Below are 115,343 nucleotides of genomic sequence, written 5' to 3' on the forward strand. Positions count from 1 at the left end.
ACGCCGCCGCAACGCTTTGCCTCGTCACGCCGCGCGACGACGGCATCGCCAACCGCGACCGCTACCTCGACTGCCTGAAGAAGGCCGCCGCCGGCCTGGAGCATGCCCCGGCCCGGCCAAAACGAGGCTGAAGCCTGAGCACATCAGAATACGGATATCCATCGCTGCGGACATTCGTGCGAGGGGACCGCAGGGACCTCCTTATCGCTGCCTCAGGCGGCTCCTTGTCACGACTGTAGAATGCCGTCTATCGGCCTGCCCCTATAATTCGAGGGGCGGCGGCCTCGATCGTTCAATTTCGAGTTTCACGCCAATCCGGGAAATCTATTCACTCTTCTTCCGAAACTATGAAATTAAGTTTCTCTATAAAATTTATGGAGAACGTATTTTAACAGTCCAACAGCCCATTTTATACTTGGCCTTGGGGAAGACCGAGCTGTTGACGGCAAACGGAGAGGACGCGACATGACACGGAAAATCAGGCTTGGGGCATTTCTTCCCGGTGGCGGGCAGCATGTTGCCTCATGGCGCCATCCCGACCAACCGGCCGATGGCGCCACCAGTTTCGAGTTTCACAAGCAGCTGGCGCTGACAGCCGAGCGTGGTCTCTTCGATGCTTATTTTCTGGCCGATGGGCTGGCTGTCGGGTTCGGCGGGGCGCGCGAAGGCGGCAATGCCCGCGTGGCCGGATTCGAGCCTGTCACATTGTTCTCCGCCCTTGCGCCTTTCACCACGCATCTCGGCTTTATCGCCACATCCTCGACCACCTACGAAGAGCCTTACACGACGGCCCGCAAATTCGCTTCGCTGGATTTGATCTCCGCAGGCCGCGCCGGCTGGAACGTCGTGACCACGACGGGCGACCTGACGGCGCAGAACTTCAACCGCGACACCCAGCTTCCGCATGCCGACCGCTATCGCCGCGCTGCCGAGCATGTCGACGTCGTCCGCAAACTCTGGGAAAGCTTCGAGGACGACGCCTTCATCCGCGACAAGGAGTCGGGCGTCTTCTTCGATCCGGCGAAGCTGCACGACACCGACCACCGCGGCGAACATTTCAGCGTGCGCGGTCCGCTCAACGTCTCACGCTCGCCCCAGGGACATCCCGTCATCGTCCAGGCCGGTCAGTCCGAGGACGGACGCGGGCTTGCCGCCGCAACGGCCGAAGTCATCTTCACCGCTCACCAGCATCTCGAAACCGCCCAGGAGTTCTACCGGGATATCAAGGCGCGCGCCCGCGGCCTCGGCCGTAACCCCGATCACATCCTGGTCATGCCCGGCGTTTCCGCCTTCGTCGGCAGGACCGAAGCGGAGGCCCGCGAGAAATACGACCGGCTGACCTCGCTGATCGTCGAAGAGGACGGGATCGGCCTTCTCAACGGCCTGACCGGCGGCACGCTCGACCTGCACGGTTACGATCTCGACGGACCTCTTCCGCCAGCGCCGCCGACGGAAGGCATGAAGAGCCGCCAGGCCCTCATCCGCCAGATCGCCGATGAAAACAACTTCAGTATCCGCCAGCTCTATCAGTGGATCGCATCGGCCCGCGGCCACTACACCATCGTCGGCACGGCCGAACAGATCGCCGATACGCTGCAGACATGGTTCGAGAACGAAGCGGCCGACGGCTTCAACATCCTGCCGCCCTGGCTTCCGACGGCACTCGACGATTTCGTCGATCTCGTCATTCCGGAACTGCAGCGTCGCGGCCTGTTCCGCACGGCCTATGAGGGCAAGACGCTCCGGGAAAACCTCGGCCTGCCTTTCCCGATCAACCGGTTGGCGGCAGGACGTGACGCTCTCCAGGCAGCGGAGTGAGGAGCGATCCATGGCCTATGAAATCAACCAGACTCTGCCGAGAAGCTTCGGGCAGCTGAAAAACCGCGAAAGCAACGTTTCCGTCCTCGGCTCCCATGTGCGCGGCGTCCTCGCATCGCTTTTGCCGCGTTATGGCCTGCTCATCAGCTTCCTTGTGCTCTGGCAGGTGTCGAGCACCAGGGGCTGGGTCAATCCCGCCGTCTTCCCGCCCTTGAACGTGATCCTGTCCGCTCTCTGGACCAATCTTGCCAATGGCGCGCTGCTGGATGACATCGCCATCAGCCTGCAGCGATCGGGAACCGCCTTCGCCTTTGCCGTCGTGATCGGCATTCCGCTCGGCCTGTTCATGGGCCAGTTTCGCCTGGTTGAGCAGGCGCTGGATCCCATTCTGCAGCTCTTCCGCCAGACCTCGGCGCTGGCGCTCTATCCGGTCTTCATCCTGCTGCTCGGCCTCGGTGAAACGTCCAAGATCTTCGTGATCTTCTGGGCGACGCTGTTTCCGGTGCTGCTCGCCACGATCGGCGGCGTCAAGGAAGTCGATCAGAAACTCATCGAAATGGCGCGGACCTATGGTGCCGGAGCGCCGACCATCTTCCGCCGCGTCATCCTGCCGGCGTCGGTGCCCGCGATCTTCGTCGGCCTGCGTCTCTCGGCGACGACAGCGCTTCTGCTGCTGATTGCCGCCGAGATGATCGGCGCCAACAAGGGCATCGGCTTCCAGGTGATGAACGCCCAGTACAATTTCCAGATCCCGCTGATGTTTGGGGCGATCCTGCTGCTCGCCTTCCTCGGGCTTGCCGCCAATGCCTTGCTCGTTCTGCTGCAGCGCCGTCTCTGCCGCTGGTCTCAGCCGAGCCGCTGACCTGCTTTCATCGATTTTCCTCTTCCGAAAGGACACCACCATGACATTCCATCCCCGCCACCTCCTTCTGCCGGCCTTGATCGCTCTCGGTCTTGCCACACCGGCCGCAGCCACCGATACGGTGAAGCTGCGCTACCTCGCCAGCCAGGGTGGTCTTGCCGCCCATGAACTCGCCGCCGAACTCGGCTATTTCGACGGAACCGGCATCACGCTGGAGAATGTCGGCTATGCCCAGGGCGGCCCAGCCTCCCTCATCGCCCTGGCATCCGGTGATGTCGAGATCGGCAGTGCCGCCACCTCCGCTGTCCTGAATTCGATCATCGGCGGCAACGACTTCGTCGCCGCCTATCCGTCGAACGGCATCAATGACGAGGTGCAATCCACCTTCTACGTGCTGGAAGACAGCCCGATCAAGGGTATCAAGGACATCGTCGGCAAGAGCATCGCGGTCAATACGCTCGGTGCGCATCTCGACTATACCATCCGCGAGGCCTTGCATTCCGTTGACCTGCCGACCGACGCAGCCAATCAGATCGTCGTTCCCGGGCCGCAGCTCGAGCAGGTGCTGCGCTCCAAGCAGGTCGATATTGCCGCCTTCGGCTATTGGCAGACGACCTTCGAGGGTGCGGCCCTCAAGAATGGCGGTCTGCGCGCGATTTTCGACGATACCGACGTGCTCGGCGACATTGCCGGCGGCTTCGTGGTCCTGCGCCGCGACTTCATTCAGCAGCATCCGGAGGCTTCGAAGATTTTCGTCGAGCAGTCGGCCCGCGCTCTCGACTATGCCCGCGAGCACCCCGAGGAAACCAAGAAGATCCTGGCCAAGGCGCTCGGCGAGCGTGGCGAGAACGCTGATATCGCACAGTATTTCCGCGGCTACGGCGTACGCGCCGGCGGCCTCCCGGTCGAGCGCGACATCCAGTTCTGGATCGACGTCCTGGTTCGCGAAGGCAAGCTGAAGCAGGGCCAGCTGGCGGCCAAGGACATTCTCTTCACCGCCGACGCCAAGCCGGCAAGCAACTGAGGAACCCTAATGAGCGTCGCTGAGGATATTCGCCGCGGAGAGGTGACGATCCGTCACCTCTCCAAATCCTACACGCTGAACGGCAAACCGCTGCAGGTTCTGAAGGATATCAATCTCCATATCCGCTCCGGCGAAAGCCTCGCGATCGTCGGCGCCAGCGGCTCGGGCAAGACGACCTTGCTCAGGGTTCTGGCCGGGCTTGAGGATTCCGACACCGGAGAAGTCCTGGTCGACGGCAAGGCGATACGAGGTGTCGGTGCGGAGCGCGCCGTCATCTTCCAGGAACCGCGGCTTCTTCCCTGGCTGACTGTGCTCGACAACGTCGCCTTCGGTCTGGAAACGAGAGGCCTGTCCCGTGAGCAGGCGAGGGGACGCGCCCGTCACTATGTCAAGCTTGTCGGCCTGCAGCAATTCGAGACCGCCCATCCTCGGCAGCTCTCCGGCGGCATGGCCCAGCGCGTCGGCATCGCCCGGGCGCTTGCCGTTCAGCCGGAAATCCTGCTGCTCGACGAGCCGCTTGGCGCGCTCGATGCGATGACCAAGATCGGCATGCAGCAGGAACTCGCGCGGATCTGGCGCGATGAGGACGTGACGACCATTCTCGTCACCCACGATCTCGAGGAGGCGATTTATCTCGCCGACCGGATTCTGATCCTGCCGCGAGAAAAGGGAGCCGAGCCGCGTCTGATCGACATCGATCTGCCGCGCCCCCGCGACCGCAGCGCGCCGGAATTCGTCCGGCACCGCGAAGAGCTGCTGAACCTGTTCGGACTGCATTGAAGGCGGCAGCCTCCATTAGTTCCGCAGGCCGGAGACATTTCATCCGGCCCAGGGATCGATGAGTTCGATCCCAAAGCCCTCGAAATCCCTAGTGTTGCGCGTCGCGAGGCTGAGATCGTGAGCAACCGCCGTAGCCACGATCAGACCGTCCATCGACGACAGGCCGCGGCCGCTCCGTTTTGCATGTCCCATAAGGTCTCCCCAGGCCAGGGCAACCGGTTCGTCCACCGGGATGATGCGGCGCTCGATCGTTGCGTCAGGTCTTGGGCAAGCCATTCGGCCAGCGCCTCGCGTTTCCGTCCCACCTCCATCAGGGCAACGCCGCGCCGGATCTCTGCGACCGACACGATACTGATGAAGGAGCGATCCTCGTCGAGCTTGTCCAGCGGACGTAAGCAAGAAGGCGAAAATGTCTCAGAAGATGCCTCACTTGACCGATTGGCGGCTGCCCATCTATTCGAGATCGGCGAAGAGCTCGCGTGCAGAAGCCGAGGGCGCGCGTTACCCGGACCGCGAGGCACGGCAGCCGAGCACGATCGCTTCGCACAAGCGGCTAGGAGAATGAGCGCGAAGAGAATCCCGCCGCCGCTGAGACAGGAGGATTACCAGGCGCTCGCCGACCTCCGCTTCGCGCTTCGCCAGTTCATGGACTTCAGCGCCTCAGCCGCCCAGTCGGAAGGACTGCCCGTGCAGCAGCATCAGGCGCTGCTGGCGATCAAGGGACAACGCGGCGGCGAAGCGATGACCATCGGCATGCTGGCCGAACGGCTGATCATCGCGCCCCATACGGCGACCGAGTTCGTCGGACGACTGTCGGACGCCGGACTGGTCGAACGCCATGCCGACCCGGCCGACAGACGCCGTCAGACGCTCCTCCTGACCGAGAAGGCCGACGAGCTTCTGACGAGACTGAGCGCCGTCAATCTCTCGGAAATCCGGGTGATGGCGCCGAAATTGATCGAGCTTCTCCTCGAGCTGCAGAAGACGGCGCCGAAAGCGGAATGAACGAAGCCGCGGCGCAGCGGCTGAATGACGGGCTGGCCGCGGCGGTCGCGGAGCACCTCGACATCCACACCGTAAGTCTGGCCGATTAGCGACGGCGTCACGATCGACTGCGGATGACCGCTCGCCTTCATCGTGCCATCCGCGATCACCAGCAGGTTGTCTGCATATTGGCAGGCCAGATTGAGATCATGCAGCACGACCATCGTCACCAGCCATTGGCGTGCGTTTCACGGCGGACGAGATCGAGCAGGGCGATCTGGTGCTTCAGACCCGGGGCGCTGACAGGCTCGTCCAGCAGCATGACTTTCGGCGCGCGCATCGGCACCTGCGCAAACGGTGCCATCTGCCGTTGCCCGCCGCTGTCGGTGGGTGGCAGCGGCGGGATGACAACCGCCGCCAACCTGCCGCTTCAGCGTAAGAGCGTCTTGCTGAGGCGATGGATATGGGCAGCGCCGATACCGCAGCAGCCGCCGATGATCGTGGCACCGGCTTCGGCCCAGGAGCAGGCATAACGCGAATAGCTGTCGTCATTCAGATCGTCGCGGGTATCGTGCAGACCTTCATTGGCGGCCGCGTCGCCTGTTTCCCCTTCGAAGGCATTGGCATAGACGCCGATTTCGATCCGAGCGTCCGCCTTGCGGAACACACGCGCCGCCGTCTCGACGGCCGCCTGCATGACTTCAGGCTTGCTGCAATTGAACAGAAAGGCTTCGGCGCCTGATGAGATCGCCCAGGATGCCGCCGCCTCGACGCTTTCCCCGGAGCGAAGCTTCGGCTCGCTCCCCCCTATGGCCGCCTCGTCGTCCGCCAAGGTGAAGGAGATCCAGAACGGCTTGCCTGATGCCGCCACCGCCTCGCGGACGGCCTCGCCCTCGGTGATCAGGCTCAGCGTCTCGCCGAGCCATATGTCGACGAAGGGCGCGAGGTTTTCGACAAGCACCTTGAGATAATCCTGTACCCGCGAAGGCTGAAAATTCTGCGGTTCGTAGGAGCCGAAGACTGGCGGCAGCGAGCCGGCGACCAGCACTTTGCGATTGGTGACGGTATCGGCCGCCTCGCGCGCCAGTCGACCGGCAAGACGGACCAGCGCCGGCCCTTCCTTCCAAAACCGATCCTCGCCGATGTGAAAGGGCACGAGCGCATAGCTGTTCGTCGTAATGACCTCAGAGCCGGCGGCGATGAATTCCTTATGCACCTCGCGGACGATATCCGGCGCGTTGATCAGTGCCAGGGCCGACCATTCCGGTTGTTTCAGCTCGGCGCCCAACCGCAGCAGCTCGCGGCTCATACCGCCATCGAGAATTCGCGTTGTGCTCATGAGATAGTCTCCATTCATGCTTTCGCGCCGTCACCGGCGCCGGACTTTTCAAGACAATGTGGCGAGCTCCGTCGGCCTAGCGGCGAACCGGCACCTGCGCTTCGAGACCTCGAAAGACGCGGGCGATCACGGCGGTCAGGACGAGATAGAAGACGGTTACGACGAGCAGCGGTTCATAGACGAGCAGCGTGTCCTGCCGAACCTTGTTGGCCACGGCGTAGAGATCCATCACCGTCACCGTGAAGGCGAGCGGCGTCGCCTTCAGCTGCATGACGATCTCTCCGGCGATGGTCGGCAGAGCGATGCGGATGGCCCGCGGCAGCCAGATGCGGCGGGTCAACTTCCAGGGCGACAGGCCGAAGGCCCGGCCGGCTTCGAGCTCGCCCTTGGGAACAGCAAGCAGCGCGCCGCGCAACACCTCGGCCTCATAGGCTGCGTAGTTCAGGGTGAAACTGACGGCGGCAAAGAAGTAGCCCTCGCGTAGGATCGGCCAGAACAGGCTCTGGCGGATGCCGGGGATCAGGGGCAGCAGCGAGCCGACGCCGTAGTAGAGAAGCCAAAGCTGTATCAGCAGCGGCGTGCCGCGGAAGAAGTGCAGTAGCCGCGGGCGAGTAGCAGCGTCAGCCTGCCGCCGCTCACCTGCGCGAAGGCGAGACCGATGGCGATGATGAAGCCGAACACAACGGAAATGACAAGCAGCGACACCGTCTGCCAGGCGCCCGTCAGAAGCAGCGGCCAATAGGAAGAGATCCAGGTGAAACTCATGGGGCGCTTTCTTCAGGCAAGGCGCGGCTGTCCCCGCCGTACCCGTCCCTCGATCAGTTTGAAGACGACGTTGGAAGCAAGCGTGATGGCAAGGTAGAGAAGGGCCGAAGCCAGGAAAAACACGAAGTAGTGTTTGGTGCTCGCCCCGGCAAGCCGGGTGGCGAGCGCCAGTTCCTGGTAGCCGACGACGGCGACCAGCGCGCTGTCCTTGGTGATCGACATCCACAGATTGGCGAGCCCCGGCAGCGCGTTCGGCAAAAGCGCCGGCAGCAGGACGCGGCGGAACCGCAGCATCGGTCCCATGCCGAAGGCCTTGGCGGCCTCGATCTGGCCGAGGGGAATGGCGAGGATCGCGCCGCGCAACACCTCCGTCATATAGGCGCCCTGCACGAAGCCCAGCACCGCGACGGCCGCGACGAAACCGTTGACGTTGATTGGCGGCAGGTCGAAGGCCGCCAGGAGCCGGTTGAGGCCATCGGTGCCGGCATAATAGAGCCCGACGATCAGGATCAGCTCGGGAACGGCGCGGATCATCGTGGTATAGAGATCGAGCAGCAGGCGGAGCGGTCGATTGCCCGAAAGCTTTCCAAGTGCGCCGCCCGTGCCGAGCAGCAGGCCGATCGCGAAGGCGCAGGCCGAGATGGCGACCGTGGAGACCGCACCTGCCAGAAGAACGCCCCCCCATCCCGGAGGATAGGGAGACAGCAGGTCCAGAATGCCTTGTTGTGCGGTCGCCATCTCTAGGACTGCTTACTTCGCGCCGTAGATGTCGAAGTCGAAGTATTTCTTGGTGATGGCGTCATACTGGCCGTTGGCGCGAACCGCAGCGATCGCCGCATTGAGCTTGGCTTTCAGCTCGGTATCGTCCTTGCGCAGACCGCCCGAAACGCCGGCGCCGAGAATTTCCTTGTCGTCGGCGACATCGCCCATCTTGGCGCAGCAATCCTTGCCGCCGTCGCTTTTCAGGAACGCGTCGAGCGCCAGTGAATCGCCGAAGACATAGTCGATACGGCCGGAGGCCAAGTCCTGGAACGCCTCGTCGAGCGTCTGGTAGGTCTTTTCCTCGGCGGCGCCGGCAAAATACTTCTTGTAATATTCCGACTGGATCGTCGACACCTGGATGCCGATGGTCTTGCCCTTCACATCCTCGGCGGTGGCGCCCGGCTTCTGGTCCTTGGGACCGATCAAGGTGCTCGGCGTGTTGTAATATTTATCGGTGAAGTCGATCACCTTCGAGCGTTCCGCAGTGTTCGACATCGACGACCAGATCACGTCGAACTTCTTGCTCTGCAGTGCCGGAATGAGGCCATCCCAGGAAATGTCGATGATCGAGCATTTCTCCTTCATTTCCGCGCAGACGGCGTTCATGAGATCGATCTCCCAGCCCTGCCACTGGCCGGAAGCGTCCTTGGCGAAAAAGGGCGGATAGGATTCGTTCATGACGCCGAAACGGACTTCGGCCTGGGCGGTGACGGCCGAAAGCGCAAGTGCCGCGCCGGCAATAAGCATGGGGAGCAGTTTCATTCGCAGGATTCTCCTGGTTTGGGTTATCGATGTGGGGATCAATGGGTGCTGAGACCGGTGAATTCCCGGCAGCGGGCGCTGACGGGTGCCCCGAATATCTGCTCCGGCGGGCCTTCTTCCTCGATCCGCCCCTGATGCAGGAAGAGAACGCGGCTCGAGACATCGCGGGCGAAGCGCATTTCATGCGTGACGATCAGCATGGTCCGGCCTTCTTCCGCGAGATCACGGATGACCTTGAGCACCTCCCCGACCAGCTCCGGATCGAGCGCCGACGTCGGTTCGTCGAATAGCATGACATCCGGGTCGATGCAGAGCGCCCTGGCAATCGCCGCACGCTGCTGCTGGCCGCCGGAAAGGAAGGCGGGATAGACATCGCGCTTGTCGAAGAGCCCGACCTTGTGGAGCAGCGCCTCGGCTTTTTCGATCGCCTCCGGCCGCGATACCCCCATGACATGCACGGGCGCCTCGATGACATTTTCCAGCACCGTGCGATGAGCCCAGAGATTGAAGCTCTGAAAGACCATTCCGAGCCCGGTCCGCAACCGTTCGATCTGCCGCCAGCTGTGCGGCTGCAGGTGGCCGCCGCGGCCGGCTTTCAGCACGACCTCCTCGCCGTTCACGGCAATGCGGCCGCGATCCGGCATTTCCAGAAAATTGATGCATCTGAGGAAGGTGCTCTTGCCAGAACCTGACGAGCCGATAATGGAGATGACATCCGACTTATGGGCCTGCGTCGAGATACCCTTGAGAACCTGTTGCGAGCCGAAGCTTTTATGAAGATCTTCGACACGAAGAGCAGGAAAGGGTTGATCCGACATGCATGGTTCCGGCTGAACTGAATTTGCGAAGGATAATGATAAAAATGCGCGGTTTTTTCGCGCAATTTTTGTCTCTTCTGCATAATTTGTGCAAAATAATCTTCTTCATGCGGCGATTGCGGCAGAATGCGTGAAGGACTGAGGCAGGAATTGGGACTTGGACAATGGAACAATTGGATCGTTTTGATCGCGACATTCTCGATATCGTGCAGCGCGACTGCCAGCTGAAGGCCGAAACCATCGCCGAACGGATCGGACTGTCGGTCTCGGCGGTGCAGCGGCGGTTGAAGCGGCTGCGCGAGGAGGGGATCATCAAGGCGGAGGTGGCCGTCGTCGACCGCAAGGCGACCGGGACATCGATGGTGTTCATCGTCGGGATGGAGATCGAGCGGGACAATTACGACGCTCTGGCGAAGTTCCGCCTCTGGGCGGAAAAGCAGGATCACATCCAGCAGGTCTATTACGTCACTGGCGCGGTCGATCTGATCGCGATCGTCACCGCCCGCGACGTCGAGCATTATGACGATATCGCCGCCTTGATCATGGCCGAAAACCCGCAGATCCGCCGCATGCACACGAATGTCGTGCTGCGCGACGTCAAGCTCGGCCTGTTCGTGCCCCTGGAACAGTGATGGCGCGGCCGCATTGATCCGGCCGCGTGGACAAGCCGCTGGACTCGCATATGACAAAGGGCATAATTCCGGGCGCACATTCTCGGGAGGAATGATCGTTGACGCTCCGACACCAGATCATCGCATTGGCGATCGTTCCGCTCGTCATCTCGATCCTTGCGATCACCACCTTCATCACCTGGCAATCGGCAAACCTTGCCAAGAACAGCATCGACACGTTCGAGCAGAACATGCTGAAGACCAAGGAGGCCGAGATCCTCAACCTGACCAATCTTGCCCTCTCCGCCATCCAGACGATCTATGACAAGGCCGGGGCCGACGATGAAGCCGCCAAGCAGCAGGTGGCTGAGATTCTGACCTCGCTCGATTACGGCAAGGACGGCTATTTCTTCGTCTACGATTATGACGGCAACAATATCGTCCATCCGCGCCAGAGTTTCCGGCATGGGCACAATTGGCTCGATCTCACCGATCCGGATGGTGACAAGGTCATTGCCGAACTGATCGCCACGGCAAGAGCGGGCGGCGGCCTGCATCAGTACAAATGGCAGAAACCGTCGACCGGACAGATCGCAGACAAGCTCTCCTTCGTCGTCAGCCTCGACAAATGGCACTGGGTCGTGGGAACCGGCGTCTACCTGGATGACGTCTTTGCCCAAAGTGCCGCCGCCAATAAAGTGATGCGCGCCAACATCAGGCGGACCTTCGTCATCGTAGCCCTGATCGCCGTCCCTTCGGTGCTCATCGTTTTCACCACCTGCATGCTGCTGACGTTCCATGAGCGTCGCATGGCCGACAGCCGGCTCAAGGCGCTGACGCAGCGGGTGATCGATACCCAGGAAGAGGAGCGCGCCCGTCTTGCGCGCGAATTGCATGACGGCATTTCCCAGAATCTCGTCGGTGTGCGTTATGCGATGGATCTCGCCGGCCGCAAGGTCAGGACCAATGTCGACGATGCGGCTGTCACCATCGACCGCGGCGTCGAGGCGCTGAACGGCGCGATCAAGGAAATCCGGCGGCTCTCGCATGATCTGCGCCCGCGCGTGCTCGACGACCTCGGCCTGACGGCGGCGCTCGAGGCGCTATGTTATCATTTCGCCGAGCGGACGGGGATCGAGACGGAAATCGACGCTTCCGCGTTCACCGACACGCTGAAAGCCGAAGCCAACACCGCGCTCTATCGCGTCGCGCAGGAAGCCTTCAACAATGTCGAGCGGCACGCGGGCGCCTCCCGGCTCGCGGTCAAGCTCTGGAGCGACAATGGTCGCGCCCGTATGACGATATCCGACAACGGCGCGGGCTTCGACGGCAGCAAGGACGGCGCATCCGGCAGATCGGGCCTCGGCCTGCGCAACATGCAGGAGCGGATGGCGCACTTCCGCGGCCTGTTGCTGATCAACAGCAGCGAGGCCGGTACGACGCTGACGGCGATGCTGCCGAAATCGGCCAATCGTCCCGCCGACCGGCAGGCGGAAGCCGCATGACGGAACGCTCCAAGATCAAGGTGCTGCTGATCGACAATCATCCGCTGGTGCTCGACGGGCTGAAGGCCGTGCTCGAAACATTCGACCATATCGAAGTCGCCGGCACTGCCGGGCTCGCCCAAACCGGGCTCGACATCGCCCGGCAGGTCCAGCCGCAGGTGGTGCTGATGGACATCAACATGCCGAAGCTCAGCGGCATCGATGCGATCGAACTGTTCAGGACCGAACTTCCGCAGACCCGCGTCGTGATGCTCTCCATGCATGACAGCCGCGAGTATATTTCCTCGTCGGTCATGCATGGCGCCGCCGGTTACGTCCTCAAAGACGTTTCGACCGACGAAATCGTCTCGGCCATCGAAACCGTTGCCGACGGGGGCACCTATTTCTCGTCGGGCGTCTTCGACACGCTGATGGGTGAACGCGCGGAGGAGGGGAGCGATCCCTTGACGCCGCGTGAGCGTGACACTCTCGGACTGATCGTTGCCGGCAGGAGCAACCGCGAGATCGCCGAGGCGCTCGGGATAAGCTCCGCCACGGCCGAAACCCATCGCAAGAACCTCAAGAAAAAGCTTGGCATCGCAACGACGGCGGGCCTCATCCGCTATGCGCTCGACCATGGCATCGTCGCGAAAGTCGACGCGAATTCGCGCCTACCCACTTCTGGGTAGGCCCTGGCATTTCACCTTGGCACTCATCTTGTGGGGATGAAACCAGCGCCCTAGGACTCCATTCGCGGCTGGCCAAGTGCGAGCCGTTGGGAGGAATTCACATGCGTTACATCAGCTTCCGAACGTCTGGAAAAGCTCGAGCGACCCGAACCGGGCCTGCTGCCGCGGGCTGACAGACCTGCCTTCCACGCCGACAACTGGAACATGGCGACCGCCGCCCGCGGCGCCTGAAAGGTATCCCGACATGGAAAAACCACGTAGCAAGGCAGCGCTCTGGCTGCTGATCATTCCCTATATCGGTCTGCTCTGGCCGCCATTTTACAATCTCCGCGAGCCGTCGCTTTTCGGCTTTCCCTTCTTCTACTGGTATCAGCTCCTCTGGGTGCCGATCACTGCGACGCTGACCTGGATCGCCTATCGGAGCACTCGCCATGACGACTGATATCAACGGCACGGCGCTGGCCGTCTTCATCTTCTTTTTCGCGCTCGTCACCGTCATGGGCTTCGTCGCCAGCCGCTGGCGCAAGCCCGAGACCCTCGCCCATATCGATGAATGGGGCCTCGGCGGTCGCAATTTCGGCACCTGGATCACCTGGTTCCTCGTCGGCGGCGATTTCTATACCGCCTATACCGTCATCGCCGTCCCGGCGCTGGTCTATACCGTCGGAGCCTACGGCTTCTTCGCGCTGCCCTATACCATCGTCGTCTATCCCTTCGTCTTCATGGTGATGCCGGTATTGTGGAAACGCGCCAAGGATTTCGGCTATGTGACGGCCGCCGACGTCGTCCATGGCCAATACGGATCGCGCGGTCTCGAACTCGCCGTGGCGGCAACGGGCGTCATCGCCACCATGCCTTATATCGCCCTCCAGCTCGTCGGCATGACGGCGGTCCTGAAGGCGCTCGGGCTGCATGGCGAACTGCCGCTGGCGATCGCCTTCATCGTGTTGGCGCTCTACACCTACTCAGCCGGTCTGCGCGCGCCGGCGCTGATCGCCTTCGTCAAGGACATCATGATCTATATCGTGGTGATCGCAGCCGTCGCACTGATCCCGTCGAAACTTGGTGGTTACGCCAATGTCTTCGCTTCGGCCGATGCGGCTTTCCAGGCAAAGGGCTCCGGCAACCTGCTGCTCGGAGGCAACCAGTATGTCGCCTATGCCACGCTCGCCCTCGGTTCGGCGCTCGCAGCCTTCATGTATCCGCATACGCTGACGGGCATCTTTGCCTCCAACAGCGGCAAGACGATCCGCAAGAATGCGATCATGCTGCCTGCCTATACGCTGCTGCTCGGCCTTCTGGCATTGCTCGGCTATATGGGCCATGCCGCCAACCTGAAGCTCGACAGTGCCAATGACGTCGTTCCGACGTTGTTCAAGACGCTGTTTTCCGGCTGGTTCTCCGGCTTCGCCTTTGCGGCGATCGCCATCGGCGCGCTGGTGCCGGCGGCGGTGATGAGCATTGGCGCCGCCAATCTCTTCACCCGCAATTTCTGGAAGGCCTATGTCGATCCCAAAGTCAGCGATGCGGGCGAAGCCAAGGTCGCAAAGGTGACGTCGCTGGTGGTGAAGGTCGGCGCGCTTCTCGTCATCATCTTCCTGCCGACGCAGTTCGCCCTCGACCTGCAACTGCTCGGCGGCATCTGGATCCTGCAGACGCTGCCGGCGCTCGTCTTCGGTCTCTATACCAACTGGTTCCGTGCACCCGCTCTGCTTGCCGGTTGGTTCGTCGGCTTTTGCGGCGGCACCTTCCTCGTCTGGGATGCCGGTTGGAAGCCGCTGCACCTGATCAGCCTCGGCGGCGAACCCTTCACCGTCTATACCGGACTGCTGGCGCTTGCGGCAAATATCGGCGTCGCGGTCGTGGTCAACGCGCTGCTTCCGGCCAAAGCGCCGGTCCGGGCGTAAGATGAAAACGCGAAGGGCAGCACACGCTGCCCTTCGCAATCGCCGTCCAGCGGAAGCTGGAGAGAAATCAGTGCGACTTAAAACTCTTCCCAATCGCCGGCCAGGGCCGCATTGCCGTTCGACTGGAACGACTTGCCCACTTTGGCAATCATCTGGCGGGCGGGCGAGGAAACGGGCTGAGCATGTTGTGCCGCGGCTGCGGGCTGCGATATGCGCCTGGGTGCCGCCACAGCGCCCCCAATGCTGAACTGGCCCAGGAGCTGGAACAGCGCATCGGCTTCCTTGGCGAGGTTATGGGCGGCGGCTGTCGCCTCTTCCACCATGGCGGCGTTCTGCTGCGTGCCCTGATCCATCCTGTTGACCGCGGTGTTGATCTCCTTCAGCCCCGTTGCCTGCTCTTGCGAAGCGCCGACGATGGCGCCGACATTGCCGTCGACCTGCTGCACCTGTGCGACGATCTCTTTCAGCGCTTTGCCGGTCTCGCCGACCAGGGCCACGCCGCTTTTCACATGGCCGTTCGAAGCATTGATCAGTTCCTTGATTTCCTTCGCGGCCTTGGCGGAACGTTGCGCCAATTCACGCACTTCCTGGGCAACGACGGCGAAACCCTTGCCTGCTTCACCGGCGCGGGCGGCTTCGACACCGGCATTCAGCGCAAGCAGGTTGGTCTGGAAGGCGATCTCATCGATGACGCCGATAATGCTGCCGATTTCAGTGGCGGAGGATTCGATCTTGCCCATGGCATCGACCGCGTCCTGAACGACGTTGCCCGAGCGTTCCGCGCTGTCCTTGGTCTTACGAACGAGCTGTCCTGCTTCCTGCGCCCTGCTGCTCGAGTCGGCGACGGTGGTGGTGATCTCTTCCAGGGCGGCGGCGGTTTCCTCGACGGAGGCGGCCTGCTGTTCGGTTCGCTTGGCGAGATCGTCCGAGGAGGATCGGATCTCCTGTGCGCCGGCGGCGATGGCGCTGGCGTTCTGGGCAACCTTCTGCATCGCAGCGCGGAGCTTTTCGACCGCGGTATTGAAGTCGGCTCTGAGCTTTTCCAGAGTCGGGATGAACGGCGTGTCGATCTGCTGCGTCAGGTCGCCGTTGGCCAGCGCCTGCAATGCAGTGCCGAGCTGGCCGACGGCCAGGTCCGTCTGCTCGGCAAGAGTGCGGCGTTCATCGGCATCCTGCTCGAGCCGATGCCGTTCCGCGACAGCTCTCTTGGCCTCCGTGTCGGCTTCCCGCTCGGCCTTTGCCGAGATGGCGTCGCGCAAGCCGGCCACAGCGCGCGCAAGCTTGCCGATTTCATCGCCCCGCGCTTCGAGACGACGATCGCCGTCGAGATTGCCCTCCGCCATCGCCTTCAGCGAAAGTTGCAGTTTTGCCAGCGGGCCAACGATCGTGCGCGCGGTAATCGCAGCGGCGACGATCGAAAGAAGTGCAGCGATGCCCAGTGCCGTCAGCACGACCGGCTTGAAGCCGCTTGCCGTGCTGCGAACCTCGCCGCCGATCGATTTGTTCAGCGCTTCCTGATAGTCGATGAATTTGTTGATGGCACCCAGCCACGCAACGAAGGCCGGCCTCGCCTGTTCGAGCAGGATCTTGCGGGCCGCCTCGCCGTCGCCCTTCTCCTGCAGCGCAATGATCTGAGCGACCAGCGGATTGGTTTTCGCCTGTATGTCGGCGATCTCGCCGAGAATGGTCTTTTCCTGATCCGTCGCACCGGCAGGAGATGCAACCATGTCCGCCATGCGCTTTTCGTTCTCGGCGTAGGACGCTGCCAGCTTTTCGATCAATGCCTCGGCGCTCTTCCGTTCATCGGCAGAGGTCACCAGAGTGACGTCGCGAATGGCAATCGCCCGATCGTGCACGCTGCCGCGATAGTTGATGGCAAATCGCTGCTTGACGCTGTTGACGTCGTTGATCGTTCCAAGATTGCTGTTGATCTCAGCAACCTGCACCGCCGAATAGATGCTCAGGCCGGCCATCAGCAAGATCAGGAAACTGAAACCAAGGGCGAGACGCACCGCGATCCCGAAACTCTTAATGCTCTTCATTCGCACCCTCCGTCGTGTGGGCGAGGTTTGTTGAAACGCGTCTGGCCGCCAGGGTTGCTCGTCATATCTCGTTCAAATGCGAGGCCCTCGATCTGTCCCCGAAAGGCGCCTTTGCGCGCCAGAACGATGCCATTGGCATGCGCTGTGCGCGTTTACCCTATGAGTGCGCGGAGCCATCGCGCCCAAGATGCGAGGCGGTGCGTCAAAGTAACAACGTCGATATCTGCTAGATTTCGGGGGCCTGGGACGCCATCATGGCGCAGGTGACGATCCTGAGACCGTCGCTCCGACATCAAAAATTTTAAGGGAATATATTTTAGAGAGTGTAAACGACGCCGACAGGGCATCATTCTTCCGCGCCTTTTGGATATTTCGTTGGAATTTTTTGCGCAAAATGGCCAAATCCTCGGAACAAGAAGAGTATGATAAGTTGCTTTGCACAACTGCCGTACATCTTATGTTGCAAAGCTGGACGGCTTTACTCTTCCTGCACCCGATTCGAACAATGATCTCGGGGAACGACTGGTGACACTCGCGAATCTTTTTGGATGCGCTGCGCGAGTGCAGACGATGCTCGACGACAAAGTTGGCGGCTTGTTAAGCGCAACGCTTTGAGAATTGTTAGAAGTTCTCATCGACTATGCGGCGCGAAAAGGAATTGGCAGAGTGGCACGACGGGCTTCTTCCGAGTCAAAGCATGACGAGAACCTGGCAGCAAGCTGGCAGGAACTGCTCGACAGGGCCGTGCACCTGGACTGGGAATGCCGCACCGGCGAAGCGCTCGATACCGCGGAGGCGGCCTATGAAGCCGCGCTCGAGACGGGCAATATTGCCGGCGCCTTGCGCGCCTCGCATCGCCTCGCACTCATTCATTTCAACAAGGAGGCCCTCGCGGAAGGCCTGAAGATCTGCCTGCGCGCCGAGACGTGGCTCAGATATTGCCAGGATCAAGCTGCCATCATTTCCCTGCAATCGGTCCATGGCGGCATTCTCGTGGCGCTCGGCGATCTGGAAACCGGCTTCGCCTTGCTGATCGACTGCCAGAAGCGCACCAAGACCTGCACGGATCCGCTGGCCAATTGGCGGGCGCGGACCGCCTACGCGGTGGCGCTGTTCGATTCAAACGACTTCGATCGCGCAGCCGAGGCCGCGGCCGACAGCTTGATTTATGCCGAGACGAGCGGCCTGGCGAAAGGCTCGGTGCTGATCGCCCGCTCGATTACCGGTCGTATGGCAGCGCGCGCGCTCGGCGAACATCGCCTGGCAGGACGGGAGGTCGACAATGTCCTGCTTGCTTGCACGGAAGAGCAACTGCGTTCGATTCTGACGGAGGCCGAAGCCGAAGACCTGAGCTATGAGATCGCTGAATGCCATTGCTATCTCGGGCTTCTGGCATGGACGCGCGGCGAAGATGCCGCTGCGGCAGCTCGTTATATAGCGGCCATCGGCGCCTCTCGCGTCGCGGGGGATGACGTTTTGTTAGCGGAAACCTCCTACTGGTACGCCTTTCTTCTGGCAGGGCAGCGCTCTTTTAGCGAGGCCGTGTCGCTGCTTGCCGCCATCGAGGCGATGGAGCCGGTTCTGGCCGTGCCGCGCATGAAGCTACGCCATTTCGACATGCGCTTCCGGATTGCCGAAATGGCCGACGACTGGAAGGCGGCCTTTGACTATCACAAGATCTATCATGAACTGGTGGTGGAGGATTATCAGCGGTTGGCCTCGGCACGCGCCCATACGATGAAGCTTGCGCTCGATCTGGAGACGATGCGCCGCAAGGAAGACAGCGCCCGTCTGGAGCGTGAGCGCCTGCTGGAGGAAAACTTGCGGCTTGCCTCCGAACAGCGCGAGGCCGTGCTGGCGTCGCGCACCGATCCGCTGACCGGGCTCGGCAATCGGCGCGAATTGCAGCTACGGTGCAGGGAATGGGTTGAAAGCGGCGTGACGCATGCGGCCCTGCTGCTGGTCGACATCGACCATTTCAAACGCATCAACGACATCTTTTCTCATTCCATCGGCGATATCGTTCTGCGCCAGGTTGCCGACTTGCTGGGCACCGCCGGAGCGAAAGGCAGCCTGGCGATCCGCATGGGCGGCGAGGAATTCCTGCTTCTGCTTCCCGGCACGACAGCCGGACACGCCTTTGCCGATGCCGAGCGGCTGCGCCTGCTAGTGCAGAACCACGAATGGTCGCAGGTGGCCTCGAAGCTTGGCGTCACCTGTTCCATCGGTCTGGCGGATTGGTCTTTGGCCGATAATCTGGAGATCGCTCTGCAAGTGGCGGATGCCAACCTCTATGTCGCCAAGAATGCCGGCCGCAACCGAAGCATCGCGACAGCGATCTAGATCGAAGATGGAAGGAATCCCCCTGCTGCTTCAGCCGCGCAACAGCGGCAGAAGCTGATCGCCCTGCCGCCTGATCTCGGAGAGATAGGGCGTATCGGACAACACGAAATGGGTGATACCGAGATCCTGGTATTTGCGTAGCGAGCGGGCGACATCCACCGCCGAACCGACCAGCCAGGTGGTGCCGGCGCCACCGCCGCCGAACTTGCCCGGCGCGGTATAGAGATTGTCGTCGAGGACGTCGCCGCGCTCATAAAGCGCGAGCAGTCGCTGCTGGCCGACGGCGAGCACGCGCTGGTGGTCGTGCCAGCCGGCCCCCTTGCTTCCGGCCATCTCCGCGACCTTCGCCTCGGCATCGGCCCAGGCCTGTTCCGTGGTGTCGCGGACCAGCGTCGTGATCCGCAGGCCGAATTCCAGCGGCGGGAGGTCGCGGTCCAGTTCCCGGCTCAAGGCCTTGAGCCGGTCGATCCGCTCGCGGACGCCGTCGAGCGGCTCACCCCAGAAGAGCTGGACATCGGCCTCGCTTGCGGCCACCCGCTCGGCCGCCTCCGAGGCGCCGCCGAAATAGAATTTCGGGTGGCGACGGTCGCCACGGACCTCGATGCGCGGCACCACGGTGGATTCGGCGACCCGGAAGTGCTCACCTGCCGAGGTGACGTTTTCTTCGGTCCACAGTCTGCGGACCAGCCGCATGAACTCCCTGGTCCTGCTATAACGATGCGCCTGATCGCCCTCGCTGTCGCCGTAGGCGGCCAAGTCGTCCTTGCCCGAGACGATATTGATCCGCACCCGCCCGCCGGTCAGGTGATCCAGCGTCGCCGCCGCGGAGGCGAAATTCGCCGGCCGCCAGTAACCCGGGCGGATCGCAATCAGCGGCTCGAAGGTGGTGGTCCGCGCGGCAAGCGAGGCCGCGACGGTGAAGGTGTCCGGCCGGCCCCAACCGGTGCCGATGAGCGCACCCTTCCAGCCATGCTCTTCCAGCGCCCGCGCGTGGCTGGTCAGCGTATCCAGGCTGTTGTGATTGTCGACGGCGGAATCGCCGCGATGGCCGGGTCTGACATCGTTGGGAATATACCAGAGAAATTCGGAATGAGTGCTCATGCGGTGCTGCAGATCTGCGTGGTTGGAAGAAGGAAAGGGAGGAGGGCCTTCCCGATCATCTGACTGCCTGTGTCGCCAGCACCCGAAGCGACGTCATCGTCTATCTTCCCGTTTCGGATTGCTGGCAGCAGGAACGATGCGCGGTAAAATGAGGCATTATCTACAAAACATATAGACTATTTGATTTAATAATGGCGCCGCTTGTGAAAAATTGTCCCAAAGGTCGGACAGCTGGAACCATCGCGCCCGCAGGACTGGCAGTGTCCTGATACGAAAAGGGCCCGCGACACTCGTCGCAGGCCCTTATGGATTGTCCAACCCATACTCTGATCCAACGGCGACAGCTTCCATCGCTCCAGCAGCCCCGGAAGCGCCTGATGTCAGGCGATGGCCGGCGGATATTCGTTGGCCGAGAAGACGTGGTGATGGACCTTGCCGGTGAAGAGCTGCAGGAGTTCACCGGTGACCTCACGGCTCTGGAACCGGACGTCGGAGAGAAGGGCTGCGTTCACCGCATCCATATCGGGATAACGAATGGCGAGCGCCATGGCATAGATGGGGGCGCCTTCGTCGCGCTCCATTCCATCCAGCACCCGGACTTCCTCGGCGCCCGGAAATTTTGTCCACAGAGGGACGAGCCGGTGCCTGACAAAGTCGCGGAATTCCTCTTCTCGGCCGGGATGGATTTCGCCTTCAAACAAAGCATAACGAATGATCATGGGTTCTCTTTTCCAAAACTCGCCGGCGCTGGATCGATGTTGCAGTGATGTCAGGAGGTGAGGGCGTATCGGTCGATACGCCCTCGGCTGGGAGGCTTATTTACCCCAGATTTTCTTGTATTGATCGCGATAGCCGTTGTCGGGATCGAAGCTGTTCTTCGGTCCCCCGTCGAATTCAACATTCGCACTGGTCACCACATGCAGCGGCGACACATAGCCCGACCACGGAGCGCCCGCGAAGGCGCGGTTCAGTTCATCGACGAGCTGCCAGCCCTGGAGGTTGAGCGGCTCGGCGACCGTGACGGCCTGGAACTGCTTGGCGCGGATACGCTGATAGGCGCTCTCCGAACCGTCGCCGGCGGCGACGTTCACCGGTTTTCCGTCGCCGGCAATGCCGGCCGAAGCGAGCGAAGGTCCCATGAAGTCGTAATAGAGGTCGTTGATCGCCAGCGAATGCGTCCACTTCGCGCCATATTTCTGCAGAAGCGACGTGGTCAGCTGCGGCATGCGCTGAGAGGTTTCAGCAATCGGTGTGTCGACATATTCGAGCACGGTGCCGCCGAGATCCTCGATCTCCTTCTTCATGCGGTCGGCCTTGGCGATCGCGATCGCATAGGTGGAGTCGGTGAAGATGACGACACCAGGCTTGCCGCCGGCATCGACGAAGGCCCAATCCGCCGCCGACTTCGACACTTCCATCGCATCGGTGGTGACGTTAGCGAAGACGCCGACTTCGGGAACCGGACCGACGGCCGAGGCGGCGTGCCAGGAAACCATCGGAATGCCGGCAGCCTTGGCCGCTTCCATCGCCGGCTTCTGCTCGACCGCGTCAAAGCCGTTGATGATGATGCCGTCAGGCTTCAGCGCCATCGCCTGGCCGAACGCCGCGGTCCGCCCGCCGATCGAGCCGGCGCCGTCGAGCGCCTTCACCGTCCAGCCCAGTGCGCCGGCTGCTTCCTGAACGCCGTTGACCACGCCGAGGATGCCGCCGTTCTTCATATCGGCGGCAAGAATGACGATGTTCTTTCCGGTGGCGCCCTTGGGGCCGCTCGTCGGGCCATCCCAGGCGCTCACCTTGGAAGCATACTTGTCGACCACGGCCTTGGCGTCAGCCATGGAATCGGCCAATGCCGGCATGCTGAGCATAACGGCGACGGTCGCAACCGTTGCCTGCAATAATGTTCTGCGCTTCATGTTCACTCCTCCATTTTGTTTGTTATGAAATGCCGGGCTGAGCCGGCATCCTCATTTGGATGCGGGTGTGATCCTCCTCACAGCTCCGCGTTTGCGCTGGGCGTAACCTGCTATGCCGATGGCAATCAGCAGGGTCACACCGTTGAACAGCGGTTCGACGAAGAACGAGCCGCCGAATTGCTGAATTCCTGATATCCCGACCGCCAGGATGATGACGCCGATCAAGGTGCCCCAGACGTTCACCCGGCCGGGCTTGATCGTCGTCGATCCGAGAAATGCGCCGACAAGCGCCGGCAGCAGATATTCGAGGCCGACGCTCGCCTGGCCGATCCGCAGCTTCGAGGCGAGAAGGACCCCGGTCAGGGCCGCGAGCAGGCCGGAGGTGACGAAGGCGCCGATCACGAATTTGCGGACCGGAATGCCGTTGAGGGCGGCGGCCTTCGGATTGGCGCCGATGGCGTAGAGGTAACGGCCGATCGGCAGGTATTCAAGCACGATCCACATGCAGATTGCGATCAGCAGCACGTAGAAGCCGGTGATCGGCAGACCGAACAGCATGGTGCCGTTCAGCGCATAGAAACCCTCAGGCAGGACGCCGACCACCTGGCGCCCGCCGGTGTGCCAGAGCGCAAGCGCATAGAGGACGGTTCCCGTGCCGAGGGTGGCGATGAAGCTGTCGATCTTCGCAACTTCCACCAGCAGCCCGTTGATGAAGCCGGTGAAGACGCCGAGCGCGAGAACAATCAGCACCGCGACCGGCCAGGGCAGGCCATAGGCCGTCTGCAGGCTGATGGCGAGAATATGCCAGAGCACGATGCCATAGCCGACGGTGAGATCGATGCGACCCGATGCCATCGGGATCATCGCGGCCAGCGACAGAAGCGCGATGATTGCCTTGTCGGAGACGATCGAGCGGACGTTCAACACGGTCGGGAACGTATCGGGCAGCAGGATCGAGAAGAGCACGATCAGGCCGACGGTGAGGATCACCAGCCCGTAAACCGGGATCAGGCGTCCGATCTTCTGTCCCGTGGACAGGCCGGCCATTTCGCTCTTGGTTGGCTCCAGCGCGGTGGATTCAATGGATTGCATGGTTGTTCTCCGATGGCTCAAGCGGCTTCCGACGCAGATGCGGCTGTGATGACCGCCTCCGTCGTCAGGGCGCTTCCGGTCAGTTCACTGACGATTTTGCCGCGCGAGAAAACCAGCGCGCGGTGGCAGATATGGGCGATTTCCTCGAAATCCGTCGAAACCACGACGACCGCGAGACCGGCCTTGAGCGCCCGGGTGATCAGACGGTAGATCTCCGCACGCGCGCCGATGTCGACGCCGGCGGTCGGATCTTCGGCGATCAGCAGCTTGCGGCCGGTCGCCAGCCAGCGACCGACAACCACTTTCTGCTGATTGCCGCCCGACAGGGCCTCCACCGGCAGATCCGGGTCGTTCGGCCTGAGGCCGACGGAATGGCCGATCTTATGGGCAAGATCGGCTTCGCCGCGCGGTGACAGGAAGGACAATAGCCCACGCCCGACGGCGCCCGGATTGAGATAGGTATTTTCCCGAATGGAAAGCGAGAGAGCCACGGATTCCTCCGTCCGGTCACGGGCGATCAAGCCGATGCCCGACGCCATGGCCCGCAGCGGGCTCGAAAGGTCCGGGACCTCGTCATGCAGCAGAACCGAGCCGTCGAAGGGCTCGCAGCCGAACAGCGCGCGGCCGATCCGCTCCTGCCCGGCGCCGCGCAATCCAGCCAGCCCCAGAAGCTCGCCCTCACGGATATCGAACGATATCGGGCTCGTGCCGGCGCAGACGAGATCGCGAACCTTGACGATCGCCTTGCCGGGCGCAATCTCGGTCTTCGAAAAGAGATTGTCGCCGCTGCGGCCGATGATCATCGTCACCAGTTCGTCGGGCGTCGTCTCGCTGACGGGCTTCTGTCCGACCATGCAGCCGTCGCGCAGCACGGCGACCCGGTCGGCGATGCGGAAAATCTCGTCCAGCCTGTGGGAGACGTAGATCATGCCGACGCCGCGCTCCTTCAGCGGGCGGATCGCATTGAACAGCCGATCGACTTCGTCGGCGGGAAGGCTCGCGGTCGGCTCGTCGAGCACCAGAACGTCGGCTTCGACGGCAAGGGCGCGGGCAATGGCGACGAGTGATTTTTCGGTGCGCGACAGCGCCGAGACCCGCGTCGTCGGATCGAAATCGCAGCCGACCAGTTTCAGCGCTTCCTTGGCGCGGGCCTGTGTCCTGTTCCAGTCGATCAGGCCGCGCCGCATCGAGAAACCCTGCGACAGGCCCATGTTCTCGCCGACCGTCATCCACTCGATCAGACCGAGATCCTGGTGGATGAAGGCGACCGGCTGCCGCTCGTTCGGTTTGGGCGGGCGATGATGGTAGCTCTGGCCGCGAAACAGGATGTCGCCGTTGTCGGGCTTGTAGATGCCGGCAAGCGTCTTGATCAGCGTCGATTTGCCGGCGCCGTTTTCGCCCAGCAGCGCAAGGATCTCGCCCTCGCGCAGGTCGATCGAGACGTCACGCAGCGCCTGCGTGCCGCCGAAGCTTTTGGTGATCGATTGGAACTCCAGCAGTCTCTTGGCTTCCACCGTGGCTCCTCCCAAAGCTGCAGCTGTCGTCATAAGGAGATGTTATCGATAACATTCCCGAATAGTCAAGCGGAAAATGACGATCTCCGACCCCCGGAGTTGACGTCAGTCGGCGCTAAATCCATCGAGGAGACGCATCATCTCGGCGGAGTCCTTCGGCCCGAGGCCGGCAGAGCAGAGCAGGCGGTGAATCTCCACCACCGCGCCGGTCATCGGCAGCGGTGTCTTGGTCTTCAGTGCAAAGGCCTGAAGCGAATCCAGGTCCTTCAGCATGTTGTCGATCCTGCCTGTCGGCGAGAAATCCCGGGCGGCGAATTTTGCCATGAATTCCTGCAATATCCGGCTGTCCGCCCTGCCGCCGGCAAGAGCGGCTGGAATGGCCGAGGGATCGACGCCGCCGGCTTCAGCAAGCTTGACGGCTTCAGCGACCGCCTGGAACAGCACGGCGCAGAACAGCTGATTGATCAGCTTCGTGGTCTGCCCGGCGCCGGATGCGCCCATCAGCGTGTAATTGGCGGCAAGATGCCGCATCACCACCCGCGCCCGCTCGAAATCCTCGGGGCTGCCGCCGGCCATGATCGTCAGCTTGCCGCCGAGTGCGCCGGGCACGCCGCCTGAAAGCGGGCAATCCACCCATGCCATGCCCGTTTCCCCACGCAGCCGTTTTGCCATGTCGGCCGTCTCGGCGGGGTCGATGGAGGACATGTCGATCAGCAGCTTGTCGGCGCTTGCCGCCGTTGCAACACCCTTCTCGCCGAAGACGACAGCGCGGACGATGTTTGCATGATTGAGGCTGAGCACGCAGAATTCCGACGCCGAGACGGCGTTTGCCACCGAACTCGCCGCCTGGGCGCCCTTGGCTGCCAATGCTGCGACCTTCTCGGCATCGAGATCGAAGACAGATACTTTGTGGCCGGTTTCGATCAGTCGGGTGACGATCGCCGTTCCCATGATGCCGGCGCCGATGACGGCGACATCCGCTCTATAATCATCCTGCATGAAAACCTCCCTTGATGGCCGCGCCTCTCAGCACCTCGCAAGCCAGCGCCACCATATCATCCAAAGATATATCGATCGTCACCGTCACCACGCCAGCTTCACCGGTCGGCCGTTCCAGCGTCTGCAGCTGGCTGTCGAGCAGCGACGCCGGCATGAAATGGCCCTGGCGCGCCTGCATCCGCGACAATAGCAGGTCGCGGGATCCCTCCAGGAAAACAAAGGCGAGGCGCCCGCCCGCCGCCTGCCGCAGCCTGTCCCGATAGCTTCTCTTCAGCGCCGAACAGGAAATCACCAATCCCTGCGACGCCTTTTGCGCGGTCTTTATTTCCGCGCCGATCCGGTCGAGCCAGGGCAGACGGTCGTCATCGGTCAGCGGGATGCCCTTAGCCATCTTCTCGACATTGGCAGCCGGGTGGAGCTGGTCGCCCTCCAGAAACGGCATATCGTTTTGCGCAGCGATGCGCGCTCCAACCGAGGATTTGCCGCAGCCGCTGACGCCCATGACGACGACGGCCAGAGGCGGCGCTTCTTTCCCAAGCTCCATCGTCGCGTCTCTATCAGAGGCAGGTGGTGATGCCGCCGTCGACATAAAGCGTATGGCCGTTGATGAAGGACGAACCGCGGCCTGCCAGGAAAACGGCGGCGCCGACCAGTTCCTCGACATTGCCCCAGCGTCCGGCCGGCGTCCGCTTTTCGAGCCAGGAGGAAAATTCGGGATTGTCGACAAGCGCCTGGTTGAGCGGCGTCTTGAAATAGCCCGGTGCGATCGCGTTGATTTGCAGGCCGTGCTTGGCCCAGTCGGCACACATGCCACGGGTCAGATTGCGCACCGCTCCCTTGGTCGCCGTGTAAGGGGCAATGCCGGGACGCGCCAGCTCGCTCTGCACCGAGGCGATATTGATGATCTTGCCCTGGCCGCGGGCGATCATGGCTTTGGCGGCCGCTTGGCCGACGTAAAACACGCTCGAAATATTGGTGGTCAGCAGCAGTTCCCATTTGTCCGCCGGGAAGTCTTCCAGCGGCGTGCGAAACTGCATGCCGGCATTGTTGATCAGGATGTCGAGCGGCCCGATATCGGCTTCGATCGCAGCAATACCCTGCGCGGCATCATCCTTGCTGGTCACGTCGAAGATGGCCGCATGGGCAGACAGGCCTTGAGCCTTGAGGCTCTCGACTGCACGTTTGACGCTTTCGGGCGTGCGGCCGTTGATGACGACCTCGGCGCCGTGCTGCGCCAGGCCCTCGGCCAGCGCATAACCGATCCCCTGGCTCGAGCCGGTGATCAGGGCAAGCCGCCCGGTCAGATCAAACAGGTTCTTCATGCAGGTAACTCCTCCGGTGTCGCTGCGAATGACGCCTTATACCGCCACTCACGGTGAAACTCACTTGACATCGCTTTTCCGAATTATATGTTATCGATAACATAATCAACTGCCAAAATGCGGGACGGAGACGGAATGCCTGACGTAGAGATCTTGATGGCCGGAGCCTATCCGCAATGGGACATGGTCGATCTGGAGGCGAAGTATCGCGTTCACCGCCTATGGGAAGCGGCAGACCGGCAGGAACTGATCGCAAGGGTCGGCAAGGATATTCGCGCCATCGCAACCCGCGGCGAACTCGGCGCCTCCGCCGAGCTGATGAAGCAATTGCCGAAACTGGAAATCGTCTCTTGTTACGGCGTCGGCACCGACGCCATCGACCTCTCCTATGCTCGCGCCAACGGCATTCGCGTCACCAATACCCCCGACGTGCTGACCGAAGATGTCGCCGATATCGCCATCGGACTGCTGCTTGCCACGGCGCGCCAGATTCCGCAGGCCGACGTTTTCGTCCGCGCCGCCCGGTGGGGCAATATCGCCATGCCGTTGGTGACGCGGGTCTCCGGCAAGAAGGTCGGGCTCGCCGGCATGGGGCGGATCGGCAAGGCGATCGCCAAGCGGGCTGCCGCTTTCGGCTGCGACATCTCCTATTTCGCCCGCAACGAGCACACGGATGTTGCCTATGCCTACCAGCCAGACCTGGTCGCACTTGCCGATTGGGCCGATTTTCTGATCGTCATCGTCCCCGGCGGGCAGACGACCATGAAGATCATCAACGCCGATGTGCTCAAAGCGCTCGGTCCCAACGGCATGTTGATCAATGTTTCGCGCGGAACGACCGTCGACGAAGAAGCGCTGATCGCAGCCCTTCAGGACGGCACCATCCAGGCCGCCGGGCTCGACGTGTTCCTGAACGAACCGAAGATCGATGCGCGTTTCCTCACGCTCCAAAACGTGGTGTTGCAGCCCCATCATGGCTCCGGTACCGTCGAAACCCGCAAGGCCATGGGCCAGTTGGTCAGAGACAATCTCGCCGCGCATTTTGCCGGCAACCCGCTTCCAACTCCCGTCGTGTGAGGGTTTCGACATGAAAGCCATCGTCATTCATGCCGCCAAGGATCTGAGGATCGAAGAGCGCGAGCCGGAGGTTGCCGGCGAGGGGCAGGTGGAGATCGCCATCGAAGCCGGCGGCATTTGCGGCTCCGATCTGCATTATTACAATCACGGCGGCTTCGGCACCGTTCGCCTGCGCGAACCGATGATCCTCGGCCACGAGATCGCCGGCACGGTCAAGGCGCTGGGCGCCGGCGTGAGCGACCTTGTCGTCGGCGACCGCGTTGCGGTTTCGCCGAGCCGGCCGTGCAATCATTGCCAATATTGCCTGAAGGGACAGCAGAACCACTGCCTCAACATGCGCTTCTACGGCAGCGCCATGCCGATGCCGCATATTCAGGGCGGCTTTCGCCAGCGGCTGGTGGCGGAGCGCTGGCAGTGCCACAAGGTCGCCGATGGCATTTCCATCCACGAGGCCGCCTTCGCCGAACCCTTTGCGGTGACGCTGCATGCGGCAAACCGCGCCGGATCGCTGCTGGGCAAACGGGTGCTCGTCACCGGTTGCGGCCCGATCGGCATGCTGGCGATCGTTGCGGCCCGGGTTCTCGGCGCCCGCGAGATCGTTGCGACTGATGTGACCGACAGCGTTCTGGCGATCGCCCGCACCAGCGGCGCGGATCGCACGATCAATGTTGCCACCCATGCTGCCGACCTTGCCGCTTACGGCGCCGACAAGGGATATTTCGATGTCATGTTCGAGGCGTCGGGCAATGAACGGGCGGTGCGCGCGGGCCTGGAGGTGCTGAAGCCCCGCGCCGTTCTCGTGCAGCTCGGCCTTGGCGGCGATGTCTCGATTCCGCAGAACATGATCGTTGCCAAGGAAATCGAGATGCGCGGGACATTCCGCTTTCACGAGGAGTTTGCGCTGGCCGTCGAACTGATCAACGCCCGTCGCGTCGATCTGAAGCCGCTGCTGACAGGTGTCTTTGGGATCGACGAGGCGGTCGCCGCTTTCGAATTGGCAGGTGATCGTAGCAAGTCGATGAAGGTGCAGATCGCGTTTTGATGTTGTCGCCAGCTATCGGGCGCCGCCGCGGTCTGTGCTTTCGCGCAGAACAACCTTGTAGCTCGTCAATGTGATCTCGTCGCCGGTCGCCTCGCTGCTGCCCTGCAGGGCATCCAGCAGGCGGGCGGCGGCCTGGCGGCCGATGCCGTAACAGTCGACATTGATGGTGGTGATGCTGGGATGACAGATCGACGAGATCTCGTAGTCGCCGAAGCCGGCAATGGCGATATCCCCCGGCACGCGCATTCCCCTGCGCTTGCATTCCATGATCGCACCGAAGGCGGAAAGGTCGGAGACGCAGAGAACCACTTCCGTGTCCGGCCAGCGCTCCAGCAGGCTCACCACCGCCTGGCCGCCCTGTTCCATGGTGATCGGCGGCACGCCGAAGGAAATCGCCCGGCCCGGTCCCAAGCCCAGTTCTTCGACAGTCTTCAGGAAACCGCTTCGCCGCTGGCTGCCGCGCGTATCGCGCGCCGTCGTACCGCCGATATAGCCGAACCTCCGATAGCCCTGACCGGCAAGTGTGCGCACCAGCAGGGACATCGCCTCGCTGTTGGAAAAGCCGACGACGTGATTGATCGGCTCCTCCGGAATTTCCCAGGTTTCAACCACCGGAATGCCGGCCTTATCAAGCATGCGTCGGGCGCGGTCGGTGTGCGAACCGCCTGTCAGGATGACGCCTTCGGGGCGGCGGCGCAGCATCGCCTCGATCAGCTTTTCTTCTTTCTCGGCGGAATAGTCGGTATAGCCGAGCAGAAGCTGAAGGCCAGTATTCTCAAGCGCATCGGTAATGCCGCGCGCGGTGTCGGAAAAATTCGAATTGTTGATGGAGGGCACCAGCGCCGCGATGAAACCGCTGCGCCGCGAGGAAAGACTGCCGGCCGAAAGGTCGAGCACATAACCCAGGGCGTCGACGGCTTCCATGATGCGCTTGCGGGTCTCTTCGGAAACGCTGGCATCCTGCCGAAAGGCGCGCGAAACCGTCATGGCCGAGACGCCGACATATTTGGCAACCTCAGCCATCGTCAGCTTCTGGGCGTCTCCTCCCTTGAGACGCTTATCTTTTGGCTCATCCTCGTTTTTCACTGGGCTCCGCTTTCAAACAGCTTCCGAGTTGGGCAACTCAGGACACGATAAAGTTATCGTTATCATCGCACAATCGATATTATTGCGGCACTGCAGCGTTCCACACTTCGCCGATCTCTATACGAAGACCGCAAAACAGGGCAGAATGGTATCGATAACAATTCGAGATGAGGAAGCATCATGTTCGGAGAAATCGAGGGTACGGGGTTTGAGGTTCTCGACCCGCGCTTTGAAAACTGCTTCGTCGGCCATGCCCGCGTCGAGCGGCTTTGGACGGGCGGCCGCTGGCTGGAGGGACCGGCCTGGTTTGCCGCCGGGCGGTATCTGGTCTTCTCGGATATTCCCAACAATCGCATGATGCGCTACGACGATACCAGCGGGCAGACCTCGGTGTTCCGCTCGCCCAGCAACAACTCGAACGGCAATACGGTCGACGATCAGGGACGGTTGATCACCTGCGAGCATCTGACGCGCCGGGTCACACGGACGGATTTCGACGGTGGGATTACCGTGCTGGCCGATCGCATTGCCGGCAAACGGCTCAATTCTCCGAACGACGTTACCGTCAAATCCGACGGGACGATCTGGTTCACCGACCCGAGCTACGGCATTCTCCACGATTATGAGGGCGATTACGGCGAAGAGGAAATCGGCGGATGCCATGTCTACCGGCATGATCCGGCAACAGGCGCGACCGAGCAGATGACCTCCGATTTCATCAAGCCGAACGGGCTGGCTTTCTCACCTGATGAGACCGTTCTCTACATTGCCGACACCGGGGCCTCGCACCTGCCGGGCGGTCCGCGGCATATAAGAAAGCTCGCAGTATCAGGCGATGGAAAGCTGACCGATCTCGGTGTTTTCGCCGAATGCACCTCAGGCTTTTTCGACGGCTTTCGCGTCGACCGGAAGGGAAGAATATGGGCGAGCGCCGGTGATGGCGTGCACGCCTATGACCCGGATGGCACCCTGCTCGGCAAGATCCATATTCCCGAGATCGTCTCCAATGTCGCCTTCGCAGGCGAGAAACTGAACCGCCTCTTCATCACCGCGACCACGTCTCTTTATGCTGTTTATCTCACGGCCAACGGATCGAGACCCGGGTAATCGCCGAGCAGAGGCTGCCCTTCCAGGCAGCCGCTCTGTTGGGAACTGACGATGCGATCAGTCTTCACCGTTGGCTGAGGCCGTCGGCCAGCCTGATGAGGCCGAGGAAATCCGATCGGTAGCCGAAGGTGTCCGTTCCCCGCGATGCCGCGGCGAGATCAGCAACCGCCTGATAGGAATAGGCATCGACGGCGGCGATGCGGCTCAGTTTCTGGCCGAAGGCGGCGACCGCCACCGAGAAGCGCACATCCTGGGGCGCGGCATCGATGGTGGCGACCGTGTTGCTGTTGCCGACCGGCGTGGTGATGAGGGCGCTCTTGTCTTCGCCCGGCCGCTTGTAGCGCATCTTGACGAAGGCAAGCTCGCCTCCATGCGCCTTATCCGATGTCGCGGCGGGCGCCTTGTCGGCCGTGCCGTAACGCAGGTCGTCATTCATCACCGCGGGACTTCCCTTCGGCGTGATCTCGTAGATTGCCGTGACGCTGTGGCCGGAACCGATATCGCCGGCGTCGACGCGGTCATTGTTGAAATCCTCGCGGTTGAGGGCCCGCGTCTCGTAGCCGATCAGGCGGTATTCGGCGATCCGTTCCGGGTTGAATTCGACCTGGAACTTGACGTCCTTGGCGATCGGAAACAGCGTCGAGCCGGCTTCTTCGACCAGTGTCTTCTGCGCCTCCGCCAGAGTGTCGATATAGGCCGCACTGCCATTGCCGTTCTGGGCCAGCGCCTGCATCAGGGAATCGTTGAGATTGCCCCGCCCGAAGCCGAGAACAGTGAGGAAGATGCCGTCCTTGCGCTTCTCTTCGATGATGCGCTTCAGATCCTCGTCGCTCGACGGACCGACATTGAAGTCGCCGTCGGTCGCCAGCATCACCCGGTTAACACCGTCCTTGACGAAGGCCTGTTTGGCAAGATCGTAGGCCGCCGCGATGCCTTCGGCGCCGCCGGTCGAGCCGCCCGGCTCCAACTTGTCGATTGCCGAGAGGATCTTCGATTTCTCCGCCACCCGCGTCGGCTCAAGCACCGTGCCGGCATTGCCGGCATAGGTGACAATCGAGACGGTATCGTCGGGTTTCAGCCTGTTGACCAGCAGCCGGAAGGCGCTCTTCAAAAGCGGCAGCTTGTCCGGCTCGTCCATCGACCCCGAGACGTCGATCAGGAAGACCAGATTGGCGTGCGGCACGGTCGCCGGCGCGATGTCATAGCCCTTGATCGCCACATGCAGCAATTCCGTATCGTGATTCCACGGGGTCGGCATCACAGTCACCGTCGCCTTGAAGGGCTGGTCGGCTTTGTCAGGACCCGGCCAGTCATAGGGGAAATAATTGATCATCTCCTCGACGCGAACCGATTGCGGATCGGGCAGCGCGCCGCCCGTCAGCGACCTGCGAACGAAGGAATAGGAGGCGCTGTCGACATCGGCGGAGAAGGTCGAGACCGGATCGGTCGCCACGCTCTTGATCGGATTTGCCGCGGCATTGGCAAAGCGTTCGCGATCAGCTTCGACTTGAATCTGTACACGCCCTTCCCCAGGTGGAACAGGCGAGGGGGCGACCGCCATCGGTTCGGCGAACTGTTGCTGGGAGGCAATGCCGGGAGCGGCCGGCGCGGCGCGCTTGGCCGCGCCGAGTGCCGCAGCGGAGCCCTCGGACTTGTTCGTCAGAGTAGCGATCTCGCCGGCATCGAATTCAGACGTCTGCGGCGCAACGGGTTTCGCGGCAGTCTGCTGCTCCTTGTCCTGGAGGACTTGGGCACTATCGGTCGCCGATGATTGAGCCGGCCGATTCTCTTCGGCCGGCGCCTCAGAAAGTTGAGGTGCGACCGTGGCGGGCTCAGCCGGCTTCGGCGCACTATTTTGCGAAACATTGTCAGCGAGCTTTTCCTGGTCGACGATCGGCAATCCGCCGCGGCTCAGCTCGAAGGTGAGATACCCGGCGACGGGAATGACGAGCAGCGTCGCAAGGGCTGAACCGGCGAGGAATTTCTTGTTCATGGCAGGGCTCCATATCCAGTTGATGATGGAGCTTTGACGCCAGCCCTTCGCATTTCCTTGGGGCGCCGGCGCATTATTTTCCGCGGTGTCGAAGGCCTGCATCGCCGCGGCAAGCGCACGCGCGCGCGCCTCCGGATCGGCTGCCGGCGGTGTCAGGCGGGAGAGCTTTTCCAGTTCCTTGTCCACGGTCATACCTCTTCCTTGCCGAGCACTGTTTTCAGCCTCTTGCGCGCCTCATGAACCTGCCAGGACACGGTCGCCTCCGAGCAGCCCATGACATCGGCGGCCGCGGAATGGCTGAGGCCTTCGCCGTAAACCAGCAGCACGGCGTCGCATTGCCGTTCCGGCAAAGCGCGCACGGCGGCCCATAATTCGCTCGACAGTTCGTCGTCATTTCCATCAGGTGCATCCGGCTGCGGTTCAGCGGCGTAAGCGCGAAATGCATGCTCTTCCCGGGCAAGCTTACGCCTATGGTCGCGGGCAGCGTTAAGCGTCAGCGTATAGAGCCAGGTCCTGAAGCGGCTGGCGCCACGAAAGCTGCGGATGGCGGCGCCGAGCTTGACGCAGACCTCCTGGGCGATGTCGTCGGCATCCGTGGAACTGCCCGACCAGCGCCACGCCGTCGCGTGGACGAAGTCATAATGGCGCGAGACCAGTTGCCCGAAGGCCTCCCGGTCGCCGCCCTGCGCTCGTTCTATGAGCTCCGCATCCAATTGCGCACCTACCCCAAGCCATCCGGCACGATGTTATTTCGAGATTGAGACGTTTCTCCGATGGCTTTCCTTGGGTCGGCGACGAAAAAATTATCAGATTTTTTGAAAAAGCGGCGAAGCCTGGAAATACAGGGTCAAATAATGAAGCGTCGCGACATCCTTGGGTCGCGGCCAGACAGATTGCCTCCGACGCAAAGGCGCATGATAAGCGCAGAGTCGGCCAGGGACATGGATCTTCGTGTCCCAAATCGAAAGGACCCTGCATGTCCGCTCCCACGGCTATGCCCACCGAAAAGGGCATCCTGCAATTTCTCGAGATCTGCGATAGCTTCTATCCCGCCGACGCCGTCGAAGCGTCGGTCGAGCAGCAGCGGCATTGGTACGATGCTCTGTGCGCGCGCTTCGACCGCCCGCTGCCCCCTGATATGATCTTTGCGGACGGCATGGTCCAGCGCATCCCGATCCGGCGCTACCGGCCGCGCAAAATCCACACCCGGACCGTTCTGCTCTATCTTCATGGCGGCGGTTTCGTCGTCGGTTCGCTGGAGAGCCATCACGCCATCTGCGCGGAGATCGCCGATTTTGTCGGTGCGGAACTCGTTTCCGTCGATTACCGGCTGGCCCCCGAATATCGCTGGCCGGCGCAGACGGATGACGGCTTCGCGGTGTTGAAGCATCTGCTTTCCGCCAACAACAAAGTCGTGCTGATCGGCGACAGCGCCGGCGGCAATCTGGCGGCGGGCCTCGCCTTGCGGGCACGCGACGAGGACCTATCCGGCATCGTCGGCCAGGTTTTGATCTATCCGGCGCTCGGCGGTGACCTCGATGCGGGCTCCTATGTCGAGATGGCTAAGGCGCCTGGCCTGACGACGGCCGATGTCGCCTATTATCGCGAGATCCTGCAGGCGCCGGCAAGCAATGAGATCGCAGAACCGCTGCGTGCATCTTCGGTTGCCGGGCTGCCGCCGGCCTTCATCACCGTCGCGCATTTCGATCCGCTCCGAGACGATGGCCGGCACTATGCCACCCGGCTTGCAGCGGCAGGGGTCGAGGTCTGGTTTCGGGAGGAGCCGCAGATGGTGCATGCCTGGCTGCGCGCCCGCCACATGAGCGAGGGCGCAGGCGACGGTTTCCGCGCCGTTTGCGAGGCCGTCCGGCACTTCGCGGTGCCCTGACGATCACATCAGGTCACGCGCAATCCGCTTTTCCGCAAAGTCCTTTTCGAAGATCTGCACGTCATCCTCAAAAGCGGTCACCACGGCACTGATGATCCACTCGGTCCTGGTGCAAGCAATCTGCGCGGTCGCAACGGTGCGCACGAACCACTCCGCCCGGCGCATGTCGCAGATCCAGGTCGACGTCCCGGTCATCGACAGCGGATCGTCGGGTGAAATCGACCAGATTTCCTCCCGCAATTGCCGGGTCGAGAGACCTGTCGCAGGGTGTTCGGTGAGCCCGGTATCCTCGTGGATGTGATATTCCGTTCGATTGGCTGAGAGGTCGCGGACCACCTGCCGCTTCGTCGCGGCGGCCGCGTGCTCGATGTATTTCGGCAGCGGATCGGGATTGGCCGGTTCCTTGATGTCGATCCGCTGGTGCTCGCCGAGCATCGGCAGCCCCAGGCCGAGTGCCGCGATATCGACCTCGATGCCCTCGTCATCAGGCGGCGGCAGGATCATCGGCCAATAGGCGGTGGAAAGCGAAAGGCGGATGCGATGCCCCTTGCGGAAGCGATAACCGCAGGCATCGAGCACGAGCCGGATCGACACTCGCTCGCCCGGTATCAGCGGTTTGGGATCCGTATTGCCGTCCCGGTGGGTGAGATTGACGACGCCGAAGGCGACACGCATTGCCGTGCCATCCGGATGGACGTCGATGAGCCGGGCACAGAGGTTTCCGCCCGCCGCCCGGGAGCGCAGTGCAAGCGTCAGCACCGGCCGGCCGAGATAGTCGTAATCGCCGGCAAGTGGCATCGTATCGAAGACCAGCGAGCCGGCATCGTCCGAGCGTTGATCGATCGCCATTTCGGCGTCGGGCTTCAGCGTGAAATATTCACCGGATGCCGTCCCGGTGTCGAGCGGAGAGCGGAGATAGACGGGATGTTCGGGCGCGTGCGGAATCGGCATGCCTTCCGTCAGCTTGCCGAACTGCTCGACATAGAAGCACTGCATCTGTGGCGGCGACCAGACGTCCTTGGCGACCCAGAAACCCGGATCGCTGTTACGTCGCGGGGCAGGGCGGACGGAATCGAGAATATAGGCGCGGGCCTGCGGCAAGGTGTCGATGCCATTGTCCTCGCCACGCAGCCATTTGTTCCACCAGGCGATTGCTTCGCCATGGAAATCCATGCGCGGCTTCGGCCAGGCGAAATGCGGATATTTGTGAACCCAGGGGCCGATCAGTGCCTTTGCCTTGCTGCCCAGGCCCTCGACCGCCATCAGAGGCGTATTGCGATAGCCGTCGGCCCAGCCCGCAATGACCAGCGTCGGGATTTCGACGCGGGAAAAATCCTCTGAGATCGAGCCATGACGCCAGAAATCATCGCGCCGCTGGTGGACCAGCCAGTCCTCCATGAAGAAGGGTTCGCCCGCCAGGCGTTCCAGCCACATCTCCTTCCAGCGCTCGCCGGCAAGTGCTGGATCGGGCGGACGCGACTGGTAACCGAGCATCGTCGCCGCCCAGGAGAGCTGGGCGGAGAGATGGCAGCCGTTCTTGTAGTGGATGTCGTCATTGTAGCGGTCGACGGTCGAGGCGATCGAGATGAGGGCCTTGAGCGCCGGCGGGCGCAATGCCGCGACCTGCAGGCTGTTGAAACCGCCCCAGGAGATGCCCATCATGCCGACCGCGCCGTTCGACCATGGCTGCGCGGCAATCCAGGCGATCAGCTCACAGGCATTGGCAAGCTCGCTTTCGGTGTATTCGCCGTCGATGACCCCGTCGGATTCTCCGGATCCGCGGATATCGACGCGCACGCCGGCAATGCCTGCGGCCGCAAATTCGGGATAGGTCGACTCATCCCTGAGGCAAGTTCCGTCTCGCTTGCGATAGGGCAGGAATTCGAAGACGGCAGGAACGGGATCTTCCCTAGCGCCATCCGGCATCCAGATGCGCGCGGCAAGCCGCGTCCCATCCTTCAGCGTAATCCATTCATTCTCGATGGTGGTGAAGCCGCGCGAGGTCATGCTCATTCCCTAGTGTACATTCAGTTGCCCGCGCTTTCCATGCGCCGCGTGGCGAGCACCCGTTCCAGCCAGCCGATTTCCATCTCCGGTACGGATTTCAGGAGCAAATCGGTGTAGTCGTCAAAGGGCGGCGACAGCGCCGTCGATTTCGGGCCGAAGCGCACCAGCTTGCCGCGATGCATCACCGCCACGCTGTCGGCGATCGCCCGGACGATGGCGATGTCGTGGGTGATGAATATATAGGACAGCTGCTCTTCCTCCTGCAGGCGCAGCAGCAACTTAAGGATGCCCTCCGCCACCAGCGGATCGAGCGCCGAAGTCGGCTCGTCGCAGAGGATGAGTTCGGGCTTGGCGGCCAGCGCTCTGGCGATCGCCACGCGCTGCTTCTGGCCGCCGGAGAGTTCGGCCGGGTAGCGATCGACGAAGCCGTTGCCCATTTCGATCTGGTCGAGCAATTCCTTGACCCGCGCGGTCTTCTCGGCGCCTCTGAGGCCATAGTAGAAAGTCAGCGGGCGGCCGATGATGTCACGAACCGTCTGCCGCGGGTTCATCGCCGTATCGGCCATCTGGTAGATCAACTGGATTCGCCTGAGGTCGTCGTTCGGCCGGCTCTTCAGACCCGGCATCAGCGGCTTGCCGTCAAAGACGATGCGCCCGCTGCTCGGCGGCAACAGGCCGGTGATGACGCGCGCCAGGGTCGATTTGCCCGAGCCGGATTCGCCGACCACCGCAAGCGTCTGTCCCTTCGGCACATGCAGCGTGACATCGTGCAGCACTTTGAAGCCGTTGGAATATTCGGCACTGACATTCTCCACCTTGAGAAGTGCCGTGGACTGGTCGGCAGCTTCCTCGCGATAGGCCTGCCTGACATTGACGAGGGCGCGCGTATAATCCTCCCGCGGTGCCTCGATGATCTGCTGGACGCTGCCATATTCGACTTGTTTGCCATGGCGCAGGACCATGATGTCGTCGGAAATCTGAGCGACGACGGCGAGGTCGTGGGTAATATAAAGGGCGGCGGTGTGGGTTTCCTCGATCGCATGCTTGATCGCCGCCAGCACGTCGATCTGCGTGGTGACGTCGAGCGCCGTGGTCGGTTCGTCGAAGACGATCAGTTCGGGATTGGAGCAGAGCGCCATCGCCGTCATCGCCCGCTGCAGCTGGCCGCCGGAGACCTGGTGGGCAAAACGCTCGCCGAAGCTTTCCGGATTGGGCAGACCCAAAACGCGGAATAGATAAAGGGCACGCTTGCGCGCCTCTTCCTTGCTCATCAAACCATGTTTGACCGACGCTTCGATCACCTGATCGCCGAGCCTATGCGCCGGATTGAAGGCAGCGGCGGCCGATTGCGCGACATAGCAGACCCGGGCGCCACGAATCTTTCGGATGCCATTCTTGCCGAGTGCCAGGATATCGGCGCCGGCGAGCCGCACCTCGCCGCCGGTGATTTCCGCGCCGCCCCGGCCATAGGCGAGCGCGGAGAGGCCGATCGTCGATTTGCCGGCGCCGGATTCGCCGATCAGGCCGAGCACCTTGCCCTTCTGCAGGTCGAAGGAAACGCCGTCGACGATCGTCACCCGCCTGGGCGGTTCGCCCGGCGGATAGCTGGTGGCTTCGATCTTCAGATTGCGAACGGAAAGAAGCTCAGGCATCGCCGCGCCCTCCCTTGAGGCTGGATGTGCGTTTCAGGAGCCAATCGACGACGAGGTTGACGCAGACGGCAAGCACAGCGATCGCAGTGCCCGGCACAAGTGCTGCCGATATGCCGAAAATGATGCCGTCCTTGTTGTCCTTGACCATGCCGCCCCAATCGGCCGCGGGCGGCTGAATGCCGAGGCCGAGGAAGGACAGCGTCGAGAGGAAGAGGATCGAGAAGGCGAAGCGCAGCCCGAACTCGGCCAGCAGCGGCGACAGCGTGTTCGGCAGGATCTCGCGGAAGATGATCCAGAGCTTGCCTTCGCCGCGCAGCTTGGCCGCCTCGACGAATTCCATCACCGCGACATCGAGTGCCACGGCGCGGCCGAGACGGTAGACGCGGGTGGAATCGAGGATCGCCATGACAAGGATCAGCACGATGAGGTTTTGCGGCAGCACCGCAAGCACGACCAGCGCGAAGATCAGCGTCGGGATCGACATCATCAGATCGTTGAAGCGCGAAAACACCGTGTCGATGATGCCGCGCGAGACGGCAGCGGTGAAGCTCAGAATGATGCCGAGCGAGAAGGAGATGACGGTCGCGGCGGACGAGACCAGCAGCGTCGTGCGCGCACCGTAGATCAGACGTGAGAGGATGTCGCGGCCGAGATTGTCGAGGCCAAAGACGTAATTCGCGTCGGCAGGCGCCCAGACGTCGCCGACGACCTGGGTCTCGCCATAAGGAGCGATCCAGGGAGCAAAGATCGCGAAGATGAAGGCGACGGCGATACCGGTCATGCCGATCCAGGCGGTGATGGGGATGTCTCTCAATCTCATCGCGGATGCCTCAGCCGGGGATTGGCGATAATCGCGAGGATATCGGCCGTCATGTTGAGGAAGATGTAGACGGCCGCGAAGATCAGGCCGCAGGCCTGCACCACGGGCATGTCGCGCACGGTGACCGCATCGACCATATATTGCCCCATGCCGGGATAGACGAAGACCACCTCGACGACGACGACGCCGACGACGAGATAGGCGAGGTTCAGCGCGACGACATTGATGATCGGCGCCAGCGCATTGGGGGCGGCGTGCTTGACGATCGCGCGGAAGGCGCTGAGGCCCTTCAGCTCTGCCGTCTCCATATAGGCCGACGACATGACGGAGAGGATCGCGGCGCGTGTCATGCGCATCATATGCGCGAGCACGACGAGCACGAGGGTTGCCGTCGGCAGCGCGATCGCCTTCAACCGCTCGACGAAGCCCATGCTGTCATAGACCGTTGCCGGAAAGGTCGCCATGCCGAACTTCACCGCGAAGAACAGGATCAGCAGATAGCCGATGAAGAATTCCGGCAGTGAGATCGCCGCAAGCGAGATGATGTTGATGATCTTGTCCGGCAGGCGATTGCGGAAATGCACCGAGAACATGCCGAGGCCGACGGCGAGCGGCACGGAGATGACAGCTGCGAAACCCGCCAGGAAAAGCGAATTGCCGAGACGTTTTCCGATCTGCTCGCTCACCGAATTCTTGCTGGCCCAGGAAGTGCCGAAATCCCCCTGGACGGCGTTGCCGAGCCACTCGACATAGCGCGTCGTCACCGGGCGGTTCAGCCCGAGATCCTGACGGATATTGGCAACGGCCTGCGGCGTCGCCGACTGGCCGAGATAGGTGGTGGCAAAATCGCCGGGCAGGGCTTCCAGGCCGCCGAAGATCAGGATGGAAACGGCAAAAAGCAGGACGAGGCTGAGCACGAACCGCTCGAGGATAAGGGCCAGCAGCGGAAAACGCTGCCGGAACCGGAGGCCGGGCAAGATGCCTGGGGCAGGATTGGTCATGGCGAGGACCTCGCGCTAAAACGGCGGGAGGACCGCGGGTTTCGTCCCACGGTCCCGGCTTCGTTGGAGATCGGAGGGGCAAACGCCCCTTTTACCCTCAGGCGTCCAGCCAGACGCGGGTTGCGACGTAGCCGTTCGACATGTCGTTGCCGATGTCGTGGACATAACCCTTCACCTGTTTGGTGGAGGCGTTCACGAAATCGTTGAACATCGGCAGGATCACGCCGCCCTCGTCGCGCACCATCATCGCCATGGCGCGGTACAGCTCCTTGCGTTTGGCTTCATCAAGCTCGGAACGGGCCTGCAGCAGCAGCTTGTCGAAGTCGGGGCGCTTGAACTTGGTGTCGTTCCAGTCCGCCGTCGAGAGATAGGCAGTGGAATACATCTGGTCCTGCGTCGGACGGCCACCCCAATAGGAGGTCGAGAAGGGCTGGACGTTCCAGACGTTGGTCCAGTAGCCGTCGCCCGGTTCGCGCTTGACCTCGATCTCGATGCCGGCCTTCTTGCAGCTTTCCTGATAGAGGACAGCCGCATCGACACCGCCGGGAAAGGCGACTTCCGAAGTGCGCAGGAGGACCGAGCCGCTATGGCCTGACTTCTTGTAGTGGAAAGCAGCCTTGTCGGGATCGTAAACGCGCTGCTCGATGCCCTCGGGAAACAGCGCATAGGTGCTGTTGATCGGGAAATCGTTGCCGACCTTGCCGTAGCCGCCGAGGATCTTCTGCACCATGGTCTCACGGTCCATGGCGTATTTGAGGGCCAGGCGCAGATCGTTGTTGTCGAACGGCGCCTTGTCGCAATGCATGATGAAGACGTAGTGGCCGCGGCCGGCGGTCGAGAGGATCTCGACATTGGGTGCGCGTTTCAGCATGTTGACGGTCTTCGGGTCGACGCGGTTGATATAGTGCACCTGGCCTGATGAGAGGGCCGCGATGCGGGCCGTGGCGTCGTTCATGCCGATGATCTCGATCGAATCGACATAACCCCGGTCGGTTCGCCAGTCGTCCTTGTTCTTCTCGAAGGTGGCGCGCACGCCCGGCTCGAAGCTCGTCATCTTGTAGGGGCCGGTGCCGATCGAGGCGAGGGGATCGTCGACGCCGCCATTCGGCTGGATGACCAGATGGTAGTCGGACAGCAGCAGCGGCATGTCGGCATTGCCTTCGCTGAGTGTCAGCACGAGATTGCCGCCATCGGCCTTGATTTCCTTGATCGAGCCGAGAACGCCGAGCGCGCCGGATTCCGACTTTGCGTCGGTATGGCGCTTCAACGTCGCAACGACGTCGTCGATCGTCATCTCTTTGCCGTTGTGGAACTTGACGCCCTTGCGGATCTTGAAGGTCCAGGTGGCCGCGTCCTTCGACGGCTCCCAGGATTCGGCCAGCGACGGGACGGCGGCACCCGTCAGCGGATCGGATTCGACCAGCATGTCGCCCCAGCAGCGGCCGATGCAGAACATGACTTGCGACAGGAACTTTGCCGGATCCTTGGAATCGGTGGCTGCACCGCCTTCGAGGCCGAGCTTCAGGTGGCCGCCGCGTTTTGGTTCGGCAGCTTCAGCGCTTTCGGTGAAGAGCTTGTCGGCGACGGCAAGTGTGATGCCCGCCGCCATGGCGCGTCCCATGAATTCGCGGCGGCTGAGCCCGCCGGCGGTGACGCGGCTTGTCAGATATTTCGTGTAGTCGTTCATTCCCCAGTTCCTTCTTTATGGTGCGTTGACAGAACTTCCGGGCGGGTTCGCAGGCGGTTTCCTCTCCACCTCCGGTGCCCGCATCATGCGGGAAAATGCTGCGGTTGCAGCCGCCTCCTTATTCTCCTTTCCAAATGGGGCTTCGCTTCTCGGCGAAAGCCCGCGCGCCTTCCAATTGGTCTTCGCTCGAATAGAGCCTGTCGACGGTCGCAAACTGCCGTTTGGTGATCTTGTTCATGGCAGTCTGAAACGTCGAACCCTCCGCTTCGCGGACGATTTCCTTGATGGCCGCATAAACGAGCGGCGGCCCGCTTTCGAGCAGGCGGGCAAGCTCCCAGGCTCTCTCCATCAGCCGCGTGGCCGGCAGGACCTCGTTGACGAAACCCCAGCGATGCGCTTCGTGAACGTCGAGCCAGCGTCCCGTCAAAAGCATGTCCATGGCGATGTGGTAGGGGATGCGTTTCGGCAGCTTGATCGAGGCCGCATCGGCAACCGTGCCGGAGCGGATTTCCGGCAGGGCGAAGGTCGCATGCTCGGCGGCGATGATCAGGTCTGATGAAAGCGCGATCTCCAGTCCGCCGCCGCAACAGATGCCGTTGACCGCACAAATGACCGGCTTGTTGAGATCGCGCAGCTCCTGCAGCCCGCCGAAGCCGCCGACGCCATAATCGCCGTCGACCGCATCGCCTGATGCTGCCGCCTTAAGGTCCCATCCGGCGCAAAAGAATTTCTCGCCCGCGCCCGACACGATCGCGACACGCAGTTCAGGATCGTCACGGAAGTCACGGAAGATCAATCCCATGGCACGGCTGGTCGCAAGGTCGATGGCATTCGCCTTCGGCCGGTCGATGACGACTTCCAGCACTCCGCCGTCCTGTCGTGCGCGAATGGGATCGTTCAACCTATGCTACCTCCTCCGCCGTATGAGAGCATCGGCTGCGGCAACACCGCGCCCCTCGGGAAGAACCATCAACGGATTAATGTCCAGTTCCTCCAGGCATGCCGCGTTCATTACGACATAATCCGCCGCTGCTGCGATAGCGGCGACCGCGGCGTCGAGATCGCCTTTCGGCGCTCCGCGATAGCCATAGATCAATTTTGTTAGTCTGAGGCGAGAAATCGCCGCATGAATCTCGGTTTTCTTCGCCGGAAGCGGCAAGATGACGGAGTCCTCGAGCAATTCGACGAAGATTCCGCCCGCTCCAACGGTGAGCGACAATCCGAAGACAGGGTCGCGGGTGGCGCCGACAATGAGCTCGGCGACCGGCGGATCGATCATCTTCTCGACGAGGTATCCGGCATTCGACGGCATTTTCGCCGCCGCGTTCGAAACAGCCTGACTATCCCTGAGGTTGAGCGCGACGGCGCCGGCCTCGGTCTTATGGGCAATGCCGAGAGCCTTCAGCACGACGGGGAAACCGAGCCGTTCGGCCTGCTCGGCCGCTTCACGGGGAGAAAAAGCCTGCAGCCCCCAGGGAACAGGGAGGCCGCAGGCAGCAAGTTCCGTCTTCGCATCGGCTTCCGTCAGCGTCTCGATTTCGCCGTCCATGGACGGCACGTCGAGCAGCGGCAGGGGAGGCGAGCGATCCCAGACCTTGCCAATACCGGCAGCGACTTCCGCCGCAATGATGGCTTCGTCGATGCCCGAGAAGGCGACGATGCCATTCGCCATCAGCCGATCGGCGATCGGTTCCGGCATATTCTCGGGAAGGGTCGCCAGAAGGCCGGCCAGCGCACCGGTGGCAGTGGCGGCGGCGATAACCGCGTCCGCCGTCGTCGCCCATTCGGCCGCATCACAGCGATCACCGCGCGGAAAATCGAGGACGACGAGATTGAGGGCATAGCCGCCTTCGAACATGGCGCTGAAGGCTTCGGTCTGGCGGGCGAGATCGCCCCAGACGAAGGTGTGGTAATCGAGCGGATTGGAAAGCGTCACCATCTCGCCGAGGACCCGCCGCAGACGCGGCAATTGTCGCGGCTGCAGCGCAGGGAATTCGACATTGCGGCCGACGGCGGCATCCGCCATCAGCGAGGCCTCGCCACCCGAGCAGCTCATGGACGAGATCGAATGCCCCGGGAGGGGGCCGGCGACATGCAGCAGCTTCAGGGTTTCCAGCAATGCCGGCAGGCTTTGGACACGGCCGATGCCGAGCCGGGCAAGCACAGCATCGGCCACCGCATCGCTGCCGGCGAGAGAGGCGGTGTGCGACACCGCCGCATGTCTTGCCTGCTCTGATCTGCCGACCTTCAGCACGACGACCGGCTTCTTGGACCGGCGAGCAATGGCAGCCAGGCGTTCGAGGCTGGAGAGCTCGCCGAAACCTTCGACATGCAGGCCGACCGCCGTGACACGCGGATCGTCGATCAATGCGGAGGCGATATCGGCAAGCGATGTCTGAGCCTGGTTGCCTGCCGTGACCATATAGGCGATCGGCAGCCCGCGTGTCTGCATGGTCAGGTTGATGGCGATATTGGAGGACTGCGTGAGGATCGCGACGCCGCATTTGCTGCGCTTCATGCCGTGCTGGTCGGGCCAGAGCAGCGCACCGTCGAGACCGTTGATCAGCCCATAACAATTGGGACCGAGGATCGGCATATCGCCGGCCGCCGTCAGCAGCGCCTGCTGCAGCTCGGCACCGTCCTCGAGTTCACCCGTCGCCTCGCTGAAGCCCGACGCATAACAGACCGCGCCGCCGGCGCCGGCCTGCGAAAGGCTGCGGACGATCTCGACGGTGAGCGTCCTGTTGACGCCGACGAAGGCGGCGTCCGGTGCCGAAGGCAGATCGGAGACCGAGCGATAACAGGGCCGTCCGAGCACCTCGTCGAGGTGGGGATGGACAGGCCAGATCTTTCCGGCAAAATCCATGCGGTCGCATTGCTCGATCACCCGGCGCGCCTCGCGGCCGCCGAAGACGGCGATCGTTTGCGGTCTGAGCAGGCGGTCGAGCACGCGAGATGTCATCGGCTCACGCTCCCAGTGGTCTGAGCAGGTCGCGGCTGATGATATGCCGCTGGATTTCGGAAGTGCCGTCCCAGATGCGCTCGACACGCGCATCGCGCCAGAAGCGGGCGAGCGGCAGGTCGTCCATCAGTCCCATGCCGCCGAAGATCTGGATCGCCTCGTCGGTGACGCGGCCGAGCATTTCGGAGGCATAGAGCTTGGCCGAGGCGATCTGCCGGTCCGCGGGCAGGCCGGCATCGAGCCGCCAGGCGGCTGACAGCGTCAGCCAGTCGGCCGCGTCGATCTCGGTGATCATGTCGGCAAGCTTGAACGATACGCCCTGATTGGCGCCGATCGGCTTGCCGAATTGCTTGCGCTCGGCGGCATAGGGCAGGGCCAGATCGAAGACGCGCCGCGCCCGGCCGACGCAGGTGGCGGCAACCGTCAGCCGTGTGCCGTATAGCCATTGGTTGGCGATATCGAAGCCGCGATGCACCTCGCCCAGCACTTGGGCTTCGGGGATGCGGCAATCCTCGAAGCTCAGCGTGCAGTTGTGGTAGCCGCGATGCGAAACGGAATCGTAGCCTTTGAGGACTTCGAAGCCCGGCGTGCCACGATCCACGAGGAAGGCGGTGATCTTCTTCTTGATGCCTTTCGGCGTTTCCTCCTCGCCGGTCGCGGCAAAGACGATGACGAAATCGGCGACATCGGCATGCGAAATAAAGTGTTTCGTGCCGTTCAGGATGAAGTCGCCGCCGTCGCGGCGGGCTGAGCATTTCATGCCGCGCATATCGGAACCGGCGTCCGGCTCGGTTATCGCGAGCGCATCGATCTTCTCGCCGCGCACCGCAGGCAGGAGATAGCGTTCGCGCTGCTCGCCTTCGCAGGCCATGAGAATGCCGGAGGGCCGGCCGAAGAAAACCGTCAGGCCCATGGAGCCGCGCCCGAGCTCCCGCTCGACCAGCGTGAAGGTGACATGGTCGAGGCCGGCGCCGCCGACCTCTTCCGGAAAATTGCAGGCGTAGAAGCCGAGATCGATGCATTTACGCCGGATTTCGGCTCCGAGCTCCGGCGGAACGATACCGGTACGCTCGACCTCGTTCTCATGCGGATAGATCTCCGCTTCCACGAAGGCGCGGACCGTGTTGACGATCATTTCCTGTTCTTCGCTGAGGCCGAAATCCATGCCGATCCTCCTACCGTCTCTCACCGACGTGACGGCCGACGCCTTCAGGCGCTGCCAACTCCGCATGGGCTCTGGCGATCGCCTTCGCCTTGTCGAGGACGCCAGCCGGCGCCGGCGCGGCTTTGCCCGCCTTGCTGTCGACATGCAGCAACATATGCTCGGCGGTGGCAAGAGCCTCGCCGGTCGCCGTATCGTGAAGCGTATGGAAGACATGCAGCCGCTTTTCGTCGACGGACAGGATCTGGCAGGTCGAATGGATCGCCTGGCCGAGCTTCGCCTCGCCGAGATGGCGGATATGGGTTTCCACCGTATAGTAGCTCTGCCCCGCCTCGACATAGGCGAAATCGACGCCGATGAGGCGCAGCAGCGCATCCGATGTATCGCCGAAAACCTGCAGGTAGCGGTGCTCGGTCATATGGCCGTTGTAGTCGACCCAGGCAGGGCTGACCTTCGTCTCGACGAGCCTCAGCGGCTTCGACGGATCGAAAGACGCGGTCGTCCCGCCGCCTGCTGCCCAGAGCGATTGCTCGAAATCCTTCAAGAGCTTGCCGGCGCCCCAGCCCTTGCCGCCATCGCCGCCCTTGAGGGCTTGCAGGATGCCGACCAGGTTTTCGTCGCGGATGCGTTCGAGTTCACGGATCGAAAGACCGGCCGCCTGCTCGTCGGATTGCTGGCCAATCTTTTCGATCAGCGCGTCGTCGAGATCGACGACATCGGTGAGCTTGGTCCAGGGCCAGGCAAGGCAGGGGCCGAACTGGGCGAGGAAGTGGCGCATCCCAGCCTCGCCGCCGGCGATGCGATAGGTCTGGAACAGGCCCATCTGCGCCCAGCGCAGGCCGAAAGAGTAGCGGATGACATCATCGAGCGTCTCGACGGTGCAGATATCGTCGTGGATCAGCCACAGGGCCTCGCGCCAGAGTGCTTCGAGCAGCCGGTCGCCGACGAAGGCCTCGATCTCCTTGGCGATATGGACGCCCTTCATGCCGATCGGCGCCAGTCTTTCCATCGCCGCCTTGATGGTCGCGGCCGAGGTCTTCTCACCACCGACGATTTCGACCAGCGGCAAGAGATAGACGGGATTATAGGGATGGGCGACGAAGAGGCGCTCGGGATGCTTCATGTCGCGTTGCAAATCGGTCGGCAGCAGGCCTGAGGTGGAAGAGCCGATCAGCGCATCCGGCCGCGCCGCGGCATCGATTTGCGTTAGCACACCACGCTTGAGATCGAGCCTTTCCGGCACGCTTTCCTGAATCCAGTCGGCGCCGGCGACAGCTTCCTCCAGCGTCTTGCAGAAGGTGAGCCTGCCGCGCGGCGGCAGGGGTGCACCGGTCAGCATGGCATAGGCCTTTTCGGCATTGGCGATCACTTCGCCGACGATGCGGCCCGCCTCCGGATGCGGGTCGAACACATCAACGTCGATGCCGGCCAGCAGAAAACGCGCGATCCATCCGCCGCCGATGACGCCGCCGCCGATACAAGCTGCCTTGTTGATCCCTGTCATGCCGTCCTCAGCGCTTCGTCAGTTTAAGTTTCTTGCGGACGTCTTCCGGGCCGATGATCCGGGCGCCCATGCCTTCGACCACCTGCACGGCCTTTTCGACGAGCTGCGCATTGGTGGCGACCTGGCCCTTGCCGACGAAGAGATTGTCCTCCAGGCCGACGCGCACGTTGCCGCCGGCCAGAACCGCCGCTGCCGGATAGGCCATGGCGTTGCGGCCGATCGAAAAGGCCGAGAAGGTCCAGCTTTTCGGTACGTTGTTGACCATCGCCATGAAGGTGTTGAGATCATCGGGCGCGCCCCACGGAATGCCCATGCAGAGCTGGATCAGCACCGGATCTTCGATCAGGCCTTCCTCGGCAAGCTGCTTGGCGAACCAGAGGTGGCCGGTGTCGAAGGCCTCGATCTCCGGCCGCACGCCGAGATCGGTCATCTTCTTCGCCATGGCCCGCAGCATCGCCGGCGTGTTGGTCATGACATAGTCGCCGAGATTGAAATTCATCGTGCCGCAGTCGAGCGTGCAGATTTCGGGCAGGCATTCGGCGACATGGCTGACGCGCTCGGTGGCGCCCGCCATGTCAGTGCCCTTCGGATTGAGGGGAAGGGGGCTTTCGACATCGCCGAAGATCAGATCCCCGCCCATGCCGGCGGTGAGATTGAGGACGACGTCGACATCCGCCGAGCGGATGCGGTCGGTGACCTCCTTGTAGAGATCGTTGCGGCGGCTGGCGGCCCCCGTTTCCGGATCGCGGACATGGCAGTGAACAACAGCCGCCCCAGCCTTGGCGGCGTCGATCGCGGAATCCGCGATCTGCTTGGGAGTGATGGGAACGTGGCTGGATCTGGAAACCGTATCGCCGGCGCCGGTGACGGCACAGGTAATGAAGACATCGCGGTTCATCGCAAGAGGCATGTTTTTGTTCTCCCCGTCTTGACCGCATTACGCGACAGGCCGGGCAGCGATGCTTTGCATTTTCAGATGCAATTGATACATTATCGGAATTCTTGGGGAGATAACCTTGCTGCAGCGCTCGACGGAACGGCTCGATATCGATCTTCTTATCCTGCCGGACACCAACCTGATCCTGATCGCCTCGGTCATCGAGCCGCTGCGCGGCGCCAATCGCATTTCCGGCAGCGAACTCTATCGCTGGCGGCTGCTGACCCCGGACGGGGAGCCGGTCCCGACCACCAGCAATATCGCCGTGCCCGTCCAGGGGATTTTTCGGGCGATGACCGAGGATGCGCCGCTTTTCGTGCTGGCCAGTTACAACTGGCGGAAAAGCGCGACGCCGGCGCTGAAGATGCAGCTCTCCCAGGCTGCCCGCTACCGCAGGATGATTGCCGGCATCGAATCCGGCACATGGCTGCTGGCCGAGGCAAGCCTGCTCGACGGGCTGCCGGCGACCGTCCACTGGGAGGACTATGAGGATTTTGCGTTGGCCTATCCGCAGGTGCGAGCCGTCAAGGATCGTTTCGTTATCGACGGCAAACGGCTGACGACCTCAGGCTCGCTTCCGACCGTCGACCTGATGCTGGAGGTGATCCGGCAGCGGCAGGGTTATTCGCTGGCGCTCGAAGTCAGCCGGCTGTTCCGCTATGAGCAGCCGTCCTTCCATGCCGATGAGCCGCTCTCCGCGGCTTCGGCCGGGTTGCGTATGCACGATCCCCGCGTGGCGCAGGCAGTAAAACTGATGGAGGAGCATATCGAGCAGCCCCTGATCCTCACGCGGCTCGCCCGCCGGGTGGGCATCAGCGCCCGGCATCTGCAGGATCTTTTCCAGCAGAGCATTGGCGCGCCGCCGCATGTGCATTATCTCGCCCTGCGCCTGAACGCAGCCCGGCGCAAGGTGATCGAGACGACAGCCTCCTTCGCTGATATCGCGGCGGCGACCGGCTTCAACTCGGCCTCGGCCTTTGCCAGGAGCTACCGGGCGAGTTTTTCCGAAAGCCCGTCCGAGACGCGCCGCCGCTTGCGCCGCCGCATCACACCGACGTAGGCTGGAAGGCGTCTCGCAACATATCCGCTAGTTCGCGAACTGCCTCACTGGATCGGTAGGGATTGCGCCGGAGCACGACTTTCGAGGAATCGACCGGCGGAAAACCGTCTTCGGCGGTGAGCTCGCGGCAGCCGGGCGGAATGTTGCTGCGGCACAGCGTGGTAACGGCAAGGCCCGCGGTGACGGCATTCTTCAGCCCCGAGCCGGTATCGGCGATGAAGGCGATCCGGTAATTGCGGCCGATCTGCTCAAGCGATCGGAGCGCATAATCGCGCGACCATGCGGAATTGCGATAGGTCGCAATCGGCAGGGGATCAATGTCGTGCAGCCGATGAACCATTGAAGTAACCCAGACTGTGGGGTCAACGCAGAGGACCTCGCCTTTCGTCTGGTCGCTCCAGTCGAAAACGACGGCGAGATCGAGTTCGTCCCGCTCAAGGGCGGCGAGGTTACGGACGGTATAGTCGCAGGATACGGTGACCTCGACGGCCGGGTGGCGCACGGCGAAAGCCGCAAGGGCTGCCGGCAGCACCGTCTGGCTGTATTCCTCGGGAATGCCGATGCGCACCGGCCCATCCAGCGGTTTGCTGCGGATCGTCGCGGCGGCCTCGCTCAGCAGGTCGATGATCCGGCGGGCATAAGGCACGAGCTGTATGCCCTGGCGCGTCAGCAGTACACCGCGGGCACCGCGCTCGAACAGCGTTTCGCCGATCGTCTCCTCGAGCTTCTTGATCTGGCTGCTAACCGCCGATTGCGTCCGCCCGATGCGCTGGGCAGCCGTCGAGAAATTCGACGTCTCGGCCACGACAAGGAAGGTCCTCAGGAGCTCGCTTTCAATAGGTTCATGCATGGGCAGCCATAGAAAAAATCGATAACAGCTATCTCTACTATTCGTTTGTCTGATGTCAATTCCTGGCGCACAAAAGACCCGCGTTCGACTTCCTTCTTTGAGACCATCTGCGTGACCATTGAAAATCCGACCACGCGCCTCGCCGGCAGCGAGCACGAGAAGGGTGTGCTTCTCATTGTTGCCGCGACGCTTGCCTGGAGTGCGAGCGGCGTCTATTCGCGGCTGCTCACAACCGACGTATGGACGGCGATCGCCTGGCGGTCATTGTTCGGTGGCCTGTTTCTGCTGATCCCCTGCCTTTTCCTCGAAGGGGGCATCTCGCGGCGGCAATGGCGTTCCGTCTTCCATCCGAGCGGTCTGGCGATGATCGCCTGCCAGACCTTCAGTCAGGGATGTTTCATCGGGTCGCTTTACATGACCACCGTTGCCAATGTGACGATGATCTATGCGACGACTCCGTTCATCGCGGCGCTGTTCGGCTGGCTGATCCTCAAGGAGAGGGTGGCCCGGCGGACCATGATTGCCGGCGGCATCTCGCTCCTCGGCGTCGCCGTCATCGTCGCCTCGTCGATCGGCGGCGGTACCGGCTGGGGCGACCTGCTGGCGCTCGGCATGACCGCGTCCTTCGCGCTCGTCATCATCATCCCGCGCATCAGCCCCGGCGTGCCGAGCCTGCCGCCGACCGTCGTCAGCGCCTTCCTGACCCTCATCATCTTCGCGCCGTTCGGTTCGGTCGGCTCGCTCGACCTGCACAACTGGATCGTCCTGGCCGCCTTCGGCGCCACCAATTTCTCCCTGGCGCTGGTGCTTTTCCTTGCCGGGGCAAAGCGGATGCCGCCGGCGGAAGCCGCGCTGATCGGCACGATGGAAATCGTGCTGACACCCTTCTGGGTCTGGCTGCTGTTTTCCGAGCAACCGCCCGTCGCCACCTATTTCGGCGGCGCGATCATCCTCGGCGCCGTGTTCTGGCACACAGCGATCGACGCCAACCGCGGCCGGCGAACGCATCGCGCCTAAGCCGGCCATCTCCCGCCAGACGGCAATCAAATCTTCCCGGACGGTCCGGAAAACCGCCGTATTCGCGGGATCAATTATTGACCCTGCGCAGCGCGCTCCTGCGACTTCACCGACTGTCGTCTTTGAGTTGCACCCATGTCGTTTTTTTGATCGCTGTTTTCCGTCAGGCATGGTTTGTTTGTGGTGTTCAAGGCGCTATCTCGCAAACTGGCGAAATGGCCCATCGGGAAGCCGGCCTGACGCCGGCGCTGCCCGCAGCGGTAGAAGAACTGAAATCCTCACGGAAATCGCCGGAAAGATCCGGAAAGATCTCGCGATGGATCGAAAGGAGTTTCTGGAGCCGGACACCAGCTCTTGCGCGGCAAATCGACGGATTGCGGCGGGCGATCACGAACGACAGGCCAGACCGTGGCGTTCACTCTTCTCCTCCACCAATCTGTCCCTTTTGCAAAATCCGAATATCGCCCGATGCGGCGGTATCCGGCGCTGTCGACACCGGGCTGCAGAGGAGGCAGGCCGGAGGGAATGTTGCCATCGGCTGCATCGGTTGCAGATCGAGGCATTCAAACACGTGGGAGGAATCCATGAGCAAGAATAGAGGCGTCGTTTATCTCCGGCCGGGCAAGGTCGAAGTGCGCGACATCGACGACCCGAAGCTGGAAGCGCCCGATGGCCGCCGCATCGAGCACGGCGTGATCCTGAAGGTGATCTCGACCAACATTTGCGGCTCCGACCAGCACATGGTCCGCGGTCGCACGACGGCGATGCCGGGCCTGGTCCTCGGTCATGAAATCACCGGCGAGATCATCGAGAAAGGCGTCGACGTCGAGATGCTCGACATCGGCGATATCGTCTCGGTGCCGTTCAATGTCGCCTGCGGCCGTTGCCGCTGCTGCAAGTCACAGGATACCGGCGTCTGCCTGACGGTAAACCCGGCCCGCGCCGGCGGCGCTTACGGCTATGTCGACATGGGCGGCTGGATCGGCGGACAGGCGCGTTACGTCACCATTCCCTATGCCGATTTCAACCTGCTGAAAATCCCGGATCGCGACAAGGCGATGGCAAAGATCCGCGATCTCACCATGCTCTCCGACATTCTGCCCACCGGCTTCCATGGCGCGGTGCGTGCCGGCGTTGGCGTCGGCTCGACCGTCTATGTCGCCGGCGCCGGCCCTGTCGGTCTTGCGGCTGCGGCTTCGGCCCGCATTCTCGGCGCTGCGGTCGTGATGATCGGTGATTTCAACAAGGACCGTCTGGCGCATGCCGCCAAGGTCGGCTTCGAACCGATCGACCTGTCGAAGAGCGACCGTCTTGGCGACATGATCGCTGAGGTCGTCGGCACCAACGAGGTGGACAGCGCCATCGATGCGGTCGGCTTCGAGGCCCGCGGCCACTCCGGCGGCGAGCAGCCGGCGATCGTGCTCAATCAGATGATGGAGATTACCCGCGCCGCAGGTTCGATCGGTATTCCCGGCCTCTACGTCACCGAGGATCCGGGCGCTGTCGACAATGCCGCCAAACACGGCAATCTGTCGCTCCGCTTCGGCCTCGGATGGGCCAAGGCGCAGTCCTTCCACACCGGCCAGACTCCGGTGCTCAAATACAATCGTCAGCTCATGCAGGCGATCCTCCACGACCGACTGCCGATTGCCGACATCGTCAACGCCAAGGTCATCCCGCTCGACGATGCCGCCGCTGGATATGAAAGCTTCGACCATGGCGCGGCGACGAAATATGTCCTCGATCCTCATGGAGAGGTCGCGAAGGCCGCGTAACGATTGCGACCAAGGACTTTACCTGACAGGGATGGCCGGTGGAAAACCGGCCATTCCGCTTTGTCACATGACAATTTGATTGACGAACTACTGGATGCTGAACGGGAAATATTTTGCGTTGATCATGTCATAGGTCCCGTCGGCCTTGATGGTCTTCAACGCTTCGTTCAGGCGCGTCAGACGCTCCTTGTCATCGAGGCGCAGCGCGATCCCGGCACCTTCACCAAAATAGGTGATATCGACCAGATCCGGCCCTTTGAACTCGCAGCAGCTTCCCGCCTTGGTGTTGGCAATCCAGTCGTAGATGGCGAGTTTATCCTCGAGGATAATGTCGACGCTCCCATCCGCCAGCCCCTTGTACAATTCGGGCGAAGACCGAAAAATCGTCTTCTTCATTTCCGGATAAAGATGGTTGGCATAGGATTCCTGCGCTGTCGACGACGTCACTCCAAGAACTTTGCCGCTGAGGGCGGCGGGGCTGACGTCACTGATCGACGAATCCTTCCGGGCGATGAACACCGACGGGCTGTTGTAGTATTTTTCAGTGAAGGCAACCTTCTGACGCCGCTCAAGGCTCATCGACATGGATGAGATGATCGCGTCGTATTTGTCGGCAACGAGATCGGGGATGATGTCGTCCCACTTCTCGATGATAAATTGGCATTCGAACTTGCCAACCTCGCACAGCGCATTGGCAATATCGATATCGAAGCCCTGAAGCTTGTTGTTCGCATCGAGGTAATTGAACGGCGGAAAGGCACCTTCGACGGCAATTCTCATCGGCATACGATCCTGCGCAGCCACCTGGAGCGGCAAGGCCGCGGCCAGAAAGACACCCACCGCGCCCGTCATCAGCGCTCCGCGCACGATCGTCTGAATGGATATGCGTAACATCGTCGGGAGCTCCTTGGGGCGTAGTCGATCTCGCCCCATAGTGCGCCGCAGCTTTTAATTCTACGTGAACGCTTCTTTGTTAGCGTCGGCCAATGCGCCCGTGTCGTGGTGTTCAGGGGTCTACGCTTGCACATCGTTCTTCCTTCCAGCTCAAAGACGTTTCAGCAATCCTGGATTGCCTCGGGGAGAATTCTGTTTCTGATCGCCGTCAGCGGGCTTGGAGCGATCGGACTAGTCGTGCTTTCGGCACTGTGGGCGGGAACCGAGAGCGACGCTGCCGCCCTTGATCGACAGCGTAATCTTGTGAATGCGCGCCTGCGGGAACAGGTCGATCAGGTCGCCCATGTTATCGGCCAGTTCGGCAACGGCTACCTCACACGTGTTTATCCTGCCGCCCGGTCAACCGGAGGCTCCTCCAGCCTCGACGCAGTTCTGACGGCAGCGGCCGGGAGCGCGATCAGCCAGACCGCAATGTCCGCTTTCGGCTACGATCAGGCTTTTGTCGTCGACGAGAAGGCGCAGCTGCTGATGCTGGCGGACGCTCAAACGGAAAAGCGTTATCGCTGGATGAAGCCTCTCTTTTTGCCTCTCCTTCAGGATGCCCGCCTTGGGTTGAGACAAGGCACGGTTTCCAACGAACGAACGCCGTCCTCAATGGAAAGCCGCCTTGCGAGCACAGGCCGCTCCAACCCGGCGCTCGCCAATCTGATGCGGCTGGAAGGCCGGCCGACGATCGTCGGCGTCGTCGCCATCAACGAAGCTCCCGAGGGGCAGCAGCAGCCGATGCGGCAATTCCTGATCGTCGTGCGGTTTCTCGATGGTGCGGCGCTGGACGAATTGAGCCGGCAGCAGGGCCTCAACGGGGCGCGCTTCGCGCGCACCGCCGATGCCGACGAAAACGAAGTTGCGTTTCAGATCGACGCCACGGCGAACGGCGAACCGATCGGCTTTATCGTATGGCGGCCCGATCTTCCGGGCTCGAGGGTGATCGGCCGGTTGATGCCGGCGCTCTCGATTGCCGCCCTGGTGATCGCCATCCTGTTCTCGGTCTTGTTGGTGCGCCTGCGAAGCAGCCTTGGCGAATTGAGGAAAAGCGAGCTGCATGCAAGACAGCTTGCCTTGCATGATGTGCTGACCGACCTTCCCAACCGCGCTCTGTTCGCGATGCGGTTTGACGAGTGCCTAGCCGAGACGCAGAATTCGACCGAGCGCTCGGCAGTTGCACTTCTCGACCTCGACCGCTTCAAAGCCGTGAACGACACCTTCGGCCATGCCGCCGGCGATGAACTCATCCGGATGGCTGCCGAGCGGATCCGCTCCCTGCTTCGTCCGGGCGATACGCTTGCCCGGCTCGGAGGCGATGAATTTGCCCTGCTTCTCCGGGACATCAAAGATCATGACCACGTTTTGCCGGCAATATGCGACGCGATCGTTGCCGAACTTGGCAAACCCTTCCCGCTTTTGAGGGGCGAGGCGGTCGCACGGGTCGGCGGCTCGATCGGCGTGACCGTCGTGCCGGATGCCGGGCGGAATGCCGATGACATCATGCGCTACGCCGACGTCGCACTCTACGAAGCGAAGATGGGCGGCAGAGGCCAGTGGCGTCTCTATTCACCGTCGATGGACGGCGGCCGGAATGCGCGCGACATTCTCAAGAACGAACTCCGGGAGGTCCTGGCCAAAAACACGGCCTCATCCGGCGACGGTCTACGCTCCGATCCGGCTGCCGAAAGGCCGGACTTCGGCTCGCTCGAAGTCTATTACCAAACGGTGCATCGTGCCGACGGCGGATACTCGGCGTCGGGCGCCGAGGCTCTCGTGCGCTGGCGTCACAGCCGGCGCGGACTGTTGACGCCGGCCAGCTTCATCCCTGTCGCCGAGGAGGGCGGCCTCATCGACGCTCTCGGTTTCTGGGTATTGCGCGAAGCCTGCCGAGCCGCCTGCAAATGGCCTGAAAACACATTTGTTGCGGTCAACGTGTCTCCCGCCCAGTTAAGAAGGCCAAATTTTGCCGAGGAAGTGTTCGCCGTGCTCCAGGAGACCGGCCTGCCGCCGTCCCGGCTCGAGCTCGAGCTCACCGAGTCCTCGCTGATCGAGGATAATTCGGACGTCTATACGGTGCTGAAGTCGCTGCGCAGCCGGGGTGTTCAGATTTCGCTCGATGATTTCGGAACCGGCTTTTCATGCCTCAGCCATCTGGTCCGCTTCGACATCGACCGCATCAAGATCGATCGTTCGTTCGTCTCACAGCTCGGCACAAAAGCCAACGGGGCGGCCATCGTTGGCGCCATCGTCGCGCTCAGCCGCAACCTCGGCATCTCGACGACGGCCGAAGGGGTCGAAACCGAATATCAACGCGATTTTCTGGCCGCCCTCGGCTGCACCGACCTGCAAGGCTATTTCTTCTCCAAACCGGTTCCTCTGCGCGAACTCGATTGTTTCCGCGAACCCGAGAACGCCGCCGGATTGCTGGCGATCGTTCCCGGAGCCATCACCTGAAAGGCTTTTGATCGTCCGCCGGTCCGGGGGAACTTTCGCCGCGGGCGATGGTTGACGCCCGAAGACCGAACGGAGGATGTGATGGGCGAGATCGGCGAGTGGCGGCACCTTTGCGTCGACATGCAGCGAATGTTTGCCGAAGACACGCCGTGGCACGTTCCCTGGATGGCGCGGGTGTGTCCGCAGATCGAAGAATTGGCCGTGCGGCACCCGTCGCGAACGATCTTCACCCGCTTCCTGCCACCCGAACATGCCGACGACATGCCGGGAAAATGGCGGGATTATTATCAGAAATGGTGGATGATGACGGGCGAACATCTTCCGCGCGGCTTTATCGATCTTGCTCCATCGCTGGCATCGCTGGTTCCGCCGGCAAGGCACTTCGACAAACGCACCTATTCCCCTTGGATCGACGGGCGCCTGCATCCGATCCTTCAGTCGGAGCGGGTCGATACTCTGGTCATCACAGGCGGTGAAACGGATGTCTGCGTGCTCGCCACGACGCTCGGCGCCATCGATCTCGGCTATCGCGTCATCGTCTTGAAGGACGCCGTCTGCAGCAGCGCCGATGATACATATGATGCATCGCTGGAACTTCTGCACGACCGGTTTTCCGTGCAGCTCGAACTCATGAAGACCGAGAAATTTTTAAGCGGCTTTGGCTGAGAAAGGCCAGTGCGGCAAGCGACCCGGCGAGGCTGCCATATTCATGGTGAACGCCCGGAGAGCCCACCATGAATTAGACAAGCATTGGATAAGAGCCTGCTCGGCCAGGATAGGCTTGCCTAGCCCTTTGCCGGGAGGCATGGTCGTCCCGGCATAACGGAATCACGACACTGCGGACGGTGCTCGCGGCGCATCGCAAACATGGCTGGCTAATGTTTTCCTTCCTGCACAGTTCGGACCTGCACATCGGCAAGCGGTTCGGCAATCTTCCCGAGGATTTGAGAGGGCGCCTGCGCGAGGCACGGCATGGCGTGATCACCAGGCTTGCCAGTGCGGCGCGCGAGCATGGGGCGGATATCATCCTGCTCGCCGGCGACACGTTCGATACCGAGACGCCGACGCCCGCCGTGCTCAGGCAAGCGCTTGGCGAGATGGCCCGGAATGGGCCGCTGCGCTGGGTGCTGCTTCCGGGCAATCACGATTCGCTGCTGGCCGATCAGCTCTGGAGCGCGGCACGCGGCGTGCTGCCCGATAATGTCATTCTGGCGACGGAAGCGGCGCCGATGATACTGGCCCCTGATGTCATCCTCCTGCCGGCGCCCTGCACGACCAGGCGGCCGGGCCGTGACCTGACCGAATGGATGACAGGCGCCGCGACGCCGGACGGATCCATTCGCATCGGCCTCGCCCATGGCCCGATCCAGGAGTTTTCGGAGGATGCCACGGCCACGAATGTGATTGCGCCGAATCGCGCGGCGCTCGCCGGCCTCGACTACATGGCGCTCGGCGATTGGCATGGGCCGGTGGCCGTGGACGCCAGAACATATTACAGCGGTGCGCCCGAGCCGGACCGCTTCAAACATGACCGGCCGGGGCAGGCGATGGTCGTTTCCATTGCCGGGCAGGGGGCGATGCCGACGACGACGGCGGTGGCGACCGCCAGCTTTTCCTGGCAGACATTGCAGCTGCCTCTGCTGGCGTCGGAAGACGGCGTCGAAGCGCTGAAGGCCGCGTTGCCGGAACCCTTCGCGCGGCGACAAACCCTGTTGCGCGTCGCGTTGTCCGGCCGTGCACGATTGAACGGGCGGACGGCGATGATCAGCCTGTTGGAGCAGGTGGCGCCGGAATTTGCCCATCTGGAGATCGATACCGACCTGCTGGGGACCGACTGCGAGAGCGATGATCTCGAGATCATCGACCGAGCCGGCGCACTGCGCGATGCTGCGGAACTGCTGCTTGCCGAAAGCCTCGACGAGGCCCGCTCGGGCGACGACAGAGGCGTGTCGCGCGAAGCATTGATCCGCCTGTTTTCCTATTGCGAGACGATCGATCGATGAAGCTCACCGCCCTTCGCCTGCACAATGTCAAACGCTTCGCCGGCCGCGGCATCGCGGTGGAAGGCATCACCGACGGCGTCAATGTGCTGAGCGCCGCCAACGAACATGGCAAATCAACCTGTTTCGAGGCGCTGCATGCCCTGTTCTTCCAGCCGCACAGCGGCAATCCAAAGAGCGTGCAGATGCTGCGCCCCTATAGCGGCGGCAATCCGATCGTCGAGGCCGATATCACCATCGAAGCCGGCCGCTACCGCCTGACCAAGCAGTTCCATAGCGGACGGCGCGCCAGCGTCACCGATCTTGGCAGCGGCCGGATCATCGCCCAGGCCGACGAGGCCGAGGCGTTCATCGGCGATCTCATTTCCGGCGGAACATCTGGCCCGGCAGGACTGCTCTGGGTGCGCCAGGGCGTCACCGGCATCGAAAATCGCAGCAAGAGCGAGGAAGAGAACGACAAGCGGGTGCGTGAAAGCCTGCTGACTTCGGTGCAGGGCGAGGTGGAGGCGCTGACGGGCGGACGGCGCATGTCGGCGGTGCTCGAAGCCTGCGAGGACGAACTCAATCGCCTGGTCACCGCAACGCTCCGGCCGAAGGCAGGAGGCCGCTTTGCCGCCGCTCTCGAGGAGCGTGACCGGCTGCAGGAGGAGGAGGCGCGGCTGGCCAAGGAGGTGGAGATGCTGCACGGCGCACTCGACCGCCGCCGCTCAGTGCAGGCGAGACTCAACGAATTGGAAAACTCGGACGAGGAAGCCGGCCGGAAGGCGGCGATTGCCAATGCCGAGGCAGTGCTCGAAGCCGCCAAACTGCACGAGAGGGAACTCAAGGCGCTGGATGCCGAAGCTGCCTTGGCCGCCAGCCGCCGCGATGCGGCGCAGCAGACATTCGACCGCTTCCACACGGCATTGAACCGCAGCGGCGAGCTCGCGCGGCGTTTCGCCCTGGCGGAGAAAGAACTCTCCAATGCAGCCGAGCGACGCACGGCATCGCTTGTTGAAAGCGAGGCCGCAACGGCGGAGGTGCAGGCGGCCGAAGAGGAAGAGCGGGTGAACCGCGAATGGCTCGCGCGGCTGGAGGCAGCGCTGCGTTCGCGCCACGCCGCCGAGCGTCTAGCCGAGCTTCGCCAGCGTCTCGAACAGGCGGAAGCGGCACGGCAGCAAATCGAGGACGGGGAGGCTGCGCATGCATTGCTCGCCATTCCAGCCGATGCGATCGAACGGCTCGAAGCGCTTGATCTCAAGATCGTCGGCCTGCGCGCGGCCGCCGAGGTCGGCCTTCCCACACTCCGGATCGATTACCTGAAGGACGCCTCCGGATTGGTGAGCATGGACCGCCAGCCTTTGCCCGGGGGCGAGGATACAAGCTTTGCCGGGATGGCGAGGCTCGACATAGCAGGCATCGGCACCCTGACCATCCATTCCAGTCGGCAGGCGGAACAGAACGGGGCGCTGGAGACCGCGCAATCCACCCGCCAAACATTGCTCGCCAAGCTCGGTGTCAACAGCCTGCTCGCGGCGCGACAGCGCGATATCGCCGCACGGAACAAGCAAGATGAGCTGATGCGGGCACGCCATCGGCTCGCCGAACTCGCCCCGAGGGGCATCGACGCGCTCCACCTCGACGCCGCCCGCTTTGCCGAACTCAGCCAGGGTCCAGTCGAACTCGACGCCGATCCGGAAGAGGTGCGCGCCCGTCTCGCGGATGCGACGCGGCGCATCGAACTGGCGCGGAACCGGGCGCGAGAAGCGTCGATGATGCATACGGAGGCCGGCGAGGCCATATTGCGCGCGCAAACCGAGCATGCCAGGCTTAGCCAGGAACTCGAGGCGATCGAGGCGATCATCGGCCCCGAAGCCAGCCGAAATGAAGTGCAGCGGAACCTTGCTGTCGAACTTTCCAGCGCCAAAGAGCAATTCGATGCGGTCGAACTTCGGGCCGGACCTTTGCGCCGGACAGGGCGGGACCTCGCAAGCGCGGAGGCCGCCCTTGCCCGGGCGCGTTCGGTCGCCGAGGCCGCGGCACGCGAAATTGCCAGGCTGCGCGAGGAGCTTGCCGATCTCGGCGGTCAGATTCGCACCCGCTCGGACAGCGCGGTGGAAGAAAACTGGTCCGAAATTCGGGACTCGCTTGCTGCGGCGCGCGAACAGGTAAAGCGTTTCGAGACGGAGGTCGCCGTGCTGGATCGCCTGCGCAAGGCGCTGACGGCGACGCGGGCGGCGGCGCGCGACCTCTATCTCAAGCCTGTTATGAACGAACTCGCCCCCCTGGTCGGCCTGTTGTTCGACGACATCTCGATCACCTTCGACGGCGACACCTTGTTGCCGCAGATCGTGCGCCGCAATGGCCTGGACGAGGATGTCGACCGGCTGAGCGGCGGCATGCGGGAACAACTCTCGGTGCTGACCCGCCTTGCATTCGCCCGGCTGCTCACCCGCGACGGCCGGCCGGCCCCCGTCATCCTCGACGATGCGCTTGTTTATTCCGACGACGACCGGATCGAGCGCATGTTCGATGCCCTGCACCGCCAGTCTCGCGACCAGCAGATCCTGGTCTTCTCCTGTCGCCAACGCGCCTTCGCCAGATTGGGCGGCAACGTGCTCGCCATGCAGCCATGGCAGCCGGATTGACGGCCTACTCCGCGGCTTCGACGAAGCGGTGGCGTTCGTAGAGGAACTTCAAGACGGCCTCGCGGCATTTGAGATATGTCCGGTCGGAGGCGAGTTCGATGCGATGGCGGGGACGAGACATGGTCACATCGAGCACTTCGCCGATGCGGGCCGCCGGGCCGTTGGTCATCATCACGATGCGATCGGACAACAATACCGCTTCGTCGACATCATGGGTGATCATCACCATCGTATTGCCGAGCCGGGCGTGGATTTCCATCACCGCATCCTGAAGATGGGCGCGGGTCAGCGCATCGAGCGCGCCGAAGGGCTCGTCGAGCAGCAGGATCTTCGGCTCCATCGAAAGCGCCCGGGCAATGCCGACCCGCTGCTTCATACCGCCTGATATTTCCGATGGCCGCTTATCCCTGGCATGCGCCATCTGCACGAGGTCGAGGTTGGTCATGACCCAGTCGTGCCGCTCGGCCTTGGTCTTTGTTCGGCTGAAGACTTTGGAGACGGCGAGATTGACGTTCTCGTAGACCGTCAGCCAGGGCAGCAGCGAATGGTTCTGGAAGACGACGGCGCGTTCCGGACCGGGTTCGTTGACCTCGCGGTTTTCAAGGAGCACGGCGCCGGCGGACACCGGCGTCAGGCCGGCAATCAGGTTGAGCAGGGTGGACTTGCCGCAGCCGGAATGGCCGATGATCGAGACGAATTCGCCCTCGGAAATCGTCAGGTTGATGTCCTTCAGCACCTCGGCGCGCACACCGCCGCGATCGAAATGTTTGTCGATATGGTCGAGCTTGAGATAGGCGTTCATAGGTGCATTCCTCAGTTGGCCATGGCGCCGCGGGTGACGAGTTTGCCGAGTGCAGCCACCAGCTTGTCGAGGGCGAAGCCGACGATGCCGATATAGGCGAGCGCGACGATGATGTCCGGAAGGCGCGACGAATTCCACGCGTCCCAGATGAAGAAGCCGATACCGACGCCGCCCGTCAGCATTTCGGCCGCGACGATGGCGAGCCAGGAGAGGCCGACGCCGATCCTGAGGCCGGTGAAGATATAGGGCGCTGCCGAAGGCAGCATGATCTTCCAGAAAAACTCGAACTGGTTGAGCCGCAGCACCTCGGCGACGTTGCGGTAGTCCTGCGGGATATTGCGGACGCCGACGGCGGTGTTGATGATGACAGGCCAGATCGAGGTGATGAAGATCACGAAGATCGCCGAAGGATTGGAATCCTGAAAGGCTGCGAGCGACAGCGGCAACCAGGCGAGCGGCGGGACCGTGCGCAGCACCTGGAAGATCGGATCGAGGCCGCGCATCGCCCAGACCGACTGGCCGATAATCGCGCCCACAACGATGCCGGCGACCGCGGCAAGGCCGAAGCCGTAAACGACGCGCTGCAGCGAAACGAGCACGCGCCAGCCGAGCCCGATATCCTGGGAGCCGTAATTGAAGAACGGATAGGCGATCAGGTCATAGCTCTCCTGCCAGACCCGATGCGGCGAGGGCAAAGACGCATCCGCCGATGAACAGAGCACCTGCCAGACGAGCAGGATGAGCACCAGGACGACGGCCGGCGGAACGACATTGCGAAATGCGGCCAATCCCGCACGGCGAAAGTCGATCCGCGATCCATGCTTGCCGGAAAACGGCAGAACCTTTGCCGCCGGTTTGGCGGAGGCGACCGTGGAGGGATTTTGTTTATTTGCCAGGGCGGACATCGACGCGCTCCTCACGTGAATGAAAGGCCGGCGCGCCTCTCGCGCGCCGGAGCGGGTCAGGCGACGGCCTTGATCGAAAGGCTGTCGAGATAGGCGGAGGGATTTTCAGGGTCGAAGACCTTGCCGTCGAAGAAAGTCTCCTTGCCGCGGGACGACGATGCGGGAATATCGGCGGCCGCGACGCCGAGATCCTTGGCGGCCTCGCGCCAGACGTCCTCGCGGTTCACCTGGTTGACCAGCGCCTTGATGTCGGTGCTTGCCGGCAGATTTCCCCAGCGGATGTTTTCCGTCATGAACCAGGTATCGTGGCTCTTGAACGGATAGGAGGCGCCGTCCTTCCAGAACTTCATATAGAGGTCGGTGGCCTTGGCCTCGCGGCCGTTGCCATAATTGATGTCGCCCTTGAGGCGGCCGAGCACGTCCTTCGTCGGAACGTTGAACCATTGGCGCTTGCCGAGAATGTCGGCCATCTCCGCCTTGTTGTCCATGCTTTCGCACCATTGCTGAGCCTCCATGACGGCCATCAGCAGCGCTTTGGCAGCATTGGGGTTCTTTTCGATCCATTCGGCGCGCAGCCCGAGCGCCTTTTCGGGATGGCCCTTCCAGAGCTCGCCGGTGGTGGCTGCCGTGAAGCCGATGCCCTGGTTGACGAGCTGCTCGTTCCACGGCTCGCCGACACAGAAGACGTCCATGTTGCCGACCTTCATGTTGGCAACCATCTGCGGCGGCGGCACGACGATGGTCGAAACGTCCTTGTTCGGATCGATGCCGCCGGCGGCAAGCCAATAACGGATCCAGAGGTCGTGGGTACCGCCCGGGAAGGTCATGGCGGCCTTGACCTCCTTGCCTTCCGCCTTCTTTTTCTCGAAGGCGGCCCTCAACTTGGAAGCATCGAGCTGTACGCCGGTTTCGGCATATTCCTTGGCGACGGAAATGCCCTGGCTGTCGAGATTGAGCCGGGCAAGGATCGCCATCGGCACCGGCTTGTTGTTCTGCGTCACCTTGCCGGTGTGCATGAGATAGGGGAGCGGCGAGAGAATATGGGCGCCGTCGATGCCGTTGGCGGCACCACCCAGCACCAGATTGTCGCGGGTCGCCCCCCAGGATGCCTGTTTGGCCACATCCGTTTCCGGCAGGCCATGCTTGTCGAAAAAGCCTTTTTCCTTGGCGATGATCAGCGGTGCGGAATCCGTCAGAGCGATAAAGCCGAGCTTGACGCCTTTCACCTCAGGGCCTGCGCCGGCGGCGAAGGCGCCGGACGGAAAGGCGGTCTTGGCAGCGCCGATGAGAGCAGCTGCTGCGGTCGTCTTGAGCATGCTGCGGCGAGTCATGCCGGTTGTAAAAATCCCAGTCTGCAAATTCTTTGTCATGCGCAGGTTCCCTCTGCTGGCTGAATTTGGACACAAAAAAACGCCGCCGGAATTTGCGTCCAGGGGATGAGAGAATCCCGGATTGCAAAGACCTTGCGACGTCGGTGTCCGATGTAGGCGCTTATGCCGCGCCTATCCGCATCGGTCGCCGTTGACCGATGCGTCACAGAACGTGCAAGCAGCGTGCCAATTTCGAGAGGAATTGGTAACAGCATGAAGTAAAAGGAGAAATGGTCAGAATTAACGAATGCCTATTTCTTAGGCTTTTTATTTTCTGCTTCCGTTTTGTGCGATTGCTAACGTAGTCGCAGTCATGGGAGCGCTCTATTTGTGCAGTGCACGCAATATCGAAGCTGCGATGACGCAGAGGGCAGAATGGATTCTGCCCGCTTTATTGGTCCGTATTTGCCAGCGGCAAAGCTCAAAAGGGAAGGGCAAGTGTGGCGATTGCCTGGCCATCACCTCATTTCATCGCAGCAAAGATACGAGGCCGTAGAACGCTGCGGATATTGCTGCAGCCGCCGGCATCGTTACGATCCAGGCTATCACGATGTTGCCGGCCAATCCCCAGCGCACGGCTGAGACACGACGAGCCGCGCCCACTCCGACGATTGCTCCGGTGATGGTATGCGTCGTCGAAACGGGAATACCGAGCCACGTCGCTCCGAATAGTGTCAAGGCTCCGCCCGTCTCTGCGCAGAAACCTTGCATGGGGTTGAGCCGGGTGATCTTCGACCCCATGGTATGAACGATCCGCCATCCGCCAAATAGCGTACCGAGAGCCATTGCCGACTGGCAGGAAATGACCACCCAGAAAGGCACGTAGAATGTCGGGCCGAGATATCCCTGGCTGAACAAGAGCACCGCGATGATGCCCATCGTCTTCTGCGCATCGTTTCCGCCGTGGCCAAGCGAATAAAGCGAAGCAGACACGAACTGCATGATGCGAAATGTGCGATCCACCGCAAACGGCGTTTGCCGGACGAATAGCCAGGAGACGGCGAGCACCAGCACCAGGGCAAGCAGGAAGCCGATGGCTGGCGAAAGAAAAATAGCACCGACGGTCTTTAGAAGGCCGTTCCAGACGATCGAGTTGAAGCCCACCTTTGCGAGACCGGCCCCCACCAGCCCGCCGACAAGCGCATGCGACGAGCTCGATGGAATCCCGAAAATCCAGGTGAGGATATTCCAAATGATGGCACCCATCAGTGCGGCGAAGATCACTTGAGGCGAAACGATCGCAGGATCGATGATGCCGGTCCCCAGCGTTTCGGCCACGTGCAGGCCGAAGAACAGGAATGCGATGAAATTGAAGAATGCCGCCCAGGCGACCGCATATTGCGGCCGCAGGACGCGGGTCGATACGATCGTGGCGATCGAATTGGCCGCATCATGCAGACCGTTGAGGAAGTCGAAGAACAGTGCGACAACGACTAGGCCGACCAGCAGCGGCAGAGCGAGGGAGGCATCCATCAGACGTTCTCGATGAGAATGCCGCTGATTTCGTTCGCGACATCCTCGAAGCGGTCGACGACTTTCTCCAGCTCTCCGTAGATCTCGCTTCCGATCATGTAGGCCATCGCATTGCCGGCGGCGCCATGACGCAGAAACAGGTCCTTCAGACCCTGGTCGTGGAGATCGTCGGAACGTCCCTCCACTCGGGTGACCTCCTCCGCGATGGCCGCGAGACGCTGCGCATTGGCTCCCAATCTGTCGAGGAGGGGTATCGCTTCCGCGACAAGGTTTGCCGCCTTGACGATTTCACTGCCCATCTCCTGCATGAGCGGATCGAAGCTGGATTGCTCGAACAAGCGGATCGTCTTGACTGTCTTGTGCATCATGTCGATCGCATCATCCATCGACTGAATAAGGTCCTTGATGTCACCTCGGTCGAAGGGCGTGATGAAGCTTCGTCGAACGGCAAGAAGAACGTCACGCGTGACGTCGTCCGCCTCGTTTTCCAATGCGACGATTCGTTCGCAGTTTTTCTCAACGTCATTGCCCTTCAGGAGTTGATCGAGGGCGTGCGCCGCGGCAACGACGGTCTTCGAGTGCTTGGAAAACATTTCAAAGAATCTGTCTTCCCGTGGCATCAGCTTGCGAAAAATGCTCATCATGCCTGGGAACCTTCCTCGTGCGGCCGATTGTCATAAATCTGTCATAAACACGCTCAGGCAATTGAAGCAACAAGCAAATTCGGCAACTCAATCGATATGACACCTAGCAAAAAAGGCAGCAAGCCTCGACCGGACAAGTCCCAGCCACTGCTGCGGCAGCTCGCTGCTGTTCCTGAAGTGCTGTTCGCTGGTGCATTCCGTCAACAATACGGCGCTATTTGCTTCCGTCACGGCACTGCCGGATCCGAGCTCGAAATCCTGGTGATCACGTCTCGCGAGAGCGCACGCTGGGTCATCCCGAAAGGATGGCCGATGAAAGGGAAAAAGCCTTTCGAAGCAGCAGCAATCGAGGCCTGGGAGGAGGCCGGCGTGCGCGGGGTGGTGAAGAAGAAGCCGGTTGGGCGCTATACTTATCTGAAAGAACTCGACAATGGCGATGTGGCGCCCTGTATCGTCGATATGTTTCAGATTGAAGTCACGGAAATCAGCGGCGATTTCAAGGAGCGGGGTCAGCGTATTCTCGAATGGGTCAGCCCGGACGAAGCGGCACGACGCGTTCGCGAGATCGAACTCAAGTCGCTACTCGTCCAATTTGAGGCGCGCGGTCGCAAGAAACGCGATCGCGCCTGACCACGGGCTTTTTCGCCGGCGCGTTACGCAGGCGTTTGATCCCGAAAACCGCTTTCCGCACTATGCTCTATCGCTCAAATGGTTCGCCGAGCGAAGCGATACCGTTCAGTTTCAGCAGGCGACGGTCGGCGGAAATAATGCCGAGCACGATGATCGTGACGAGATATGGCAGGCTCGAGAGCAGTTGCGAAGGCACGTCCAGTCCGGTTGCCTGGGCTGCAAGCCCCATGAGCGAGACCGCGCCGAAGAGGCAGGCGCCGAGGAAGATACGGCCGGTGAGCCAAGTTCCGAAGACGACGAGGGCGATGGCAATCCAGCCGCGCCCAGCAATCATTCCATCGGCCCAGAGTGGTGTGTAGACCACCGACGCATAGGCGCCGGCGAAACCGGCCATCGCGCCGCCGAAGGCGATGGCGAGGACGCGGACTGAGACTACCGAGTAGCCGATGGCATGGGCGGCCTTCGGGTTCTCGCCAACGGCGCGGACGATGAGGCCAAGCTTGGTGTAGGCAAATATGGCCCAGAGAGCGAGAGTCGCGACGAGCGAAATCCACACGACGATGTCCTGGACGAAAAGGCCGCCGACAACCGGCAATTCCGAAAGCCCGGGAAGGGCAAGCTTCGGAAGTCCCCTGACCGTGAGGCTTTCATAGGTCTTGCCGAAAAGCGCCGAGAGGCCTTGGCCGAGAATGCCGATGGCAAGGCCCGCTGCCACCTGGTTTGCCCGGAACCCCAGCGTGACAAAGGCGAAGAGCAGCGAAAGGACAGCGCTGCCGAGCCCGGCTGCGACGAAGCCCAGGAGATGTCCACCGCCCTGGTAGACGATGATGAAGGCGAGCACGGCACCGAAGGCCATCAATCCCTCGACCCCGAGGTTGAGAACGCCGGCGCGCTCGGCCACCAGTTCGCCGAGTGCTGCCAGAAGAAACGGTGTCGCAGCCGCAAGCATGCCGGCAAGAATGAACTCGATGGCGTTCATGACGGGCTCCGATGGGCGGCGCGTCGCCATTCAAGGCGGTAGCGCACGAAGGCGACGGCGATCAGGTAGGCGAGCAGCAGACTGCCCTGGAAGACACGGACGGCGGCGATCGGCAGGTTGGCCGAGACCATGGCATTGTCGCCACCGATATAGATGACCGCCATGACCAGCGCCGAGATTACGATGCCGATCGGATGCAGGCCGCCGAGATAGGCGACGATGATGGCCGCATAGCCATAGCCGCTCGCGACCGAACGCTGCAGCTGACCGAGCGGGCCTGCGACTTCGGCCGCACCGGCAAGACCGGCTGCAAAACCGCCGATCAGCAGCGAAAGCCAGATCGCCCAACCTTCCTTGAAGCCGGCATAGCCCGCAGCCCGTGGCGCCAGACCGCCGACCTGCAGCTTGTAACCGATGAAGCTCCTCTGCATGAAGACCCAGGCCGCAACCGACAAAGCGAGCGTGATGAGGAATGAGACATTGACACGGGTACCGGCGATCAGGGTCGGTACCATCGCATCATACTGGAACATCACCGACTGGGGGAAGTTGAAGCCGTTCGGATCCTTCCACGGGCCGAGCAGCAGGTAGTTCAGCAGTTGCGCCGCAACGAGGCTCAGCATCAGTGAAACGAGGATCTCGTTGGCATTGAGGCGCACGCGCCAGAAGGCGGTGAGAGAAGCCCAAAGTGCGCCGCCGATGGCGCCGAGCAGCAGCATCGCCGGCCAGATCCACTGGCCCGTCGCCTGCGGAAACCAGACCGGAATGGCAGAGGCGAAGATTGCGCCGAGAATGAACTGGCCTTCGGCGCCGATGTTGAAGACCTTGGCGCGAAAGCCGATCGCCAGTCCCTGTGCGATCAGAAGGAGCGGGCCTGCTTTTAAAAGCACTTCCGAAAAGGACGCCCAGGAGAGGAAAGGCTCGAAAAGCATCGCATAGACAACCGCGACAGGGTCGCGGCCCATCAAGATGTAAAGGCCGAGGTTGAGCGCGATCGCTATGACAAGTGCTATGGCGGGCGCGATCATGGTCGCGGCAAGCGAAGCGCGCTCCCGACGGACCAGGGTGGGAACGAAAGCAAGGGACCAAGCACTCATCACTGGACTTTCTCGGGCGAGGCTTGTGCCCCGATCATGTATCGGCCGATCTCCTCGGGCTTCGTGTCTCGCGTAGCGAGCGGCGGGCTGAGCCGGCCGTGATGCAGCACCTGGATGGAATCGCAGAGCTCGAACAGTTCTTCCAGCTCCTCGGAAATGACGAGGATCGCCATGCCCTGATTGCGCAATGCGACCAGACGGCTGCGGATGGCGGATGCGGCGCCGATATCCACGCCCCAGGTCGGCTGCGCCAGGAAAAGCAATTTGGGAGACAGCATGATTTCGCGGCCAACGATGAATTTCTGCAGGTTGCCGCCCGATAGAGTGCCGGCTTCCGCATCCGGGCCGGGTGTGCGCACATCATACTGACGGATGCAATCCTCGGTGAACGCCAACGCCCGCGCCCTGTCGACAAGACCGTGCCGCAAAAGCTTGAGCGGATGGGCGGTCAGCAGGCTGTTGAGGGCGAGCGACATTTCGGGTACGGCGCCGCGTCCGAGCCGGTCTTCCGGAACGAAGGCAAATCCGAGCGTCCGCCGCGCGGCGGCATCGAGCCTGCCCACGTCGATCCCCATCATGTAGATCCGGTCGCGTTGGTCGCGCCCCAGCACCGTCTCACCTGAAATCAATGCGGCAAGCTCGCTTTGGCCGTTGCCCGAAATACCGGCGATCGCGAGGATTTCGCCGGCACGCACTTCGAGGCTGATGCCGGAGAGCGGCACCGCGAAGGGATCGTCGGGCTGATAATCCAACCCGATGATCTCCAGCCGCTTTTCCCCGCCAGACAGCGACAGCGCCGAGATGGGGGCGGGCATGTCGCGGCCGATCATCATGCGGGCAAGGTCATGGGCATCATGTTCGCGCGGGTCGACATCTCCGGTCACGCGTCCGCCGCGCAGGATCGTCGCCCGATCGCAGATCGCCCGGATTTCCTCGAGCTTGTGGGAGATCAACAGAATGGAAACGCCGCCGTCGCGCAGCCGGCGCAATGTGTCGAACAGCTTTTCCACCAATTGCGGCGGCAGGACGGAGGTGGGCTCGTCGAGGATCAGCAGCTTCGGATTGGTCATCAGGCTTCGGATGATCTCCACCCGTTGCCGCTCGCCGACCGACAGCGCATGCACATGGGCGAGCGGATCGACTTCGAGGCCGAACTCCCGTCCAAGCGTCCGAATGCGTTCCTTGAGCTCAGCCTTGCGGCCCGGCACGACCAGCCGAATATTCTCCAGGACGGTCAGGGTCTCGAACAGCGAAAAGTGCTGGAAGACCATCCCGATGCCGTTGCGCCTCGCCTCGGCAGGGGAGGCGAGGCGCAACGGTTTTCCTTCCCAGACGACATCCCCGTCGTCCGGTTGCTCGACGCCGTAGATCAGCTTCATCAGCGTCGATTTTCCCGCCCCGTTTTCGCCGAGGATCGCATGGATCGATTGCGGAGCCACGTCCAGATCGATCGCCTGATTGGCGTGGATCTGGCCGTAACTCTTCGAAATGCCGCGCAGCGACAGGAGCGGGGTCGTCATGACTTATTTCGGCAGCGGCGTGGACACGCCCTTGACGTGCCAATTCATGGCGATGATCTCGGCGTCGGCCATGGTTGCGCCGGATGCGACACCTTCGCTGCCGTCGGCCTTGGTGATCGGCCCGGTGAAGGGCGAGAAGCTGCCGTCGGCGATCTTTGCCTCGATCTCCTTGATCTTGGTCATCACGTCAGCCGGAACATCCGGATTCCAGTCCACCACTTCGACGACCTTGTCAGCGACGCCGAGGAACGCATTGGCGCCCTTGAAGGTGCCGGCGAGATGGGCGTCGACCGATGCCTTGAAGAACGGTGACCAGTCCGTCGAGATGCATCCGAGATAGGTTTTCGGTGCGTATTTCTTCATCGAGGAGTTGAGGTTGAAGGCGTAGACGCCAGCTTCCTCGCAGGCCGAGATGACGGACGGCGTGTCCTGGGCGTTGGAGAAGATCACGTCGCACTTCTGCGCGATCAGGGCTTTGGCGGCCTCCTGCTCCTTGGCCGGGTCGAACCAGGAGTTCACCCACACCACCGAGACCTCGATATCGGGCTTGACGGCCTGGGCGCCGAGGGTGAAGGCGTTGATGGACGTGATGAGTTCGGGAATGGCGAAGGCCGACACAGAGCCGAGCTTGCCGGTCTTGGAAAGGGCTGCGGCAGCCATGCCGAGCAGATAGGTGCCCTGGAAATACTTGGCGGCGAAAGGCGAGAAGTTCGGAGCGACCTGGAAGCCGGAGGCGTGCAAAACGGTAACGCTCGGATCGCGGCGGGCGATCTGCAGGGCGCCGTTCTGATAGCCGAAAGAGCCGGCGACCAGGAACTTGTTTCCGTCGGCGACGGTCTTGTTCATGATGCGGTCGGCGTCCGGGCCTTCCGCGATATTCTCAAGCACGGTGACCTTCACCTTGTCGCCGTAAGCGGCCTTGATCGGCTCGAGACCGGCGGCAAGTGCATGCCCCCAGCCGACGTCGCCGATCGGCGACGGGACGACGAGCGTGATGCCGAGCGGTTCGTCGGCGGCCAAAGCAAGGCGGCTGCCGAGCACGCCGGCAAGGCCGGTGGCGGCAGCGGCCGTCATCAGGTTTCTGCGGGTCAGTTTGGTCATGTTCTCAGTTCCCTCTTTTGGTTTTTTTAAATTTCCACGGCGGATAGTGCGGCCTCGGCATCGGCTGACAGCTTGGCCTCGTCGAGACCGGGGAATTCGCCCTTCTGCCAGACGATACGGCCATTGATCATGGTCATGTCGGTCGCCATGCCGATGCCGACGCGGGCAATCAGGCTCAGCGGATCGTGCCGCGTGCCGACATAATCCATACGGCGGGTGTCGATCGCAAACAGGTCAGCGGCCATGCCGGGCGCCAGCCGGCCGATATCACGCCGGCCGAGCAGGCTGGCTCCCCCTGACGTGCCGTAGCCGAGGAAATCGACCGGCGGCGGCACGGGATGGGCGCGGCCGGAGGCGACGAGGCACTGCAGCATGTAGGAAGAGTGCAGGCAGTGCATCAGGTTGGAATTGTCGTTGGAGGCAGCGCCGTCGCAGCCGAGGCCGATGCGCAGGCCGAAGGCGGCCATGGCGGGAATGTCGGTGACCTCAGCGCCGACCAGATAGACCGGTTCCGGGCAATGCGCGACGCCGGTGCCGCTGGCGGCCATCTTCCTGAGTTCGTCGTGGGTCAGTTCCCAGCAATGGGCATAGAAGGCGTCGGGTCCGGCAAAGCCAAGTTCTTCCAGATAGTCGACCGTACGCATGCCATGGCGAGCCTGAATGACCGGGCTTTCGCCTTCGCCGACATGAGTATGCATCATCACGCCGTGATCGCGCGCCAATGCCACCGATTCCACGAAGGTCTCGCGATAGCAATTGACCGGCTGGCAGGGCGCGACCACCACCTGGCGCATGCTGAAGGGGCTGGTATCGTGGTAGGTCTCGATCAGCCGGGCGCAGTCGGCGATGAACTCGTCGGTCGTTTCCAGCATCTCGTCGGGGATGGTCGAGCCTTCCGACTTCGGCAGGGTGTTGCCGCCGCGGCCGGCATGGAAACGCATGCCGAGCAGATCGGCCGCTTCGAACTGACGGTCGATCAGCCGCTTCCCGGCGTGCCGGGGGAAATTGTACTGGTGGTCGAAGGCCGTGGTGCAGCCGTGCTTGATCATCTCGGCCATCGCCGTGACGGAGGAGTGGTAAAAGCACTCCTCGTTGAGCTGCGAAAAGATCGGGTAGATGCGGTCCAGCCACTCGATCACCGAGAGCTTCGTCCAGTCGAGATCGGCACGGTTGCGCACGAAGCACTGGAAGAAGTGATGATGGGTGTTGACGAGCCCCGGATAGACGAACCAGCCGGCAGCATCCTGCACGGTCGTGCCGGCAGGCAGCGCGTCGGCCCCGAGATTTTCGCCGATCGCCAGGATCGCCGGGCCGTCGGTCAGCAGATCGACATTGCGATGGACGGCCGGCCCCTTGCCCTCGTCGACGATCACGGCTGCGCAGTTCTTCAGGAGATAACCAGCCATGTCACGCCTCGCCCGGTTCGATATGAGGTTCGGGCTTCAGCTCGTGCAGCCGGTGAATACCTGGCATCTCGATAAACTTGTCGAGGGCGCGCAGCGCCCGGGACCAGAGCCGGATCGCAGGATAAGCATCCAGCGTGACGCCGCCATCGGGCGCCAGCGCCACATAGGGAAAGCAGGCGATGTCGGCAATTGTCGGCCGGTCGGCGGCGAGGAAACGCATGCCGCGAAGGCCCTGCTCGACAAGCCCGGCTTCAAGCTCGCGAAGGGCGGCGATGCCCTGGGCCTGCAGAGCGCCAATATCGCCGGACCGCAACAGCATTTCATGGAGCCGTGCACCGCCGAGGCTTGCCGTCAGCCGGCCGGAGAAGGACAGCCATTGCTGCACCCGCGCCGCTTCCTCGGCCTTACCACTGCCGAGCCATTCGGGTGCTGCCTTGGCAGCGAGATAGACGAGGATCGCCGACGATTCCGTCAGGATCAGATCGCCATCCTCCAGGATCGGAATGGAGCCTGCCGGGTTGAGCGCAAGCAGTTCGGGGCCGCGATGCTCGGCGCCCGGATGGAAATCCACCGGGCGCAGGTCAAGCTTCACGCCGATCAGCGCCGCCATCAGGCGCACCTTGTAGCAACTGGGCGAGAGAATGTAGTCGTAGAGCTTCATTGCGCCACCAGCTGCGCGCCGTAGGTATAGTTATGACGCTTCAGCCAGCGCCGGTAGGCGATCGATGTCAGATCGGCTCGCGTCGGGATTTCCATGCCGGGGTCGAGCGGCAGGAGCCGCGGGATCTGGTTTTCGAGGATCGACCGGTCCTGGAGAAAGATCGTCTGCTGGAAATGGATGAGGTCGGTCATCGCGGTTTCGTCGTCGAAGAGCGCCATCCATGGCCAGACGTCGCAGAGGTCCTCAGCCAGCGGCTGCACGAAGAGCGTGATGACATCCCATTCGCTCGGGCGCGGCGGGCAGGTCTTGTAAAGCACGGAGCAGGTGGGTGCCGGCACGCGGTACATGTATTCCGTCGTGATCCCGCCGCTTGCCGACTTGGCGGCCTGCGGCTGGTAGAATTTCACCTGCGTTGCCCAGACCTCGTCTTCTTCCTCGCGGATCTCGACCTTGTAGTTCTGGACCTCGGTGTGCGGCTCCGCGCCGAGAATGTCGGTGTGGACGAAGGGGAAATGGGCGATGTCGAGGAAGTTCTCGACAGCGCGCAGGGGCGAGCAGCGCACCCGCACCACGCCGACATCGACGAAGCGGCGGCCGGGCTGGTCAGCCTCGGGAATGGGGAAAAGCTCCTTCTTCGGCTCGCCGAGGGAGGACCAGACATGACCGTAACGCACACGCACCGGCAGAACACGGCCGTCTCTGCCCGTCACCTTCGCATTGCCATCGGCATCGCACGCCACTTCGATCGGCTCGCCCATCAACGCCGTCGTGCGACCTGCGCTGTCGAGCTGGCTGAAAAGCCCGACAGGATACCATTCGTCGATCATCGCCTGCATGGTCATTGCGCGATCTCCCTCTGAAGACCCTCAGCCCGGCGGCGCAGGCTCTCGGCGGCGCGTGAAGCGCCGATGCCCGCCGCGGGGCCGGCGTCAGCCTTCAGCAGCACATGGATCAGCGTCTGTCCGTCTACCAAAGGGGATAATAGCAGACAGACGGCCCCGGTGGATGCGTCGATTTCGACAAGACCGTCAGGACTCGCCTTCGCACCCGCCGCCGCCTCGATCGCCGCGATGCCGGCGAACGCCGTCAGGGAACGCAGGGCAACAAGGCCGTCAAGCCTCGGCGGCTTCGACGCCGGCGCGCCCACGGCCACCCAGATCACGCTGCCGGCTTCCTCGACCTCATGGGTGGCGACGCGGATGGTTTCCGGCGGCGTCAGCCCCGGGTGGGCGGGAATGCGCAGACAATGTCCTGCCCGGTCATAGCTCCAGCCGTGATAGATGCAGGAAAGGGCCTCGCCGCGCACGAAGCCGTGAGACAGGCGCATACCGCGATGCGGACAGCGATCTGCCGATGCCGATATGCGCCCCGAGGCGCTGCGCCACAGGGCAATCGATCCCAATGCCGTCCGCGCCGGCATCGCGGTTCCGGCCGGCAGATCCCGGGAGAGGGCGACTGGCGTCCAAAAGCCGGTCGTATCGGATGGCATGACGAGACTTCCTGAACCTATCTGTTTTGCCGAGCACGCTCCACCCCAGGGCATCGTGCTCAACGCCCCACGTTTGCATAATTATTTCGCATTGGCAACGTTGATTAAATTATATGCACACACCAAAAGATTGCGCTCGGCGCTAGACTGTTTCGCCGCTAATCGCCGTGCGTTCTATGCTCTCGACCCAGACGTCGATCGGCCCAAGAGAGCAGCCCACCTCCAGCATGTCGATCAGATCCTCCGGTCCTGAAACCTCAACCTCGATCCGCATCGAACTCGTATGAGATATGCTGTGCGAGAGCCCGAGCTTGGCGGCATGACGCCGGATCCAGGGGACAAAGGAGGCGGCCTTGAGATCGCCGACAATCGTCATCCGCTCCTGGAGGTGGCTTGTATCTTGTCCCATGCTTCGTCCCTGCTTTCCCTCACCACAGCGCCTGAACGAACGTGGGAAGGATCATCGTCGAAGCAAGGATATGGCGTTTGAGTTTTCTTTGCAAAAGCTCTCCGGCCGTATTGCCCGGCAGTGCCGTCACACGGCGCAAGCCCGTATTTTGCAAGGAGACAGATCGCCTGGCGCGCATATTGGCGGCACGCTGCCTAGAGCGGTTCAGCTTTTAGGAAGCGCCGAACCGCTCTCCCTTTGTATTTACGCAATTCCGGACGGAAAACCGCTTCGCACTTTTCCTGGCATTGCTCTAGCCTAACGCATGGCCGGCCAGACCATAAACCGTCGGTTCGCCGCTCTTCCCATTCAGGAAACTGCGCCCCCTAGACATGGTCGTAACCGTGTCCGAGACGGCGAGCCGGCTCTGTTGAAGGAACTCGGCGAACAGGCCTTTCTGCCGCGTATCGACACGTGCGAACCCGCCTGCCAAATCCTTGAGATGCACGGCGGTAAGATTGATCGCGTCCTGATCGTTGCTCGCCACGATCGGACCGACCACATGGCCACGTCCGAACTCGCGACACATGGAATAGCCGACGATTTCGCCGTCGCGCCGGAGCGTACAAATCGACGCACCCTCTGAAAGCAACGCGACCAACTTCTCGCGATCGGTGCCGAAGGCTCGCCTATCGAAGGCGTTGATCTCCTCGATTTTGCCGCTGGACAGCTCGCTCAACTGCCCATTCAGCTCCGGCAGGGGAGGGAGCTCAGGCGCAACATTCCCCTGGTATTGATAGACAATTGCTTCTTTGGTGAACCCGAGCGAAACGTAAAGCCTGTAAGCCGCATGGGTCGAATTCAGGCTCAGATTGCGGTCGCCGCACTTCTCAAACACCTGCTCCATGAGCCATCGCCCGGTCCCTTGCGCCTGGGTGCGCGGCGACGTGATCACCAGCCCGATCGTGGCGAAATCATCCCCATGCGGAAACCACATCGCGCTTCCGAAGACGCGTCCAATGCCATCGACGGCGACGATACCCCGGCCGGCGCGCCGCAGGAAATCCCAGTCCTTGGGCCGATGCGGCCAGCCGACGCCGATCGACAGTGCGTGAAGCAGGCCGACATCGACACTGTCTATATCCTGCGCAATCAATTCGAACGATTTCAGGCGCACTGATTTCTGCATTTTCGGGTATCCGCTCCGCTCGCCAGATCACCAAACCCCACCAGAGGTAGACAGTGTTCCTGCGCCGATTGCAACCAAGTCGCAATATTGCACGCCAAGGCCGGCAGGATTGGCTTGTTCGTCGCATCAATTCGAAATCTTCCGCTGAAGCGAGGCCCCACTCAGCAGGCAAAACTCCTGCCTTTGCTTAGGCTAGCCAGCAGCTAGAACTTCTCATTTTATGCATGTCGCAACGCCGGAACCGCTGCACGCTTCCAGGCGACATGCATCAGACCACTCCAACGGCAACTTGGTCACTCATGGACGTCAAGGAAATTCTCGCGAGGTTGATCGCATTCCCCTCCGTTGTCGGCACGCCGAACGGCGCAATTGCCGACTGGATCGGTGACTATTGCCGGACGGCGGGAGCCGATGTGACGGTCCATCTCGGCCCCGAAGGTGACCGTTACAACCTCTTTGCGACTGTCGGGCCGCGCGAAGGCCGAGGCTACATTCTGTCCGGGCACATGGATGTCGTGCCGGCCGGTGAACGAGAGTGGAGTTCGGATCCTTTCGTCCTGCGTGCCGAGGACGACAGGCTTTACGGACGCGGCACCACCGATATGAAAGGCTTTCTCGCCTGTGCCCTGGCGGCATTGCCGAAGCTTGCCGCCATGAACCTGCGGCGGCCAATTCACCTTGCCTTCTCCTACGACGAGGAGGCGGGCAGCCGTGGCGTACCGCATCTCATTGCCGAGCTGCCAAACCTGTGCGATGCCCCGCTGGGGGCGATCATCGGCGAACCGAGCCGGATGCAGGCCGTGCGGGCGCATAAGGGCAAGGCAGCCGTCCGGCTCGAGGTGATCGGCCGGTCGGGGCATTCCTCACGCCCCGATCTCGGGCTTAACGCCATTCACGCCATGGCCAATCTGATCACAGCGGTCGCGGAATACGGCAAGTCCCTTACATCAGGCCCTTTCCACCATGATTTCGCGCCTCCCTACTCGTCGTTGCAGGTTGGTGTCATTGCCGGAGGCCAGGCGGTCAACATCATTCCGGATCGCTGCATCTGCGATGTAGAGGTCCGCGCTGTGCCTGATATCTCACCGTCATCTCTGCTCGAGCCGGTAAGGGCCAAGCTCGCCGTACTCAGGGACCAGGGCTTCGAGGTGGGCTGGCAGGAGCTGAGCGCCTATCCCGGACTTGCGCTCCCCGAAGGCAGCCAACTCGCAACCCTGCTGAGGGAATTGACAGGGCAGGAGCCGCTTGCTGCCGTGAGCTACGGCACGGAGGCCGGCCTCTATCAGCAGGCTGGCATCGATTCCATCATTTGCGGGCCCGGGGATATCGGCCGCGCGCACCGGCCCGACGAATATATCGAGGTTGGCGAGCTCGCGGCATGCCAGACGATGATCGAGGAGCTCGGCACCCACCTTGCCGAAGGCTGAAGGAAGGTTTTCCATGGCGTTTCTCTTCAATTCCGATGCCACACGCGGGGCAATTTTCCAGGAGATTTTTGCGCGCGAGCTTCCGGATCTGGAGTTCGTCGGGCAGGGCCAACCGGTGGATCCGGACAAGGTACGCTATCTCTTGACCTGGACGGTCCCCAGCGACATCTCGCGCTACCGCAATCTGGAAGTGCTGTTTTCCATCGGCGCCGGCGTCGATCAATTCAAACAAGACAGCGTGCCGGAGCCTGTAGCAGTCGTCCGCATGGTCGAGGATGGCATTATCCGGATGATGCAGGAATACGTCACTCTTGGCGTCCTGACGCTCCACCGGGAGATGCTCGCCTATCGGGAGCTGCAGAAGCAGTCTGTCTGGCAGACCCTCGCCGCACCGCAGGCCATCCGGCGCAGAATAGGCTTCCTGGGTCTCGGCATCCTGGCGCAGGCGGCCATCGAGCGTTTGAAGCCGTTTCGATTTCCTCTCGCAGGATGGAGCCGAAGCAAAAAGCAAATTGACGGCGTCGCCTGTCATCATGGCACGGATGGGCTTGTCGATTTTCTGGCAGAGACGGACATTCTGGTCTGCCTGCTGCCGCTCACCGATGAGACGCGCGGCATTCTCAATGCCGAACTCTTCTCCCAACTGCCGGTCGGCGCACGACTGTTGCATGTAGGTCGCGGGGCCCACCTCGACCAGACCGCACTGATCGAGGCGCTCGATCATGGCCGTCTCGCCGCGGCAATGCTCGACGTCACCGACCCCGAGCCGCTGCCGGCAGACCATCCGCTCTGGCAACATCCGAAAGTGGCGATCACGCCGCATATCGCTTCCGTCACGCAGCCGGAGACGGCAGCGCACTCGGTCGTTGACAATATCCGGCGCCACCGCGCCGGTGAAAATCTGATCGGCCTGGTCGATCGGACACGCGGTTATTAAACGAGGAAAATGCAATGTCGCTTCTGTTGACCATCGATACCGAGCCGAATTTTACGCCAAAGCAGTCCCTCCCGGACGCAGAACGGCTGATCTCGGGCAGTCCGGCCTACAAGACCTGGGCACAAGATGCCTCGAAAGGTGAGAAGGTGCTCACCGGCATTTGGGAAGCGACGCCCGGCGAACACCATTCCATCAAGGGCACGGTCTACGAATTCTGCCACATCCTTTCCGGCGTCGTTGAAATCGATGAGAAGGGCGGCGGGACGAAGACCTACCGCGCCGGCGATAGCTTCGTGATGAAGCCTGGTTTTGTCGGCGTCTGGCGCACCATCGAAACCGTACGCAAGATCTACGTCTGCGTTTACGACTGAGCGACCGCCGACGAGGCGCGCCGAATGACGGCGCGCCTCCGATATCGGCAATCATGTGCTGAACAGCAGACGGGGCCGCTGATCCGGTTAACTCTCCAGGCCTTCGACGATGGCAAAGATCTTCTTGAGGTTGCCGTGAATTGAAAGGCGGTTGATCGTCCCGCGACCGACGAAGATCGCGTCCCCCGGCCCGACCGATGTTTTCGTCCCGTCTCCATCAGTCACATCAGCCTGCCCTTCCAGGATATACATCAATTCATGGACGGGATGAGGGCGCGACAGCCGGACGTGCGGCGTCGTCGCCCAAACACCTGCCCGAAAGCCGGCCGCTTCGTCCAAATATGCCCTGAACTGACTGCACTGCGGCGTGTTTCCCTCCACGAACTGCGCCAGAGGCGGCGCGGAAGGGGCAAGTGCCACATCCCTGTCGATCGCCACCATGCCTGGCGTTCTCAATGTTGCCGCGGTTGTCGCACAGAAAATCCAGCGCGTGCCTTTTTCCGCTTCCGCCGTGATCGCCTCGCCCCGGCCGATGACCACGCTGTCGCCGGGGGTCAGATGAACCGTCAGGCCGCTCGACTGCAGGACAAGACGCCCTGACACGACGACCAGCGATTCCGTATGGGGAAAGCTCGCGATCGAGGCCTTTCCGTTCCAATGGACTGATCCGGCCGAAACTCCGCCCGAGGCGCTCCAGGCGATGTCGCGGCCGGCTCCGAATATGTCGTCTGGTCCCAGGGCGTTTCGCGTGCCTTCCGGGGCGGACCCGCTTTTCGCCTCGAAGAGGAGAATGGTTTTACCGGTCATCGTGTAACTCCCGTTTTAGCGCGATATTCATAGGTTTGGTGCTGGGGTTTGGTGCCGGTGCCAATCCGCGCCTGGGTGCCGGTGCGGTTGTTCGGACCGGCTGCCTCACACCCGGGCATGGGACCGAATTCCGCATAGATCCTAATCTATGGCTTCCGGGGGTGGACTGCGGAGTTGGCGCATAAACAGAATATGCTGTGGTTTGCCGCCCCGAACACAGGCAATTGTTGCGAAACAAGGCCGCCTGCGCCGCACCCCTCCAACGCCAGCGGGCATATACTTCATGCATTCGGATTGACGAGCATAAGGGCATGCGCCGATGAAATTTGCTTCCTACTGGCATGATACCTCGATCCCATTCACCGGCGGCATCGTCGACCCCGTCTCGGGAGATTTCGAGGTTACCGTGATCGGCGCCGGCTTCACGGGGCTCAATGCCGCGCGCACACTCGCGCAATCCGGTGTGAAGGTCGCTCTGTTGGAAGCCGAGCACGTTGGGTACGGCGCGTCCGGCCGCAATGGCGGGCACCTCAACAGCGGTCATTTCGCAAGCTTCGGCGCCGCCAGGCGGCATCTTGGGGAAGACCGGGCGCGTCGCTTGTGGCGAGCCTATGACGACTCGATCGACCTGATCGAACGGATCATCGAGGAGGAAAAGATCGCGTGCGACTTCCGCCGGGGCGGCAAGCTCAAGCTTGCCTCGAAGCCCTCTCATGTCAGCAAGCTGCAGGCGATGACCGAAGAAATCCGTCGTGAGGTCGACCCGTCAGCCGAATGGCTGACGCGTGAGGACCTCCGCAAGGAGGTGGTATCGGATGCCTTCCATGGCGGGATCCTCTATCCGAAATCCGCCATGATGCACATGGGACGCTACGCCAACGGCATGGCCGAGGCGGCCCGCCGCCATGGCGCTGCGATCTGGGAGCGGAACCCGGTCACCGCCCGCGAGCGCGTGTCGAATGGATGGCGGCTCATCACACCGACCGGCTCACTCACCGCGCGCCAGGTCATCCTGGCAACCGACGCCTATACGCCAAGCGCCTTTAACTATTTCCGCCGAAGGCTCATGCCGATCGCTTCCTTCATCATTGCGACACGCCCACTCACCCCGCAGGAGGTCGCCGCGACGGTCCCGGGCAACCGCAACTTCACCAACTCCCTCAACATCTCCAACTATTTCCGTCTCACGCCCGACAACCGCATGCTGTTCGGGGGGAGGGCGAGATTTTCGGCCGTGTCCAACCAGAAAACCGACGTCAGCTCCGGCCAGCTTCTGCGCCAGCAGATGGTCGGCATGTTTCCGCAGCTTGCAGGCGTCGAGATCGACTATTGCTGGGGCGGCCTCGTCGGTTGCACGCAAGACCGTTATCCCCGCGCGGGCAATGCCGAGGGTGTCATTTACAGCATGGGCTATTCCGGCCACGGCGCCCAGTTGTCGACCTTCATGGGTCGCGCGCTGGCCGATATGGCGATGGGGCGCAAGGACGCCAATCCACTCGACGGCTTCGCGTGGCCCGCCGTTCCGATGCATACCGGAAACCCGTGGTTCCTGCCCATCGTCGGCGCCTATTACCGCATGAAGGACCTTGTCGGATGATTGCGCCTCTCGAACATCTGTCCCGCAGCGGCCGTCTCGACAAGTTCTTCATCGACGGTCAATGGCTCGAACCCAGGGGCAGCGCCAAGGGCGTGGTGGTCAACCCTGCCACGGAAGAGGTGGTGACCCATTTTGCGCTCGGAAACGGCGAGGATGTCGACGCTGCGGTTTCCGCGGCCCGGCGAGCCTTTGCCGCCTGGAGCCGGACCAAGCCGGAATACCGCGCGGGTCTGCTTGATCGCCTGCAGGCGCTGCTCGAAGCGCGTAGTGAACTGTTTGCACAATGCCTCAGCCTCGAAATGGGCGCAGCGATCGGTTATGCGCGCACCGCGCAGGTGCCGCTGGCGATCGCCCATGTCAAGGTCGCGCGCGATGTCCTGGAAGCCTTCCCCTTCGTCAAGCAGCGCGGCAACACCGCCATCGCCCACGAGCCGATCGGCGTCTGCGCCCTGATTACTCCATGGAACTGGCCGCTCTACCAGATCACCGCCAAGGTTTCGCCGGCGCTCGCCGCGGGCTGCACGGTCGTGCTGAAGCCCAGCGAGCTTTCCCCTCTCGATGCGCTGCTGTTTGCAGAGACGATCGAGGAAGCCGGCTTCCCTGCCGGCGTCTTCAACCTCGTCAATGGCGACGGCCCGTGCGTCGGTTCGGTTCTCGCCTCCCATCCGGATGTCGACATGATTTCCATTACCGGCTCTACCCGTGCGGGTATCGCGGTGGCCCAGGCAGCCGCGCCGACCGTCAAGCGCGTCGCACAGGAGCTTGGCGGCAAATCACCGAACGTCATCCTGCCGGACGCCGATCTCGATCGCGCCGTTTCCATGGGCATAGCGGCGGCCTTCCGCAATCTCGGTCAATCATGCAGCGCACCGACGCGGATGATCGTGCCGCGCGCGCGGCTGCCCGAGATCGAGGCCCTCGCCAGGAGAGCTGCAGATGAGATCGTGATCGGTGATCCCCTCGCAAAAGCCACCACGCACGGTGCGATCGCCAACCGCGCCCAGTTCGATCGGATCCAGACCATGATCGGCGTCGGCATTGCGGAAGGCGCGACGCTCGTCACCGGCGGAGAGGGTCGTCCAGTGAGCCTGAATGCCGGGTTCTACGTTAAACCGACGATTTTCTCGGACGTGCGTACGGACATGCGCATCGCCCAGGAGGAGATCTTCGGACCGGTTCTCTGCCTCATTCCCTACGACACGGTGGACGAAGCCATCGCCATCGCCAACCATACTGTCTACGGACTGGGTGCGCATGTGCAGGGCGGGAACATCGACGCCGTCAGGGACGTCGCGTCACGAATCCGCTGCGGTCAGGTGCATCTCAACTATCCGGCCTGGGATCCACACGCGCCGTTTGGCGGCTTTAAGCAATCTGGAAATGGGCGCGAGTACGGCCTTGAGGGCATGCTGGAATATCTCGAGGTCAAATCGATCCTCGGCTACTTCTAGAGCAATTCCAGCAAAAGTGTGCAGCGGTTTTGCGTCCGGAATTGCGTGAAAACAAGGAGATAGAGCATGATGCCGAACGGCGTGAGGGCATTCGTCTTGTTGGCGGCTGCCGGATTGATGGCTCGGCATAGCTTCGCCGATCGGGTTCCAAGCCACAGCCGAGAAGACTGTCGCATCGCGCAAAACGTTATTTTCCACCGCCGCGGCAGCCGCAGTCGATGCATGCTGCTTGTCCTGTTTCGGTAGGCTTGACTGAGGAACACGCCGGCGATGGTGGCACGAGACCGAATTCATTGAACGCGGTGGCTTTTGCAGCCGGCAACCAATGGCCAGAGAGGAAACGATATGCTTGAGTTGAAAGACAAAGACCTTTTCCAGCAGGCCGGCCTGATCGACGGTATCTGGTCGGGGGCGGCGTCGGGCAAGACGGTGAGCGTCGTCAATCCCGCCACGCAGGAGAAGCTCGGTATTGTTCCGGATATGGGAACCACCGAGACCCGCGCGGCGATCGACGCAGCCCAGGCGGCTTTTGCGTCGTGGAAGAAGAGGACGCATGCCGAACGCGCCGTTCTGCTCGAGCGTTGGCATGCGCTGATGATCAAAAATCTCGAGGACCTTGCGCTGCTGATCACGCTTGAACAGGGTAAGCCTCTCGATGAATCGCGCGTCGAGGTCCGTTACGGTGCCTCCTTCGTCAAATGGTTCGCCGAAGAGGCCCGCCGCATCGGCGGCCATACCATCCCCTCGCCGACGCCGGATCGCCGCATCGTCGTGCTCAAGGAGGCGGTCGGCGTCTGTGCTATCGTCACCCCGTGGAATTTCCCGATCGCCATGATCACCCGCAAGGTGGCACCCGCCTTGGCGGCCGGCTGTACGGTTGTCATCAAGCCTTCGGAGTTCACGCCCTATTCGGCGCTCGCCATGGGTGTGCTTGCCGAGCGGGCCGGCATTCCGGCAGGCGTGATCAACATCGTCACCGGCATGCCGACGGAAATTGGCAACGAGTTCATGGCAAACCCGACAGTACGCAAGATCTCCTTCACCGGCTCGACCCGGATCGGCTCGCTTCTGATGCGCGGCGCCGCCGACAGCGTGAAGCGGCTCTCCCTCGAACTGGGCGGCAATGCGCCGTTCATCGTCTTTAACGATGCCGATCTCGATCTCGCGGTCGAAGGCGCAATTCTGGCCAAGTTCCGCAATGGCGGCCAGACCTGCGTCTGCGCCAACCGCATCCTGGTGCAGGCCGGGGTGTATGGTGCTTTTGCCGAGAAGCTCGGCGCCCGCGTCAACGCCATGAAGGTCGGTCCGGGAACGGAACCCGGCAATGTCATCGGCCCGATGATCAACACTGCGGCCATCGAGAAGATCACCCGCCATGTCGACGACGCCCTGGCCAAGGGCGCCAAGATTTCCGCCCGGAGCAATTCGGTGACGGAAGGGTCGCAATACGCTGCGCCGATGGTCCTGACGGAGGCGACGACCGACATGCTGCTCGCCAGCGAAGAAACCTTTGGCCCGGTTGCCCCGCTTTTCCGCTTTGAAACGGAAGAAGAGGCAATTGCAATCGCCAACGGCACACCCTTCGGCCTTGCAGCCTATTTCTACACCGAAAACCTGAAGCGCTCCTGGCGCGTCGGCGAAGCCCTCGAGTTCGGCATGATCGGGCTCAACACCGGCGCGATCTCCACCGAAGTCGCCCCTTTCGGCGGTGTCAAGCAGTCTGGCCTCGGCCGGGAGGGAGCGCAGGCCGGCATCGAGGAATATCTCGAAATGAAGAGCTTCCACATCGGTGGGCTGAGCTGAGCCTGAAGCGAATATGAGATGAGGATCCTGCAATGCGGCGCACGCGCTTGCGCCGCATTTTTGCTGCACGGCCATCGCAACATACCCACGCTGGCAAGCTTTCGGCTTCGGTCGATCCGGAGGCCTGCAAAACCGTCCAATGCGGATTACGCGCCGCCGGCGGCGGTCAACACTCGGCCTCGCACCAGCACCCACGACTTCATGACGCCACGGTAGCGAATTGTCTTGCCGCCCCCGGGCACGGCCGACCCTTCAAAAAAGCGCGAGCGGAAACGCCCGCGCTTCCCTCGTTCGGATTCGCCCGGAAGTGTGCAGCGGTTCCGAGATAACGACAACCAGCTAAGCCGCGTCGCATGAAGCCAGTTTGTTGTGCACTTCAGAGACCGAAAACGCCCGGCAGGCCGGAAATGTCGGCGATTTCGACGTAGCCATAGAATGGGTTGGCGGGTTCATGGCGGCGGTTGACCCACACCTTGTTCTTGATGCCGATATCGTTAGCCGACATATGGTCATACCGGAACGAGGAGGAGCAGTGCACGACATCTTCGGGGCCGCAGCCGAGCATGTCGAACATATATTCAAAGGCCTGCAGGCGCGGCTTGTAGGCCTGTGCCTGTTCGGCCGTGTAGACCGCATGGAACGGAGCGCCGAGCTTTTCGACATTCGACATGATCTGCGAATTCATCGCGTTCGACAGGATCACCAGCGGGATCTCCTTGGCGACCTTCGCAAGGCCAGCCGGTACATCCGCATGCGGACCCCAGGTCGGCACCCGCTCATAGACCATGCGGGCGTCTTCGTCGTTGAACTTGACGCCGTTGCGCTTGCAGGTGCGCTCGATCGAATTGTGAACGACCTCGGCATAGGGCTTCCAGTCGCCCAGAACCTCGTCGAGGCGATAGGCGGCGAAGTTCCTGATGAACTCGGCCATGTGCGCCTCATCGAGCTGGTCGCCGTAAAGGTCACGCGCCGCTTCCGCCATCTGGAAGTTGGTCAGCGTGCCGTAGCAGTCGAAGGTGACGTATTTCGGACGCAAGGGGGTCATGGGCATATCCTTTGGAGAGTGGACCGAGGCATTTGAAGTCATGATAGACGCCGCCGGGCCCCCGGCTCGCCCGAATGTGGCGGCTATCGAAGCAGATTATTTCGTATCGAAAGGCGGCTTTGGCAGATGCTTGTGTCGCTTCGCCCGCCGGCGGATGGCGAACGACGGCGAAAAACGTGCCGAGAAGAGGCATCCGCGGGTTCCGTCAAGGCTGGAGACGGGCCCGGCATCAGCCTTGGCGACCGCAACGCGCAGAGTCTGACGCCCACATGCCAGCATAAGATGCGGCGGGCGACAAAGCGAAAACGATAAGATACCGCTCGGAGCGCAGCCTTCAGACGATTAGCCAACCCGCACTCCTTCACACTTCCATTCAGGAAATGAAGGAAGTGTCATGCAGACAAGCCAGATCGATTTTGCCGCTTTCGGCACCGAACACCTGGGTGCCGCCGTCCACCTGTCGCGGCAGGCCGGCTGGCCTCATCGCGCTGAAGACTGGGAGATGGCGCTTGCCTTGAGCGAGGGCGTCGTGGCCATCGAGAACGAGCGGGTGGTGGGCACCGTGCTCGTTACGCCCTACAAGCAGGATTGCGCCACGATCAATATGGTCATCGTCGATGAAGCCATGCGTGGCCGCGGTCTTGGCCGCAAGCTCATGCATGCTGCAATCGAGCTTGCCGGCGACCGGCCGCTCAGGCTGGTTGCAACCGCCGAGGGCCTTCCCCTCTATGAGAAGCTCGGCTTCCGCCCGACCGGCCGCATTCTGCAGCACCAGGGCATCGCGGCAGAGATCGCCGCGCCGATGGCAACCTCAGCCGCCACCACGAGCGATTTCGCCGCGGTCGCCGAACTCGATCGACAGGCCTTCGGCGCCGATCGCGCCGGTCTGATCGCCTATCTCGCCAAGGTCGGTGAAATCGCCGTGGTCCGCCGCAACGGAGGCGTCACCGGTTTTGCAGTGCTTCGCACCTTCGGCCGAGGCGAGGTCATCGGCCCGGTCATTGCCGGGAACCTGGAGGACGCCAAAGCGCTCGTCGCGCACTTCATCGCCCGACGGCCCGGGGTGTTCCTCAGGGTCGATACGACAGCGGCCGCCGGCCTGTCCGACTGGCTGGCCGAACAGGGCTTCGCCCATGTCGGCGGCGGCATCGCCATGATGAAGCCATCGATTCCAGGCGCCCAATCCGTTGCCACCATCTTCGCCCTGGCCAACCAGGCGCTCGGCTGATCCGGAGAGTATCATGTACAGCAATTCCCTTGTCGAACTCGACCGCCGCCATCTGGTGCACCCGGTCGCCTCCTACCGCAACCACGAAAAGCTTGGCGTACGTGTGCTCGCTTCCGCCAAGGGGGCGACGGTGACCGATGCTTCCGGCAGGCAACTGGTCGATGGCTTTGCCGGCCTGTGGTGCGTCAATGCCGGCTACGGTCATGAATCGATCGTCGAGGCAGCCGCGCGGCAGATGCGCGAACTGCCCTATGCGACGACCTATTTCGGTCTCGGCTCGGAACCGGCGATCCGGCTTGCCGCGGCTTTGGCCGAACGGGCGCCGGGCGACCTCAACCATGTTTACTTCACCCTGGGTGGGTCCGATGCCGTCGACAGCACGATCCGGTTCATCCGCTATTACTGGATCGCCCGCAGTCAGCCGCAACGCGACCAGTTCATCTCCGTCGAACAAGGCTATCACGGTTCATCAACCGTCGGCGCAGGACTGACGGCACTTCCGTCGTTCCACGCCGGCTTCGGCATTCCCTTCGATTGGCAGCATAAAATTCCCTCCCACTACGCCTACCGGAACCCGGTCGGCGAGGATCCGCAGGCCATCATCAACGCCTCCCTCGCGGCACTGCGGCGCAAGGTCGAAGAGATCGGCCCCGAGCGTGTCGCCGCCTTTTATGCCGAACCCATCCAGGGTTCGGGCGGCGTGCTGGTGCCGCCGGCGGGCTGGATGAAGGCGATGCGCGCGCTCTGCAGCGAACTCGGCATCCTCTTTGTCGCCGACGAAGTGATCACCGCTTTCGGCCGCACCGGCCCGCTCTTTGCCTGCGAGGACGACGAGATCGTTCCAGACTTCATCACCACGGCGAAGGGCCTGACCTCCGGCTATGTGCCGATGGGTGCGGTCTTCATGACCGACCACATCTACGAGACCATCGCGGATGGCGCCGGTGGCGCAGCCGTCGGCCACGGATATACCTATTCGGCCCATCCCGTCAGCGCCGCTGTCGGCCTCGAAGTGCTGAACCTCTACGAAACCGGCCTCCTGGCGAACGGCAGGAAGGCCGGCGCACGGCTGATGCAAGGGCTTGAAAGCCTCAAAGACCATCCGCTCGTCGGCGATGTGCGCGGTCGCGGCATGCTGGCCGCCATCGAGCTCGTGGTCGACAAGGAAACGAAGGCGCCGTTGCCGGCCGCCGCCGAACCGGCGCGCCGGGTCTTCGATCGCGCCTGGGAAAACGGCCTGGTCATCCGTGCCTTCGTCAACGGCGTCCTCGGCTATGCGCCGCCGCTCTGCTGCACCGACGCCGACATCGACGCGATCATCGAGCGCACGCGCAAAACGCTTGATGACACGCTTGATGACCCTGATATACGCGCGGCCTTGCAGGGCTGAGCGGGACTAGCGAGGATATAGCCAAGCTGTGATAAACTTCCGCCGGCACCACCTCTTCGGCCTGGTGCGGCCGCCCGGAGAAGCCGCTTGTCCAAGTATAGGCATCGACACCCGACGGGGCCTACGCGTGGGCCCCTAAAGCGGAAACAGGCTCGTCAATGGCATGTGCGCTTTGACGATCGGCGACTTAAGGACGACGAAGCTGAAATACTTGTCGATGCCGATCTCCATGTCGGAGAGCCGCTCCATGATCGTCTGGTACTCGCCGATCCCGGCAGTTACGAATTTCAAAAGATAATCGTAGCCGCCCGAGACCAGATGGCATTCGATCACCTGGTCGATCTTCTCGACCGTCGTTAAAAACCGGGCGAAATCGATCTGCCGGTGGTTCTTCAGGGTGATTTCCGTGAAAACGGTCAGCGTCTGTCCGAGCTTCGCGACATTGATCTGCGCGGAATAGCCCTCGATATAACCTTCCGACTGCAGTTTTTTCACCCGCATCAGGCAGGGGCTGGGCGAAAGATTGACGAGCTCGGCGAGCTCGACATTGGTGACACGGCCGTTTTTCTGCAATTCATGCAGAATTTTTATATCGATCCGGTCGAGTTTCATCTCTCCACTCCGCCTGTCGAAGCTGCCAGGGCCGCAGCATATTGTGCCGTCACCGTCGACAGTAGCACACCGAGGCCTCGTGTCGATCACGTTTCACCGGCTCGGGGAGGAACGAACAGGATGCGGCGATGGCCGCAACAGCATTTTATGCCGCCTGACCGGCGACGCGATGACGTGTGACGCCGTTCGACCGATCCACCCCATCGGCGATGGCCGCGTTGGTCTATCCGATCAGACGTTGGAGGAATGGATTGCGTCGCAGACGGCGTCCGTGACGTCTTTGGTCGTGGCGGTGCCGCCGACGTCGGGTGTGAGGATGCCCGCGCCCGTGACCGCTTCGACGGCGCGCATGAGACGGGCCGAGGCCTCCTGCTCGCCGAGATGGTCGAGCATCTGGGCGGCGGTCCAGAAGGTCGCGACAGGGTTGGCGATGCCCTTGCCGGCAATGTCGAAGGCCGAGCCGTGGATCGGTTCGAACATCGAGGGAAAACGGCGCTGCGGATCGATATTCGCGGTGGGCGCGACACCGATGCTGCCGGCGAGCGCGCCGGCGAGGTCGGACAGGATGTCAGCATGCAGGTTGGTCGCGACGATCGTGTCGAGGCTCTGCGGCTTCAGCGTCATCCGCACCGTCATGGCGTCGACCAGCATCTTGTCCCAGGCGACGTCAGAAAACTCTGCAGCCACCTCAGCGGCGATCTCGTCCCACATGACCATGCCGTGGCGTTGGGCATTCGATTTCGTCACGACCGTCAGCAACTTGCGCGGCCGCGCCTGCGCCAGTTTGAAGGCGTAGCGCATGATGCGGGTGACGCCGACGCGCGTGAAGATGGCGACCTCGGTGCCAACCTCCTCGGGCAGGCCGCGATGGGCGCGGCCGCCGTGGCCGGAATATTCTCCTTCGGAATTCTCCCGGACGATGACCCAGTCGAGGTCGCCGACGCCGCAATTGCGCAGGGGAGGGGTAATGCCTGGAAGGACTTTAATCGGCCGAACGTTGGCATATTGGTCGAAACCCTGGCAGATCGGCAGCCTGAGCCCCCAGAGGGTGATGTGATCGGGAACATCGGGCGCGCCGACAGCGCCGAAATAGATCGCGTCGAATTTCTTCAGCCGCTCAAGCCCGTCGGGGGGCATCATCACGCCATGCCGTTTGTAGTAATCGGAACCCCAGTCGAAGTTTTCGATGACGAACCTCACGTCGCCGAGACGTTTTTCCAGACTTGCGAGCACCGTTCGCCCGGCGGCAATGACTTCAGGTCCGATCCCGTCCGCAGGGATAGCCGCGATAGAATATTCGCGCATTGATCTTCTCCAGTAGCGTCTTGCGCCCGATCCGCCTCAAACGACTGCGGTGCGCGATGGATCAATCCATTGAGAACCATCGCTGTGCAACATTTTTGCGTCACCTGCCGCGGATGAGGCACGCGCGTGGCAACCTCACGGGTAAAGCCGGTTTGCCTTTCGCGGCAATAATATTGCGATAGCGCGTAGCGTCCATCATCTCTTTAGGTTTTACTAACATAATGATTCCATCGTCATTTTGAGATGCCTGGAATAGTCGGATGACCAAGATTTCGGAGCGGCTCGCGGATTTGAGTGAGGAGAGCGCAGTCCTGATTGCGCTTTACGATCAGAACGATCGTTTGCGGTACGCAAACGTGGCCTTTCGTTCCACCTATGCCTTGGAACCCGAGGAAACGCCCTTATGGGCCGATCTGATGCGACGAAATACGAAGGCGGGGAAGGGCACGGTCATCAAGGCCACCGACTTCGAGACATGGCTCGTCTCAGCACAGTCGCGACGCGGCAAGCTCCCGTTTCGTGCCTTTGAAACCGATGTGGCCGACGGCCGATGGTTCTGGATGACCGAGACCGTCCAAGGTGACGGTTGGATGCTATGCATCGCAAGCGACATTACCCCTATGAAGACGAGCGAGCGTGACCTGAGGCAAGATCGCGATTTTGCGTTGCGGGCTTCACAGACGGACGAACTGACCAGCATCTCCAACCGCCGCTTCATGATGGCGGCGCTCGAGAGCATGGTCGTGCGCCAGGCATCGGCAGAACCGGTCAGCGGTTGCACCTGCATCATGGATCTGGATTACTTCAAACGCATAAACGACGTATACGGGCACCAGGCTGGCGACGGCGTGCTCATCGATTTTGCCCGCCGCGTCCAACCTCTGGTTCGCCGCCGCGACAGTTTCGGGCGCATCGGTGGGGAAGAATTCATGTTGATCCTGCCCGATACGACGCTCGGGCAAGGCGAATTGATCGTCGACCGGATCCTGAAGGCGGTTCGAGGCGCGCGGCCCATCCGCTCGGCGCCCACATTCTCTTATACCTGCTCGGCTGGGCTTGCCGAGTTGCGCCGGGGCGAGACGGCGCGCGAGTTATACGCCCGGGCAGACGAGGCGCTTTACCATGCAAAACAGAGCGGCCGAGATCGGTTAAAGATCGTCGCCTGAGGGAGAGCTCTCGAGCGCCGAGACAGCGGATGTGTCGAAGACAGCGCTGGTGAAAAGGCAAGCCGCCGGCCTGTCCTTCGGCAGCATTGGCGGGCGAACGCCATGCACTGGGGTGCCGCTTGACGCTCCACCAACGCGACCTCACACTCGCAGGGTCGAAGGTGAGTCGGAATAGACTGTACCACTTCACATCCGTTGCTCACTTGTGAAGTGGTTGCCGGCACCGGGCTGAGTTGGTCAGCGCTGACTGACACCGGCTGGTCGCGAACAGGATCGTGGTTGATTGAGATCGAACTCGCAGCCGCTCCAACTTTGCTTGCGAGGGAATGCCGTGGACAAAATGTTATCAACAGTCGATCCTCCTCGCGGCCGCCCATTTTGGCACTGGAAGTTCGCATTGTGGAGCAACCGCCGCCGGCTGCTTTCGCCAGCGCTGTTGATATGCGTTCTGCTTCTTGCCGGTATCGCTGTTTTTTACCGTGAAATCCGCCACTCGGAAATTCCGATGGGTCGCCTTGAAGATCGAGCTCTCAACAAGGCTGGGCGATCATCACGCATAGCCGTCCGCCCTGATCCGGCGGCTCCTTCTCCTCTTCCGCCGATGTCTCTATCGCCGAAGCTGATCGAGGTCCCGAAACCGGAGTTGGCAGGTCAGTTTCTGCGGATGTGGCGCGTCTCGGGGCCGAATATTTGCGGCGCTCTCCGAGAGGCCGGCATCGAGATGAGCGAATGGAAAGCCGCATCGATGCGCAATCGCAATTATGAATGTTATTTTCAGCGCATCTACGAACGGGACGAGGCGCGTCCCCTCAGTTCGACCTTCCTGAAGGTTCGCGGAAACGAAATGGGCGATGTTCTCGAGATCCGCGCCAAGATCATCGGGCCGCAGACAGATGCCCAGGGGCGTCTCGCCCCGGCCGTCCTGCGCATTTTCGAGATCATTGTGAAGCAGGCGTGCTGGCGTGATTTCGAGGATACGCTGACGTCGATCCAACACCTGCGCAATGTCGAATACGAACGCTTCGGTGCCTATCTCAGCTTCACGCGCGAGGCCGGCAGCGAAAATAACTTCAATTTTGCTCTTGGTCTTAAGGCGATCTCAGATCCCCAGCTGAGGACCAAGACGTATTTTTCGACAGACCGCTGGCTAGTCGGGACAAATCCCCGCAATGGCCCCGCCAACATCATCCTCATCGACCGCACCGGCACCTCGATGTCAGGCCGTTGCGTTTAATGCCGGAATAAGCACCGGTCCGACCCAACTAACGAAGCGGCCGCTCGCATCATTCGCAGCTACTTCAAAAGACGTGCCCTAGGTGGGTTTCTCAAGGCAGCACTATCGCCGAAATCGCTTTTGGAGGGCAAGACATCGCCGATATAGAGCTGCTTGCAAGGTGCACGCTGCGCTCAACGCAAAATCAATGGCAGAAGCGCTTCAGAATGGACCTCTCCGAATGATTATGAAAGCTTGGTATCGACGCTTATGCCGCGAAAAAAGCGGCGGACCTGCAGCTGCTCAAGCGTTGCCCGCACGTCAAGATTCCATGCTTTTTTTGGCGACGACGCGCGTTTTCGGGGTGAAGCAACCCCGGGAGTCCTGCCATGAGCAAGCGCGAATTGATCGATAACGGGACCGATAAACGCTATGTCCGTCGCGACACGGAGGGCAAGTTCAAGAAGAGCGATGATGTTTCGATAGCTCCCCACCGATGCGCGCCGTGAGGCAAAACACGACGCCAAGGGCGACCGCAAGCACTGATTTGGATGTCCAACGCACCTTTGCGTCATCAAATGAGAGCGAGACGGCACTGCTTTCAAAGAGGAGGAAGAGCGGTTAATACAACTCAGGCACAAGGATTGTCTGTTCGGCTCGAGGCGCGGTGCATGCGAAAACGGGAATTCCTGACGGGCGTGGCTGTTCTGGCCCTGTGCGTGACCGCAGGAGGTGCAGGCATGGCGGCGTCAAACGAACCAGTTGATGCTGCAGCGCTTGCAGCGCTACGGCCCGGCATGCCGATGTCGGTGGTCGAGAAGGCCATGGGTTCCGCCTGGCGCATGTTGGCGCCGCATAAAGGCGGCATCATCGATACTCTCGAAAACACCCACGGCGTCATCTTGCGGATCGATCGCAAAGGGCTGGTCGGCCAGATCAGCTTCAACTCCCGCTTCGAGCACACCATTGCCGGCGTGCCCATGGGCATCTCGCTTACCGATCTTCGCACCACCGTGCCGGATATGCAGATTGGCGAGGAAAGCAAGGTGCGGCGAGCCACCCGCTTCGGCACGAAACAATTGCCGGAGGGCGAGCTTTCCGTCCGCATCACCTATGATACGGTTTCCGAGATCGAGATTTCGAACCCCGACGCCGAATATGCGGAGCCCACCGCGCCGCCCTACCCGGTCGCAAGCAGCACGCCCGGCGCACCTTTCTCGGACCCGAACCTGAAGCTCGCGGTCATGTCGTCGCTTCTCTACGCCAAGGCGCTCGATCTCGGCACGCCGCAACAGCTTGCGAGCCATGTTCTGGGGCGGACGGTCGATCTGGAGAAGGATGGCTACGAGCTCATCCCCGAAGCGCTAGACTATCTGACCCGCTATCCGCTGAGCGACGAACAGCTTGCGGCCGTCGAATGGATCGAATTCGACGGCGGCGCGGCGATCTATCCGTTCGCCTGGTATTTCTGGGGCGGCGAAGAAGGCGTGTTCGATGTCAAGGATCTCTCGGATATCCGTTTCTGCCCCAACCTGATAAGCATTTCGGTGATCTCGATGATCGACAAGGTCGATATTCGCGCCCTCGTTCGACTCAAGAAACTCGAGCGGGTCAGTATCAACGTCCCGTCGGAAAATATCGAGGCATTGCTCGATCTGCCGTCGCTCAGGACAGCCGGTCGCTTTCCCCGGAACCCGGTCACGCGCGAAATTTTCGAGGAGTTGGAGCGGCGCGGCGTGCAAGTCAACTGATCGCAGTCCGCCTGATGATGAGGCGGTTTGACATTGCCTTGATGCGCGGCGGATCGGCAAATGAATGCAATGATCCGCTCACGATGATCCTTTAGTTGGTCCCAGATCGCTCCCAGGGGCTCCGGTCGCCATGCGAAAAACTCCCAACCCAGCGACGAATCTTTGTTTCCTTGAATGCTCCACGGTCCTCGCGTCAGAAGTTTGCGATCGAGGAGGCAGACGTCTTTGAGATGCAAGCCGACGACAGATGGATAGAACTGAGCGGTAACGACGGTTTCGAAAAGATCAACAGGAATATCTGGATGCGGAAAGCAGTGCTGATGCTCGCACAATTCCGATGACTTGTTGACATAGTTAAGAGAGATAGCGTGCAAAGTGGTTCACAATTGCAGAAGTCACTTCGGCGAAATAGAAACTTTCCAGCTACCGCTTCGACAGCACTGTTCATAAGGGTTTAGATCGCAGCATAGACCCAAAAAAAGTCCGTGACGGGACTCGACTTTACGAGGAAATTTGCAATTACTATTTGTAAACAAATGGGGCGCGGTCAAAGTTCAGTCTATTGGGCTTGTGATGGCTTGGGGATTGCTGGGGATAATTTGAAATTCGTTTATATTTTGCGGCACCGGATCGCTGAGACTGCGATGCCAGCCACTGGTGCCTCTGTTGCGGCACTTTCCAGAAGACAACAAGCTCGCAGGGATGCAAGTGAATCTTCTTTGTATATCGTGCGCCCGCTGAGTCGAAAGGTCAGATCCTGTCGAGATCTTCGTTGGGCTAGGTTCGGCCATTTGCAAGCAAATGGGAAAAATCGCTGCCTCGATCGGGCATTACGCGAACTTTAGTCTACCTCAACCCGAAAGAATTTTATCAGGTCGAATGTGGGCTAACGCATTGCTGTGCAGTAAGCCGCAGGCCGCTTTTTTGAGGATCTTAAAATGCAAGAGAAATTATAGGCGTTGTCGCAATGCATCGCGAGTATAACATTTCGCGATTGCTTGTAACATTTTAACAAATTGAGGGAAGAACAGGTTCGATGTTGTTCGGCAGGAAGAAACGTGGGCATACATGCATGCGGTGTGGTAACGGCAAGAAGATCGATGGCGACGAACTGATTTGTTCATCTTGCATCGATGAGATTAACCTTCTGCCTGTGTCTAGCGCTAAGGTGGCGGATTCAGCCGGAGAAAAGCTTGAGATCGAGTACGAATTGCCAATAGAGCGTCGGCTCGGATAGAAGAATTTAGGAATACATTGTCTGAATCTCATGCTTCATCTTATGTGGTGGGGATCCATCGTATCTTTCGGACCTTCGTCTTCGGATACCGGCCGATGTCGGCGCCCGTGATCCTCCGCTGTCTCCAATAGCGTTAAGATCGAATAAGCGAGCCTTGGCCGAACGCCGATCCTGCATCGATAATCATCAGTTGAACTAGTCGTGAATTTAGGCATTGCGGCGCACTGCGTCGTCCATAAACGCAACAGCGGGCGACGCAGCCCAGGGCGCTCCGACATGGTCGTGGAGCGCCCTGTTGATTCTCACGGAGAACTGATCAGGCACATTACCCGCCGAGGAAAACCGGGCAACTGCATTTAGCCAGAGATGGTCATTCGGGCTTTTCCTCGAAGAACGCCAATAGTTGTCTGAACACAGTATTCAGCCACCTTGAGCTGCGGGCCGCACACGGAGGCGGATCGCTCGATAATGGCTATTGAGATTTGTTCGCACTCTCTCGCTAGCGAGATGTAAAAGCTCCGCCAGTCCGTAAACTGCAAGGACGACGATCGATATCGCAGCTATGTCGGGCATTCTGGTCCAGAGTTTTAGATAGTGAATAAGTGTCACGCCGATATTCTGATGGATCAGGTATATCTCGTACGACACCAAGCCGAGACGAGCTAATGGTGCCCATTCCAGCCTGATGTCTAAGCTGGTCACGGCGATCAGGACCGCCACCACAAAAAGGATCGCCAAGTTTGAAACTATGAGCGGGACCTGCTTGATCGGCAAAGCCGGCCAGTGGATCACGAAAAAAACGGCCGACATAGCATAGAGAATCGTGGCAACTTTTGGCTGCTTCAAAAACGTCTGATAGGCAATCGCTGTACCGCACAGGAAGAAGGGCATGTAGTTCGCGAGGAAGATTACCTTGCCGACCTTTAGAGCGACGAGTTCGATCAACGCTCCAGCAATTTGTAGGACTATTAGCCCTACCCAAAAGCGTTCGCGCAGCAACCAGAACATGATCGCTACCCAAATGTAGAATTTCACTTCTACGGCGAGGCTCCAGTAAGCACCGTCGACGTACTTCAAACCTAGTTGCCAGGCGACCAGGGCGATCGAGGCAACAAACTCCAGCGGCGTAGTATGAAATTCCGGGAGTCCGACGGTATTCAGGAACGCGAAACTTACGATTGCAGCGATGACCAGCGCCGGATAGATGCGTGAGAATCGTCGATAAGCAAAGTCGATCGCGTCCGACGATCGCAACACAGTTACCGTGATGAATGTGCCCGAGAGTACGAAGAATGCTTCGACACCGAGATTCCCTAGCGCGAAATATGGATCATAGGTCGTTGCAAATCCGTACAAATTCTCTTCGTGAAAGGGCGGCGCCCAAGCGACAAGATAATGGAATGCCATCACAACAATGATGAAAAACGCCCTAAAGCTGTCGAGCGTCAAATTTCTCTCTTTATGCATCCGTTCATCCCACTGCAACTGCGATGCACTTAAGCGGGGACACGAAGGCTAAGTCAATTCATTTTCGCGGCGTCATTTCTACTGGGTCCACCCTTCACGAACCTATGGATTTTCACCAAACCGCCAAATAATTGCGATATAGAACTCGACTTGGAAGATCAGATTGGTTTACAAATTTCTAAACCTTGAATTGTCATTCGGGGGCTCCGTGACAACAGTTTCAGTAATTATCCCTTGCTATAATAGCGCGCGCACCCTACGCGAAACAGTCAAGAGCGCATTAGCTCAAACTCTCAAGGACATCGAGATTATCATTGTGAACGACGGCTCAACCGATAACTCACTATCGATTGCCGAAATCTTGAAAGTTGAAGATCCTCGCATTGTCATACACAGCATCCCGAACCGAAAGCTCCCAGGCGCCAGGAACTACGGCATTGAGCATGCGGTCGGTGAGTTTGTTGCTCCGCTAGACGCAGATGATCTTTGGCATCCGACCTATCTCGAGAAGCTCGTGAAAGCGTTGAGGAAGGCCGGCGAGACATCATCTTTTGCATATTCGTTTCTAAGACGGATCGACGACCACGGTAAGATCAGCGAGACCAGGCCCGCGGTCGCAGTCGATGGCAAGGCCTTGCAACGATCTATGATTCATAATTTCGTTGGTACGGGCTCGGGCATTGTCATTCGCCGGGCCGCAGCGAATGCGGTTGGAGGATACGATGAGCGTGTCAGAGGTAGCGAAGATTACCTAATGCAAATCAAACTGGCGGCTGTGGGCGAGGTCGTTTGCATTCCGGAATGCCTGATTGGCTATCGTCAATCATCGACCTCCATGTCCACGCGCCGCTTCGCAATGGCGCAGGGATCGCTTGAGGCGCTGGGGATTGCTATCTCCGAGATTCCAGGAATTGACCCGGCTGTCGAAAAGTGGGCGCTTGCGCGGGCACAGATGCACGGCGTTATCCAAGCCACGAAAGAGCGAAAGTTTCTCTCTGCAGCAATATTGGGGCTAAAGGCCTTACATAACGATGTCGTAGGCGTGGTCGCTGAGGGGTTCACTCGCGCATTTCGCCGTGCCGCCAAGTCAGCACCTCGTGGACAATACACGGAGGCTCGAAACTTTTTCGATGTGGATCCTGCTGCCGACGTGGTCCCAATGCGGAAGAGCTTTAGGAAGCGACGCCTGGATATTGCTTCCGCTATAGATCGTAAGCGCTGTAAGGTCGAACATTGACCAAGGGGCGAGACGATTACATAGACGGGATCAGAGGGATCGCAATCACTGCTGTTGTTCTCATCCATGTGGCTTCAGTCGGACTCGGGGAGCGCAAGCTCTACGATTGGAATCTACAATTCACCTTACTCACCCAACAGCTCCTGTTGTTTGCAGTCCCAACCTTCTTTTTCCTCGCTGGCTTATTTGCCGGGCGCAGTCAGCGCTTTAGAACAGACCCATTCGGAGAGACGATCGCCCGTTTGCGGCGTATCCTTGTGCCGTACCTCATCTGGTCGACGTTGGTGTTTGTGTTCCTCGGCGACCACTCGCAGTTCGTCAAGTTCGGCGTTGATCTCCTGTTCGGTCGCGTTGTCAGCCCTTACTATTTCATCGCAGCACTCGCGTGCCTGACTTTGATCACGCCCACATTGCTTCGCTTCTCACGACGCCCTTGGCTTGTGCCGGCTGCTGTCGCGATCGGCCTATTGCACCTTCTCGGCGCGTACTTGGCACGTTGGCATAACCCGAGTTTGAACTGGTGGTTTGTAATGGCCCCGCCAACCGGATGGCTTCCGTTCTACTGCTATGGTATAGCGAGATCTGCCGAGCTAAACTCCTCTGCGCCTAGCGATTATGGGGTCAGGTTTGCAGCCTTCGCCATCTGCGCGCTTGCTCTACAGATCGTCGAGGCGGAGACTTTGACGTGGTCAATCGGCGTCAACGGCGGTGGACTTGGTCCCATCAAGCTTTCCAGCTATCTCTACGCTTGGGCAGTAATTGAGCTGATGATGGCGTACCGAGGACGGGCCGCGTTTCCTAGCTGGCTTGTAATGCTTGGTCTTTACTCGTTCGGAATTTTCTTGATTCATCAGCCGATTCGATGGGGGCTGATGCGGTTGATTCCCGAAACTTCCTGGGTTTTTGACGTGCAACCGCTTTATCAGATCGCACTTACGGTTTCGACAATAGCGATCTGCGTAGCTCTGATTTCGCTCTCAAGGTATCTGCTACGCGATCGGTCGTCACGAATCCTGGGACTTTAGTGCTCTCCGATCAGTTCGGCTTTACCAGAAGAGCGAAAGCGCGTAGTCGCCCACATCCGCGTTTCAATGACCACGGCCATGAATAGCCTGCTGGCGCCATGGACCGGGACGCCGGCATCCACCCCGTCTTGCGTCGCTCTTCTCTCAGCAAACCCTCCCGAAATTGGTAAGCATCCGGTGAGTACCGCATCTGGCCCTGATTGTGTGCAGGCTCAGGGGTCTGACTGGAATGCCGCGACAGCTCTTGCAGCCTTGTCGCAACGCTCAGCAAGTCCTGGGTATGAAAGCCCCATATGCTCGGTCGCGATCTTAAAGAGATACTGCGCGATGGCATCAACTGAGGCCGTTTGGTTGACCAGCATGCCACAGACGGTATCGGCATAGGCATCATATTCGTCTTGCGCTTCAGGAATGTCCGACACCCCGATGGGGTCCCACTCGGTGAGCAATATTTTCCGAATGATAGCTCGGTTGGCTTTGCGATCCATCGTTGATCCTAGGCCGCAACGGCTGCTGTTTGCGTCGGTGTCCAGTTCCACGGCAGCAATTTCTCCAGCCTGGTAATCGGCGTGTCAGCGATGCGGGCAAGAACGTCGGCAAGCCACGCCTGCGGATCGATGTCGTTGAGCTTTGCCGTCATGATCAGTGTGGCCATGAAGGCGGCACGATCTGCACCGCGATCCGATCCGGCGAAGAGCCACGACTTCCTGCCGAGCGCGAAGCCTCGCAACGCTCTCTCGGCTGCATTGTTCGTCAGGCAAATCCTGCCGTCCTCCAGGAATGACGTGAAGCCATCCCAGCGCTTTAGCATGTAGTCGATCGCCTCTGCGACCGGAGAAGTGCGCGACAGCTTTGCCCGCTCGGTTTGAAGCCAAGCCTGCAGACCGTCGACGAGCGGCAGGCTATCTTTACGGCGACGCTCCAGGCGTTGATCGGGGGCAAGCCCGTTTATATCCCGCTCGATATCGAACAGCGCGTCGATCAGTTTGATGGCCTCCAGTGCCATGGGCGAGATCGGCGCGGCGTTCTTTACACGTTTGGCATTCGCCGCGATGTCGGCGAGCACGAAGAACTTACGTCTCGAATGTGACCAGCAAAACGCCTGCCTTAGTGGATTTGGATCGCGATCAACTTGAACAGCGGATTGTAGCCGCCATAGGCATCCGCCTGCAGAATGCCGGTGAAGGTCTTCAGGTGGCGTTCCGGATGTTCCTGCCGTCGATCTCGCGATGCATAGTAAAGGGCGGCCGGCGGTGAGAGCCCTCCGAACGGCCGATCGTCCCGGACGTAAGTCCAGATGCGGCCCGTATCGGTCTTTCCTTTCGCCAGGATCGGCACGGTCGTGTCGTCGCCATGCAGCCGCGCGGCGGTCAGAACATGCGCTTCGATCAGTAAATGTATAGGCTTCAACGCCGCGGCGCATGCTCCGACCTGGTCAGCCAGTGTCGATAAACTAAGGTCGAGGCCCTCGCGGGCATAGCGTTCGCTCTGGCGGTTGAGCGGCTGGTGCTGGGCGAACTTCTCGAACAGGATCATCGCCAGCAGGTTCGGCCCGGCAAAACCGCGGGGCGTCACATGGAAGGGTGCCGGTGGCTGCGTGATCTTCTCACACTCGCGGCAGGTAAACTTCTCCCGCACCGTCTGAATGACTTTCCATTGACGTGGGATGACCTCCAGGGTCTCGGTAATGTCCTCGCCGAGCTTCGACAGTTTGGCCGATCCGCAGCAGGCGCAATTCGCGGGAGCGGCGATGACGACGCGCTCGCGCGGCAGGTGTTCGGGAAAGGGCTTGCGTGAAGGACGCTTGCGCTCGAAGGCCCTGACGGTCGAGGCACTGGCTGCGATCTCTGCTGCCCGTTCATCTTCGCCAGCATCAGCCTCCAGCTCCTCGAGCTGCAGTTCCATCTGTTCGAGAAGCCGCGCTTTGCGCTCAGAGCGGCTGCCATAAAGCTCCCGGCGGACCTTCTCGATCCCCAGCTTCAACCGGGCAATCAGCGCCTCGGAATGCGACACGAGTGCCTTTGCGCTGGCGGCTTCCGCCTTGGCGATCATTGCTTCCGCCTCGGCTGTGATGCGCCGGGCACGCTCCTCCGCCAGGGCCGCAAGTGCGCTGGTAAGGTCGTTAGGAAGCTGTTCAGCCGCATCGTTCATGGGCCAATGGAATCATATTCGACCCCGCCATGCCAGTGTTTTTGCTTATCCGGCCGAGGTCGGTCGCCAGGTTTTTTGCGGCATTCGCCAGTCGATCCCTTCTAGCAAATAACCGAGCTGCGCCGGCGTGATCACCACCGAGCCGTCGGCTGCCGACGGCCATATGAAGCGTCCGCGTTCTAGCTTTTTTGTGAACAGGCAGGCTCCCTGGCCGTCATGCCATATAACCTTAATCAGGCCACCGCCACGACCGCGGAAGACGAACAGATGCCCGCACATCGGATCGCGCTTCAGCGTCTCTTGCACCATCAGCGACAGACCCGGAAAGCCCTTGCGCATGTCCGTATGGCCGGTTGCCAACCAGACCTTCACCCCACTCGGAACCGGGATCATCGCCGACCCAGCACACAATCAAGAATGCGGCCAAGTGCCTCCGTGTCGATGTCGCTGTCCACGCGGACACGGCGACCGCGGCCCAGCTCAATCGTCACATCACTACGCTTCCGGCGGGGCTGCGATGGGGCCGGCGCTTCCAAGGCAGCGGGCTGGGCTGCCGGCGCGGCCTCCGAAACAATCACGGGCACCAACGTGCTCGATACCTGCATCGACGGCTCCTCGATCCGGCAGAGTTCCTTGCGCCACCGAAAGAGCTGGCTGACATGGATTCCAGCAGCGCGGGCAACCTCCGAGATAACCGCATCCGGCTCAAAGCAGGCCGCGACAAGCCGTTCCTTATCCTCGCGTGACCAGCGGCGGCGGCGCTCTACGGATGTGATCACCTCAATTGGATGCTTCGTCATATGACTACTCCTAGTGTTACCACTAGGACTGGAGTCAGCAGCCCATCATCGCAAGACGGCCTTCACCGTGAGCTTACCGAAATTGGCTCGCTTGACCTGCCACGGAAGTTTCATCCGGCTGTGATTAGAGCCTCGGCGGCTTTGAATACGCCAACTGGCGCGGTAGGAGCAACCGGCGGAAACGCGAAGCTTTCATCTTGCGCAGCGTTGGAGCCGGTTGCGGCGATGCTCCCGGCGTAGCCTGCCGGGGTCTGGTATCCGAGCGACGAGTGTGGCCGGAAATGGTTATAGTCGTCAGCCCATTCAGCAATGGCGCTGCGGGCATGATCGAGGCCGAAGAAGAGGCTCTCGTTGAGCAACTCGTCGCGCATCCGACCGTTGAAACTCTCGACATAGCCGTTCTGCATCGGCTTCCCCGGCGCGATGTAGTGCCACTCCACCTTGTGATCCCTCGACCAGGCGAGAATGGCATTCGACGTTAGTTCGGTGCCGTTGTCGGAGACAATCATTCCGGGCTTGCCGCGTCGTTCGATCAGCGTCGTCAGTTCTCGAGCAACACGTCGACCAGAGATAGACGTGTCCGGGATCGCTGCCAGGCATTCGCGCGTCACGTCATCAACGACATTCAAGACCCGGAATCGTCTGCCGCAGGCAAACTGGTCGTGGACGAAATCCAGCGACCAGCGGGCATTGGCTTTCGCCTCGACCAGGATCGGTGCACGCGTGCCGACAGCACGCCGCCGGGCCTTTCGCTTGCGAACGGAAAGCCCTTCCTCGCGATAAAGACGGTATATGCGATTGACGCCGGACGGCTCTCCATCTCGCCGAAGCAGGATGAACAGCCGACGGTAGCCAAAACGCCGCCGCTCGTTGGCGAGGTCGCGCAGCTTCACTCGCAGATCGACCTCCGGCGGTCGACTTGACCGATAACGGATCGTCTTGCGGTCGGCAGATATGATCTGGCAGGCCCGACGCTCCGAAAGACCCATGACGGCCTTCAGATGCGTGACGGCTTCACGCTTGGCGGCAGGCCCTACCATTTTTTTGCAAGAAGCTCGCGGAGTGCGGCTGCATCCAGCATCTGCTCGGCCAGCAACTTCTTTAGCCTGGCATTCTCGTCCTCGAGCGCCTTCAGACGCTTCGCCTCGGAGACGTCCATGCCGCCAAATTTGGCTTTCCAGTTATAAAACGTCGCTTCTGAAATCCCGTGCTTGCGGCAGAGGTCGGCTGCCTTCGCGCCAGCCTCCTGCTCCTTCAGCACCGCAATAATCTGCTCTTCCGTAAATCGCTGCTTCTTCATTCGTCCGTCCTTTAACAGGCCGGACTCTAATCCATTCTGGAGGAAATTCTCAGTGGCAGGTCACGCTGAATGCGCTACCCGCTCCAGTGTGAACAGCGGTCGCATTCGCGCTCTTAGAGCTCGTAACGAAGACGCGCAAAAGCTCAAGACCTCAAGTGTCGTCTCATTCGATCCATGACATCCGAATCATGGAGACCTATAGATTTAGGCAATGCAGAAAAATACAACTGTAATGCTAGTAAAGGCCATGCTGCTTTCGTCGACTTGATCTCGATGCTTTTCTGCCTCGGCACATATGCAGACCAGAAGGGAGCCATGTCGAAGCCATGATACATCATTGACCCCAAATTTGGACTTTGACGTTAACGCCGCATTAAGCAAATAGCTCACGGTGCTGTAGTTGATGATCGAATACAGCGAAAATATTACAATGATTCAATCAGTGATTGGTGATGTCTCGGCTATAAGATCCTTATTCGAATATTTACCTAGTCTGTTTAGGTTAATCACTGATTAAATGGATTGCTATTTCAAACAATGTTAGTAGCGTCCCACGTGATGGAAGTTAAATCCTGAGATGTGGATTTAGCTGCCTCAAAAAATATGAGTAACGCAAGTTAACAGGGAGTACCAAAGTGACTACAATTAATCTTCTACCAGGCCAGGACAGCGATTTTTCTGATCAGGCAGGCCCCGTTAATGTTTACGGCACAGACGGTGATGATCACATTGTCGGTACTGACGCCAATGACAATCTGCGCGGCGGGATCGGGAATGACATTTTGGTCGGCGGCGCTGGCGACGACTTCCTCGATGGCGGCGAAGGTAATGATAAGATGTATGGTGGCGTGGGTAACGACACTTATGTCGTGCAAAGCGCCCAGGACGTGGTGGTGGAACTCGCTGGCGAGGGCATCGACCACGTTAAGTCATACATCAGCTATACCCTGCGTCCCAATGTTGAAAACCTGACGCTAATGGGCGAAGATAACCTTAATGGCTCCGGCAATGAGCTTAACAACACCATCAAGGGCAACAGCGGAAACAACACTCTCTTCGGCGGCGACGGCGACGACAGCTTATTGGGTCTGGCGGGCAACGATATCATCCGCGGTGGCAACGGTAGCGACTTCATGGATGGTGGCACCGGTGTTGATTTGGTGTCTTACAAAGACGCGATCAATGGAGTGACGGTCGATCTTTCGATAAACACCAAGTCGCAGGACACAATCGGTGCTGGCCGTGACACGTTGAAAAACTTCGAGAATCTTGAAGGCTCGATTTTTGCGGACAAGCTGTCTGGCGATGCCGGGGACAACAAGATCGCGGGCTTGGACGGCAACGATGTGATCCGCGGCCGGGCCGGCAACGATGACATCACCGGTGGAGCAGGGGCAGATACTATCGTGTTTGAGGCTGCGGGAACTGCGAACGGCATCGACCGAATCCGCGATTTCCAATCCGGCGTTGACTCGCTGCAATTCAATAAGATCGACTACGACGTCAACGCGCTGTTCACGTCGAGTGATAAAAGTGAAGCGGAAGGTGCTGGCGCACAATTCGTCTTTAACACGAAAACCTTTGCACTTTTCTACGATGCAGACGGAGAGGGCGGAAACGCCGCAATCCATATCGCAGATTTCACCCCAGTGACCGTGCACGCAGAAGATATCCACATCGTCTGATGGTTGGTACTGAACGCGCCGCTAACGAGCGGCGCGTTCTATCAAGTAATTAAATAATGCAGTTCTTCTTTAACGCCAAAACCACCTATGCACTTTACTAGGATGCCGATGGAGAGGGCCGAAACGCCGCAACCCATCTCGCAGATTTCACCCAGTGAACGTGCATGCAGAAGATATCCACATCGTCTGATGGTTGGTACTGAACGCGCCGCTAACGAGCGGCGCGTTGGAGTAAAAATAACTTAATTAATCTGGCAGGCCACATCCTGATGCTATCAGTTCTAATTTGTACTACCGGTGGAGGCGACCTGAAGCAGGTTGTTGACATATTTCGGCGAGAGACCGATGTGCCACTGGAGATCGTCATCGTAGTCGACAACCCGAAGGCGGACGTTGCCTACTTCAATGAACTGGCCGCCTCGGACGAGCGGTTGAAGATGCATGTCAATCCTTCAAACCAAGGTTTGACAAAAAGCCTGAATGTCGGTCTTCGCCTTGCGACCGGGGATGTGATTGTTCGAAACGACGACGATGACATTCCAACCGCGCAAAGGCTTTCCAAAATCTATGCGCATTTCCAGGCAACCTCCGCCGATTTCGTATACTCGTTTGCCGAGGGCAAATCTGAAAGCAATAGTTCGACCTGGTCGATCAAAGGTCCGATCGAGGGCGACCAGATCGTGGCCGCGCTCAGAAAAAGAAACTTCATTGTGGCATCAACGGTTGCCTATCGCCGGAGCCGAGTGGTCGACATCGGCGGCTATTGCGAACCTTTCAGATACGCTCAGGACTACGAACTCTATCTTCGCTCCGCCCGCCATGGGCTGACGTTCTCCTGCATTCCGGAGCAACTCATCCAGCGTCGGTACTCGGCAGACTCTATCACCGTGGCGAAGCGGAAAAAGCAGGCACTATTTTCATTCGCAGCACGATTGATGGACATTTCGGAAACCGGTTCCCTCTCGGACGCGGCACGGACCATTCTGAAATACTCGGTAATTCTTTTAACCCCAAATTCTTTAAGACGCCTTCGAAGGACAATCGGTCGTGGTAAGTAGAAAAAAGATGCTTGTAGTCGGTGCTCGCGGGATCATAGGGCACGAAGGAGGAGTCGAGAAGTTTGCGGAGGAATTCTGCAAGCGAGCATCAGAGATTCTCGACGTAGAGGCTACCTGCCTAAAACACGACGATCGTGCCCACTCGTCCGTAAGGGTTCACGTAACCGGCACATTTGGCTTCGGAAAGACCGATAAAGTATTATATTACATGAAGGCAGCTTGGCTATGCTTAACCGGTCGTTATGACTACGTCTTTTTGCTTGGTATAAATTCAGCGGCGCTTGGCTTGCTTGCTCGCCTTAACCCCCGTCGACGCCCGCTGGTTGCGGTGCGGAGTGGTTCCATAGATTACCATCTCCCAAAATGGGGAAGATTAGCCAAGCTTTACTTCCGTTTTTCGGAAACGACCATGCGATTTGCTGATCACGTTATCGCGGTCTCGCCCAGTATTCAACGGCATCTTAGTAGAAAAGCGATAGCTGCTACCCTTGTCCGGAATGGCATTACTAGAGACAAAGTTGAGGTTGAAACTCAGCGGATTGGTGCTCTGGCCGTTGGTCGTATAACGAGCCAGAAGAACTATTCAGTGTTGGTCGAAGCTGCCAGCGTCTTGGGCTCAACACCGGTCACGATCGTCGGTGGGCCTGATAAGACAAATGAGTTCGACGTTTTGTCTTCGGATATCGCACGCCGCGGGCTGGTAAACCTCAGGATGGAAGGTGCTCTCGATCGGAAGGAGGTCTATGACCGACTTCGCCAAGCCGCGGTTTTTGTTAACTGCTCGATACATGAGGGTATGTCCAATTCGGTCCTCGAAGCAATACAATGCGGTGCGCCCCTTCTACTTTCGGACATTGACGCCAACCGCGACCTCCAACTGCCAGATGTTCACTACTTCGATCCCAACAATGGCGCTCAGCTCGCAGATTTAATCAAGAAAGCCCTGCTTGAGCCCGAATCGTTCACGGTAAATCGAAGTCTATTTCCGGACTGGGATGAAGTCGTTGAAACAATATTGACGAAGATCGGTGTATCCAATGACAATGATATTCCTCGCGTCCGCAATTGCGACTCCAATAAAGTAGCGACCGCTTAATAATTAGTCCGGAAGCGCCAAGTCCAAGAAGTGCAGTCAAAAATGAGTCACACTCGACCCTTCCCCCCGCGTGTTTTTACCCCCGCCGTTGTCATGGCAGTGGTTCTGACAAGCTGCGTAAACCTTCTAGCGCTTATAGGTCCAATCTTTATGATTGAGGTCTACGACAGGGTGATACCAAGTAAGAACATGCCAACGCTCGTGGCGCTGGGTGTTCTCGCTGCCTTTCTCTATCTCTTCTCGGGTGTGTTGGACGTACTACGCGGCCGTATTATGGCTCGTGTTGCCGGCATCTTGGACATTGACTTAGCATCCTCTGTCTTCCGCATCATCGCTACGATGCCTCGTGTTGCAGGTGTGCAGCAGGGTGCAACGAGGCCGGCTGCGGATTTGGACCAGATAAGACAGTTCCTATCAGGAAGCGGTCTCCTATCGTTGTTTGATCTTCCGTGGGCGCTTCTCTACCTTTTTGTATGTTTTCTTCTCCATCCGTATATTGGGATTGCTGCTGCTTCAGCACTTCTGGTCCTGGTCATGCTGACGGCAATAACCCATTTTGCCACGAAGCGAGAAGCGCGAAACCTTAGCACAACACTCGCTGCCCGAGGTCGGCTCGAGGAAGAGGTTCATAGAAATGTTGAAGCCATTACGTCGATGGGGCTATTCGATCGCGCGTATGAACGATGGTTCGACTTTCACCAGGCGCATGCGAAATCGGGTCGCAAGATAAATGATCTTGCCGGTATGGCTGCGAGCGCATCCAAGACGTTCAGATATGCCGTCCAGTCAGGTGTTCTCGCGCTCGGAGCATTTCTTGTCGTTGATGGCCAGTTGACTGGCGGGATGATCTTAGCGTCCTCAGTAATTGTATCCCGCGCGCTCGCACCAGTGGAGCAAGTTATCGGCCAATGGAAGTCTTTGATCGGTGCGATGCAAGCGTGGCGACGGCTTAGTGAGAGTTCCTCGTTAGCAACGATCACTGAACATAAAACGAATCTGGCCGCTCCGCAGCTCAACTTGCAGGTTCGAAACGTTGCGATCGTGCCACCAGGCACGCAAAAGTTAGCTGTTAAAAACGCCTCGTTCGCGCTTGAGGCAGGAAGCATACTCGGTGTCATCGGTCCTAGCGGTTCAGGTAAGTCTTGTCTGGTGCGAGCAATTGCCGGGATCTGGTCGCCGGTAAGGGGAGAGGTTAGACTTGATGGCGCAACCTTAGACCAATGGACGGACACTGCGCGCGGGTCGCACATCGGATATCTTCCTCAGACAGTCGAACTCTTTGAGGGGACCGTAGCGGAGAATATCAGCCGTTTCGCCAAATATGCGAATGACGATGATATATTGGATGCAGCCCATGCAGCGGGCGCACACGAAATGATTGTTCACTTCGAGCACGGATATCAGACCGCGGTCGGAGAAGGGGGCAAAAACCTATCGGCCGGTCAACGGCAGCGTATCGCCCTTGCAAGGGCGCTTTTCAAGAAGCCATTCTTGGTAGTGCTGGACGAGCCGAATTCAAATCTGGATGTCGATGGAGAGCGTGCGCTCGCTAACGCTCTGCTACGAGTTAAGGACAGAAATGGTATTGTTATTGTTGTCGCGCATCGCTCCGACATCATGAACATCGTCGACCATGTCCTCATGCTGCGAAACGGCGACGTCGCAATGTACGGGAAGCGGGATGCCATCATCAATCGTATATCTGAGGGCCCTCGGGCGTTGCCGGCGACAACGCTGAAGGTCGTTGACGGAGATCTGGGAGCATGAACGGGGAGACGCGAAACGGACTGCAAAAATCTCTACGCATTCATATGCTGTTTGGCGTATCTGCGGTGATCTCGATATTTGGCGGTTTTGCCGTGTGGGCCGGGAATACGACACTCGCAACCGCAGTAGTCGCACCTGGAACGCTCGTTGTTGACGGAAACATCAAGCCGGTCCAACACCCTAGTGGGGGAATAGTAACTGAAATCCTCGTGCGCGAAGGCCAGGTCGTGCATAGCGACGAAGTGCTAATCAGATTGGACGCCACTGCTGCCAAGATGAACTATGAGATCTTAAAGGCCGCGATTAATCAGCTCTACGCAAGGAAGGCTAGGCTTTTTGCCGAAGCGACGGGACTGCAAGATATTGTCGTCCCGTCGGAGCTGGCTCTGCGAATTGCGCCCGACAAGGTAGACGGCGTGATGGAATCGGAGCGTCGCATCTTTCAGAGCCGCCGGGACGCGCGAGAGGGACAGCGTCAACAACTCGGTGAACAGATCACCCAGTACCAAGAGCAGATCAAAGGCTTAGAAACTCAACAAGCCGCAAAGGCTCAAGAGATCGGGTTGATCGACAAAGAATTGGAAGGGACACGTCGTCTCTACAACAAGGGCCTCGTTTCACTCAACAGATTGAATAGCCTTGATCGAAGCGAAGCGCGCATTCAGGGCGAGAATGGGCAACTGGTTGCCTCTGCAGCGAGTGCGAAAGCTCGGATTTCGGAAATAAAGATCCAGCTATTGCAGATCGATCAGGACCTAAGATCGCAGGTTGAAACAGAGCAAAGAGACGTCCAGAGCCGCCTCGATGAACTGACTGAAAAAGAAGTCACGGCCCGCGACCAGCTGAATCGTGTTGAAATACGTGCGCCGACAGCGGGCACAATTCATGATCTCAATATCCACAGTGTTGGCGCTGTTGTCACACCGGCCGAAACGCTCCTTCAGATAGTCCCATCCCAAAGTGAACTGGTAGTGAGCGTGAGGCTTGCTCCGGCGATGATCGATCAGGTTGCCGTCGGTCAGTCAGCGTTCCTGAAATTTAGTGCGTTTGATCGAAACACAACACCAGATTTGACTGGCCAGGTCGTAAGAGTGTCAGCGGATCTCGAGATGGACGCCAAAACGAATACTGCGTTTTACAAATGCGACATTACCATCCCCGCCGATGAAGTTGCAAAGCTAAAGGAATTGAAGCTCCTTCCCGGCATGCCTGTTGAGTCGTTCATTAGAGGGAACGATCGATCTGTCGCAAGTTACTTCACAAAACCAATACGCGATCACATGGCGCGTGTATTTGTTGAAAGATAGCCAATCGGACTATCTCGTTATAGATTATTCATCCTGGTGTGCTTAGTGTCGGCATAATTCGAGACAAATTTGCCGCAAATAAAGAGAAGACAAAGAGATATGCAATTTCTTGTAACTGGAACTGGGGGCTTCATAGGCTTTCACCTTGCGAGACGTCTATTGGAGGAAGGTCATTCCGTTACGGGATTTGATGGGATGACACCGTATTACGACGTTTCTCTAAAGGAGCGACGGCACGCAATTCTATCCAGCTACAGAAATTTCCATCCGGTCATCGCAATGCTAGAGAACCGTGAGCGACTGGCAGAGGCATTCAACTCCGCTCGACCCGATGTTGTCGTGCACCTGGCCGCTCAAGCAGGCGTGAGATATAGCTTGGAGAATCCTGACGCATATATTGGATCAAATTTGGTGGGTTCGTGGAACATATTGGATTTGTGCCGGCAGTTTCGACCCAATCACCTATTACTGGCGTCGACTTCGTCGATTTATGGCGCAAACAGCAAGATTCCATTTGGGGAATCGGACAAGGCAGACGAGCCTTTGACCCTTTACGCAGCAACAAAAAAAGCCATGGAAGTGATGGCGCACAGCCAATCGCATCTTCATAAGATCCCCACCACGGCATTTCGGTTTTTTACAGTTTATGGCCCGTGGGGCCGGCCGGATATGGCGCTCTTCAAATTCGTGAGTGCCATACTCGACGGCAAGCCAATTGACGTTTACGGGCATGGACAAATGTCCCGAGATTTCACTTATATCGATGATCTCGTTGAAGCGATTGTCCGACTCATACCAGTGATTCCGCAGTCCTCGACGCCTACAGATGCCGCGATAGACACAATATCAATGCATGCCCCCTTCCGCATCGTGAACATCGGGGGCGGGCAGCCGGTTGGCTTGGAAGCATTTATCGAAACTGTAGAACAGGCGCTGGATCAAAAGGCGTTGCGTAATATGCTACCTATGCAACAGGGCGATGTGCCTCGTACCTATGCAGCACCTGAGCTTCTTCGGTCGTTGACGGGCTATACGCCGCAGACACCTGTATCTGAGGGCGTTCGGCGCTTTGTTGAATGGTACTCGCAAGCCCACTGATCGAACATTAAAACCACGAAACCTGTCGAGTAACGCTTTGCTGAAACCCATCGTAGCGACCCTATTTGCGATCAACATGATGCTTGCCGTTGTGTTGGTGAGACTGTCGGTTGGTGGGCTTCCCGTAAGGTTGCTTTTTGTCGCGGTGTTACTTGCTGTGGTGGGCGCGTATGCGCCTGGACTTATCGTTCGCGCGGTTACGGATCAAAGAAATCAGATATTTCTTATTGCGTTTTTGACTTGTTGTGCACTGATATCCAGCGCGCTGGTTGGGGACGGCTTCACTTACTCCATAGGTCAAGTTTTCCAGATTCATATTCAAGCAATCGTTGGCTTGATTGTGGGATATTGCGTGATCACTATTGTCGGTTATCAATCAACGGTTCTGATTTTTTTGCTGCCGATTGCGATTTCGTCAATCTTTGCCGCCTTGCAATTTGCAGGATTTTCGCCCGCTTGGTCCGCCTACGACGCACTGTCCGCATTGCAGCCGAGGGATCTCGCAGATTTCGAGGGATTTGACGCACACTACCGAGCGTTGGGTTTGTCATATAGTCCGGTTCACCTCGGAACGCAGCTCTGCCTGGCCTTTGCTGTAATTTTCGCATACCGCGTCAGTCAAGTTGGTCGGAGTGCGATCATGAGCGGATTGGATCGAAGACTGATTGCTACGGTTGCAATCACCGGCTTCGTGGCAATATGCTCTGGCAACCGCTCGCCGATGCTTGGCTTGGCTGTATTTTTCTGCCTCTATTTAGCGTCCGCTAAGCCAATGCTCGGGCTGTTAGCGGGTCTTTTCATGGCGGCTGCAGTTCTCCTTGGAGATTCCATTGTTGAGGCTATGAACTCCTCCGGGCTTCGTACATTCAACACGGAAAACAGTTCGGGCGAGGGACGTTTGGTCCTTAGCGTCTACGGTTCAATGTTGTTCTTCTATAGGCCATTCGGATATGGGCTGTCTTTCGACAGCGTCGCTCACTATTCCGAGTACTGGGATTGGCTGAAAAATTATCCCAATTCTCAAGCGATCACGATCCATGCACTCCATAACTACTATTTGATGTTTATCAACAAGCATGGGGTGTTGGCGCTTTTTGTCGTTCCATACTTGCTACGCGCTTTCTCAAAAAATTTGGTGGGCGTGCTCGCATTCGTCCCGTATCTCGTGCACATATTTTATCACAACGATGGTCCTCTGCAGGCAGACTTCATGTTCTGGTACATAATTCCTCTCGTGGCTCAAAATCCGGCGTTCTACCCGCAGCAAGATCGAGAAATGACCCGAACAGTAGCTGCTAGGGAACCAGTTCGGGTGATGACGGTGCGGTGACGGCTGTGAGGTCACGCATTTACGCGCATTGGCTCTGTTCCCTCGTAGCGCTCCCGGCATTAGCATATGGGGGCGTCGCCGAAGTCCCTTTCCAGTTTTTTGCTGTTCTGACGTTCGCAACAGGCACGGTTGCGTTCGTCGTGATGCCCCGCGCCGCCGAGACAAAAACACTATGGCTTCTATTCATCATCACTTGTACGCTAGCAGTTGCCGCCTATTCACAGGCTTTGGATATCTCGGCTTTCATCACGCTCGGCGCGTCCTCCCAAAGCTTCGAGGGTATTCAGCAGAAGTCGATTTCTGTGTCTCCGGGGGCAACCGATATCGCGATTTTGCGATTACTCGTGCCTATCGCCATTTTCTTTTTGTTTCGGGCCGTATCGACCGGCGATGATAGCGCGTTGCGCTTGCTGCGGCTGCTCGGTGCATGGGGCTCCTCAATCGTTGTCGGCGCGCTCATCCAGTTCTTTGTGGACCCTGACCATATCGTCTTGGCAGACAAGCTGCATTACAAGGAGAGCCTCACCGGCCCGTTTGTGAATCGGAATAACGCTGCGGCCTATATAGGACTCATTCTGCAGATTCTCTTGGCATTGATGCTTTATGGGCAGCGTGTAGCACCCAGCGGGAAGCTCGTATCGAGATGGATGACGCCCTCGCTCTTCGCGCTGGGGGTATTTGCGCTGCTCTTGACAAAGTCGAGGGCGGGCATAGCAGCCGCTATATTTGGTTGCTTGCTGATGGCCGCATTGCTCCGCGCATATTCTTCCGGCGGCCGGGCGCGCCAGAAGCAACCAATGGCAACTCCTTCATTGTTTATGGGCAGCTTAATTCTTTTGTGTATTGCGTTGTTCGGCCAAGGAGCGATCATTCGCCTGACCACCGAAAAACTTGCCGATGGCCGGGTGTGCACGTACAACTCGATTTTGTCCGGTATCATGGCTGACGCCAACTTTTGGGTAGGTACTGGCTTCGGCGCATTTCGCTCAGCGTTTCCACCTTATCGGAGCGCAGATTGTGGAATAAACGGCATATGGGATAGGGCGCATAACTCTCTGCTGGAGGGCACCTTCGGCCTTGGCGCTATTTTCCTCGTTGCGCTGATGTGTGGGATTTGGATTCTGTGCCGCGCCTATCTCGGCGGTATGAAGCTCCGCCGACGCTTCCGTCCATTTGCAGCATTAGGTATTAGCGCGACTATTGCGCTACTTGCCCATTCCTTGATCGATTTTCCTCTCCAAATACCGGGGATTAACAATCTCTTTGCGGCGGTCGCAGGAATAGCTTTTGGGATCTCCTGTCAAGACAAAAGCAATATTGGACTTCACGAGATCTCAGGTAATACGACATTTAAACAACTCACATAGTCTTGTCGTGTCGACGTTGCCCCAGTGCAACATCTTTAAAATAAATCGTGGAGCGCTCGAAAACGGCAAGCTGATCTGTTAAA

General features: G+C 60.6%; 98 protein-coding genes, 3 pseudogenes and 1 riboswitch (1 of these 102 only partly in view). Of the genes and pseudogenes, 45 read left to right on the forward strand and 56 right to left on the reverse strand.

From position 1 onward, the window contains the following. The 5 genes from QMO82_RS00605 to QMO82_RS00625 all read left to right on the forward strand — a co-directional run. Positions 1 to 131: the final stretch of an IclR family transcriptional regulator gene (locus QMO82_RS00605; RefSeq protein ID WP_183610303.1), read on the forward strand. 655 nt of this gene lie to the left of the window's left edge; 131 of the gene's 786 nt are visible here — the last part of the coding sequence; its start codon lies beyond the left edge, outside the window; it ends in the stop codon at positions 129 to 131. A 334-nt stretch (positions 132 to 465) separates the two neighbouring features. Then, positions 466 to 1,818: an LLM class flavin-dependent oxidoreductase gene (locus QMO82_RS00610; protein ID WP_097620087.1), complete on the forward strand. Its 1,353-nt coding sequence runs from the start codon at positions 466 to 468 to the stop codon at positions 1,816 to 1,818. Positions 1,819 to 1,828: 10 nt separating this feature from the next. Beyond that, on the forward strand, positions 1,829 to 2,680 hold the full coding sequence (locus QMO82_RS00615; RefSeq protein WP_183610304.1) for an ABC transporter permease: 852 nt from the start codon (positions 1,829 to 1,831) through the stop codon (positions 2,678 to 2,680). A gap of 40 nt (positions 2,681 to 2,720) precedes the next feature. Beyond that, positions 2,721 to 3,704, forward strand: coding sequence for an ABC transporter substrate-binding protein (locus QMO82_RS00620; RefSeq protein WP_183610305.1), 984 nt, complete (start codon positions 2,721 to 2,723; stop codon positions 3,702 to 3,704). A gap of 9 nt (positions 3,705 to 3,713) precedes the next feature. Continuing rightward, positions 3,714 to 4,484 (forward strand): ABC transporter ATP-binding protein, encoded by a 771-nt coding sequence (locus QMO82_RS00625; RefSeq protein WP_183610306.1) that lies wholly within the window; start codon positions 3,714 to 3,716, stop codon positions 4,482 to 4,484. 39 nt (positions 4,485 to 4,523) lie between these two features. Here the strand turns inward: QMO82_RS00625 and QMO82_RS00630 are convergent. Then, positions 4,524 to 4,879, reverse strand: a pseudogene (locus QMO82_RS00630) (type II toxin-antitoxin system VapC family toxin); the annotation flags it as partial. A 166-nt stretch (positions 4,880 to 5,045) separates the two neighbouring features. Here QMO82_RS00630 and QMO82_RS00635 point away from each other — a divergent pair. Then, positions 5,046 to 5,489, forward strand: coding sequence for a MarR family winged helix-turn-helix transcriptional regulator (locus tag QMO82_RS00635; protein ID WP_183610307.1), 444 nt, complete (start codon positions 5,046 to 5,048; stop codon positions 5,487 to 5,489). Between the two features lie 17 nt (positions 5,490 to 5,506). Here the strand turns inward: QMO82_RS00635 and QMO82_RS00640 are convergent. The 6 genes and pseudogenes from QMO82_RS00640 to QMO82_RS00665 form a co-directional block, all read right to left on the reverse strand. Continuing rightward, positions 5,507 to 5,850 (reverse strand): annotated as a pseudogene (locus QMO82_RS00640) (ABC transporter ATP-binding protein); the annotation flags it as partial. A gap of 48 nt (positions 5,851 to 5,898) precedes the next feature. After that, complete coding sequence (locus tag QMO82_RS00645; RefSeq protein WP_183610308.1) at positions 5,899 to 6,807, reverse strand: homocysteine S-methyltransferase family protein; 909 nt, start codon at positions 6,805 to 6,807, stop codon at positions 5,899 to 5,901. A gap of 76 nt (positions 6,808 to 6,883) precedes the next feature. Next, positions 6,884 to 7,572, reverse strand: a pseudogene (locus QMO82_RS00650) (ABC transporter permease). Between the two features lie 12 nt (positions 7,573 to 7,584). Next, a complete protein-coding gene (locus tag QMO82_RS00655; RefSeq protein WP_183610309.1) occupies positions 7,585 to 8,310 on the reverse strand; it encodes an ABC transporter permease in 726 nt (241 codons plus the stop codon). A 12-nt stretch (positions 8,311 to 8,322) separates the two neighbouring features. Next, complete coding sequence (locus QMO82_RS00660; RefSeq protein WP_183610310.1) at positions 8,323 to 9,096, reverse strand: transporter substrate-binding domain-containing protein; 774 nt, start codon at positions 9,094 to 9,096, stop codon at positions 8,323 to 8,325. A 38-nt stretch (positions 9,097 to 9,134) separates the two neighbouring features. Then, entirely contained in the window at positions 9,135 to 9,914 is a 780-nt protein-coding gene (locus tag QMO82_RS00665) for an ABC transporter ATP-binding protein (RefSeq protein WP_183610311.1), read from the reverse strand. 164 nt (positions 9,915 to 10,078) lie between these two features. On the opposite strand from QMO82_RS00665, the gene QMO82_RS00670 reads away from it, so the two are divergent. The 5 genes from QMO82_RS00670 to mctP all read left to right on the forward strand — a co-directional run bounded on the left by QMO82_RS00670 (position 10,079) and on the right by mctP (position 14,605). Next, a complete protein-coding gene (locus QMO82_RS00670) occupies positions 10,079 to 10,546 on the forward strand; it encodes an Lrp/AsnC family transcriptional regulator (protein WP_097620099.1) in 468 nt (155 codons plus the stop codon). Positions 10,547 to 10,644: 98 nt separating this feature from the next. Beyond that, positions 10,645 to 12,030, forward strand: a complete 1,386-nt coding sequence (mctS, locus tag QMO82_RS00675) for a sensor histidine kinase MctS (RefSeq protein ID WP_183610312.1) — start codon at positions 10,645 to 10,647, stop codon at positions 12,028 to 12,030. Beyond that, positions 12,027 to 12,698: a response regulator transcription factor gene (locus QMO82_RS00680; RefSeq protein WP_183610313.1), complete on the forward strand. Its 672-nt coding sequence runs from the start codon at positions 12,027 to 12,029 to the stop codon at positions 12,696 to 12,698. Before mctS ends, QMO82_RS00680 begins: the two co-directional genes overlap by 4 nt. A gap of 244 nt (positions 12,699 to 12,942) precedes the next feature. After that, positions 12,943 to 13,140, forward strand: coding sequence for a DUF3311 domain-containing protein (locus tag QMO82_RS00685; protein WP_003572258.1), 198 nt, complete (start codon positions 12,943 to 12,945; stop codon positions 13,138 to 13,140). After that, positions 13,130 to 14,605, forward strand: a complete 1,476-nt coding sequence (mctP, locus tag QMO82_RS00690) for a sodium:solute symporter family monocarboxylate transporter (protein WP_183610314.1) — start codon at positions 13,130 to 13,132, stop codon at positions 14,603 to 14,605. Before QMO82_RS00685 ends, mctP begins: the two co-directional genes overlap by 11 nt. A 77-nt stretch (positions 14,606 to 14,682) precedes the next feature. On the opposite strand, the gene QMO82_RS00695 is transcribed toward mctP, so the two are convergent. Then, the gene (locus QMO82_RS00695; RefSeq protein ID WP_183610315.1) at positions 14,683 to 16,647 is read right to left on the reverse strand and encodes a methyl-accepting chemotaxis protein; all 1,965 of its coding nucleotides are present in this window, start codon (positions 16,645 to 16,647) and stop codon (positions 14,683 to 14,685) included. 666 nt (positions 16,648 to 17,313) lie between these two features. Between QMO82_RS00695 and QMO82_RS00700 the strand changes: the two genes are divergently transcribed. Beyond that, positions 17,314 to 18,990, forward strand: coding sequence for a diguanylate cyclase (locus tag QMO82_RS00700; RefSeq protein ID WP_183610316.1), 1,677 nt, complete (start codon positions 17,314 to 17,316; stop codon positions 18,988 to 18,990). A 30-nt stretch (positions 18,991 to 19,020) separates the two neighbouring features. Here the strand turns inward: QMO82_RS00700 and QMO82_RS00705 are convergent, their stop codons facing one another. From QMO82_RS00705 to QMO82_RS00740, 8 genes are all read right to left on the reverse strand, one after another. Continuing rightward, complete coding sequence (locus tag QMO82_RS00705) at positions 19,021 to 20,091, reverse strand: LLM class flavin-dependent oxidoreductase (protein WP_183610317.1); 1,071 nt, start codon at positions 20,089 to 20,091, stop codon at positions 19,021 to 19,023. A 380-nt stretch (positions 20,092 to 20,471) separates the two neighbouring features. After that, positions 20,472 to 20,810 carry a hypothetical protein gene (locus QMO82_RS00710; RefSeq protein ID WP_183610318.1) on the reverse strand — a complete coding sequence of 113 codons (339 nt, stop codon included), beginning with the start codon at positions 20,808 to 20,810 and terminating at the stop codon, positions 20,472 to 20,474. Between the two features lie 96 nt (positions 20,811 to 20,906). Beyond that, complete coding sequence (locus tag QMO82_RS00715) at positions 20,907 to 22,004, reverse strand: substrate-binding domain-containing protein (RefSeq protein WP_183610319.1); 1,098 nt, start codon at positions 22,002 to 22,004, stop codon at positions 20,907 to 20,909. 51 nt (positions 22,005 to 22,055) lie between these two features. Continuing rightward, positions 22,056 to 23,096 carry an ABC transporter permease gene (locus QMO82_RS00720; protein ID WP_097620107.1) on the reverse strand — a complete coding sequence of 347 codons (1,041 nt, stop codon included), beginning with the start codon at positions 23,094 to 23,096 and terminating at the stop codon, positions 22,056 to 22,058. A gap of 17 nt (positions 23,097 to 23,113) precedes the next feature. Then, positions 23,114 to 24,610, reverse strand: a complete 1,497-nt coding sequence (locus QMO82_RS00725) for a sugar ABC transporter ATP-binding protein (protein ID WP_183610320.1) — start codon at positions 24,608 to 24,610, stop codon at positions 23,114 to 23,116. A 105-nt stretch (positions 24,611 to 24,715) separates the two neighbouring features. Next, on the reverse strand, positions 24,716 to 25,609 hold the full coding sequence (locus QMO82_RS00730) for an NAD(P)-dependent oxidoreductase (protein WP_183610321.1): 894 nt from the start codon (positions 25,607 to 25,609) through the stop codon (positions 24,716 to 24,718). Next, complete coding sequence (locus QMO82_RS00735; RefSeq protein WP_183610322.1) at positions 25,599 to 26,153, reverse strand: gluconokinase; 555 nt, start codon at positions 26,151 to 26,153, stop codon at positions 25,599 to 25,601. Before QMO82_RS00735 ends, QMO82_RS00730 begins: the two co-directional genes overlap by 11 nt. Before the next feature lie 13 nt (positions 26,154 to 26,166). Continuing rightward, on the reverse strand, positions 26,167 to 26,931 hold the full coding sequence (locus QMO82_RS00740; RefSeq protein ID WP_097620111.1) for an SDR family oxidoreductase: 765 nt from the start codon (positions 26,929 to 26,931) through the stop codon (positions 26,167 to 26,169). A 135-nt stretch (positions 26,932 to 27,066) separates the two neighbouring features. On the opposite strand from QMO82_RS00740, the gene QMO82_RS00745 reads away from it, so the two are divergent. Together QMO82_RS00745 and QMO82_RS00750 are read left to right on the forward strand one after the other, a co-directional pair. Further along, complete coding sequence (locus QMO82_RS00745; RefSeq protein ID WP_183610323.1) at positions 27,067 to 28,008, forward strand: 2-hydroxyacid dehydrogenase; 942 nt, start codon at positions 27,067 to 27,069, stop codon at positions 28,006 to 28,008. Positions 28,009 to 28,018: 10 nt separating this feature from the next. Continuing rightward, positions 28,019 to 29,050: an L-idonate 5-dehydrogenase gene (locus QMO82_RS00750; protein WP_183610324.1), complete on the forward strand. Its 1,032-nt coding sequence runs from the start codon at positions 28,019 to 28,021 to the stop codon at positions 29,048 to 29,050. A gap of 12 nt (positions 29,051 to 29,062) precedes the next feature. Here QMO82_RS00750 and QMO82_RS00755 read toward each other — a convergent pair whose 3' ends face one another. Next, entirely contained in the window at positions 29,063 to 30,136 is a 1,074-nt protein-coding gene (locus QMO82_RS00755; RefSeq protein WP_183610325.1) for a LacI family DNA-binding transcriptional regulator, read from the reverse strand. Between the two features lie 180 nt (positions 30,137 to 30,316). On the opposite strand from QMO82_RS00755, the gene QMO82_RS00760 reads away from it, so the two are divergent. Continuing rightward, positions 30,317 to 31,243, forward strand: coding sequence for an SMP-30/gluconolactonase/LRE family protein (locus QMO82_RS00760; protein ID WP_183610326.1), 927 nt, complete (start codon positions 30,317 to 30,319; stop codon positions 31,241 to 31,243). 64 nt (positions 31,244 to 31,307) lie between these two features. Here the strand turns inward: QMO82_RS00760 and QMO82_RS00765 are convergent, their stop codons facing one another. Together QMO82_RS00765 and QMO82_RS00770 are read right to left on the reverse strand one after the other, a co-directional pair. Then, a complete protein-coding gene (locus QMO82_RS00765) occupies positions 31,308 to 33,428 on the reverse strand; it encodes a VWA domain-containing protein (RefSeq protein WP_183610327.1) in 2,121 nt (706 codons plus the stop codon). Further along, positions 33,425 to 33,949 (reverse strand): RNA polymerase sigma factor, encoded by a 525-nt coding sequence (locus QMO82_RS00770; RefSeq protein ID WP_183610328.1) that lies wholly within the window; start codon positions 33,947 to 33,949, stop codon positions 33,425 to 33,427. The genes QMO82_RS00765 and QMO82_RS00770 overlap by 4 nt, the downstream gene beginning before the upstream one ends. A 263-nt stretch (positions 33,950 to 34,212) precedes the next feature. On the opposite strand from QMO82_RS00770, the gene QMO82_RS00775 reads away from it, so the two are divergent. Continuing rightward, on the forward strand, positions 34,213 to 35,124 hold the full coding sequence (locus QMO82_RS00775; RefSeq protein ID WP_183610329.1) for an alpha/beta hydrolase: 912 nt from the start codon (positions 34,213 to 34,215) through the stop codon (positions 35,122 to 35,124). Positions 35,125 to 35,127: 3 nt separating this feature from the next. Here the strand turns inward: QMO82_RS00775 and QMO82_RS00780 are convergent, their stop codons facing one another. The 10 genes from QMO82_RS00780 to QMO82_RS00825 all read right to left on the reverse strand — a co-directional run bounded on the left by QMO82_RS00780 (position 35,128) and on the right by QMO82_RS00825 (position 48,829). Next, on the reverse strand, positions 35,128 to 37,131 hold the full coding sequence (locus tag QMO82_RS00780) for a CocE/NonD family hydrolase (RefSeq protein ID WP_183610330.1): 2,004 nt from the start codon (positions 37,129 to 37,131) through the stop codon (positions 35,128 to 35,130). A gap of 20 nt (positions 37,132 to 37,151) precedes the next feature. After that, positions 37,152 to 38,783 (reverse strand): ABC transporter ATP-binding protein, encoded by a 1,632-nt coding sequence (locus tag QMO82_RS00785; protein WP_183610331.1) that lies wholly within the window; start codon positions 38,781 to 38,783, stop codon positions 37,152 to 37,154. Continuing rightward, complete coding sequence (locus QMO82_RS00790; protein WP_183610332.1) at positions 38,776 to 39,603, reverse strand: ABC transporter permease; 828 nt, start codon at positions 39,601 to 39,603, stop codon at positions 38,776 to 38,778. Before QMO82_RS00790 ends, QMO82_RS00785 begins: the two co-directional genes overlap by 8 nt. After that, entirely contained in the window at positions 39,600 to 40,604 is a 1,005-nt protein-coding gene (locus QMO82_RS00795) for an ABC transporter permease (protein ID WP_097620124.1), read from the reverse strand. Before QMO82_RS00795 ends, QMO82_RS00790 begins: the two co-directional genes overlap by 4 nt. A 97-nt stretch (positions 40,605 to 40,701) precedes the next feature. Beyond that, positions 40,702 to 42,291 (reverse strand): ABC transporter substrate-binding protein, encoded by a 1,590-nt coding sequence (locus QMO82_RS00800; protein ID WP_183610333.1) that lies wholly within the window; start codon positions 42,289 to 42,291, stop codon positions 40,702 to 40,704. Positions 42,292 to 42,409: 118 nt separating this feature from the next. Further along, positions 42,410 to 43,192: a carnitinyl-CoA dehydratase gene (locus QMO82_RS00805; protein WP_183610334.1), complete on the reverse strand. Its 783-nt coding sequence runs from the start codon at positions 43,190 to 43,192 to the stop codon at positions 42,410 to 42,412. A gap of 6 nt (positions 43,193 to 43,198) precedes the next feature. Continuing rightward, positions 43,199 to 45,253 carry an acetate--CoA ligase family protein gene (locus QMO82_RS00810; RefSeq protein ID WP_183610335.1) on the reverse strand — a complete coding sequence of 685 codons (2,055 nt, stop codon included), beginning with the start codon at positions 45,251 to 45,253 and terminating at the stop codon, positions 43,199 to 43,201. A 4-nt stretch (positions 45,254 to 45,257) separates the two neighbouring features. Then, entirely contained in the window at positions 45,258 to 46,418 is a 1,161-nt protein-coding gene (locus QMO82_RS00815; protein WP_183610336.1) for an acyl-CoA dehydrogenase family protein, read from the reverse strand. A 10-nt stretch (positions 46,419 to 46,428) separates the two neighbouring features. Beyond that, the gene (locus QMO82_RS00820; protein ID WP_183610337.1) at positions 46,429 to 47,919 is read right to left on the reverse strand and encodes a carnitine 3-dehydrogenase; all 1,491 of its coding nucleotides are present in this window, start codon (positions 47,917 to 47,919) and stop codon (positions 46,429 to 46,431) included. 7 nt (positions 47,920 to 47,926) lie between these two features. After that, entirely contained in the window at positions 47,927 to 48,829 is a 903-nt protein-coding gene (locus QMO82_RS00825; protein ID WP_183610338.1) for a 3-keto-5-aminohexanoate cleavage protein, read from the reverse strand. Positions 48,830 to 48,929: 100 nt separating this feature from the next. Here QMO82_RS00825 and QMO82_RS00830 point away from each other — a divergent pair, with 100 nt between their 5' ends. After that, positions 48,930 to 49,916 carry a GlxA family transcriptional regulator gene (locus tag QMO82_RS00830; protein ID WP_183610379.1) on the forward strand — a complete coding sequence of 329 codons (987 nt, stop codon included), beginning with the start codon at positions 48,930 to 48,932 and terminating at the stop codon, positions 49,914 to 49,916. Here QMO82_RS00830 and QMO82_RS00835 read toward each other — a convergent pair. Continuing rightward, positions 49,903 to 50,766 (reverse strand): LysR substrate-binding domain-containing protein, encoded by an 864-nt coding sequence (locus tag QMO82_RS00835; protein ID WP_183610339.1) that lies wholly within the window; start codon positions 50,764 to 50,766, stop codon positions 49,903 to 49,905. The two genes, QMO82_RS00830 and QMO82_RS00835, sit on opposite strands and share 14 nt — an antisense overlap. A 111-nt stretch (positions 50,767 to 50,877) precedes the next feature. Between QMO82_RS00835 and QMO82_RS00840 the strand changes: the two genes are divergently transcribed. Both QMO82_RS00840 and fdhA read left to right on the forward strand, forming a co-directional pair. Next, positions 50,878 to 51,783, forward strand: a complete 906-nt coding sequence (locus QMO82_RS00840) for a DMT family transporter (protein WP_183610340.1) — start codon at positions 50,878 to 50,880, stop codon at positions 51,781 to 51,783. A gap of 173 nt (positions 51,784 to 51,956) precedes the next feature. Next, positions 51,957 to 52,155: riboswitch (cobalamin riboswitch) on the forward strand. 212 nt (positions 52,156 to 52,367) lie between these two features. After that, entirely contained in the window at positions 52,368 to 53,558 is a 1,191-nt protein-coding gene (gene fdhA / locus QMO82_RS00845; protein WP_183610341.1) for a formaldehyde dehydrogenase, glutathione-independent, read from the forward strand. 87 nt (positions 53,559 to 53,645) lie between these two features. Here the strand turns inward: fdhA and QMO82_RS00850 are convergent, their stop codons facing one another. Further along, positions 53,646 to 54,452: a transporter substrate-binding domain-containing protein gene (locus QMO82_RS00850; RefSeq protein WP_183610342.1), complete on the reverse strand. Its 807-nt coding sequence runs from the start codon at positions 54,450 to 54,452 to the stop codon at positions 53,646 to 53,648. Positions 54,453 to 54,557: 105 nt separating this feature from the next. On the opposite strand from QMO82_RS00850, the gene QMO82_RS00855 reads away from it, so the two are divergent. The 4 genes from QMO82_RS00855 to QMO82_RS00870 all read left to right on the forward strand — a co-directional run bounded on the left by QMO82_RS00855 (position 54,558) and on the right by QMO82_RS00870 (position 61,578). Next, entirely contained in the window at positions 54,558 to 56,951 is a 2,394-nt protein-coding gene (locus QMO82_RS00855) for a bifunctional diguanylate cyclase/phosphodiesterase (RefSeq protein ID WP_183610343.1), read from the forward strand. Positions 56,952 to 57,032: 81 nt separating this feature from the next. Further along, positions 57,033 to 57,617, forward strand: coding sequence for a cysteine hydrolase family protein (locus QMO82_RS00860; protein ID WP_183610344.1), 585 nt, complete (start codon positions 57,033 to 57,035; stop codon positions 57,615 to 57,617). Between the two features lie 212 nt (positions 57,618 to 57,829). Continuing rightward, positions 57,830 to 58,954 (forward strand): DNA repair exonuclease, encoded by a 1,125-nt coding sequence (locus tag QMO82_RS00865; protein ID WP_183610345.1) that lies wholly within the window; start codon positions 57,830 to 57,832, stop codon positions 58,952 to 58,954. Next, positions 58,951 to 61,578: an AAA family ATPase gene (locus QMO82_RS00870; RefSeq protein ID WP_183610346.1), complete on the forward strand. Its 2,628-nt coding sequence runs from the start codon at positions 58,951 to 58,953 to the stop codon at positions 61,576 to 61,578. The genes QMO82_RS00865 and QMO82_RS00870 overlap by 4 nt, the downstream gene beginning before the upstream one ends. Positions 61,579 to 61,582: 4 nt before the next feature. On the opposite strand, the gene QMO82_RS00875 is transcribed toward QMO82_RS00870, so the two are convergent. The 5 genes from QMO82_RS00875 to QMO82_RS00895 all read right to left on the reverse strand — a co-directional run bounded on the left by QMO82_RS00875 (position 61,583) and on the right by QMO82_RS00895 (position 66,772). Continuing rightward, a complete protein-coding gene (locus tag QMO82_RS00875) occupies positions 61,583 to 62,380 on the reverse strand; it encodes an ABC transporter ATP-binding protein (RefSeq protein WP_183610347.1) in 798 nt (265 codons plus the stop codon). Between the two features lie 11 nt (positions 62,381 to 62,391). Beyond that, entirely contained in the window at positions 62,392 to 63,285 is an 894-nt protein-coding gene (ntrB, locus tag QMO82_RS00880) for a nitrate ABC transporter permease (protein ID WP_183610348.1), read from the reverse strand. Positions 63,286 to 63,341: 56 nt separating this feature from the next. Continuing rightward, on the reverse strand, positions 63,342 to 64,655 hold the full coding sequence (locus QMO82_RS00885; RefSeq protein WP_183610349.1) for a CmpA/NrtA family ABC transporter substrate-binding protein: 1,314 nt from the start codon (positions 64,653 to 64,655) through the stop codon (positions 63,342 to 63,344). Between the two features lie 468 nt (positions 64,656 to 65,123). Next, positions 65,124 to 66,128, reverse strand: a complete 1,005-nt coding sequence (locus QMO82_RS00890) for an inorganic phosphate transporter (protein WP_027683090.1) — start codon at positions 66,126 to 66,128, stop codon at positions 65,124 to 65,126. After that, positions 66,128 to 66,772, reverse strand: a complete 645-nt coding sequence (locus tag QMO82_RS00895) for a DUF47 domain-containing protein (RefSeq protein WP_027683091.1) — start codon at positions 66,770 to 66,772, stop codon at positions 66,128 to 66,130. Before QMO82_RS00895 ends, QMO82_RS00890 begins: the two co-directional genes overlap by 1 nt. 96 nt (positions 66,773 to 66,868) lie before the next feature. Here QMO82_RS00895 and QMO82_RS00900 point away from each other — a divergent pair, with 96 nt between their 5' ends. Continuing rightward, complete coding sequence (locus QMO82_RS00900; protein ID WP_183610350.1) at positions 66,869 to 67,402, forward strand: NUDIX hydrolase; 534 nt, start codon at positions 66,869 to 66,871, stop codon at positions 67,400 to 67,402. A gap of 67 nt (positions 67,403 to 67,469) precedes the next feature. Here the strand turns inward: QMO82_RS00900 and QMO82_RS00905 are convergent, their stop codons facing one another. The 10 genes from QMO82_RS00905 to QMO82_RS00950 form a co-directional block, all read right to left on the reverse strand. Next, complete coding sequence (locus QMO82_RS00905) at positions 67,470 to 68,381, reverse strand: ABC transporter permease (protein ID WP_183610351.1); 912 nt, start codon at positions 68,379 to 68,381, stop codon at positions 67,470 to 67,472. Next, on the reverse strand, positions 68,378 to 69,478 hold the full coding sequence (locus tag QMO82_RS00910) for an ABC transporter permease (protein ID WP_183610352.1): 1,101 nt from the start codon (positions 69,476 to 69,478) through the stop codon (positions 68,378 to 68,380). The genes QMO82_RS00905 and QMO82_RS00910 overlap by 4 nt, the downstream gene beginning before the upstream one ends. Continuing rightward, positions 69,478 to 70,998, reverse strand: a complete 1,521-nt coding sequence (locus tag QMO82_RS00915; protein ID WP_183610353.1) for an ABC transporter ATP-binding protein — start codon at positions 70,996 to 70,998, stop codon at positions 69,478 to 69,480. Before QMO82_RS00915 ends, QMO82_RS00910 begins: the two co-directional genes overlap by 1 nt. Positions 70,999 to 71,001: 3 nt before the next feature. After that, positions 71,002 to 72,099 (reverse strand): BMP family ABC transporter substrate-binding protein, encoded by a 1,098-nt coding sequence (locus QMO82_RS00920; RefSeq protein ID WP_027683096.1) that lies wholly within the window; start codon positions 72,097 to 72,099, stop codon positions 71,002 to 71,004. 26 nt (positions 72,100 to 72,125) lie between these two features. Beyond that, entirely contained in the window at positions 72,126 to 73,505 is a 1,380-nt protein-coding gene (locus QMO82_RS00925) for an amidohydrolase (protein ID WP_183610354.1), read from the reverse strand. A 1-nt stretch (position 73,506) separates the two neighbouring features. After that, positions 73,507 to 74,166: a glutathione S-transferase family protein gene (locus tag QMO82_RS00930; protein ID WP_183610355.1), complete on the reverse strand. Its 660-nt coding sequence runs from the start codon at positions 74,164 to 74,166 to the stop codon at positions 73,507 to 73,509. Next, entirely contained in the window at positions 74,163 to 75,008 is an 846-nt protein-coding gene (locus tag QMO82_RS00935; RefSeq protein ID WP_183610356.1) for an aromatic ring-hydroxylating dioxygenase subunit alpha, read from the reverse strand. The genes QMO82_RS00930 and QMO82_RS00935 overlap by 4 nt, the downstream gene beginning before the upstream one ends. Next, positions 75,005 to 75,655, reverse strand: a complete 651-nt coding sequence (locus QMO82_RS00940; RefSeq protein WP_183610357.1) for a Rieske 2Fe-2S domain-containing protein — start codon at positions 75,653 to 75,655, stop codon at positions 75,005 to 75,007. The genes QMO82_RS00935 and QMO82_RS00940 overlap by 4 nt, the downstream gene beginning before the upstream one ends. 142 nt (positions 75,656 to 75,797) lie before the next feature. Next, complete coding sequence (locus QMO82_RS00945; RefSeq protein ID WP_183610358.1) at positions 75,798 to 76,064, reverse strand: acylphosphatase; 267 nt, start codon at positions 76,062 to 76,064, stop codon at positions 75,798 to 75,800. A 292-nt stretch (positions 76,065 to 76,356) separates the two neighbouring features. After that, positions 76,357 to 77,232 carry a GNAT family N-acetyltransferase gene (locus QMO82_RS00950; RefSeq protein WP_183610359.1) on the reverse strand — a complete coding sequence of 292 codons (876 nt, stop codon included), beginning with the start codon at positions 77,230 to 77,232 and terminating at the stop codon, positions 76,357 to 76,359. A gap of 299 nt (positions 77,233 to 77,531) precedes the next feature. Between QMO82_RS00950 and argE the strand changes: the two genes are divergently transcribed. Genes argE through QMO82_RS00965 form a run of 3 tightly spaced genes read left to right on the forward strand, consistent with a single transcriptional unit; the run spans position 77,532 to position 79,967 of the window. After that, positions 77,532 to 78,659 carry an acetylornithine deacetylase gene (argE, locus tag QMO82_RS00955; RefSeq protein ID WP_183610360.1) on the forward strand — a complete coding sequence of 376 codons (1,128 nt, stop codon included), beginning with the start codon at positions 77,532 to 77,534 and terminating at the stop codon, positions 78,657 to 78,659. A 13-nt stretch (positions 78,660 to 78,672) separates the two neighbouring features. Further along, positions 78,673 to 79,596, forward strand: a complete 924-nt coding sequence (locus QMO82_RS00960; protein WP_183610361.1) for a glyoxylate/hydroxypyruvate reductase A — start codon at positions 78,673 to 78,675, stop codon at positions 79,594 to 79,596. A 14-nt stretch (positions 79,597 to 79,610) separates the two neighbouring features. Then, positions 79,611 to 79,967, forward strand: coding sequence for a cupin domain-containing protein (locus QMO82_RS00965; RefSeq protein ID WP_183610362.1), 357 nt, complete (start codon positions 79,611 to 79,613; stop codon positions 79,965 to 79,967). An 87-nt stretch (positions 79,968 to 80,054) separates the two neighbouring features. On the opposite strand, the gene QMO82_RS00970 is transcribed toward QMO82_RS00965, so the two are convergent. Next, the gene (locus QMO82_RS00970; RefSeq protein WP_183610363.1) at positions 80,055 to 80,774 is read right to left on the reverse strand and encodes a cupin domain-containing protein; all 720 of its coding nucleotides are present in this window, start codon (positions 80,772 to 80,774) and stop codon (positions 80,055 to 80,057) included. Positions 80,775 to 81,093: 319 nt separating this feature from the next. Here QMO82_RS00970 and QMO82_RS00975 point away from each other — a divergent pair, with 319 nt between their 5' ends. The 3 genes from QMO82_RS00975 (at position 81,094) to QMO82_RS00985 (ending at position 85,625) form a co-directional block, all read left to right on the forward strand. Continuing rightward, positions 81,094 to 82,371: an FAD-binding oxidoreductase gene (locus QMO82_RS00975; RefSeq protein ID WP_183610364.1), complete on the forward strand. Its 1,278-nt coding sequence runs from the start codon at positions 81,094 to 81,096 to the stop codon at positions 82,369 to 82,371. Next, positions 82,368 to 83,822 (forward strand): aldehyde dehydrogenase family protein, encoded by a 1,455-nt coding sequence (locus tag QMO82_RS00980; protein ID WP_183610365.1) that lies wholly within the window; start codon positions 82,368 to 82,370, stop codon positions 83,820 to 83,822. The genes QMO82_RS00975 and QMO82_RS00980 overlap by 4 nt, the downstream gene beginning before the upstream one ends. Before the next feature lie 345 nt (positions 83,823 to 84,167). Further along, positions 84,168 to 85,625 carry an NAD-dependent succinate-semialdehyde dehydrogenase gene (locus QMO82_RS00985; RefSeq protein ID WP_183610366.1) on the forward strand — a complete coding sequence of 486 codons (1,458 nt, stop codon included), beginning with the start codon at positions 84,168 to 84,170 and terminating at the stop codon, positions 85,623 to 85,625. Positions 85,626 to 86,001: 376 nt separating this feature from the next. On the opposite strand, the gene QMO82_RS00990 is transcribed toward QMO82_RS00985, so the two are convergent. Then, positions 86,002 to 86,670 carry a haloacid dehalogenase type II gene (locus QMO82_RS00990; RefSeq protein WP_183610367.1) on the reverse strand — a complete coding sequence of 223 codons (669 nt, stop codon included), beginning with the start codon at positions 86,668 to 86,670 and terminating at the stop codon, positions 86,002 to 86,004. Positions 86,671 to 87,064: 394 nt separating this feature from the next. Here QMO82_RS00990 and QMO82_RS00995 point away from each other — a divergent pair, with 394 nt between their 5' ends. Together QMO82_RS00995 and QMO82_RS01000 are read left to right on the forward strand one after the other, a co-directional pair. Further along, positions 87,065 to 87,898 carry a GNAT family N-acetyltransferase gene (locus tag QMO82_RS00995; protein WP_183610368.1) on the forward strand — a complete coding sequence of 278 codons (834 nt, stop codon included), beginning with the start codon at positions 87,065 to 87,067 and terminating at the stop codon, positions 87,896 to 87,898. 13 nt (positions 87,899 to 87,911) lie between these two features. After that, positions 87,912 to 89,288 (forward strand): aspartate aminotransferase family protein, encoded by a 1,377-nt coding sequence (locus tag QMO82_RS01000; protein WP_183610369.1) that lies wholly within the window; start codon positions 87,912 to 87,914, stop codon positions 89,286 to 89,288. Between the two features lie 135 nt (positions 89,289 to 89,423). Here the strand turns inward: QMO82_RS01000 and QMO82_RS01005 are convergent, their stop codons facing one another. Then, positions 89,424 to 89,900, reverse strand: coding sequence for an Lrp/AsnC family transcriptional regulator (locus QMO82_RS01005; protein WP_007634620.1), 477 nt, complete (start codon positions 89,898 to 89,900; stop codon positions 89,424 to 89,426). Positions 89,901 to 90,131: 231 nt separating this feature from the next. Next, positions 90,132 to 91,205, reverse strand: a complete 1,074-nt coding sequence (locus tag QMO82_RS01010; RefSeq protein ID WP_183610370.1) for a tartrate dehydrogenase — start codon at positions 91,203 to 91,205, stop codon at positions 90,132 to 90,134. A gap of 260 nt (positions 91,206 to 91,465) precedes the next feature. Between QMO82_RS01010 and QMO82_RS01015 the strand changes: the two genes are divergently transcribed. The 3 genes from QMO82_RS01015 (at position 91,466) to QMO82_RS01025 (ending at position 95,335) form a co-directional block, all read left to right on the forward strand. Then, positions 91,466 to 92,371, forward strand: a complete 906-nt coding sequence (locus QMO82_RS01015; RefSeq protein ID WP_183610371.1) for a sensor domain-containing diguanylate cyclase — start codon at positions 91,466 to 91,468, stop codon at positions 92,369 to 92,371. Between the two features lie 331 nt (positions 92,372 to 92,702). Further along, complete coding sequence (locus QMO82_RS01020; RefSeq protein WP_277546255.1) at positions 92,703 to 93,605, forward strand: DUF6030 family protein; 903 nt, start codon at positions 92,703 to 92,705, stop codon at positions 93,603 to 93,605. A 719-nt stretch (positions 93,606 to 94,324) separates the two neighbouring features. Continuing rightward, positions 94,325 to 95,335 carry a hypothetical protein gene (locus QMO82_RS01025; protein WP_183610381.1) on the forward strand — a complete coding sequence of 337 codons (1,011 nt, stop codon included), beginning with the start codon at positions 94,325 to 94,327 and terminating at the stop codon, positions 95,333 to 95,335. A 1,657-nt stretch (positions 95,336 to 96,992) separates the two neighbouring features. Here the strand turns inward: QMO82_RS01025 and QMO82_RS01030 are convergent. After that, positions 96,993 to 98,021: an acyltransferase gene (locus tag QMO82_RS01030; RefSeq protein WP_183610372.1), complete on the reverse strand. Its 1,029-nt coding sequence runs from the start codon at positions 98,019 to 98,021 to the stop codon at positions 96,993 to 96,995. A 226-nt stretch (positions 98,022 to 98,247) separates the two neighbouring features. Between QMO82_RS01030 and QMO82_RS01035 the strand changes: the two genes are divergently transcribed. Continuing rightward, positions 98,248 to 99,276, forward strand: coding sequence for a glycosyltransferase family A protein (locus tag QMO82_RS01035; protein WP_183906974.1), 1,029 nt, complete (start codon positions 98,248 to 98,250; stop codon positions 99,274 to 99,276). Next, positions 99,273 to 100,301 carry an acyltransferase gene (locus QMO82_RS01040; RefSeq protein WP_183610374.1) on the forward strand — a complete coding sequence of 343 codons (1,029 nt, stop codon included), beginning with the start codon at positions 99,273 to 99,275 and terminating at the stop codon, positions 100,299 to 100,301. Before QMO82_RS01035 ends, QMO82_RS01040 begins: the two co-directional genes overlap by 4 nt. 212 nt (positions 100,302 to 100,513) lie before the next feature. On the opposite strand, the gene QMO82_RS01045 is transcribed toward QMO82_RS01040, so the two are convergent. The 5 genes from QMO82_RS01045 to QMO82_RS01065 all read right to left on the reverse strand — a co-directional run bounded on the left by QMO82_RS01045 (position 100,514) and on the right by QMO82_RS01065 (position 104,552). After that, a complete protein-coding gene (locus QMO82_RS01045) occupies positions 100,514 to 100,789 on the reverse strand; it encodes a hypothetical protein (protein WP_183610375.1) in 276 nt (91 codons plus the stop codon). 8 nt (positions 100,790 to 100,797) lie between these two features. Next, positions 100,798 to 102,452 (reverse strand): IS66 family transposase gene (locus QMO82_RS01050; protein ID WP_283196496.1). Its coding sequence is split into 2 segments (ribosomal slippage): positions 100,798 to 101,435 and positions 101,435 to 102,452, totalling 1,656 coding nucleotides; the frame shifts between segments, so codons are not numbered across the junction. Positions 102,453 to 102,497: 45 nt separating this feature from the next. Further along, positions 102,498 to 102,845 carry an IS66 family insertion sequence element accessory protein TnpB gene (gene tnpB, locus QMO82_RS01055; protein WP_183610376.1) on the reverse strand — a complete coding sequence of 116 codons (348 nt, stop codon included), beginning with the start codon at positions 102,843 to 102,845 and terminating at the stop codon, positions 102,498 to 102,500. Continuing rightward, positions 102,842 to 103,252, reverse strand: a complete 411-nt coding sequence (locus QMO82_RS01060; protein ID WP_183610377.1) for a transposase — start codon at positions 103,250 to 103,252, stop codon at positions 102,842 to 102,844. Before QMO82_RS01060 ends, tnpB begins: the two co-directional genes overlap by 4 nt. Before the next feature lie 110 nt (positions 103,253 to 103,362). Beyond that, positions 103,363 to 104,552, reverse strand: a protein-coding gene (locus tag QMO82_RS01065) for an IS3 family transposase (protein WP_183610642.1) whose coding sequence is annotated in 2 segments (ribosomal slippage) — positions 103,363 to 104,300 and positions 104,300 to 104,552 — 1,191 coding nt in all. Because the reading frame shifts where the segments join, the coding sequence is not laid out codon by codon here. Positions 104,553 to 105,187: 635 nt separating this feature from the next. Here QMO82_RS01065 and QMO82_RS01070 point away from each other — a divergent pair. The 8 genes from QMO82_RS01070 (at position 105,188) to QMO82_RS01105 (ending at position 115,260) form a co-directional block, all read left to right on the forward strand. Then, positions 105,188 to 106,237, forward strand: coding sequence for a calcium-binding protein (locus QMO82_RS01070; RefSeq protein WP_183610482.1), 1,050 nt, complete (start codon positions 105,188 to 105,190; stop codon positions 106,235 to 106,237). A gap of 269 nt (positions 106,238 to 106,506) precedes the next feature. After that, a complete protein-coding gene (locus QMO82_RS01075; protein WP_183610483.1) occupies positions 106,507 to 107,295 on the forward strand; it encodes a glycosyltransferase in 789 nt (262 codons plus the stop codon). Beyond that, entirely contained in the window at positions 107,285 to 108,391 is a 1,107-nt protein-coding gene (locus QMO82_RS01080) for a glycosyltransferase family 4 protein (RefSeq protein ID WP_183610484.1), read from the forward strand. The genes QMO82_RS01075 and QMO82_RS01080 overlap by 11 nt, the downstream gene beginning before the upstream one ends. Before the next feature lie 93 nt (positions 108,392 to 108,484). Beyond that, positions 108,485 to 110,158, forward strand: coding sequence for a type I secretion system permease/ATPase (locus QMO82_RS01085; protein ID WP_246718420.1), 1,674 nt, complete (start codon positions 108,485 to 108,487; stop codon positions 110,156 to 110,158). Beyond that, complete coding sequence (locus QMO82_RS01090) at positions 110,155 to 111,465, forward strand: HlyD family type I secretion periplasmic adaptor subunit (protein ID WP_183610486.1); 1,311 nt, start codon at positions 110,155 to 110,157, stop codon at positions 111,463 to 111,465. The genes QMO82_RS01085 and QMO82_RS01090 overlap by 4 nt, the downstream gene beginning before the upstream one ends. 99 nt (positions 111,466 to 111,564) lie before the next feature. Next, entirely contained in the window at positions 111,565 to 112,563 is a 999-nt protein-coding gene (locus QMO82_RS01095) for an NAD-dependent epimerase (protein ID WP_183610487.1), read from the forward strand. Positions 112,564 to 112,600: 37 nt separating this feature from the next. Next, positions 112,601 to 113,893, forward strand: a complete 1,293-nt coding sequence (locus QMO82_RS01100) for an O-antigen ligase family protein (RefSeq protein WP_183610488.1) — start codon at positions 112,601 to 112,603, stop codon at positions 113,891 to 113,893. A gap of 143 nt (positions 113,894 to 114,036) precedes the next feature. Next, positions 114,037 to 115,260: an O-antigen ligase gene (locus tag QMO82_RS01105; protein ID WP_210305961.1), complete on the forward strand. Its 1,224-nt coding sequence runs from the start codon at positions 114,037 to 114,039 to the stop codon at positions 115,258 to 115,260. Positions 115,261 to 115,343 lie beyond the last annotated feature (83 nt).

Origin of the sequence: Rhizobium sp. BT04, assembly GCF_030053135.1 — a bacterium.
GTDB lineage: Bacteria > Pseudomonadota > Alphaproteobacteria > Rhizobiales > Rhizobiaceae > Rhizobium > Rhizobium binxianense.

Coding starts and splice junctions, on each gene's coding strand:
- QMO82_RS00610 (WP_097620087.1), top strand. CDS start 466: ATGACACGGAAAATCAGGCTTGGGGCATTTCTTCCCGGTGGCGGGCAG.
- QMO82_RS00615 (WP_183610304.1), top strand. CDS start 1,829: ATGGCCTATGAAATCAACCAGACTCTGCCGAGAAGCTTCGGGCAGCTG.
- QMO82_RS00620 (WP_183610305.1), top strand. CDS start 2,721: ATGACATTCCATCCCCGCCACCTCCTTCTGCCGGCCTTGATCGCTCTC.
- QMO82_RS00625 (WP_183610306.1), top strand. CDS start 3,714: ATGAGCGTCGCTGAGGATATTCGCCGCGGAGAGGTGACGATCCGTCAC.
- QMO82_RS00635 (WP_183610307.1), top strand. CDS start 5,046: ATGAGCGCGAAGAGAATCCCGCCGCCGCTGAGACAGGAGGATTACCAG.
- QMO82_RS00645 (WP_183610308.1), bottom strand. CDS start 6,807: ATGAGCACAACGCGAATTCTCGATGGCGGTATGAGCCGCGAGCTGCTG.
- QMO82_RS00655 (WP_183610309.1), bottom strand. CDS start 8,310: ATGGCGACCGCACAACAAGGCATTCTGGACCTGCTGTCTCCCTATCCT.
- QMO82_RS00660 (WP_183610310.1), bottom strand. CDS start 9,096: ATGAAACTGCTCCCCATGCTTATTGCCGGCGCGGCACTTGCGCTTTCG.
- QMO82_RS00665 (WP_183610311.1), bottom strand. CDS start 9,914: ATGTCGGATCAACCCTTTCCTGCTCTTCGTGTCGAAGATCTTCATAAA.
- QMO82_RS00670 (WP_097620099.1), top strand. CDS start 10,079: ATGGAACAATTGGATCGTTTTGATCGCGACATTCTCGATATCGTGCAG.
- QMO82_RS00680 (WP_183610313.1), top strand. CDS start 12,027: ATGACGGAACGCTCCAAGATCAAGGTGCTGCTGATCGACAATCATCCG.
- QMO82_RS00685 (WP_003572258.1), top strand. CDS start 12,943: ATGGAAAAACCACGTAGCAAGGCAGCGCTCTGGCTGCTGATCATTCCC.
- mctP (WP_183610314.1), top strand. CDS start 13,130: ATGACGACTGATATCAACGGCACGGCGCTGGCCGTCTTCATCTTCTTT.
- QMO82_RS00695 (WP_183610315.1), bottom strand. CDS start 16,647: ATGAAGAGCATTAAGAGTTTCGGGATCGCGGTGCGTCTCGCCCTTGGT.
- QMO82_RS00705 (WP_183610317.1), bottom strand. CDS start 20,091: ATGAGCACTCATTCCGAATTTCTCTGGTATATTCCCAACGATGTCAGA.
- QMO82_RS00710 (WP_183610318.1), bottom strand. CDS start 20,810: ATGATCATTCGTTATGCTTTGTTTGAAGGCGAAATCCATCCCGGCCGA.
- QMO82_RS00715 (WP_183610319.1), bottom strand. CDS start 22,004: ATGAAGCGCAGAACATTATTGCAGGCAACGGTTGCGACCGTCGCCGTT.
- QMO82_RS00720 (WP_097620107.1), bottom strand. CDS start 23,096: ATGCAATCCATTGAATCCACCGCGCTGGAGCCAACCAAGAGCGAAATG.
- QMO82_RS00730 (WP_183610321.1), bottom strand. CDS start 25,609: ATGCAGGATGATTATAGAGCGGATGTCGCCGTCATCGGCGCCGGCATC.
- QMO82_RS00735 (WP_183610322.1), bottom strand. CDS start 26,153: ATGGAGCTTGGGAAAGAAGCGCCGCCTCTGGCCGTCGTCGTCATGGGC.
- QMO82_RS00740 (WP_097620111.1), bottom strand. CDS start 26,931: ATGAAGAACCTGTTTGATCTGACCGGGCGGCTTGCCCTGATCACCGGC.
- QMO82_RS00745 (WP_183610323.1), top strand. CDS start 27,067: ATGCCTGACGTAGAGATCTTGATGGCCGGAGCCTATCCGCAATGGGAC.
- QMO82_RS00750 (WP_183610324.1), top strand. CDS start 28,019: ATGAAAGCCATCGTCATTCATGCCGCCAAGGATCTGAGGATCGAAGAG.
- QMO82_RS00760 (WP_183610326.1), top strand. CDS start 30,317: ATGTTCGGAGAAATCGAGGGTACGGGGTTTGAGGTTCTCGACCCGCGC.
- QMO82_RS00765 (WP_183610327.1), bottom strand. CDS start 33,428: ATGACCGTGGACAAGGAACTGGAAAAGCTCTCCCGCCTGACACCGCCG.
- QMO82_RS00775 (WP_183610329.1), top strand. CDS start 34,213: ATGTCCGCTCCCACGGCTATGCCCACCGAAAAGGGCATCCTGCAATTT.
- QMO82_RS00780 (WP_183610330.1), bottom strand. CDS start 37,131: ATGACCTCGCGCGGCTTCACCACCATCGAGAATGAATGGATTACGCTG.
- QMO82_RS00785 (WP_183610331.1), bottom strand. CDS start 38,783: ATGCCTGAGCTTCTTTCCGTTCGCAATCTGAAGATCGAAGCCACCAGC.
- QMO82_RS00790 (WP_183610332.1), bottom strand. CDS start 39,603: ATGAGATTGAGAGACATCCCCATCACCGCCTGGATCGGCATGACCGGT.
- QMO82_RS00795 (WP_097620124.1), bottom strand. CDS start 40,604: ATGACCAATCCTGCCCCAGGCATCTTGCCCGGCCTCCGGTTCCGGCAG.
- QMO82_RS00800 (WP_183610333.1), bottom strand. CDS start 42,291: ATGAACGACTACACGAAATATCTGACAAGCCGCGTCACCGCCGGCGGG.
- QMO82_RS00810 (WP_183610335.1), bottom strand. CDS start 45,253: ATGACATCTCGCGTGCTCGACCGCCTGCTCAGACCGCAAACGATCGCC.
- QMO82_RS00815 (WP_183610336.1), bottom strand. CDS start 46,418: ATGGATTTCGGCCTCAGCGAAGAACAGGAAATGATCGTCAACACGGTC.
- QMO82_RS00820 (WP_183610337.1), bottom strand. CDS start 47,919: ATGACAGGGATCAACAAGGCAGCTTGTATCGGCGGCGGCGTCATCGGC.
- QMO82_RS00825 (WP_183610338.1), bottom strand. CDS start 48,829: ATGCCTCTTGCGATGAACCGCGATGTCTTCATTACCTGTGCCGTCACC.
- QMO82_RS00835 (WP_183610339.1), bottom strand. CDS start 50,766: ATGCATGAACCTATTGAAAGCGAGCTCCTGAGGACCTTCCTTGTCGTG.
- fdhA (WP_183610341.1), top strand. CDS start 52,368: ATGAGCAAGAATAGAGGCGTCGTTTATCTCCGGCCGGGCAAGGTCGAA.
- QMO82_RS00850 (WP_183610342.1), bottom strand. CDS start 54,452: ATGTTACGCATATCCATTCAGACGATCGTGCGCGGAGCGCTGATGACG.
- QMO82_RS00860 (WP_183610344.1), top strand. CDS start 57,033: ATGGGCGAGATCGGCGAGTGGCGGCACCTTTGCGTCGACATGCAGCGA.
- QMO82_RS00865 (WP_183610345.1), top strand. CDS start 57,830: ATGTTTTCCTTCCTGCACAGTTCGGACCTGCACATCGGCAAGCGGTTC.
- QMO82_RS00870 (WP_183610346.1), top strand. CDS start 58,951: ATGAAGCTCACCGCCCTTCGCCTGCACAATGTCAAACGCTTCGCCGGC.
- QMO82_RS00875 (WP_183610347.1), bottom strand. CDS start 62,380: ATGAACGCCTATCTCAAGCTCGACCATATCGACAAACATTTCGATCGC.
- ntrB (WP_183610348.1), bottom strand. CDS start 63,285: ATGTCCGCCCTGGCAAATAAACAAAATCCCTCCACGGTCGCCTCCGCC.
- QMO82_RS00885 (WP_183610349.1), bottom strand. CDS start 64,655: ATGACAAAGAATTTGCAGACTGGGATTTTTACAACCGGCATGACTCGC.
- QMO82_RS00890 (WP_027683090.1), bottom strand. CDS start 66,128: ATGGATGCCTCCCTCGCTCTGCCGCTGCTGGTCGGCCTAGTCGTTGTC.
- QMO82_RS00895 (WP_027683091.1), bottom strand. CDS start 66,772: ATGATGAGCATTTTTCGCAAGCTGATGCCACGGGAAGACAGATTCTTT.
- QMO82_RS00900 (WP_183610350.1), top strand. CDS start 66,869: ATGACACCTAGCAAAAAAGGCAGCAAGCCTCGACCGGACAAGTCCCAG.
- QMO82_RS00905 (WP_183610351.1), bottom strand. CDS start 68,381: ATGAACGCCATCGAGTTCATTCTTGCCGGCATGCTTGCGGCTGCGACA.
- QMO82_RS00910 (WP_183610352.1), bottom strand. CDS start 69,478: ATGAGTGCTTGGTCCCTTGCTTTCGTTCCCACCCTGGTCCGTCGGGAG.
- QMO82_RS00915 (WP_183610353.1), bottom strand. CDS start 70,998: ATGACGACCCCGCTCCTGTCGCTGCGCGGCATTTCGAAGAGTTACGGC.
- QMO82_RS00920 (WP_027683096.1), bottom strand. CDS start 72,099: ATGACCAAACTGACCCGCAGAAACCTGATGACGGCCGCTGCCGCCACC.
- QMO82_RS00925 (WP_183610354.1), bottom strand. CDS start 73,505: ATGGCTGGTTATCTCCTGAAGAACTGCGCAGCCGTGATCGTCGACGAG.
- QMO82_RS00930 (WP_183610355.1), bottom strand. CDS start 74,166: ATGAAGCTCTACGACTACATTCTCTCGCCCAGTTGCTACAAGGTGCGC.
- QMO82_RS00935 (WP_183610356.1), bottom strand. CDS start 75,008: ATGACCATGCAGGCGATGATCGACGAATGGTATCCTGTCGGGCTTTTC.
- QMO82_RS00940 (WP_183610357.1), bottom strand. CDS start 75,655: ATGCCATCCGATACGACCGGCTTTTGGACGCCAGTCGCCCTCTCCCGG.
- QMO82_RS00945 (WP_183610358.1), bottom strand. CDS start 76,064: ATGGGACAAGATACAAGCCACCTCCAGGAGCGGATGACGATTGTCGGC.
- QMO82_RS00950 (WP_183610359.1), bottom strand. CDS start 77,232: ATGCAGAAATCAGTGCGCCTGAAATCGTTCGAATTGATTGCGCAGGAT.
- argE (WP_183610360.1), top strand. CDS start 77,532: ATGGACGTCAAGGAAATTCTCGCGAGGTTGATCGCATTCCCCTCCGTT.
- QMO82_RS00960 (WP_183610361.1), top strand. CDS start 78,673: ATGGCGTTTCTCTTCAATTCCGATGCCACACGCGGGGCAATTTTCCAG.
- QMO82_RS00965 (WP_183610362.1), top strand. CDS start 79,611: ATGTCGCTTCTGTTGACCATCGATACCGAGCCGAATTTTACGCCAAAG.
- QMO82_RS00970 (WP_183610363.1), bottom strand. CDS start 80,774: ATGACCGGTAAAACCATTCTCCTCTTCGAGGCGAAAAGCGGGTCCGCC.
- QMO82_RS00975 (WP_183610364.1), top strand. CDS start 81,094: ATGAAATTTGCTTCCTACTGGCATGATACCTCGATCCCATTCACCGGC.
- QMO82_RS00980 (WP_183610365.1), top strand. CDS start 82,368: ATGATTGCGCCTCTCGAACATCTGTCCCGCAGCGGCCGTCTCGACAAG.
- QMO82_RS00985 (WP_183610366.1), top strand. CDS start 84,168: ATGCTTGAGTTGAAAGACAAAGACCTTTTCCAGCAGGCCGGCCTGATC.
- QMO82_RS00990 (WP_183610367.1), bottom strand. CDS start 86,670: ATGACCCCCTTGCGTCCGAAATACGTCACCTTCGACTGCTACGGCACG.
- QMO82_RS00995 (WP_183610368.1), top strand. CDS start 87,065: ATGCAGACAAGCCAGATCGATTTTGCCGCTTTCGGCACCGAACACCTG.
- QMO82_RS01000 (WP_183610369.1), top strand. CDS start 87,912: ATGTACAGCAATTCCCTTGTCGAACTCGACCGCCGCCATCTGGTGCAC.
- QMO82_RS01005 (WP_007634620.1), bottom strand. CDS start 89,900: ATGAAACTCGACCGGATCGATATAAAAATTCTGCATGAATTGCAGAAA.
- QMO82_RS01010 (WP_183610370.1), bottom strand. CDS start 91,205: ATGCGCGAATATTCTATCGCGGCTATCCCTGCGGACGGGATCGGACCT.
- QMO82_RS01015 (WP_183610371.1), top strand. CDS start 91,466: ATGACCAAGATTTCGGAGCGGCTCGCGGATTTGAGTGAGGAGAGCGCA.
- QMO82_RS01025 (WP_183610381.1), top strand. CDS start 94,325: ATGGCGGCGTCAAACGAACCAGTTGATGCTGCAGCGCTTGCAGCGCTA.
- QMO82_RS01045 (WP_183610375.1), bottom strand. CDS start 100,789: ATGGATCGCAAAGCCAACCGAGCTATCATTCGGAAAATATTGCTCACC.
- tnpB (WP_183610376.1), bottom strand. CDS start 102,845: ATGATCCCGGTTCCGAGTGGGGTGAAGGTCTGGTTGGCAACCGGCCAT.
- QMO82_RS01060 (WP_183610377.1), bottom strand. CDS start 103,252: ATGACGAAGCATCCAATTGAGGTGATCACATCCGTAGAGCGCCGCCGC.
- QMO82_RS01075 (WP_183610483.1), top strand. CDS start 106,507: ATGCTATCAGTTCTAATTTGTACTACCGGTGGAGGCGACCTGAAGCAG.
- QMO82_RS01085 (WP_246718420.1), top strand. CDS start 108,485: ATGGCAGTGGTTCTGACAAGCTGCGTAAACCTTCTAGCGCTTATAGGT.
- QMO82_RS01090 (WP_183610486.1), top strand. CDS start 110,155: ATGAACGGGGAGACGCGAAACGGACTGCAAAAATCTCTACGCATTCAT.
- QMO82_RS01095 (WP_183610487.1), top strand. CDS start 111,565: ATGCAATTTCTTGTAACTGGAACTGGGGGCTTCATAGGCTTTCACCTT.
- QMO82_RS01105 (WP_210305961.1), top strand. CDS start 114,037: ATGCCCCGCGCCGCCGAGACAAAAACACTATGGCTTCTATTCATCATC.